Source organism: Sulfurimonas aquatica (assembly GCF_017357825.1).
GTDB classification, from domain to species: domain Bacteria; phylum Campylobacterota; class Campylobacteria; order Campylobacterales; family Sulfurimonadaceae; genus Sulfurimonas; species Sulfurimonas aquatica.
Genome location: NZ_CP046072.1, coordinates 746,977 through 862,319 on the forward strand (window position 1 = coordinate 746,977; position 115,343 = coordinate 862,319).

Genomic DNA, 115,343 nt, shown 5'->3' on the forward strand with positions numbered 1-115,343 from the left:
TAGAAAGAGAATTTAATATCCAAATTAATCCTGAAAATGTTACTCTTGATAACTTTGGGACAATTAATAAAATTTATGATCTAATTAAACTATATGAATAATAATACTTTACAATATTTACTATTTTTTTCCTCATCAAGTCTATTAATTTCTTATAATGGAGAATCTATTTCTCAAATTGAGTTTCGTGAAAAAGTTTTATTCTATGCTGAGGAATTTAAGCAATATGATTTTTTAGATGATTTTATTCTTATATATGATGAGAATCCTATACACTTCTATATACTCCTTTTTGCATTATGGGTTAGTGATAAAAAAGTGATTTTTCCAACAAAAGACTTACTTTTAGATAAAGAACTTATCTCTTTTTATAAGTATTCATGTTTATTGGAGAATAATCAAATCATTATTAAAGAAAATAAAAACTTTTGTAAATTAGAAAATGCTATTGGTGACACGGTATTATTTTCATCTGGTAGCACTGGTAAACCAAAAGGTATACTTCATAAGAAAGAGAATTTTATCAAAAATGCCTATAGTGTTTTTGAAAAAATTTCACAATCAAACTATACATCTATAAGCTATTTAAAGCCATATTTGGTGAGTGCATTAAGTCATTTCCTAGTACATTTTATATCAAATTCTCAACTTATTTTTGATGACTATAAAAATACTTCCAATATTGATAAGTATATTCAAAAACATCCTGATCTTTCAATTGTTGGGTCTCCCATGCATTTGATTACAGCTTTTGGTTCTATTAATAATGATAAATATAAGCCGAGACTTTTTTTTTCATCAGGGGATATACTAAATGATCTCATAATAGATAAAATTATAAATAAATACATTGACATTATAGTATTTAATGTCTATGGCTTAGCAGAGCTAGGAGGACGTCTTTTTGTCAATAGAATAGATGGAACCACACCTATAAACAATAGAAAACAAATTGGTGAAAGCATATCTGGCTCTAATGTAAAGATAGAAAATGACACTATTGTTGTTAAAGCAGATTTTTTATTTTATGGATATATTATTGATAATAAATTTATAGTGAATAATGAATGGTTTAATACAAAAGATACTATTTTATTAGATAATTACCATACAGTATTGGCAGGAAGAACAAACGATGAGATTAAGGTTGGTGGTAATAAAGTTGCACTAAAATATCTTGAAAACAAAATATCAGGTATCTTAAATATTGAATTTTTAGTTATAACCTCTAAAAGGCATGCACTATTTGGAAATTTAATTGTATTAGTAATAAAAGGGGATTCCAATCTTTCACGAAGAAATATCCTAATAAAACTTAATGCATCACTTGAGCAATACGAGATTCCTCATGAAATTTATACCATAGAGGAGATACCTTTCACTCAAACTATGAAGATTGATAGAAAGTCAATCACAGAATCTCTCTCTAATTTAAAACAGCTCACCTCTACTTAGTATATCATTCGTGATTCATAATAATACATAGACTCTCAACGATTGATAGAGGTGCTGGAAAAACAGTTACTTTTACTAGAACTGATACTTATTTCTTAAATAACCTAAACTCCAATGCAACACGTGTTTCTTCATCCTGATCATTGATTGCACACCCATGAATTAAATGTGATGAAAAGATTAGTACATTTCCATATCTTATGTCTTCCCTACGTAAATCATTCCGCCCATCCCAGCTAACGATATTACGAACATTATACTTTTTCTTTTGGATAACTCCACCCTCAAATGTCCTTAGTATTTTATCTTCTGGTAAAAGATGACTTCCAGAAACAAGTGGTAAAGAAGATTTCAAACTAACACCACAAATTGGAATCCAAAAATTTATAAACTTGTATACATTCTTATCTCTATCAAAACTTTCATGAATATCTTTATGAGGTGGATTAAAATCATTTGACCTTGGTCTATTTATTCTAATGATAATATGCATTTTTTTTTCATTATTCGGATTAATATCAGTTAGTTCAAACCCAACTAGTTCACTTAGTTTCTTGTAAAAGACAGCTGTGTTAAAATCAAAATCTGATGAAAACAGATCTCTTGTTTTATTTACAACTTCATAGTGTGAATTATTATCAGGTAAAAAGCGATGGTATTTATTCAACTGAAAATTTGTAACTTCAATACCCTTCTCGCTAAGTATTGACCTTACACAATTTGAGATTCCAGAATAGAGAGAATTGAATTCTGTTTTGCCTAGGAAAGGGAATATCTTAAATCCTTTTTCATACCACTCCTGACCAAAGGTCAAATCTGTTCTTTCATTAGAGAGTCTTTCTTGTATTCCATATTTAAGAGGTGGCGACCCTTCAGCATTAAAAGAAAATTGCTTGTCGTCTATTTTAAATTTAAATTTTTTATGCATTATATTTACCACCTGAGAATCTATTTAACATTCTTATTCTTGATTTTTATATTTAAAATTTCACTGACAATATCCAATAGTTAATTGTTCTCAACTGAAAGGTAGAGATAATAATCATATAAAAAAGTTATTTTATAGTACTTATTATAGTATCAATAACTTTATTCATACTGCCAATATCTAAATCATCTCCCATAGGTAAACAAAGTATTCTAGTTGATATATCCTCAGATATATCACAAATTTGATTTGTATTATTAAATTTCAATGTATTAAGTGATGGGTAAAAGTATCGCTTAGGATATATTGATTTTTCTGTTAACTTCTTCATTACTTCAATTACATATTTTTCATTTTCAAATAATATTGAACAAAAACTATAATTTTTAGTTGAATTTTTATTTTTTTCTTGAAAAACAACATAATCTTTTAAGTTTTCATAGTAGTAATTATATGCCATTTCTTTTTTAGAAATGATAGTGTCAATCTCATCGAGTACACATAGGCCCATAGCTGCTTCAAATTCATTCATTTTTGCATTAATACCAATATTTGAATGATTTCCATTACCGTCTAGTCCAAAATTAATTATTTCTCTTATTTGTAATTCTAGCTGTTTATTCTCATTAACTATTATTGCACCACCTTCAATAGTATGAAACACTTTGGTAGCATGGAAACTAAGAGTAGAAATATCGCCATGTGTAAGTATACTTTTGTCTTTGTAGTTAACTCCAAATGCATGTGCTCCATCATAAATAGTTTTTAAATTGTACTGTTTAGCAATCTTTTCAATTGACTCAACTTCACAAGGATTACCAAAAATATGAACTGGTACAATTGCTGAAGTACTCTTTGTAATAAGATGTTCAATATTTGTTGGATCCAAGTTTAGTGATTTATGATTTATATCAGAAAACTTTGGAGTAATATGCTCCCACTTTAAAGAATTAGTTGTAGCAACAAAACTAAAAGGAGTTGTTATTGCTTCACCTTCCAATCCTAAGGCCTTGTATGCAATTTGTAAAGCCAAAGTCCCGTTCGCAACAAGAATTATACTTTTTACACCAAGATATTCTGCCAATCTTTTTTCTAGTTCCTGCACCAAAGGACCATTATTTGTTAAGTGCTTGGAATTATATATTTTATCAATATATTTCATATATTTTTTTTGATCAGGTAAATAGGGAGAATTAACATAAATTGATTTCATATTACTAAATTAACACCATACTATTAATTTCCATATTGCCAATTACACTAATCATTATTTATATCACAATACTGAGGGTCAACTGATATTAGTTTAATAATTTTAACTATTTTATCAATATTGTTTTTATTATTACCATAGTTGTTAAGATAACTTGGCATTTGTTTTCCTTTGTTGTTTTTTCATGTCTTTGATATGCTATTTATACGAAATATAAAAAGTAAATGCCTTTAAAAGAAATAGAAAAAAATTTACTACTTAAATTTAATACATCATTCGATGATCGTAATAGTATTTAAATTCTAAAATGTTATTTGAAGGATCTTTTAAAAAAAATGTTAAATGTTCTTCTACTTGACCTTTGAATCTAATAAACTCATCATGAAAAAATGTTAATTCCCTTTCTTTTGCAAGTTTCAATACATTATCGTAATCTTTTTTTTCAAAAAAGGTAACTCCAAAATGCCTAGGATACATCTGAGGATCTTTATCAATATTTTCAGGAGATAAATGGCATACAACCTGATCTCCAAAAAAGTCAATAGTTATTCTATCATTATACCTTCGTGCTAATTTACAACCAAGCTTTACGATATAAAAATGGAATGTTTCATCTAGATCTTTGCATGGTATTGCCAGATGAAATACATTACTACTATTTCTCATGTATTGCTTCCTTTCTTTATTTAAAAAATGTATCTGATCTTAAACCATGTCTTAGGGTCTCCAATGATATAATATCATTAAAATCTATGTTCCCTAAATTCACATTAGTGTGTGTATTATTAATAAAGTATTGTTGTAAAAATTTAGTAGGTGCTTCAAAAATAATTTTATCTAAATCTATGTCAGAAGCAAGTATTTTTTCAAAAACATCTTCTTTTATACTACCATCAGTGTTACAAATACCACCTTTACCACTTTCTCTTGTCTCGATTATAACTTTAGTTGCACCTGCATCAATATCTTGCTTAATATAATTAATCCATTGCTCAGCATCAAACCTTGTTGAACGTAAATTGTCTTTATATCCAACCTCGCTAAAAACATTAAATTCATTTTTTAAATCTGAAACAATACTGGCCTTCTCAGTGTTTGATAAGTCAATAGTACCATTTGAAACTTCTATATATTTGCAATTTTTTATATTGCAATAATTGACAAATTCATTTAATTGATTTTTACTATAAAAATATTCAAATAGTGTTCCCCCAAAAAAATAGTCTATATTGAAAAGCTTCAAAATTTCAATCTTTTTATCAATATTTGGAGAAACCAAACAGGTGCCCCATCCAAATTTTACAAAATCTATATGCTCATTAAACGATTCAATTAAGTCTTTAAAATAACTAGTAGAATAGCCCGTGTCAATAATCATATTTAAGCCCTCAACTCTTGGCTTTTTAAAACGGCTTTCTAAATATATATTCAATAATAGTCCTTCATAGTAATTTTTTGTATATATACATTGTTTCTTTCATCGGATTTGATTTCCATTATAAAATTTGTATCAAAATTAGTTGTTGAATAAACAATGTCTTTGGGATTAAATCGTTTATCATTGAAGAACTTCATAGCTATATCGCTATCTGTAATACGTTGAATAATATCTATGGTTGATAAACTCTTATGTTTATATAATCTTTCAATATAATCTTTAACTGCTAAGTCATCATCCTTTTGACGAGAAGGTATAATATTTAGGTAGTTTATATTTATAGTATGTAAGTATTTTACTAATGTTTTACTATTACTATATCCTGTTACAAATATTCTATCTGCATCTAAATTATCTAATGTTACTTTTGTACCATTTGTTGTTTTTTGAACTAATATTTCACCAGATAATTCTTTAGAAATTATATTTGTAGGGGAATTATCTAAGTCAAATCCATGAATAAGTAATCCATGTTCTTCACCACATAAAATATATTCTGGATTTTTCTCTTTCATTCCAAATGCTAAAGATTTGTTTGCTACTAAATATATGCGCTCAACACCTTTAATAAAAGCAATATGCGAAACAGTAAATGCACGTAAAACGTCAATTATTATATTTACTTTCATAATATACACAAAAGGGATGAATCTATTTTAGGAAAATTATTTTTTTTGAATTTCAAATAATATTTCCCATCGATTTATAAAGTTAACTTCAATTTCTTTATGGGAAATAAATTTTGTTGGTAAGACTACAGGTAATGGATCTGCAATATTTTGCCAATAATCATTATTGTGTAAATAAGCATTTGCTTCTGTAACCATTATTGCTTTATCTATTTCTTTAAACTCTTCAGGAAATGGATATGGAATATTATATATTTTACTTATCTTTTGTATTGCTATTTTTTCTGACTTTATATATTCCGGAAATAAATGTTTATATGGAGTAGGTATATCAAGTCCTGTCATGCCTTCAAATACTTCATGGATAAGAGACATTTTTGATAATAAATTTTTATCATAATCTCCTTGATAATGCTGCTGGAAATACTGATCCATTATTAAACAATGCTGCGCAACTGAATAGAAAATATCTGTTTGAGACCAAAAACGACATATCCTAGAAAGTGTTTTTGCAATAACTTCAATATCAAAATCTTCATCCATTAAATCAAATGGATTTATTCGTTTATTTTTTGAATTTATTACATGCATTTACAATATACCTTTTCCTGAATAGCAAGTTTATTTTTTAAATTAATTGAGGCCATCTATATCTTTTATAATTTTTGGATATTATATCGAAATAAATGCGAGCTACTATAAAATAATTATTTAAAATAAGATATAAAAATTTGCAATATTTTGATTTTTACAGTATATTAATTATATTTTTGCTACTAAAAATATGTAAAAAGTTTGAGCATACTAATTGAGAAGGGAGTGGTATTATGTATAAAGTTGCACTAATTCAAAACCAGTCTGAAATGCTCCATTATGGTTATGCTGATGCTAGAACATTAATTAAAAACTTTGGTTATCAATTAGAATTATATACAGCAGATAATATTGATAATTTAGGTTTAGCATTATCAGATGATAAATATGATGCAATTATCATAGGTTCTAATTCCTTTAATGATAAAACAATACGTGAGGAATTTGAAAAAAATTATTTTATAAATATATTCCAAACTTGGATTCAGAGTAATGGTGGACGAGGATGTTTATGTATGCATCAATTGAGGCTTGCTAGTGAGAAAAATTCTTCTTTAATGTTTTTACCAGAATATTTAAATAATGTATCAGCAGTCAAACGTTTGCCAGGGGAAAAATCAGCTGATGGTAATATTTCTTTTGGTTTTAAGGCTGAAAAACATAACCTCTGTTTGTATCCAAACAAAATAAACCCTCAAAATATTAAAAGAATAGCATTGGAGTATAAAAGTTTACCTGGAATTTATTGGCATTATTGGTCTAATGTTAATTTGTCAGATTGGGAAATATTGATTAATGACCTGAGTACTGATGAGAATTTCCGTCCATTAATTATTAACTCAAGAAAACCAGATCAAGGTCGCATTGTGCTAAGTGCTTTAACCCTAGATTGGCAAAAACAAGAAGATGTTTTACAAAATATATTGACTTACGTTGTTGAAGGGAAGCATAGTACAGCAATATTATCTAGTTATGATAATACAAATAGATCATTTGAATATTTTATGAGTATCTTAAGGTCAAAAAAAACTCCTTTTAGAAATTACAATATAAGTGATCAGTTAGAAATATTGACGAACAGTATTCTTAATAACATCCATAATATATTACTTTTGGGTCCTAATATCAGTTTGTCTGAATTGCCATCAAATTTGTCCAAAAACGTCAAGGAAAAAGTAAATGAAGGAAAGTTAAAACTTATTAGTATTAAAGATACGGATGGTGATTTTAGTAGTTTTTCAGTTTTTGGTAGAGAACGTTCAGCGCAAGAGTTGTTATATGCTGCAGAATTAAAGATACAGTCAGAATTACATACAGGATACATAGATGGAAGTTTCTGGAGCACTATAGAAACATTACAAATATTGAATAATCTAGATAGATTACAAAGTTCCTATAAGCAATTTATTTCTAAAGTATTAATTTTAATGTCTAAACATGATAAAAATGGTTCTTATGACGAAGTTTTTGGTGCAACATGTGCACTACTATGGATACGTGGGATACATCTAGGTATTACATCGTATAAGACAGAAGAGACTTTTCAGTGGATAAAAGAAAGGATTTCAGAATATGAATCCAGGGAACAACTTCAGGCATACTTAATTATAATAGAATTAAAAATTGAATCAGCAGTAATAAATGAATTAGTTGAAAATATATTCAAAGGTATAGACTTTGATAGCTTAAGTGAAATTGACATAATAGTATATCTTAAGGCAATGATAGCTTCGAATAATACTAATTTTTTATTAAAATTAATTTTTCTGTTGAAAGATAAACAAAAAGAAAATGGTTCCTGGATTGATTTAGCTACTACGGCGACATCAATAAGTGTACTTATCGATATTTTATTACATATTCAACTTGATAAATTAGATAAAGCTAGTATCGAAAACATAATCTATAATGGAGTAAACTATATCCAGAATAGTTTACAAAGTGCTACTGTGAATGTAAATAATGAATGTTATCCTTGGGATGGAAAAGCTAGCACAACGGTTAAATGTATTAATGCACTATTCAGATATGAAGAACTTATTAGTCTTCCAGTAAATGAACTTATTAAATTTATAACAAAAAACAAGAATAAAATATCTTCTATTTCTGATAGTCGACAAGCTTTATCTATACTGAACGAAATGAAAGACGAAAATACTAACTTAATAAATAAATCAAATGAATTGAAAATTAAGCTTTTAAAGAAGTCAAAGATCTCAAGACTTAGTACGACATATATGTCCATTTCACTATTATTTGGATATATTTTATTAAGTATTATTATTGTACCTTTGTATAACCTTGGACCAGAATATAGTATTTCATTAATTAAAATAGTATTTATCGATGCATGGCCCTCTCATATTGCTATAATGGGAGCAATTGGAGCATTGTTAGCATTACCTATTAAAAAATGGTTTATTAATAATGATGAAAGAGAGTGATATGAGATATATAGATAAAGATGCTTTTGTATCAAAGAATGCGAAAATTATTGGTAATGGTTCCTTACATATAGAAGCACATGCCGTAATAGAAGACAATGTTTTAATTGACTTAGGTCAAGGAGGAACGATACGAATAGGATATCGATCTAAATTAAAATATGGTTGTGTGTTAAGATCCTATGATGGAAAGATAACTATACATGACAGATCCACTATTGGAGAGTACTCTATTTTAGCTGGGCACGGAGGATTAATAATTGGTAATGCAGTAATAATTGCAGGCCATTCCTATATCTCTGCCGCAGGACATATTTTTTCAGGCATGAATGACCATATAAGATTTCAAGGTGAGATTGCGAAAGGAATACAAATCGATGATGGAGTATGGATAGGAGCTCGTTGTGTAATTTTAGATGGTACTCAACTTGGTGAGAATTCTATTATTGGAGCAGGTTCAATAGTTACTAAAAGTCTTAACAGTAATATGGTTTGCTACGGGAGTCCATGTCGTGAAGTATATGATCGTTATATAAAAGAGGAGATAGTATGATGTATGCATTTGTAAATTGTGATATTTTTAACGGTAGTGAATTTATTTATAATAAAGCTTTAGTTATTGATGGAGAGAAAATCCATGGATTAATCCCTGAAGAGGAATTGGATAAATCAATTGAAATTATTAATTTAAATGGAAAAACAATATCCCCAGGTTTTATTGATTTACAAGTAAACGGTGGAAATGGAATTTTATTTAATGATGAGCCTACTATAGAGGCAGTTAAAAAAATATACGATGGACATAAAAAATTTGGTACAACGGATTTCTTACCAACATTTATTACAGGTTCATTAAAGGGCATGAAACAAGCTGTTGAATCTATTAATAAGTGCCTAAGTCTTAACTTAGATGGAGTATTAGGAATACATTTTGAAGGTCCATTTCTTAATCAAGCAAAAGCTGGTGTTCATGAAAAAAAATATATACGTGAAAGTAATGTTGATGATATAGAAGCGATATCTAAAATTAGTAATGGAATTACTATGCTAACTCTTGCTCCAGAAGTTGTACCAAGTGAATTAATATTAAGTTTACAAAAAAAAGGAATATTTATTTCAATAGGGCATACAAATGCAACATATGAAGAAGCTATGAATGCTTTTTCTTCTGGTGCTTCATGTTCTACACATTTATATAATGCTATGACTTCATTAGAATCAAGAGCACCAGGTGTTGTTGGTGCTTCACTAGATAATGATAAAGCATGGACAAATATTATTGTTGATGGTATTCATTCTAGTTATGCTTCTGTACGAGTCGCTATGAAAGCGAAAGCAAAACGAAAACTTTTTTTAGTTACTGATGCTATGCCTCCCGTGGGAGGAGAAGGTGACGATTTTAGAATAGGTGATTACAATATTTCTGTTAAGAATGGTAAATGTGTTACAATGGGTGATACCCTCGCTGGGTCTTCATTAGATATGGCATCTGCCGTTAGAAACTGTATACAGCATGTTGGTATTGATAAAGGAGAAGCATTAAGAATGGCTTCTACTTATCCGGCTGAATTTATTAAATTAGATAACCGTATAGGTCATATTAAAAGCGGATATGATGCTAATCTTGCGATATTTAATAATCAAATCCAAGTTTCAGCAGTTGTGGTAAAAGGCAAATATGAACTATTTACATAATAACTATACTAAACCCCTAAAACTAAATAGTAGTATATTTTAGTTTTTCAGGGGTCACGAATCAAATAACTGATTTATATTATGATTAATTTTTTTTATTGCACTATCTGTAAAAAAATGCTTGGCACATGTTATATAAGTAATAGGAGCTTTTCAGAATATTAAACGTCCACAAAACCGGTCACTAAACTTCATTTAATTTCCTAAAAAACAGGAAAATTTCAAAAATAGAAGCCTTTGTTTCCCGTTATTTCCGGCAAGTGTAGGAAAAGATGGGTAATCATAATAGACCCAGACTTTTATGTTCATAATATCTACTTTTTACGGCTATTATCCGGTACTATTTACACAACTGGGTATCGACATAAATAACTTTACAGAGTAAAAATTTTAGAGAGAAAATATAAAAGGTTAAATAAAGCCCTATATTACGAGAGTTAACTGAGTTTTGAAGAAAATATTATTTTGTATCCAGTATCCGGAGCCACAACAATTTAAACTCCTAAATCATTGAACTTCAACCAACTTTTTTAACATTCGGTGTCATTTCGGTGCTATCAGGTATATAAAATTGGAAGCCTTGCAATTAATATTAAAGACTACTCATCTGCTTTTATCCCACAAGTATATTCATTGCCAAACCTAAAAAAGTTAAGCCTATATATCCAAAAGGATCCTAGAGATTTTCATATGTACAAGAAGTTAAAAATGCTACAAGAACATGATAATATAGATGTAATCGAAATCATATCTGAGGGTTACGAATTACCTATACAGATTAACAGTTTACTTAATAGACAAGGGTTTATAAACTATAAGGCAGAAAGAGATAATTACAATACTTCTTTTACCTTTTCAAAGTGAAAGAAAGCTGGATATGATGAAAATCCACTTTTAAAAATGATTAAAGGCAACCTTCTGAAGTTACCACTCCACTTATATTTGGAACAAAATATAAAATCAATAGTGAGTTTCAATAAAGATTTTCACGATAAATTGTGAGGATTTCTATACCCTCATCTGAGATACGGTATATAATACTAAAACCTTGATACACTAGTTTCCTAGTATTTGGTGCTAATTCCTCACTAGGTCTACCTGCTTGGGGAAAATGACTAAGAGTCTGGGTAATATATTGACGCAATTTTTTTACATAAACAACAGTCGTTTTTTTTGATTCACTTTGTTGATAGATATATTCTGCTAATGCTTCAAGCCTTTGATATGCTTTTTGAGAAAAATTAATTTTCATATTTAGCTAAAACCTTATCAAAAGCTTCTTCAATACTGATAATATCACCTCTTTGGATTTCTTCTATTGACTCTTGTACTTCACGTTTCAAAGCAGCATGAGTTCTATTATATTCATCAAGTGAAATTAATACAACACTTTTATCATTTTTAGTGGTTATGATAATTTCTTCATCATTATCACATGCATCATCAATCAGAGTCTTGAGATTGTTACGGGCATTTGTATAGTTTACAGCTTGCATATTAATCCTTCTGTGTGTTTATATGACAGGTTTCTGTCATTTTAGCATATTTATTCAAAAATTTACACCTTATTCTATTTTGAGCTATATAGTAGACTTTTATATGTCATAAATAGTAATTCCAACACAAAGGATTTATTATGTATGTAAGATATGCAAGAGTTTCAACTTTAAGCCAAAATCTTGAGAATCAAATAGACCTACTTAAAGATGCCGGCTGTAAAAAGATCTTCTCAGAAAAAAGATTTGGTAAAAATAAAGCTAATCGTGAACAGTTTAATATTATGATGGACTTCGTTCGAGAAGGAATTGAAGCTGCAAAGAAAAAGGAGTTCAATTTGGAAGAAAAGCTATTCTAAATAGCAAAGAGAAAAATGTCATATATAAAGAACATGAAAAAGGAAAGTCTGTAGCATGGTTGTCAAAATTCTTTCATGTTGCTCGTAATACAATCTATAGAGCTATTAAAGATGTAGCTAAAAAGAAATAGTCAAATTGACTACTTCATAATGTTCCAAAATCCAGTTCTATTTGGAACATTCTTTTTGTTACGAAAGTCTGTTCCAAATATAAGACTTTATGAGGTTTAAGTTTAAAATCGTTTCGAATACTGAATATAACATATTTTATTCTGCAAAATTTAGTTGAGTCCCCTAATATATGGTATTTCTAGTACCATTGAGTTTTCACTTAATTTAACTCTTCGCTTGACATAGTTTAGTCCTCAGAAAAATATAATCATCATATGAATAACAACAAAAAATCTGAACCCAACAAATGAAAATTCTTAAAGAGACATAATCAAGATAATAAGCATATTAATAGTTTAGAGTGGCAGCTGAATAATAAATTTCGCTCCATTTTCAGTATTACTAACAGATAATTTACCTTTACAATGCTCTTCTATAATGGTCTTAGACATATAAAGTCCTAGGCCAGTGCCATCTTTTTCGCATTTAGTACTAAAATAGGGATCAAATATCTTTAAAACACATTCCTTGGGAATTCCTCCAGCATTATCTTCGATACTTAAAATCGCATAATTATCGTTTTTGTAAGAACTTATCCATATTTTTGGACTTAATATTTGCTCTTTAAGTATCGCGTCCGCCGCGTTATTTATGATATTTAAAACCACCTGTCTAATTTCATTGATATAGGTATTTAACTTAACGTTCGGATGTAAGGATTCTTTCTCAATACTGATTTTCTTTAAATCAAAAATTGGAGCCATTATCTCAAGGCTGCTGTCAACAATTTCCTGCAAGGTTGTTTCTTGAGCCTCTTGCTTTACTTTAAAAAAATCACGAAAATCATCAATCGTAGAAGAAAGGTACTGAGAAAGAGAACTAATCGACTCCAGTCGTTCCTGGAAAAATTCTTTTTTATACTGATCCATCATAATGTCAAGACTCAGCGTTCCAGTAATTGCGGAGATAGAAGAGAGTGGCTGTCGCCATTGATGAGCTATCATACTTATCATCTCTCCCATCTGTGCCAATCGAGACTGTTGGAGCATATGGGCACTCTGTATTTTTACTTTTTTGTCAAGGTCTTTATTAATTGCGAGTAAAGAATTATTCTTCGATTTAATTTCTTTTTCCGCTGGCAGAAAAATAAAGAAAGCCTCAACAAGTAAAAGTATTAAGAGAAGTATTAAAATTAAAGTTTCAAGGTTTTCAATTTTATGTGTGCTCTCTTCACTCTTTCTTTGAATGGAAAGGACAAAATTATTGATAGATTCAGATAACTTTTGATACTCATTTTCCAAGCTATCAATTTCTATCCTAGACGGAGTGGTAAGGAGTTTTTTCGCATGTTCAATATACCGTTTTTTATCTTTGAGTTCAAAGACATATCCTATTTTTTTAAGAATAACTTCATTCTGTTCAAATTCATTTATTGTTTTTTCAAGTAGCTCATTATATTTTGAATTTTTGAGGTCGAAACTTTCAGTCGTATATAGTAATATCTTTGTAACAAGCATTCTCTCTTTGCCACTTAAGTTGATAACTTCGGCATATTTAGCATGGTCTTTGATCAAAATAATGACGCTAAAATAGAATAAGAGTGAAAATGAAGCAATCAAAAGGAGAGCTAATGTATATCGCATTCTAAAACTTAAGGAAATATTCATATAACCTTCCTTTCAATAGTTGTATTTTAAGAATAAGTATCTATCACTATACTGTTTGAAACATCAATAATACATTAACAAAATTTAATTAAGTAAAATTTTTAATGTTCTTACACAGAGTATAGCACTAACAAAAAGAAATACTTATAAATAATTGGATAAATTTTAATCAACTAAACTATGACTCTTCTTTGTGTATAACAACTTGTAGAGACTGTGAAAGAACTAACCCTATATAAGCAAAAAGAGTCGAGCTAAAGAATATTTTTCAAGCTTCAGACGCTCAAACTCATTTTTTGACGAAAAAATGCCCTAATAAAGTATAAAACTGCTAGATACTCCGCTATTTCTTGCTTGATACTCTCAAGATTACCATGTTTATGTGCTTCTATCAGCTTTTGAAACAGAGTAATCCCAATCAAATTTAATAGTCGTCTGAAATTATAGGTAAGCATAATCAGAGCATTCTCTCCAGCAACCTTTGTTTTGCCACGCACCAGAAAATGACTCCAGCCAAGCTTTTGTTTGATTGTACCAAACGGATGTTCTGCAAGTGCGGCACGTTCTTTTATCATAGCTTTGGCTTTTGATGTTTTCATCTTTGTACGGTGTTCAGTAATGAGTGCTTCATGTTCCCAGCGCCACAGACGTTTTGCATTGGCAATATCTGAAATACACTCTGAATGCAATGGACAAACTTTACATACAGAGCGAGTGCCATAATACATAAAACGCTTAATACCCTTGTTCTCATAGGTGGTTTTTTGTCGCTTCAACACTTTGTCATTCGGACAGATATAGCAGTCCTCGGTTTCATCATAGGTAAATGCATCTCTTGGAAACTTCCCCTTGTCTTTCTGCTTCTTCTGTTTGTCTGGCATGGGGACATAGACATCAATCCCTTCATCGATACATCGCTTTAATTCTTTAGAACTGAAATAGCCCGCATCAGCTGCGACCTTTATCTGCTCATTCCCTGTAGCTTCTTTGGCCTGGGTAGCCATAGGGTAGAGCTGATCGTGATCAACTCCTTTGCTGGAGATATTGGTAGCTACAATAAACTTGTATTTGCCATCAACAGCAATCTGTGTATTATAGGCTATCAGATGATGTGCTGGTTTAGTCATTAAGGTAGCATCAGGATCACTTTTACAGTACTGTTTTACTTGACGCTCTTTAAGGATATTAAGATCAGCATCTAGTTTGGTTTTGCGTTTGTTCAGTCGCTTTAGACATTCCATTTTAACTATTGGTGTTGTCTCTTTGCTCTCACACTTATCGCTATACTCCAGTGCACCTAGATACTCTGTTATCTTCTCATCAACTGACTTTATATCTTTTATAGTTACTTTTTCTGAGATCAGTTGATTCTTTGAAGCGTTAGCACGTAAAAAAGCTCCATCAATAGCAACTACTGCACCATCAATCAAATCTACAGAACGACATAGCATCACAAAGTCACGAAAAAGTTGCTTGAGTACTTTGGGATTATCTTTACGGAAGTTAGCGATGGTCTTATATCCAGGAGTGAGTCCTGCGCATAACCACATCATCTCAACATTACGTTTAATCTCACGCTCAAGCTTTCTAGAGCTTCGAATACTATTGAGATAACCGTAGAGATAGATCTTCAAAAGTAGTGCAGGATGGTATGCTGGTTGACCATCAGAACCACCACTAGATGTAAAGACTCCTAAATCAGCTAAATCAATACTATCAACATAGCTCTCAATTGCTCTTACTGGATTATTCTCATCAACATACTCATCTAGACTGGGAGGAAAAAGAAGTTGTTGATGACGGTTTAAACCCTCTTTGTAGTTTGGCATTCTTCAGCCTTTTTCATTGATATATGACATATCTATTTTAGCTAATTAGTCGTTATAAGTGGCTTTGAGTTCTTTCACAGTCTCTGTAGGTTTTGGAACATTAGTCAAGGTGAAGTCATGATATTGGGTGCTGTTTCAGTGCTAAATAATCATATGAAATATGTTCAGTCTTTGTAGAATTATTTTTGAAAACCCTGTAAATACGGTATTTGATGGTATTATCTAGTCTATCAAGTTAGCTCCAGTATCCGGAGCCACAACTTTTAAACTTCAAAAAAAATATCTCACTATTCTCTAATCTAAAACATAGATATATCAATTTTTTTATTGTATTTTCAGAAGAAAATAATTATAATTCTCGAATTTTTTTTAGCAAAGCTAATAAATAATGTATTACGAGGAATACAACTTGAATTATAATTTCAGCACAAATAGACTGATAGTAAAAGAATGGCACTCTTATGAGCCAAAAGATATTGCTCAGCCAGACTTAGTTAAAGTTGTAGAAAATATTTTAGTACCTGAGGTCACCAAAACATTTCCCATCATGTGGAGAGGTAAATATGACACGAGAAGAGCTAAAGCCTGGATACAAGAACAAGATTCTGATTCTAAAACACTTTTAGCTGTTGAAAGAGAAACTAAAAAGCCAATAGGGCTAATTAATTTTTTTAACGTGGGTGACAAAAGTAGAGGTACTTACTTGCGTTTAGGATATATGCTTTCTAAAGTAATGTGGGATCAAGGATTTGCAACAGAGTTTGTTGAAGGCTTTATCCATTGGTGTAAAGAAAATAAAATTTCTACTATTTTAGCAAGAGTGGAACCAGACAATATTGCTTCGATTCGGGTACTTGAAAAAAACAACTTTTCTTCTGAGAGAACTGATTCAAATGGAATATCACTTTTATTTGAATATAACCTACTTCAATAAGATATTTTAAAATATCATCTACTTATGTTTATATTTTGAGCTACTCTTCATGTACTCATCTACTATTGACAACATCTCATCCATAGATTCACCAGCTTTTTTTTGAATAAAATACTCAAAGTATTCGTCAATATGAGGTTTGGGGTCATACATACTTCTAGTTGATTGGCGTTTGGGGTCTATAATAATGGAATTCTTAAACTCTTTTGCAATAGGGACAATATCAATCACAGCTCCGCTAGTACCAATAGCAATGAAAAGTGAGCACTCTTTTATGGCTTGGCTAAGATAACTATAATTTGGTGCATGTTCGCCAAACATAACTACATTGTGGCGAACCCTATTATTCCCACAGTTAGGACATTTTTCACTTTCACCTTGAGCTCTGTAGCCAATACTATATATCTTGGTACAAGCTTCACAGCGAAGATCAGTTAATGTGCCGTGAAGATGAATGACTTCTTTTGCACCTGCTTTTTCCATTAGATCATCAATATTTTGAGTTAGGTGAATAATCCTTCCTCTATAGTCCTTTTCAAGTTGAGCTAAAACTTTATGTGCATTATTAGGTTTTTTAAATTCAAGCTCATGTCTGCGTTCATTATAAAACTTTGTTACAGCTTTATGGTCTTCTATCCACCCTTTTGTGGAGCAAACTTTCATAACATCGTGATTTTCCCAAAGACCATTACTATCTCTAAATGTACTGATCCCACTCTCTGCAGAGAGTCCAGCACCACTTAGTATCATTATTTTCTTCATGTTTGATCCTCTTTTTGAGTATATCATTATAGGATAATTAATATTGTGTTATGAGAAATAATGAACTGTTTTTTATATAATAGTAGATATTAACTCATAGGGATACAGTTATAATAATACAATGACTTAGCATTTAATAAACAGTATGATATGATTTTGATGAACTCAACTTTTAATGAGTTCTAGAAATATTTAACATTTGAAAATATAAAGGTGATAAAATGAAAAAGCGTATTGGTATTTTAACTAGTGGTGGTGATTGTCCAGGACTTAATGCTGCAATTCGTGGACTTGCAAAGTCTTCTTATGCCTTGTTCGACTGTGAATTTGTTGGTATTCGCAACGGTTACAAGGGTTTAATTGATGGTGATTATCGTGAAATGAAAAAATCCGATTTTTCTGGAATTTTAACACTTGGTGGAACTATGCTCGGCTCTAAAAGAACTCCTTTTAGGAATATGCGAAATATTGAAGAGGATGGCATAGACAAAGTCTCCAATATGATTAAAAACTATAAAAAGATGAAATTAGACTGCTTGGTTACATTAGGTGGAAATGGGACACATAAAAATGCAAACTTATTACGAGAGGAAGGATTAAATGTTATTGGTCTTCCCAAGACAATCGATAATGACATTTATGGCACTGACTTTACTTTTGGTTTCCACTCTGCAGTTGATATAGCAACTGATGTAATTGATAAGATTCATACGACGGCATCTTCACATGATAGGGTTATGATTGTTGAACTGATGGGAAATAAGGCCGGCTGGCTTACTTTGTATGCAGGATTAGCAGGTGGAGCTGATATTGTCTTAATTCCAGAAATTCCTTACTCATTAGAGAGTATATATGAAGCATTACTGCAGCGACAGAAAAATGGTAAAAACTTTTCCATATTAGCGATTGCGGAGGGGGCTAAAACTATCAAAGAGGCTCAAATGAAAAAACATGAGTTTGAACAACACAGATTGAAAATGCAATATCATACAGTCTCTTATAGGTTAGCTGAACAAATTAATCAAAAGTTAGGATTTGATACTCGCGTTACTGTTCCCGGTCACACACAAAGGGGAGGCACTCCTTCTGCACAAGATAGAATATTAGCTACTAAGTTTGGTGCTTTTGCTGCTGAGTTAATTAAAAATGAGGATTATGGCAATACCATTTCCATTGTTAAAAATAAACTAAAAGCTACCCCATTGAAAAAGATGGCACATATGAGAAAACCAGTGACACGCGATACTGATGAGTTTAAGACAGCTCTTCATCTTGGCATTAATTTTGGCGAGTGATTCTTCTACATGAGGTACAATGAAAATATTTTAGCTATCCATTAGCTACTATAAGATTTTAAAGTTTTGAAATGTCGTTTTTTAGGGAGTTTATTTGTTGTGGCTCCGGATACTGGAGCTAACTTGATAGACTAGATAATACCATCAAATACCGTATTTACAGGGTTTTCAAAAATAATTCTACAAAGACTTATAGCAACTGTCAATTTCAATCAATTAACCTGTTTATGTAATGAATTATTGGATCATCATTTAAGTGACATCTACCCAGTTAAATATAAGATTATGAAATGACCCATATAAAGGAAACAGTTCTTAACTCAACAACCTCTTATATTTGGAACAATTATCAGTAACGGGAGCATTGTTCCAAATAGCATTGAATTTTAGAACATTATGAAGCATTCAAATTGACTATTTCTTTTTAGCTACATCTTTAATAGCTCTATAGATTGTATTACGAGCAACATGGAAGAATTTTGATAGCCATGCTACAGACTTTCCTTTTTCATGTTCTTTATATATGACATTTTTCTCTTTGCTATCTAGAATAGCTTTTCTTCCAAATTGAACTCCTTTTTCTTTGCAGCTTCAATTCCTTCTCTAACTCGCTCGTTAATAAGATCTCTCTTAAACTCTGCAATAGCACCTAACATGGTAAATAATAATCTTCCTGCTAGTGTTGTAGTATCAATGTTTTGTTGAATGACTTTGAGATCTACATTTTTATCTTCTAAAAACTTAGCAATATTTTGAAGGTCTATAACAGACCTTGCTAATCTATCAAGCTTTGTAATAAATAGTATATCTCCTTCACGAACAAAGTCCATAATGATATTAAACTGTTTGAGATCAGCTTTATTCTTAGCAGATTTTTTTCAGAGAAAATCTTTACACAGCCGGCATCTTTAAGTTGGTCTATTTGATTCTCAAGATTTTGGCTTGAAGTTGAAACTCTTGCATATCTTACATACATAATAAATCCTTTGTGTTGGAATTACTATTTATGACATATAAAAGTCTACTATATAGCTCAAAATAGAATAAGGTGTAAATTTTTGAATAAATATGCTAAAATGACAGAAACCTGTCATATAAACACACAGAAGGATTAATATGCAAGCTGTAAACTATACAAATGCCCGTAACAATCTCAAGACTCTGATTGATGATGCATGTGATAATGATGAAGAAATTATCATAACCACTAAAAATGATAAAAGTGTTGTATTAATTTCACTTGATGAATATAATAGAACTCATGCTGCTTTGAAACGTGAAGTACAAGAGTCAATAGAAGAAATCCAAAGAGGTGATATTATCAGTATTGAAGAAGCTTTTGATAAGGTTTTAGCTAAATATGAAAATTAATTTTTCTCAAAAAGCATATCAAAGGCTTGAAGCATTAGCAGAATATATCTATCAACAAAGTGAATCAAAAAAAACGACTGTTGTTTATGTAAAAAAATTGCGTCAATATATTACCCAGACTCTTAGTCATTTTCCCCAAGCAGGTAGACCTAGTGAGGAATTAGCACCAAATACTAGGAAACTAGTGTATCAAGGTTTTAGTATTATATACCGTATCTCAGATGAGGGTATAGAAATCCTCACAATTTATCGTGAAAATCTTTATTGAAACTCACTATTGATTTTATATTTTGTTCCAAATATAAGTGGAGTGGTAACTTCAGAAGGTTGCCTTTAATCATTTTTAAAAGTGGATTTTCATCATATCCAGCTTTCTTTCACTTTGAAAAGGTAAAAGAAGTATTGTAATTATCTCTTTCTGCCTTATAGTTTATAAACCCTTGTCTATTAAGTAAACTGTTAATCTGTATAGGTAATTCGTAACCCTCAGATATGATTTCGATTACATCTATATTATCATGTTCTTGTAGCATTTTTAACTTCTTGTACATATGAAAATCTCTAGGATCCTTTTGGATATATAGGCTTAACTTTTTTAGGTTTGGCAATGAATATACTTGTGGGATAAAAGCAGATGAGTAGTCTTTAATATTAATTGCAAGGCTTCCAATTTTATATACCTGATAGCACCGAAATGACACCGAATGTTAAAAAAGTTGGTTGAAGTTCAATGATTTAGGAGTTTAAATTGTTGTGGCTCCGGATACTGGATTCGAGAAATAATTTTTCAAAATACCGAGGACAAGGGCTTCCAATTGTGTGACTTCGGATTTGAGTATCATAAATTTTCCTTAAGGTATCATAATTATTTTACTAATTATATTTACTTTTCGCTTAGATATTACTCTTGTTAAGTATATTATTGATATCATTCTAAAATTTTACCTATAGGGAACAAAATGAAATATATACTAATAACAATTTTATTAATTAATAGCTTATGTGCTGATTATTTTGATAAAGCTTCTGAGGCTTATGGTAGTGGTAACTATGTAGAAGCTTTAAGACTATTCAAATTAAGTGCTAATAAAGGAGATGCTGACGCTCAGCATAATATTGCATATATTTATGAAAATGGATATGGCCAAGTACACCAAGACTATAAAGAAGCCTTAAAATGGTACAAGTTGGCTGCTAATCAAGGATTTATGCATTCTCAAAATAACCTTGCTTTAATGTATGAAAACGGAAGAGGAGTTGAAAAAAATTACAAACAAGCTATTCACTGGTACGAACTAAGTGCAAGGCAGGGTTCCCATAGTGCTCAGCTTAATCTTGGTGATATATATTATAAAGGTCGTGGAGTTGAAAAGAATTACCACAAAGCACTATATTGGTATAAGTTAAGTGCAACACAAGGTAACTCAAGTGCTCAATACAATCTTGCTTTAATGTACCAATACGGTGAGGGTACTAAAAAGAATCAAGTAGAAGCTATTAAATGGTATAAGTTAGCAGCTAATCAAGGTGAATTAATGGCTCAATATAACCTTGGTACTATATACCATTTTGGAAATGGTATCAACAGAAACTACAAGGAAGCTGCTAAATTGTATAAATTAAGTGCTAATCAAGGTTATGCAAGTGCTCAACTTAATTTGGGAGTGTTATATTTTAATGGGCAAGGTGTAAAAACAAATAAAATAAAAACATATAAACTATGGTTACAAGCAGCTAATCAAGGAAATATTCAAGCTCAAAATAACTTAGATAGTCTTTGTCAAGAAAGCCCATGGGCTTGTAAATAACTTAACCTCTCAAATACCACAAACTGACAGATTCTCTATTATGATTTAAGGCCTTACTTACTTCAAGCAAGGCTCCTTTATATCCAAGCTCACTAACTTTTTCATGAAATAAATTTTTAGCAAACTGATAACGATAGTCATGAGCTCTTAAATTCGGATCCAGTTGTTTTAGGTCTCTATTGAAAGATTGCTTCGAGGGTATACTCTTCATATTCAAAATAAGCTCTCTATCTTTATGATTGATAATCTTATCATGATAAATTTTACCACCCTTACCAACGACACCAGTTATCTTATAATCTCCATTACCTAATGGCTTAATATATTTATGAGGCTCTTTCGCTATAGCCATAGTTTCAGAAATTCGATACCCATTATTCAGCATAATTCTTCCCAGTACAAAGCTTTCGTACCTTATTTCTTTTAAATCTTCTAAGATACTTTCAGATTGTAGTCCCCGATTTTCTGTATCTTGATTGATAGGTGTTGAAACTTTTATATCATTGAACTTCTCTTTAAAATAATTTTCAGATACTCCAACAGTAATATTAACCTCTTTAAATGCACTTAATAGACTGTTAAAACCACTTAAATAGTTTTCTACGGTAGAAAGTGCTAATCCGTCTAATCGTTGCTCTAAAAAGCCGTTAAGGTTCTCTTCATTTAAAAGGAGATTAAATTTGCCGTCTTGTCCAGTTGATTCCAAGTAGTCTGAAAAATCCTTAAAATACATATTCCTCTTGGTTAAGAGTGCTTCCGAATGTGTTAAATTATCATTAGCTTTTTTTGTGCCCAAGGCAAATAATTTAAAATTCATGTCTCGTTGCTGTTTTTCAAAACTGGAACCCTTAAGTGACGGCATTTTCTGACCCTCTTAAATATCTATATATTGTTGAAGCGGATACACTTACATTATGTTTTATTCTAAGCTCTTTAGAAATTCTATTTGCTCCTAACCCGTTATGGTTCATTAGCTTTATGTCATGCTGAAACTTTCTTATAATAGGATTTTGCACTTGAAGCTCTTTTGCTTCTCTTGTTATTTGTTTTTCTTGAATATCTTTGATAATAAATATTGATTGAATAATTTGATTAACTGTTAAAGTATCGTCTTCGAACATACATTTGTTTAAATGTCCTTTCACTCTCTTTGCATATTCTTCGATTTCTTCGACTGAAAAGTCTAAGACCTTACTTGCTCGTTGTTTGTAATTGATTGTTAATTTCATTTCATACCTCTTATTGTTTATTAAATATGTTGCCTAAAAGGTAGTTTATAAATATCTATTCGGATTGTAGTTCAGATATGTAGTTTATTTTATGAAAAACATACAAAAAAATTACAGGGGCTAAGCCCCAGTTAGTGAAATAGACAAAAACAGTTCAGTAAGTGTTTATTATGAAATATACTTTAGTACAACCTGTGAAATTACTGCGGAAAGTATTCCCTCAACTGTGGTGTACCACACCAGTTTAGCAAAACTAAGTCTCATTATTGACTTCATGTTAGACCCTTTAATTAAATTTTATACACTGTTATATATGTGAATTTAGAAATATAGTCAATCTTCAAAAGAATTTCTAAATTCTTTTTCATGACTTAATCTTGAATAACTTATGAAACAGTTCAAAGTCGCTATATACCTCCTTATATAGTATTAAAGCCTCAGCCGTCACTATCCCATGAATGAAATAAATTTCATGTGATAGAGACGGCTTAAAATGTTCTCAGTAAATAGATAAGAGTAATGTTTTTTTAATATCCTCTTTTTTTTCCTATTCTTACGGTATTAGCTCTATATATTACTGGTACAAAATAAGTGTTTGTGATGGGGCAAAAATTTGCCCCATGTATAAATTTCTAAATTTGTATGATTTGAGCAAGATTAATTTTATGAAATGGTATATAATTTTTTCAGTTCAATTAAAAACTACTAAAATCAATTAAAGGAGACTCATGAATGAGCAAAACAAAATCAATTACAAAAACAATAGGTACAGAGCAATATACTGATAGTAGAACTGGAGAAGTTAAAGAGTTTACAGTTATAAATACAGAAGAACAAACAGATTTCAACTTTCAAAAAATATGGATAAAAGATTTAATCACATTATTAAAGGCACTTGGAGGCAGTAAAGTCGAGGTGTTCTGTTTACTGCTTGAGAAAAAAAATGCTGATAATATTTTTATAGGTAGCATTAGCGATATAGCAAAAAAAATAAAGGTAAGTGAAAATACCGTTAAATCAGCTTTAAAGCTTATGAAAGAGCTTGACTATGTGAGAATGGTTATGCATGGTGTTTATCAAGTTAGTCCAAGTTTAATAGTAAAAGGTAAGTCAAAAAAGAGACAAATGCTCTTAGCTGATTATAATAATATTAAAGTAGCATAGTGTAGATTAAAATCCTACACTATCCAGAATATTTTGGAGGGTGTCCATTTCAAAACCTTTGCCGTAAGTATCAAGAGTTAATTTAGTTTCGCCTTTGGCATGACCAACTATCTCTTGAAGCATAAAAATAGAGTTAGGCTTGTCGATATTGGCTTTAATAGCTCGTTTAATAAATGTACCTCTAAATGTGTGGAAGTTTTTCCCTTGACCCTGATTGACTGCTTTATAGAGTTGATACCTTACTTTTTTACCAAAAGCATTTTTAGTCATATTTGGGATTAAAGGGAACGAGGTATTTAAGACCATTTCTAAAATATCTTTATGAATAGGAACTTTTCTTATACCCGCGACACTCTTACTTTTTGTAATGTCAAAATAATAAATCCCAGTCTCTTCGTCTTTTTTTATACTGTCTTGAGTAAGAGCATTTATCTCATTTTGTCTCATAGCTGTATATAGAGCAATTTGGAAGACTTTTTTAATAATTGGTTCTTTATATTTATAATTCATAATCTTATTAATATCAGATTGAGAATAGTTTTCTACCTCTTGTTTTCTATTTTGTTTATCTTTCACTTCGTCTAATGGAGTGACGGGTTTTGCATTATTATGAGAAATTAATTGTCTATCAAGTGCAAACTGTAAGAAGTTTCTTGTGTATGTGAGGTGCTTGTTTATTGTTCTATTTGAACTTGTTTTTTGCTTGACTTTGAAATCTTTAAATGCTTCAAAATCCTCTACCGTTAAAGAGTCAATAAGAGAGTCTTTAAAAAATGATATAAGCATTTTAAAAGTAGTATTATATGCTCCAATACTATCGGCACTTACACGATTATCAGCTTTTTTTCTTGCAATGAATTTATCTCGTAAAAGTTCAAAGGTTAAATCACTTGTATTAGTTTCTGAACTCTCAATATGTTGCTTGACTTCCTTATAACGGTTAATGGTTGCTTGTATCTGCATTTCTTTAACACTTTCAAGGGCTACTCTGAGTTCTTCTTCTGTGTCATACTCGAACATGAGTTTAAAGTCACCTGTGTCTATTTGAAACATTTCTTCTCCGTCAATCAGGTCTAAAATCTTTCTTCGTTTAAGGGCGACCTTGATATTTTTAGTTTTTAGGGATATTCTAAACAATTTCTGCTTAATTCTTCGTCTATAGTAGAAAGTTTTGCCAACTTTGTATAATCGGAGTGCTGTAGTATCATATTTTTTTTGAATAGTATCATAGTTTATGTATTCTGTGTCTAAATCTTGCTTAAGAGTCGTATTTATGGGTGTATGTGGGGTGTTTAAAAAAGTGGCTCCGGATACTGGATTCGAACCAGTGACCAAGTGATTAACAGTCACCTACTCTACCGCTGAGCTAATCCGGAATGTTGATAGGGCGAAATTATACTTTATGAGTTATAAAAAGTCAAGTAATTGGGCTACTTTCTTCTTTTTCTTGTTAGATTACTTTTAGGGACTAAAAACTCTAAGTTTGAAACATTTTTTATTACAATTTTTTCTGTTTTTAAAAGCTTGTCTAAACGACTTTTACTATCTTCATCAAAGAGCAGGTTGATGTCATCCATAGTTAAGGGGCGTTTATCTAAAGTGTTTAATATCTCTTCATCGGAGTAGTATGCATTATTAGGTTCGGCATGAACTCTCGACGCTATATGAATGGGTAGAGAGCTATCAAATGCCATTGCGATATCATGGAGTTCTTTATAACTCGTTCCCATTACGGGATATGCCGGTGGTCTATCTATTGTTCCTATATCAATGCGTTTACAGTGTACTTGAAGTAAAACATCATTGAGTTTTTTAACTTCTTCAGGTGTATCGTTTAACTCATGGACAAATAGTACTTCTATAAAAAGTTTCCCTTTATACTCTTTACTAAACGCGATAACCTTTTGCGCAATCTGGGAGATGTCAATATCTTTATGAGGTCTATCTATCTTTTTAAATATATCTTCGCTTATCGCATCTAAGGAGAGTTTGACTTGATCTAGTTTGAGTAAAGAGTTATAAGTATCATCATATACCAGATTTGCGCTATTTGTTAGAATAAGTGTCTCTGTAGTGTTTTTAATCTTATCTATCTCATCTATAAGTTCATTGAGATGGGGGTAGAGTGTTGGTTCACCGTTGGCAGTGAGCGTTATAACGTCAACTTTATCGTTAAGGTGATGAGAAAGCTCTTTAATGATTTCATCTACTGAGATAGTTTTTACTTGTTTATCTACTGTAGCACTAGGTGCGAGTTCACAGTAGAGACAATCAAAATTACACTGTTTTATAGAAGGGGAGAGGTCAACCCCTAAACTCATGCCAAAACGGCGTGAGTTTATAGGACCGAAGATTATATTATTTTCCGCTGACACGATGACATTCATTCACAAAGTGAATAGCATTTTCAACTGTAACGTCAGGTAAGATTCCATGGCCAAGGTTAAATATATGGCGTTTACCGCCCATAGTCTCTTGAATCTTTTCAACACATTTAGTAGTAGCTTCCTTTGAGTAAAGACGACATGGCTCCATATTTCCTTGAAGAACGTACTTGTCACCTAATTTCTCTTTTGCAAGAGACATAGGAGCTCCCCAGTCAACGCCAAATACGTCAAAGTTTCCATAGACTTTGTCATAAAACGCAGGAACACCTTTAGGAAACATGATAATAGGAATATGAGGGTACTTCTCTTTTAAATACTCTGCAATCTCAACCATATAACTCCAAGAGAATTCATCATACATACCTGGCTCAATAGCTGCTGCCCATGAGTCAAAAATTTGGACTACGTCTATACCAGATTGAATCTGTTTTTCCATATAGAGCTTTACAACTTCAGTCACTTTTTTAAGTATGTTATGCAGAAGTTCTGGATTTGAGTACATCATCTTTTTACAGACGTTATAAGTTTTAGTTCCTTGTCCTTCTATCATGTACGTAGCAAGGGTCCATGGCGCGCCAGTAAATCCGATAAGCGCTTTATCATCACCGCGTTCATCTAGCTGAGTACGTAGAAGTTTAATTGTATCATATACATAAGTAAGTTTGCTTGCTGCTTCGTCTCCACCTATAAGTCTGTCTAAATCAGCTTGTGTTTGAAGAGGGTCAGAAAACTTAGGACCTTCACCTTTAACAAATGATAAATCCATTCCCATTTCATCAGGAATAACAAGGATGTCGCTAAATAAAATCGCTGCGTCAACGCCAACGATGTCTAATGGTTGAAGAGTTACTTCCGCAGCTTTTTTAGGGTCATGACAAAGGTTTAAAAAGTTTCCAGCCTCAGCACGCACTGCCATATATTCTGGAAGGTAACGTCCAGCTTGTCTCATCATCCAAACTGGAGTGTATGGAGTCTCTTTACCTAGACATGCATCTACAAATATTTTTCCCATTAGTATCCTTTTACTAAGTGTATAATTTTTTACAACACTGCGTTTAAACGCAGAAGTGATTCACTCTTTTAATTAATGTTTCCCAACTTTACCAAGAAAGTATAAACCGACAGCCACAGCCATTATAGAAAGTGCAAAATATAGCATATCTAACGCTCCTGAGTATGCCGTATGACCTACTTTTTGAAAAAATCCAACTACAAGTACCATAACGATTACTTTGGATATTTTATCTTTTAGTTGGTCAAGTGAATGAATTGCAAGGATCTTATTTGTCTCGCCCTCTTCACATTTTGCTGCGTCAATTTCAGATATAAAAAGTTCATAAAGTCCAAAAGAGAAGATAAGCATAACTACACCGATGAGATAAAAATCAACAGCACCAATAATTCCACCGACCACGTCTTCATGAAATGTTTTGGGGTGGGCGTGATTACTATATGTAGTGTATACAAATTTAGCAGTGTCATAAATATCTACCGATGCAACTATAAAAAGAATGATGCCACCAATAAGACCAAAAATCACCGCAAGTAAAACTATAAATCTAGTTGACCAAAGTGAACTTTCAAATAATTTTTCCATTGCTACTCTTCTCCTTCCATCTCTACCCATTTTTGAGCGATTCTAACAGCGTTTGTCGCGGCTCCAACTCTAAGGTTGTCCGCTACAACGAACATATGAAGTATATTTTTAGAATATACATCATTTCTAATGCGACCTACAAAAGTCTCATTTTTATCTATACATGTTGCAGGCATAGGGTAGAGCGCCTCATCTGGTTTATCTAGAATTACTATGTTTGGCGCACGAGAGAGTATTTCTCTCGCTTCAGTTGCATTCACTTCACTATCAAAAGTAAGTGTTAATGCTTCTGCGTGACCACGAAGAGTAGGAACGCGAACACAAGTAGCACTTAGAGCTATGTCTTTATGCATGATTTTAGTAGTTTCATTTACCATTTTCATCTCTTCTTTAGTGTAGCCATTTTCAGTAAAGACATCTATCTGAGGAATAACATTTAGAGCGATTTGCTGGTTAAACGCTTTGTGCTCAGCTTCATCTAAATTAAATGCGAAAAATGCTTGCATTTGAGTTACTAGCTCTTCCATTGCAGTCTTTCCAGCTCCACTTGTCGCTTGATACGTACTAACGTCAACTCGTAGTAGGTCATAAGCATCATCAAGAGGTTTAAGTGTTTGAACCATCTGAATAGTTGAACAGTTTGGATTTGCAATAATACCACTGAGTCTCCATTTTGCAATATCTTCTGGATTCACTTCAGGAACAACCAATGGCACATTTTCATCCATTCTAAAGTGTGATGTGTTGTCAATTACTACTGCTCCAGCTTTAACCGCATCGGGTGCAAACTCGGCACTAACGCTACCGCCAGCGCTAAAAAGAGCTATATCTATCTCCTCTTTTTCAAAAACATCATTTGTAAGTTCTATAATGTTTAAAGATTGACCATTAAACTCAACTGTTTTGCCCACGCTTCTAGCGCTTGCGAGTGGCACAAGTTTGTTCAGTGGAAAGTCGATTTCTGCTAAAATTGTTAATATCTCTTCACCGACAGCCCCATTTGCTCCAACTACCGCTACATTATATTTTTTCATTTTTTTTCCTATTTTTATATTTAGTTATCTTTACTTGCGCACTTCTAAAAAAAGTTCTTCTTTTTGTATCTCTTGCGTTTCACTAAGTATTACGGATCGCTCAACTACTGAGATAAGTTCTCTAATGTTTCCAGGCCAGTTATAATCTAAAAGTTCATTTTTAGCCTCAGGTGAAAATTCTTTTAAATCAAATCCATATTTCTCGCAGTTTTGCTTACAGATTTCCTCAGCGATTTGAAGTATCTCATCTTTTCTATCTTTTAATGGCGGTATATGAAGAGGAATAGTATTTAATCTATAGTATAAATCTTCTCTAAATTCACCATTTTTTATCTTTTCATTTAAGTTGGCATTTGTTGCGGATACAACACGTATATCTATCTTGATTAACTTTGACGATCCAAGACGACGGACTTCTTTTTCTTGTAAAGCACGAAGAAGTTTTGCTTGAACGCCATAAGGCATTTCACCTATCTCATCTAAAAAGAGTGTTCCGCCATTTGCTAGCTCAAACTGTCCCGCTTTTGCTTCACTCGCATCAGTGAAAGCCCCTTTTTCAAATCCAAAGAGTTCACTCTCTATTAAGTTTTCAGGTATTGCCGCCATATTTATGGCTACAAATGGTTTTTTAACTCTTGGTGAATTCTTATGTATGTAAGAAGCAAAAACCTCTTTACCAACGCCACTCTCACCAAGTAGCAAAATACTCGCATCAGTTTTGGAAGCTTTATCTGCTATATTTAAGACTTTACTGAGAGCTTTAGACGTACCAATAAAACCACCATTAGTTTTTTTAGACTTCTTTACGGTTTTTTTTACCTTTTGAACTTTATCTTCGCGTTTGATTGCTCCAACTAGCGCATCTACATCAAAAGGTTTTAGAAGAAAGTCCTTAACGCCAAGGTGAATCGAATCAATGGCACTCCCTAATGTTGCATTTCCTGTCATAATTATAACTTCAAAACGACCATTTAACTCTTTAACAAACTCTATACCATCCATTCCTGGCATATTAATATCTGTAATGATTAAATCAAAGCTGTCATCAATGGATTTTAGGGCGTCTTTAGCATTTTTGAAGGTTTTAATTTCAAACTCTTTATAGTCGCTCATAGCGATTTCAAGAGATTTTCTCATATTAATGTCATCTTCAACGATTGCTATTTTCACTTATTATCCTAAGTTAACCCTATTTTAAAGGTGAAATTTTAACAAAATTATCATTAAAATCGACTTTGAAGCAAGTTGTTTTGAGTGTCAAAATTGTAGTTGAAATATTTTGATAGTTTGTTGTTAGATCTCTATAGCTAACATTTAAACCTAGACTATGAATATACTCGACAAACTCTTCATTATTAGCTGAAAGTATATCTTTTAGATTTTTTTTATCATTTGTTTCTAAAAAGATTGGATTATATGGCTCTCCTGAGCATTTCTTCATTGCTGGGGAAATTTCAAGTGATTCATTATACATAATTGCATTTTTTACCACATATCTATAGGAGATAAGATACTCACTAGCATTTAACGCGAGTGAGAAAAATAGTAGGGTAAGTGTTAGTTGAATTGCGAGTGTGAAAGTACGATTTCCATCTCTACTTCGCATAAACCCTCTTTAAAAGTTGTCTCAACTATGTTGGCATTTTTAACCATTGCTTGAACATGAGTTCTAACAGTTGAGCGTTTAACCATCATATTTTTGATTAGGTCTTGACCATCTACTCTAACACCTTTTACTTTTTCAGCGATGAGTCTGTACGAATCAGCAATAGCCGCACGCTTTGCAAGTGCATAAGCTTGAGCAGGTGAGTAAGTATGCATAGGTGCGACGCCTTGACCTATTACACTAATAAGAAGGTCTTTGTCTTTTTCTAAAAGCTCTTCTTGGTGTAGGTCCATAGTATTGTCAGATATATTTTCTGGGCAAACTACGGGTTCCATAATTGGCATTGATTGAACTGTTGTGTCTGAAGAGTTGATAGCCTCAGAAAAAGAGAGTGTGCTTAAAAGAGCTAGTAATACTAATGAGTATTTCATTGCATATCCTTATTGGAGTATGATATACTCCAAGATTTATTACAAACTACTAAGCAAGTATTATTCCAAGATTAGGGTTGGTGCATTCTCATCATAATCATCATCTTCTGTTTTGTCTACTTTTGGACAACGTGAGATACTTGCTACTTCATCGCCTTTTACTATGTAAACGCCAGATGTATTTCTACTTGATTTTGATATAGTTTGCATATCAACACGTATCATTTTACCTGCATTTGTAAGAGCCATCATATCCATCTTCTCATCAACCATGAGACATCCAACGATATGCTTACCAGTTTTAGCCGTCATTTTCATAGCTATAACGCCAGAACCACCACGGTTGGTAAGTCTGTATTCACCTGCATCCGTACGTTTTCCTATACCTTTTTCAGCAACGATCAGAATCTCTTGCTCATCATTTGCTATGATGTTTGCATCAACTACTACATCACCCTCATGTTTGAACTTAATACCTCTAACACCACGTGTGCTTCGTCCTTGCTCACGAGTTTTTTCTATCTCAAATTTAATACACTGAGCAAGTTTAGTTACGATAAATAAATATCTAACGCTTTGATCTGCGATTTTAGCTGTGATTAGCTCATCATCTTCATCAAGAACGATAGCTCTAACGCCGTTACTTCTAATATTTGAAAATTCACTTAAGTTTGTACGTTTTACAACGCCATTTTTAGTAAAGAATACAAGACCTTTTTCTTCACTAAAGTCTGTAGTTGGGATGATAGACTGTATCTGTTCGTCCGGCATAAGGTTAACAAGATTAACAACCGCCTTACCTTTTGCAGTTCTACTTCCCTCTGGAATTTTATAAACTTTCAGCCAGTGTAGTTGTCCACGGTCTGTAACAAAAAGAAGCGTATCGTGAGTGTTACATGTGAAGAAGCTCTCTACAAAATCATCTTCGTAAGTAGTAACGGCAGTTTTGCCTTTACCACCACGTTTTTGTTTTTCGTATGATGCAAGAGGAACGCGTTTGATATAGCCTCTATGAGTAATAGTAACTACCATTGGCTCATTAGGAATTAAATCTTCAATGTCTATGTCATCATAATCATCTTCGATATCTGTACGTCTCTTATCAGTGTATATTGCAGAAACTTCATCGAACTCATCTTGGATGATTCCTTTTAGAACGGCTTCACTTTTTAAGATTGACTCTAAGTACTCTATCTGTTTCATTAGCTCAGCTAATTCATTCTCTATCTTTTCTATCTCAAGACCAGTTAAACGACCAAGTCTCATTGCAACGATGCTTGCTGCTTGGATTTCACTAAAGTCAAATTCACTAACAAGGTTGTTCTTAGCGTCTTCTTCATTAGTAGACGCGCGGATAACTCTAATAACGTCATCAATGATGTCAATGGCTTTTTTGAGACCCTCTAAGATGTGAGCACGAGCTTTTGCTTTTTCAAGGTCAAAAATTGTACGACGAATAATAATAGTTTTACGGTGATTGATAAAATGCTTTAAGATGTCAATAATACCAAAAATTCTTGGTTCTTGATTTAATATAGATAGCATGATAATACCAAAAGTATTTTGCATGCTTGTCTGTTTAAAGAGATTGTTTAAAATAATTTCACTGATTGCATCGCGTTTAAGCTCGATAACTACACGCATACCATCACGGTCTGATTCATCACGAATTTCTGAAATTCCATCAATCATTTTGTCTTTAACAAGGTTCGCCACATTTTCTATAAGACGTGCCTTATTGACTTGGTAAGGAAGTTCATCTATGACAATAACATCTCTGCTACCTTTTTTCTCAATATGAGTTTTTGCACGAACTTTTATACGTCCACGACCAGTCTCATAAGCATCCATAATACCTTTTTTACCAAAGATGATACCACCTGTTGGAAAGTCTGGTGCAGGAATATGTTCCATAATCTCAGCTAGAGTAATATCTGGATTAGCAAGCAGCGCTTTGAGGCCATTCATAATTTCAGTAGGGTTGTGTGGAGGTATATTTGTTGCCATACCAACTGCAATACCTGAAGATCCATTTATAAGAAGGTTTGGAACACGAGTAGGCATTACATCTGGCTCTTTAGTAGTACCATCATAATTTTCAATCATATTTACAGTGTTTTTATCTAAATCTTTTAGAAGTTCACCTGCATATTTAGTCATACGTGCTTCAGTATATCTCATCGCAGCTGCTGAATCTCCATCGACTGAACCAAAGTTTCCTTGACCATCAACAAGTTCCATTCTCATTGAGAAGTCTTGAGCCATACGTACGAGTGCATCATAAACAGCTGTATCACCATGTGGGTGGTACTGACCAATTACATCACCAACTATACGAGCTGATTTTTTATATTTTGCACCAAAAGAGAGGCTAAGTTTATCCATCGCATATAGTATACGTCTATGAACAGGTTTGAGTCCATCTCTTACATCTGGTAGTGCACGACCAACGATTACACTCATGGAGTAATCAAGGTAGCTGTTTTGAAGAGTCTCTTCAATATTTATAGTTTGTATGTCGTCGTTGTTTAGCAAATCGCTCATTAAAACACCCTAGTATCTAAAAATAAAATTTATCTATAATAGCTAAATATACATTAAGAAAAAGTTTAAATCTAAAATTTATAGTGTAATAATTTAAATATGTGAGAAATTGAAGCTCAAATTAGTACTGATTAATTTTTAGGCAGTTTATAGCAATTGGAGTAGAAGTTCTGTATTATAATTTGCCCTGAAAATATAAAAAAAGGATTCACATGAAGAAATGGTTACTAGCACTTTTATTTGCTTTACCTACGTTTGCATTTGCTGAAGATGCACCTACACTAGATACTGGAGATACAGCTTGGATGATGATGTCTGCTGCGTTAGTATTACTTATGACGCCAGCGGGTCTTGCACTATTTTATGCTGGAATGACAAGAAGTAAGAATGTACTTAATACATATGCAATGGTATTAGGAGCGTTTGTTGTTGCATTTGTTGCTTGGATAGCAGCAGGATATTCAATGGCGTTTGGTGATGGTGGTTCAATGCAGAGTTACATTGGTGGCTTTGGAAATGCATTCTTAAGCGGTATTAACTGGAATGACTTAAGTGGTACTTATCCTACTTATGTATTCGTTGTATTTCAAGGTACATTTGCTGCTATTACAGTTGCTATTGCATCTGGTTCAGTTATTGAGAGAATCAAATTCTCAACATGGTTAGTATTTGTTGCTATCTGGACAATCGCAGTATATGCTCCTATTACACATATGGTATGGGGTGGAGATGGTGCACTTTTATTTGATGCAGGTGCTCTTGACTTTGCAGGTGGTACAGTTGTACATATGAATGGTGGTTTAGCTGGTTTAGTTCTAGCATTCTTAGTTGGAAAACGTAATGGTTACCCTAAAATCGCAATGAAACCTATGAGTGTTATGTTGACAGCTCTTGGTGCTGCTCTATTATGGTTTGGTTGGTATGGATTTAATGGTGGATCTGCATTTGGTGCAAACTCTATCGCTGGTCTTGCTTACTTAACAACTACTTTAGCAACTGCTGTAGCTGCAATTACTTGGATAGTAATTGAATGGATAATTTTCAAAAAACCAACTTTATTAGGTGCTGCTTCAGGTGTTGTTGCTGGTCTAGTAGCTATTACTCCAGCTGCAGGTTTTGTTGATGTTGGTGGTGCTATGATTATTGGTTCTGTAGGTTCTGTAATTGCATTCTTTGGTGTTGCTATCCTTAAAAAGAAACTTGGATATGATGATTCTTTAGATGCTTTTGGTATTCACTTTTTAGCAGGTCTATGGGGTGCATTAGCAACTGGTATATTTGCTTTAAACGATCAAGATTTATTATGGGATGGTCCACTTAAGGCATCTGGTGATAGAATGGGACAGTTCATGGTTCAAGTTGAATCAGTTGTAGTTGTTGGTATCTTTACATTAGTTGGAACAGTTGTAGTTTACTATATTGCATCAGCATTAACTGGTGGTGGAAGAGTTGATGAAGAGACTGAACAAGTTGGTCTTGATGAAGCAGTTCATGGTGAAAAAACTCTAAACATATAGTCATAGTATAGATTTTGTTTAGAGAAAATAGTTGATTAAAACTATAAAAGTGGTTACAATTTAAAAATGAATTACTAGAGGGATGAAAATCTCTCTTTAAATATTATGGAGTTTTGAAATATGAAAAGAGTAGAAGCGGTTATCAAACCATTCAAATTAGAAGATGTTAAAGATGCACTGGCTGAAATTGGTGTAACAGGTATGACAGTAAGTGAAGTTAAGGGTTATGGTCGTCAAAAAGGTCACTCTGAACTTTATCGTGGTGCTGAATATGTTGTAGATTTTTTACCAAAAATCAAAATGGAAATGGTTGTTTCAGACGATATGGTTGATCAAACAACAAATACTATAGTTGAAGCAGCTCGTACTGGAAAAATTGGTGATGGAAAAATTTTCATAAGTGATATTGAAAAAATCATCAGAATTAGAACTGGTGAAGAAGACGCTGAAGCTATATAGCTTCAGACTATTACAAACATACACTTTTTAGTGTGTGTTCTCTCTCTTAAACCCCTCATTTAATTTTTTACATATACTTTTTTTGATAAACTCTTTTTACTAAATAAAAGGGAATTCATGTTAGAAGCTGATTTTAAATATATTATCGATACGTTCTTCGCACTATTTGCTATGGTGCTTATTATCTTTATGGTACCAGGTTTTGCTATGCTTGAAGCTGGCCTAGTTCGTACCAAAAATGTTACCTCTGTTCTCACTATAAATATAATGATTTATGCTGTTGCCTCTATGGCTTTTTTACTTTTAGGATATGCACTTGCATTTGGTTCATGGGAAAATGACAGCATGAGTAAATGGGCAGCATTTCTTTTTCAGATGGCATTTGTTGGAAAGACTATTAATATTATGAGTGGTGGCGTGAGTGAACGTGTTCGTATTATCCCTTTAGCAATGTTTGCAGTTGTTATGGGTGGAGTGATTTATCCACTTGTTGTTAACATTAGCTGGGGTGCAGATATGCTAGCTGGAACTTTTTTAGATATTGATATGTATGATTTAGCAGGCTCTACGGTGATACACTCTACTGGCGGATGGGCACTATTAGCTGCTATTATGATTATTGGCTCTCGTAAAGGTCGTTATCAAAATGGAAAAATACGTGTTATTCCAGCTTCAAATATCCCTCTTGTAGTTCTTGGTGCATTTTTACTTTGGATTGGTTGGTTCGGTTTTAATGGTGGAAGTGTAGGTTCTATATCTTCGGTTGAAAATGCTGATGCCGTTGCTAAAACTATTATGAATACAAATACGGCAGGACTTGCTGGGGCAATTATTGCTGGTTTTATTATGTATGCAAGATATAAACTCTTTGATATTACGATGATATTAAATGGGGCACTTGGAGGACTTGTCGCTATAACTGCAGGACCTGACCTTTATGATATGCATACTCCAATTTTAATTGGGGCAATTGGTGGAGCTCTTGTTGTATTTGCAGTTCCTTTATTTGATAAACTAAAACTTGATGATCCTGTTGGAGCACTCTCCGTTCACCTTGTTAATGGTATATGGGGGACACTAGCAGTTGGTATTTTTGTAGATAGTGTATCATTTATGGCACAATTAAAAGGTATTGTTGTTGTCGCACTGTTTACATTTACTAGCTCGTTTATAGTACTTTTTATTATAAATAAAATATCAAATTTCCGTGCTGAAGATGATGCTCAGGTTGAGGGTATGGATGTTAACGAGTGTGGTGTTGAGGCATATCCAGAGTTTAAACGCGCTATATAAAATTAAGAGATATTTTCATCCAAATTTATATGCATATTGAAACTCTACTTAACACTTTTGTAACAGATATTTAGATAATATCTGTTCATGATAAGACACTCCTCCTCTTTTTTTCTTTCTGTAGTCATACATCTCGCTTTTGGGGCTACAGCACTTCTTATATACATGAGTCTTCCAAGTAAAGATATTACGCCAAAAGAAGAACTGATTTGCATGAGTCTTAGTTGTTTTTCTGAGCAAAAAAAAGTCTCAGAACTTAAAAAAATAACAAAAGAAAAAGTGATAAAAAAAGTTCAGAAGCACCCAGAACCAAATATAGTAAAGCAAAAAGTGATTAAACACGAAGTAGTAAAAACTAAAACTCCTAAAAAAGAAGAGATCAAAAAAGTAAAAAAAGTTCTCATAAAGAAAACGAAAGAGTTACAAGTACCAAAGATTGAGAAACCACAAGAGAAAAAAATTGAAAAAGAGATACCCAAAGAAGAACCGATAATAGAGAGAGTAGCTGAAGCTCAAGCTCAAGCAGTGAAAATAGATACAAACAATACTATAGAGCCTCCTAAAAAGATAGTAATAAAAGAAGATCCAGATAAAGTGTATGTTGAGAATCATATAGATGAGATAGTTTCGCTTTTAAAAGAAAATCTATACTATCCAAGAAGTGCAAGAAAACGAGGAGTTGAGGGGAGTGTAGTTGTTCGATTTACTATCTTAAAAGATGCAAAAGTAGAAGATATTAAAGTGCTCTCTTCAGACAAAGAAATCCTTAGTAGGGCGGCTATAAAAACTATTGAAGATCTCTCTTATATGTTTCCTAAACCACAAGAGAGACTTACTATTAGTCTGCCTATTAACTATAAACTCAGATAGAAGTACAGATTATAGTAATGGATTATGCTATCTCTATTAGCGTTATAATTCTATAAATTGTAAATAACAGTATATTTAAGTAAAGGACAAAGAGAGACTATGGAAATAAATTTAAATTTAACATTATTAGAAAAAGAGTCCATTGCGTTAAGGGCAGATGAAAACGGCTTTGATACTATCTCTTCATATATTAAAGTTGTAGGCTTAAAGTCACCTGTGCATGAGATAAAGCCCATTGAGGCTATTGGTTTAGCATCAATTGAAGTCAGTATAGAAGTAACTGCAGAGCAAAAAGAGATAATTGAAAAAAAAGCTAAAGAGAGTAATTGTGATGATATAAATACATATCTTAAGTTTATGGCTTTAAATGCTCTGTTTATGCTAACAGTTGAAGTACGCTCAAGTGGAAAGTTAGATGATATGTTAAGCAGAATAGCTAATCAAAAAGGAAAGTAGTCATCTGTATAGACCTAGGTGTTATACACCTAGGTCTAATAGTACGACTTGGGTTTAGCCCATCTCTACAGAGTCTATCTCAGTTTTAAACTGTTCTATAGAAAAAGTAACTAAGTCAGCTATCTTTTGAGGTGTCTCTTTAAGATAAGTTCTCCCTAAAGTTATTTTACGAGTTGGCTGAGTATACTCACTTACAACATACTTTACTAAGATGTAAGGGTCTCCTGAGGCTGAATCTTTTGTACCTTCTGTCACTGCAATCTCAGGTATATGGTATTCAATATCAATATCAGGATCAATAGCAAGATTATTGATAAGTAATACAACTTCGTCTAGTTTAGTTTTTAGTTCTGTGTTCATGATAGTAATTCCTTTGACATTTAGTTAAAGCCTTTCACTCAGAATAGATAATTGTTAGCTAATAGCTTTGAAATGATTATAGCACTATATTTTAAATGATACTTACAAATTTAATATCTTCTATCTCACTATTTACTCATTAATCCTGGATATAGTTCTGCAAAAGATTAAATTAACTAACTCTTAGTTAGCAGACAGAAGGATTAAAAATGAATGAGACAATTGAAAGTATAACAGAACACCATGAGAGAATTAGAAGCTATAGTCATATGATAGAGATGACAGTAATAGTATTAGTAAGTTTAGTGAGTTTATATGGTTCATATTTGGTGATAAATTAATATTTGAAGTGGTGACCCCGAGGAGAATTGAACTCCTGTAACATGGATGAAAACCATGGATCCTAACCGCTAGACGACGGGGCCACTAAGTTGTAGAAAATAAATGGTGTCCTGTGATGGATTCGAACCATCGGCCACATCATTAAAAGTGACGTGCTCTACCAGCTGAGCTAACAAGACATTTGCTCTTAATTGTTAAGAGGTCGAAATTATAGACAAATAGGTAATATATGTCAAGATAACAGAGCCTAAATTATAAAATTTATAATCCCATAGTATGAAAAGAAGATTTTTGTTACTTAATGAACGTTAAGTCATTAAAAATATCTAATATTTATAGTTCTTATATTTAAAAATCATTTACTTCTTAGGAATATACTTCGTACACTTTAAATCAAAGGTTGTAAATATAATGATTTCTAAAATACAAAATGTTAAAAATGAAGTAAGTAAGGTAGTTGTTGGACAAGAAAAGATGATAGACTCTCTTTTAATCGCGCTATTGTGCGAAGGACACATTCTTATAGAAGGCGTTCCCGGTCTTGCTAAAACTACAACTGTTAACGCACTATCAAAGGCTTTAGGTCTTAACTTTAAACGTGCTCAGTTTACACCAGATTTACTCCCTTCTGACATCCTTGGCGCAGAGATTTATGACCCTCAAAACAATCAATTTAAAATCAAAAAAGGTCCAATCTTTACAAATCTTTTACTCGCAGATGAAATTAACCGCGCGCCAGCAAAGGTTCAATCTGCTCTTCTTGAAGTTATGCAGGAGAAACAGGTTACGCTTGGTGACGCTACATTTAAACTCTCCCTTCCATTTTTTGTAATGGCAACGCAAAATCCGGTGGAGCAAGAGGGAGTTTATCAGCTTCCAGAAGCGCAACTTGATAGATTTATGTTAAAACTCGTAGTTGATTACAACACTAAAGATGAAGAGTTGGAAATCGCTCGTAGAATCTCTAGTGGCAAAAATGAAACTATAAACGCAGTGCTTAACGCTGAAGATATTGTGGAAATTAAAAAAGCTATCGCTGATATTCATGTGGATTCTGAAGTTGAAGAGTATATGATAGAGCTTGTAAACGCGACTAGAAATCCAAGTGAGTATGGACTTGAAGATATCGCAGAGTTTATTCAGTTTGGAGCGTCTCCTCGCGTTAGTATAGATATGTTTAAAGCAGTTAAGGCAATGGCGTTTATGCGTGGAAAGGATTTTGTAACGCCAGTAGACGTTGCATATATAGCTAAAGAGTTAATGCGTCACCGTATAGTGCTTACTTATGAAGCAGAGGCTGAGGGTGTTACAACTGATGAAATTATTCAAAAAGTACTTGAAGCCGTAGCAATTCCATAGAGGTGCAGAGTTTTGAGTAAACTACAAAAAATCTTAGTAAGGGCCCGTCGTCAAGTCTTTTCTGAAATGGTGGGGAACAACCCTTCCATCTTCCAAGGCGAGGGTTATGACTTTATAGAACTTCGTGAGTATATGGCTGGTGATGATATCCGTCATATTGACTGGAATATCACGGCGAAGATGCAAAAGCCTTTCATTAAAATCTTTCGTGAAGAGAGAGAACTAAATGTAGTGGTGGCATCTGTATTAAATGGAAGTGTACACTTTGGTTCTAAAAAGTTTAAACAAGATGTTATAGCTGAGATAGTGGCGCTACTTAGTTTTTCAACTCTTAAAAATGGAGACCTACTAAGCTCCTATATTTATACTGATGAGATGGTATCACACCTAAAACCAAGTAAAAAACTTCATCAGGTACAAAAGAGCGTAGATGAGATTTTAAACTTCGACGCCTTAAATAAAAAAGTAGATTTTAAATTTATCGCCGATTCTCTGTTTAAAAGACTTAAACGCAAGTCTCTTATCATCATTGTAGGTGATTTCTTTGAGATACCGGACTTTAGACTTTTGGCTAAAAAGCATGAAGTGGTAGCCATAATAGTTCGTGATCATTTAGAAGAGAAGCCTCCTCAGATGGGTTTTTCATCTTTAGTCGATCCTGAGAGCGGTTCTATTTTAGAAGGCGACTTTAACAAGAGCAGCGTAAAAAGTTACGCCGCTAAAGTTCATGCGCATGATAGAGAGCTCTACTCAAGACTAAGAAAAGATCAGATTAGATTTACTAAAATATATACAGACAGCAGCGTTGGCGTTTTACTACGTAGACTCTTTGAAGGTAGATAGCATGGAAAACCTAGAGATTAAGATTCATGACATAAAGCCTCTTATGGAGATACAAGAGTATTCTCTATACTACCTAATTGTGCTGGTAGTAGCTGGAGCTATAGTTTTATCTGTAGTTGTGTTTTTTATACTGAAGTGGTTTAAAAATAGAAACAAGTTTAATATTAGAGAAGAGCATAAAAAGCTTTTACTTGCGATAGACTTTAAAGACGCTAAAAAAGCGGCTTATGAGATTACGCTTTTTGGGGCTACCTTTAAAGAGGATAGTCAACGCCATACAAAAACTTATATCGATTTACAAGAGAAGCTGGAGGAGTATAAGTATAAAAAAAGCGTAAACGCTTTTGATAACGAGACTGTGCGTTTAATAGAACTCTATACAGGAATGATAGATGTTTAACAGTCTCTATTTTGAATACCCTTATGTGGCGTTAGCGCTTGTGGCGTTTATACTTTGTGAACTCTTTTGTAAGATGAAACTTCCCTCATTTTATTTCCCTCATGCAGCACAGTTTATGAACTCTACCATCTCCGCTTCAAAGTTTCTCTTTCTTTTGAAGTGGCTAGGAATAGTTCTTATGGTCGTGGCGTTAATGTCCCCTGTAAAAGATGAAGCTTATGAGTTAGAACCTAAAAAAGGGCATGAACTGGCGATAATCATAGATGCGTCGCAATCTATGCAAGCAAGAGGATTTGATGATAATAATCCTGGCATAAGCCGTTTTGACATTGTAAAAGCGATAGTGAGCGATTTTATAAAAAAGAGAGTGACAGATAACATAGGTCTGGTAGTTTTTGGAGAGTACTCTTTTATAGCATCTCCCTTAACTTATGATGAGAATATTCTCTCACGAATAGTCTCACAACTCCAAATAGGAATGGCAGGAAAATATACTGCTCTGTATGAGTCTCTAGCTCAAGGGGTAAACCTTTTAAAAATGAGTGAATCAAAATCAAAAGTGGCTATTTTACTTACCGATGGATTCTCAACGCAGGGCGTAGATAAAATACCTTTAGACGTTGCTCTTGACATGGCAAAAAAAGAGGGTGTGAAAGTCTATCCCGTAGGTATTGGCATGCCTCATGAGTATAATAGAAACGTACTTATGAAAATAGCAAAAGAGACTGGAGGAGTGGCGTTTGGCGCTTCAAGCGCTAATGAACTCAAGGCGGTTTATGACAAGATAGACGAGCTTGAAAAGGTTGAGATTAAAAATGAGACCTTTACTTATATGAACTACTACTATATTTATCCGCTTTTTGTGGCATTTATACTTTTAATGACATATGTGTATCTTAGAAATAAAAGAGGAGTGAACTGATGAATTTTTTACATCCTGAATTTTTATACTATATGATAGTTCCTCTTCTGATTTTGTTTGGACTACTCCTAACGCAAAAGGCAAAAGAGACGAGTTTTTTCTCCGCTGAAGTTATGGATAAACTTCGCGTTGGCTCAAACAGTTTGAGTATGAAAGGAAGAAATTATCTTTTTTTACTTATGGGTATTTTGATAGTCATAGCGCTCGCAGGACCTGTGATAGACGATGGCAAAGTTGAGGTAAAAGCAAAGAGTGCTGACATAATGATTGCGCTTGATATCTCTGACTCGATGCTTGCTTCGGACGTCTATCCAAATAGATTAAAACTTGCAAAACAAAAAGCGCTAGAACTTTTAAAGCTAGCGCCAAACGAGAGAATAGGGGTGATAGGCTTTGCGAAAAACTCCTACCTAGTCTCTCCTTTAAGTTTTGATCATAAGGCGGTGAGTTTTTTGCTTCGCCAACTCAACACTAGCTCTATCACCGAGAAGGGAACTAACTTTCTCTCAATGCTAGAAGTGGTTGATAGAAGCATGAAAAAAGAGTCTAAAAAGTATCTACTTATCTTAAGCGATGGGGGAGATAGTGAAGATTTCTCACACGAGATAGCATATGCTAAAGAGCATAAAATCGCCATTTTTGTTTTAGGCGTAGGAACAACCAAAGGCGCTCCCATAAAGCAGGAAAATGGAGAGTTCATAAAACAAAATGGAAATATAATAGTCTCTAAACTTAATGAGAATATTGCGGACCTTGCAACAAAGAGCGGTGGCGTTTATATAGAGAGCGTAAACTCAAACGATGACGTAAAAGCGATGCTTGAAGAGATAGACGCTCATAGTGAAAAAAGAGAGTTGAAGTCTGAAGAGATTGCAAGATATATCCCTCTATTTTATTATCCACTTGCTCTGGCTCTGTTGATTTTACTCATTGCCACGTCTTCATTTTCTAAACGCGAGATAAAAAACGTCTCGGCGATGTTTATGGCGGTTATGTTTTTAACTAACTCCGTAGAGTTAAACGCGGGAGTTTTAGATTTTGTGCAACTTGATGAGGCAAAAGAGGCTTATGGTAATGAAGAGTATACTAAGAGCGCAGAGATTTACGAGAGTTATTCAAAAGAGACCGATAGTGCTCAGAGTAGTTACAATCTAGGAAACTCTCTTTATAAGCAAGGTAAGTTTAAAGAAGCTAGAGAGAGTTATGAAAAGGCGGCTTTTGAAGACGCAGCTCTAAACGCTAAGAAACTCTCTAACATAGGCAATAGCTATGTAAAAGAAGAAGCTACAAAAGAGAACTTGCAAAAAGCGGTTGAGGCATATGAAAACTCTTTAAAGCTACAAGAAGATAAACAAACGCGAGAAAATCTTGAGGCTGTAAAAAAAGCGATAAAAGAGCAAGAGAAGAAAGAAGAAGAGAATAAAGAGAACGAAGATAAAGATAAGCAAGATAAAGATAAAAAAGACGATAAACAAGACAAGAAAGATGACGAGTCAAAAAAAGATGAAAACTCAGATGAGAAAAACGAGGATTCACAAGATAAAGATAGCAAAGAAAAAGAGGATAAAAAAAGCCAAGAGCAAAAAGATAAAGAACAACAAGAAAAAGAAGAGCAAGAGAAGAAAGAGCAAGAGAAGTCTCAAAAAGAAAAAGAAGAAGACAAGGCTGAAGAGCTAAAAGATGAAAATTCTACTCAGCAACAACCACAGCAAGTAGATATGAGTGATGAAATGAGCGATGAAGAACAAAACAAATGGCTCAAACAGCTTAATAAGCAACAAAATACATATATGTATATGTTAAATCAAGAGAATAAAGTAGAGGAGAATGAAGATGCAAAACCTTGGTAGAATAGCCCTTTTTATAATATTTTTAACAACTACGATTTACGCTACGGTAACAGCAAAGGTTGAACCAAGAGTTATCTCCGCTGGAGATGATGCTGTTTATGTTTTAACAATTAGCGGAGAGGATATAAAAAAACCTATCATTGATAGCATATGTGGCAATGATATTACCTCTACAGGTTCACAAACAAGTATCCAATCTATAAATGGGGATTATCAAAAGAGTTACTCTCTGCGTTATAGCTTTACCCCTTTTAAGAGTTGTACTATTGATGGTGTTGAGGTTGAGATTGATGGCAAGATAGAGAAGTCAAATAGTGTGAATGTTGTTGTTGAACCTATGAAACAAGATCTGAGAGCTGACTTTATTCTTTTACTTGAGCCTTCAAAAAAAGAGCTTTATGTTGGAGAGCCATTCACTTTGACACTTCTTCTTAAGCAAAAGAGAAATGCGCAAGCTGTTGATAGCAAGTTTATTGCCCCGGATTTTAAAGGTTTTTGGACAAAAGAGGAATCTCAACCTAAACGCACAGATGATGGAGAGTATATTACTACAACTGTAGTTTATAAACTAGCGGCCCAAAGAAGTGGAGTCTTAAGTATTCCACCTGCACAGCTAAAAATAGCTTCGCGTGTAGGCTCAAACCAGTGGGGAACGCTTATTCCTCAAGTGAAGTGGAAAAGTTACTACTCAAATGAGTTAAGTATCACAGCAAACCCTCTTCCTAATGGTGTAAATATTATTGGAGACTTTAGTATAAATGTAAGCGTTGCTAAAACAGAGATAAATTCCAATGAAGCGGTTAACCTTACTATCAATGTAAATGGAAATGGAAACCTTGAAGATATAAAGAGTTTTAAACCTTATTTGCAAGGTGTGAATGTATTTGATGAGAAGATAGTTGTTAAAGGAAATTCACTGACTCAAAAGCTAGCGTTTGTAAGTGATAGAGATTTTACAATTGAACCTTTTAAACTTGAATACTTTAGCATTAAAACTGGAAAAATAGAGACTATTCAAACGAAGGCTATTGATATAAAAGTAAGTGGAGAAGTGACGAGCCAAGAGAGTAAAGTAAAAATTAAACGCGATGAGACTACTTCTGAGCTTAATCAAGAAGTTAAAGAGGTGGTTGTAACAAAAGCAATAGATAAACTATGGATAGCCCTTGCTTTTGTTGTTGGCATAGCTTTAGGGGTACTTGGAATGTTGTTTAAAGCTAGAAAAGGAGAGAGGAGAGGAAAAAGTATTGACTTGCAAGATGAAAAGCTACTCCTTATAAAACTTCTCCCATATAAAGATAACGCAGACGTAAAAGAGATAGTGGATATACTTGAGAATAATATCTACTCAAAAGATAAAAAATCACTAGATAAGAAAAAAGTAAAAGAGATAATAAAAAGTTACTCTATATCTTAAAATAGTGTTTTTCTAAAAGTATAGTGGCATAAAGCCCTAAGGAATTTTAAATGGCTACAGGTATATTAGTAATATTAGATGACATAGCAATGCTTATGGATGATGCAGCTGCTATGAGTAAGATCGCTACTAAAAAGACTGTAGGTCTGCTTAGCGATGACTTAGCTGTAAACGCTCAAAAAGCATCGGGATTTGCATCTTCAAGAGAACTACCAGTTTTGTGGGAAATTACAAAGGGCTCTTTTAAAAATAAACTAATCATTCTGCCTATTGCATTTTTGCTAAGTGCATTTGCTTCTTGGCTTATCATTCCTATACTTATGATTGGTGGCGTTTATTTAGCTTATGAGGGTACTGAGAAGATAGTAGAGTACTTTTTTCATAAGAGTGAAGATAAAGACGTAACTAATCAAAAAACTATTAAAGGAGATGCCGTTACATTAGAAAAAAAGAAGATAAAGTCAGCTGTTATTACTGATTTTATACTCTCAATCGAGATTGTTATAATGGCACTCGGAACTGTTCTAGAAGAGAGTCTATCTATACAGATTATAGCTGTAAGCGTAGTCTCTATTATTGCTACTATCGGAGTTTATGGTCTTGTAGCTCTTATTGTAAGAATGGATGATTTTGGATTTAAGCTTATATCAATGTCAAATGAAGAGAATGCATTAGTTGAGAAAATAGGCAGACTTTTAGTAAGCACGTTACCAAAGTTGATAAAAGTTCTAACCGTGGTAGGTACGGTTGCCATGCTTCTTGTTGCAGGTGGAATATTTGTTCATAACGTGCATCAGATTCATGATTTACTTCATGGAATTCCATCTATACTTGGCGAATTGATTGTTGGTCTTGTAGTTGGATTGATTACCGTTGGTCTGCATTTAATTTATTCTAAAATTAGAGGGAATTTTGAAAGTGAAGAGAAGAGTCTCTCTTAGTCTAAGATATCGTGGAGTTTATTTCCATCTTTCATCTCTTGGTGGACTTTCTCCCACTCATCACTTAAAATAGCTTCTTTAAGTTCTGTAAGTTCATCTTCAAAAAGTTCTATAGCCTCAATGAGGTTAGTTTTATTTTGTCTAAAGATATCTTCCCACATGTTTGGTGAACTCTTAGCAAGTCTACTCATTGAACGAAATCCACCCGCGGCAAGAGCTAAAATATTACGTTTATTCTCTTGTTTCATAACAGTGTTGGCAATAGAGTAAGAGATGGCATGGGGCATATGAGATATAAACGCGGCATGTCTATCGTGTTCAGCACCTCGCATAAATGATTTACGCATATTTAAAGAGGTGAAGATTTTTTTGGCTGTTTCACACTGATGTTTTCCACTATCTTCAAGATCACAAAGTACGACTACCTTGTCTTCATAAAGACCTTCTATAGCCGCTGTTGGACCAAAGTTTTCAGTTCCTGTCATTGGGTGAGCTGCAACAAAGTTTTTTCTTATGATGGGAGGTACTGAAGATATAATCTTCTCTTTTGTACTCCCTAAGTCTATGATAGTGACATCTTGAGAAACATCAGTGAGTTTTTCCAAAGAGGCGATAACGCCATTAACTGGTATAGCTAAGAAGATTACATCACACTTTTTTACAAGCTCAAACTCTACAATTTCATCTACTAAATTAAGTTCTAGGGCAGTCTTTTTATGTTCTTCATTGTGGTCGTAACCGACTATTTTATTTATATAATCTTTTGCTCTAAGACTAAGTGCAAGCGAGCCACCCATAAGTCCAAGACCTACTATTGCTATGTTCATATACTATCTTTCATAAATATTTTTACGATTATACTATCTTTAGTTAACATTCAAGCTTTTGTATTTAGAAGCTAACGAAATATTATTTATATAAATCATCAAGAGCACTAAATAGGTCAATAGAATCATTTTCTATATTTTTAAATAGTTCTATAATTTCATCAGACTTAAGGCTCTCACTCTCCTCAAGCATCTGTATAATCGTCTCAATTTTACTATGAAGATTTTTATGCGGTGCTTGAATATTTTTAAAGCCTTGCTTATTACTAAATCTTGACTTGATATCATCAGCGGAACACCAATTCACAAGGCTACAGTTATTATGCTCTTCCACACTACTATTTGGCTTACCAACAAATGCACTTGAGTAAGTATTGTTCTTGTATATCATATGCTCTAGTTTAACCATGTTTGTAAAGAGTTCATGACCTATAGATGAACTATCATCTTTTAACGTCTCTATATTTGTAACCATTTCAAAGAAACCACTTTTGAAATCATCAAGTTTTTCTTGTGAAGAGAGAGTGTATTGCTCTATTTTTTCACTATTTTCAGCCATACTCATTGAGTTTTGCTTTAGTACACTAATATTTGCTTCAACTTCACTAGTAGCTTTTTGAGTTCTCTCAGCTAGTTTTCTTACTTCATCAGCAACAACGGCAAAGCCACGGCCATGCTCACCTGCACGAGCTGCTTCAATAGCAGCGTTAAGCGCAAGTAAGTTGGTTTGATCAGAGATATCTTTGATTAAAGATATTACACTGTATATCTCTTCAACGTTAGAAGAGAGCTGTTCAGAAGATATTCTAGAGTCTGCTATCATTTGAGATATTTCAGAAATAGTACTTATAATTTCATCAGTCGAGAGGGAAACAGTTTGTACAGTCTCACCAGTGAGTTGATTTAACTTATTGATTTGAGTTATTTTATCGACATTATTTTTTAAACTATTACGTAGGTTGTTAGAGTTGTCAATTGAACCGGCTATCATACTATTGGAGAGAGTAAGGGTTAGCATGTTTTTGTTCATATTTTCAGTTGCTTCTTGAGCGGATCTTTCAGCTATGACCGCTTGTTCTTGTTGCTCTATAGATAACTGTTCAACTTTATTTAAAAAAGTATTAAAACTAGCACTTGCTTGACCTAGTTCATCATTTGTATTTACTGGTAGCCTTACTGCTAAGTTAGCATCTCCTTGAGAGAGTTCTTTTGTAACTCTATCAAGCTCTTCAATAGGATTTGTAACTGTTCTTTTAATAATATACATGATTAAGAATAGTATGATTAAATCTATAACTATGATGATAAGTATTTGTCTGAGGGAAGAGTTCTGAGACTTTTGTATAAGTGATTCTACTTTAGAGATACTCTTTCCAGCTACTGCATATCCAACAAGTTCATTAGAGAAGTCATAAATTGGCTCAGATATTACAAAATATTCATCTGTAATCTGATAATTCTCCGTATCTCTTATATTTACATTAATTAGATCATCAAAGAAGCCTTTATTGATAATCTCTTCTTTAACTGCTAGAGTGAAACCATTGGTGTTTGCTGCATCTTTTAGAGATGTTGCAGTAGATAAATAGTTATCATCCATAACTATTACTAAGTCGTATCCGTAGTTCTTTTTAGCATCTTTAACAATTGAGTTTAATCCCTGCATAAACTCTACTGAACCCAAGTACTTATTATCTTGAATGATTGGTGCCAATCCTCTTAAAACTAAACCGGCGCGACCTAACTCGATAGCGACAATTGGCTTTTTATCCTCCTTAATACTAACAATAGTTTTTCTAAAAGAGCTTAAATCATCTCCAAATTTTTTCGGTTTCCATGCTCTTAAGAAACTATGAACATTTTCATCATGTATATGAATTTTTATATTTTTATAATTTGTATACTCTTTAAAATCTTTTGAAACAGTTTTTAAACCATTTATAGCAATCTCTCTATCTTTTGTTTCTAAAGCTTTTACAACATTATAGTTGTTAGATATATTTATGGCGTTTGTGAGACCAATATTCTCTTTTGATTTAATCGCATCTTCATAAAAAGATCTTAAAGATTTCTCTTCGCTATTGTATATCTCATCAATCATATCTGCGTTTGAATACAAATAATTAACGATGATTATCATGAAACCCATTATCATTGAAGCAATTAAGGGTATATGGACTTTTTTACTGATGGATAAGTTTTGAAAATTCATTCTAGATTCCTGATCTATAAAGTTTAGGTTAATATCTTAGTATAACTGTGTTAAATAAAGATTAAATTTTTTTAATATTTTATCTTTTTTACATTCAAAATATAGAAATTTAAGCTTACTTTCACTTATTATTAACCTCATTAGAGGTAAAATCATCTCTTATTTTAAACATGGAATTTTAATGAAAATACTTTTACCTTTTTTGCTCCTCCTCTTTTTTACATCAAATATATCTGCAGAAGTTGTCAAGACTATTAAATACAAGGGAATGGTTCAGTTGTCAGAGTCAGTCGCGCTAAGAATGCTTAGCTTTGACAAGGGTGACGACATTACTTTAGAGATGCTGGATGAGGCTGTAAAGAAGTACTTTAAACAGGGTTACTTTAATGATATATGGGTTGAGTTTGAAGAGGGAAACTTAACATTTTTCTTTGTCGAAAAAGCTATTATCTCTAAGATTGAGCTTAAGGGATGGAAAGATACTGATGAAGAGGCAAAAGATGCTGTTATTCAGATAAAAAAAGGTGCTCTTTATAATGAAAAGACTTTAGAGGCTGCAAAAAAGCGCATTATTGAGGCTATTTCGCAAGAGGGAAAGATAGATAGTGTTGTTGAGATAGAAACAGAGTATCTTGAAAATGGTAGTGTTAAAGTTATATTCTTGGTTAATGAAGGCGAAGAAGTAATTATAGAAAAACTTAAATATAGTGGTGTAAATGGTATAGATAGTGACAAGTTTGATACTGTAATCGCAAATAAAGAGCATGACTTTATGGGTTGGTTTTGGGGACAAAATGATGGAAAGATGTCTCTTAGAGATTTGGAATATGACAACCTAAGAATTCGTGATCTTTATATGCAGTATGGATATCTTGATGCAAAAGTTCAAGAGCCATTTGTTAGAGTAAATTTTAATCATTATACTGCAGATATGAGTTACAAAATAGAAGAGGGTGAAGTCTATTCTATAGAAAAAATTGCTATTTTTCAGTCTGAAAATGTGATGGATGAAGAGAAGATTAGAGAGATAATATCACTAGAAGAGGGTGAAGTTTTTAATATTAAAAAATTTCGCTCTGATGCTGAAAAGATAAAAACAGCTATCGCAGATAAGAGCTACGCTTTTGTTCAAGTAGTACCTGATTTGAAAAAAAATAAAGATAATAAAACAGTAGAAGTAGTTTTTAAAATAACACCGGGTGATAAAGTAAAAATACGTAATGTAGTTATCTCTGGAAATAATAGAACACTAGATAGAATAATACGTCGTGAACTTTATCTTGGACCGGGGGACATGTACTCTTTGACTGACTTAAAAGATTCGAGAAACTCTCTTGGGCGTTTAGGTTTCTTTGAAGGCAACACTATAGAAGAGAAACGTATAGATAATCAAACTATGGACTTAGTAGTAAAAGTAAAAGAGGCACCAACTGGTAATATTCAAATTGGTGGTGGATATGGATCTTATGGTGGACTTCTTTTTAGTTTAGCTGTTAATGACAGAAATATTTGGGGAAGTGGTATAAATGTTGGGGTAAAAGCAGAGAGATCACAAACAACACAGAGTTACTCTTTTAATATCTCTAACAACAGACTCAATGATAGTGACTTTAGTGGTAACTTCTCTATCTTTCACTCGGCATATACGTATAATGATTACTCAGTATTTAGTGATGGGGTGAGTGTTGGTGTTGGTCATAGGTTCTCCCGTTTTGTCTCTGGGTATTTAGGATATGGGTTCTCTAGTAACTCTTATGATTTTGATGACACTATCGATTTGAGTGTTACAGATACATTTTATTTTGAAGATTACTCTAAAAGTGGTGTAACAGTAAGTGCTAAATGGGATAATACAGATGATTATTATCTACCTCGTGTGGGTTTTGATTTGTCTCAAAGTTTCGAGAAGACTGGACTTGGTGCAGATGCAAACTATTTAAAATCAAGAACTAGTTTTGGTAAATATTTGGGACTAAAGGAGTGGATAGATTTTGATGCTATCCTTAGATATAAAGCAAGACTAAGTATGGTTATGAATAATGGTTATATACCATTAGCGGAAAAGTTTTATATGGGTGGTATAGGTAGTGTTAGAGGATATGAGTCCTATTCACTCTCTCCATCTATTGCAGATGCTAATGCCTTTGATGGCATAAGAAGACTTGGGGGAGAGAAAACTTTTTCTAACTCACTTGAGCTTAGTATTCCACTAATCCCTAAGGCTAAAATGCGTCTTGTATCATTTTTGGACTGGGGTTTTATAGGCGATGAGTCAATAAATGAGATATCACGTGGGGGGTATGGACTTGGTTTAGAGTGGTTCTCCCCTGTTGGACCAATTCAATTAATGTTTGCCAATCCTCTAAATGTTCAAACTGGTGACAAACCATCTAGTTTTGAGTTTACTATGGGACAGAGATTTTAATCAAAAGTTCTATTCTAGGAGTTGAAAACTACTCTTAGTGTCTCATGTGAGCACTCTAATTTCTTTACTGCATCCTCTGCAATATAGAGCTTATCTTTTGAGTCTATAATAATAGTTCCATCTTCTATTTTCATCTGAAAATCAATATTACGAGGTCTATGACTTAGTAGTGCAATACTTAAGGAAAGTAAATAACTAAGTGCCTTAGTAATATGTTCTGCTGGAAGTAGTTGCGCATATTTTTGAAGATGTGAAGTCGTAGGTAGTCTATTTTTTGCATACTTTGTAAGTGTAGCTATTAGTGTGATGTTTTTATGTGTAAAACCATACTCTAAGGCACTCTGTATGAGATAATATGTATGTTTATTTTGAGAGTAAAAGTGTATATTGCTCCCTGTTGGATAAAGCTTAGCAGCAATACCAAGTTCATATCTATAAGATTCATCAAGAGAGAGAGTCTCTTTTGTTAAATCAAAAAGTTTCTTACTTAACGAGTTTAGCAGTATAGAAAAGGCTTTATCTTGCACATGAGAGTCTATAAGGTACTTTATAGATGTATTGTAGTTATGAGGAAACTTATGTTTTGAGTTTCTTAGTAAATCTGATAAATAGACCCCTTCTCTAACGCCAACACCACTTGTTATTACTTTATGTATATTAAACTTTTTTATGACTCTTTGTAGTATAAGAGTCCCTGGTTTAATTACATCAAGTCTGTTATTTTTAATACCTAAGGCAGAAAGTTCATTACTGCTTTTTGTATCAAGTATCTTTTCTATATACTCAGAGAAGGTTTCTAAAGAGTACTCATAAGCATGTATTTTATCTAGAGGGTAGTTTTGTGATTGAAGAATAGCACTTGATATGGCTCTGAAAGTCCCACCTATTCCTATAAGGGTAGATATATCAAAGTCAGATATAAGGCTAAGTTGTGCATCGATATACTCGATCGCTCCATCGATGTCGTCATTATCAAAATAGAGCTCTTTTAAGCGTACTGTTCCGAGCTTTAGAGAGATAGTATTAGAAACACTGTCCTTGTCTATAGCACTTATCTCTGTTGATCCACCACCTATATCTATACTCATTGCATTTGATTGTTTAGGAAGGAGGTTTGCACATGCTATCGCACCAAAATAGGCCTCCTTTTCTCCACTAATGATCTTAATATTGAGTTTTAGCTTTTTTTTAACTTCTCTTAAAAAGTCTTGTTGGTTAGGGGCATCACGAAGAGCAGAGGTAGCTACACAGAGAAGTTTTCTAGCATTGAAAGATTCACTAATTTTTATAAAATCAGCCAATGCATTAAATGCTCTTTGCATAGGAATCTCTTGGAGATTACCATTGTCTTTATAAGCATTTTCAGAGATACGAACTTTACTTTTTTCTTCGTGAAGTTGGTGAAATGCATAACGTGATGTTTTCTCATAAACAACCATTCTAACTGAGTTAGAACCGATGTCAATGACTGCAACACGTTTTGCCATAAGTATTACTCTTCTAAGTCTAAATTTTTATATTTAAATTGAAGTTCCGCTATAGATTCTACGTTATCTTTATCTGGGACAATACAATCAACAGGGCATACTGAAATACATGCTGGTTCATCATAGATACCTACACATTCAGTACAACGATCTGGATCTATGAAGTAAATCGGGTCTCCCTCTTCAATCGCAATTGTCGGGCATTCTTCTCTACAAGCATCGCATGCTATACATTCGTCATTTATTATTAGAGCCATTGAAAAACCTTATATTATTTATGTCACGATTTATAGCGAAACTAAGCTTTATTGTTTTTGAATCCCATCGCATTTCTTGGAATTATACAAGATAGTTGAGAATTGAGTTGTAAAGAAGCTATAGTTCCACTTGCTCCATCTTCTCTATTTCGTAGTTTTATTTTCGCACCAAGGGCATCTGCAGCACTTTTTGCTAAAAATAGACCAAGCCCAACACCCGGTTTATTTCCTTGGCGTTTAAATGGGGCAAAAAGATCAACTCCTGTGTCTATTCCACATCCTTCATCAATGACTTCTATCAATAAGCCATAATCATCTTGAGAACTTCTTAGCGTAATTGATTTTTCTTTTGGGGTAAATTTTATAGCGTTTTGTAAAAAATTTTGAATTATTTGGTTTAGTAGGCTAACCTGTAGTGTAGCCATATAGCCACTTGGCTCAAAAGACATATTGAGCTCTTTATGCTCATTTTCTGCTAAGAGTTTAAAGTCATTTGCTTTTTGCTTGAGTATTTCTATAACATCTACTTCCACGGGCTTATCAAGTTGTGCTCCCTCTTGTCTCCCGATATTTAAAATATTTGAAACTATAATGTTCATCTCATCTATCGTTTTGTTTGTGACCTTAAGTGCATCTATATACTCTTCAGGTGAGCGTTTTTTGATAAGTGTTACTTGGTTTTTTAACTTAATAACGGCAAGAGGAGTTTTAAGTTCATGGGCTGTCCCGATAAAAAGCTCTTTTTGGTACTTTACAAAGTTTTGGATTCTTGATATTAGATGGTTTATAGTTATACCAAGAGGCTCAAACTCTTGAGGAAGCTCTTCAATCTTTAAAGGTTTAATGAGATGCTCATTCATGTTGGAAAGTCTAGAACTCAGTACTGTTATAGGGTGAATAAGCATTTTTGAGATGGATATTGCATATATAATTACTAGGAGTAGTCCCGCTATGTTTATTATAAAAATATAATTAAGTATTTTATTTAAAAGTTGTTTTGTCGTAGATATATCTTTGGTGATTTTTAAGTAACTCTTCTCTTTTGCATTAAATGGGTGTATAAGTGTTAAATAAGTATGTCCATTGAGAGTTTTTTCATAAAAGTCTAGTTCAATGGCACTCTCTTTTAGGTAAATTATTTCCACAGTTAAAGAGAGGTAGTTCTCTGCAAAGGATTCATCTTGTCTAAAAACAGACTTGTAGTCAGATATATTTTTTGCATACTTTAGAAGTGCATTATGTTTGTCATCATATATAGATTTTTCAATATAAAAGTAAAGAATTGATGAAAATATTAATATGAGAGTTAGAGATGATACTATGAGTTGAATGATGAAATTTTTACGAATACTGTGTTTGATAAGCATACTACTACCTTGAGGAGATATTTCTAAATTATAACTAAAATGTGACTATTATCTCTTTAGAGTAAAGAAAAAGTTAGGGCTGATTGTAAAGTTTTATTTGATTGCGTCCAGAAGCTTTAGCCTGATACAATGCTTTGTCAGCATGTGCATACAACTCATTGACAGTTATATTGTCATCATGGCGTTTGATTGCTACTCCTATTGATGCTGTGATAAATTTTGAAGCATTACTATAGGCATGTGTTATATTTAAACCCTCTATAGATTGAAGTAATTTTTGTATATGTTTATGTATGTTTTGAATAGTTCCAGAAGTAAATATGATACCAAACTCTTCACCTCCAAGTCTAAACGCATAATCACCCTCTCTATTTGCAAAAGTATTAAGAACATCAGCAATTTGAGTAAGGACTATATCACCTTGGAGATGCCCATAGTTATCATTGTATAGTTTAAAGAAGTCTACATCAAGCATCAAAAAAACTATACTCTTTTTATCTCGCTTACTTCGGTTTATCTCTTTAGCTATTGTTTGATTAAAATATCGTCTATTGTAAAGAGAAGTAAGTTCATCAGTGATAGATAGCTTCTCAAGTCTCTCTTTTGCTTCTTTTAGCTCATTTTCTTTGAGTTTATTGTCTGTTATATCAGTATGAGTTCCAATCATCCTAATTGGGTTTCCCATCTCATCAAACTTGGCAATACCACGAGCTAGAACCCAGACTAAATGCCCATCTTTATGTATCTGTCTATACTCTAGATTATAGAACTCTTTTTCTTTGGAAAAAACTTTTTGAATCTCTTCTTGAGCTAAGATTAAATCTTCAGGGTAAACACTCTTTTTCCAAGATGAAAAGCTACTTCTAATCTCATCCTCTTTATATCCTATAATAGCTTTCCACCTTGGAGATAAATATACTTTATCCTCGAGAATATCCCAATCCCATAAGCCATCATTACTACCAGTAAATGCATAATCCATTCGCTCCTTATAAGCGAGTAGTTTTTTCTCCGTATCTTGTAGTTTTTTCATTGTGGCTAATTCAGCTTTAGATTTTTCAAGTTCTTTAGAGAGGTAAATAGGAGCTACTGATTTTTGAATTTTTACTAAGAGCTCTTTTAAATGAATTGGCTTGAGCATATAAGCATCCACACCTACATCTATTGCTTTTAAGAGCATTTCTGGCTCATTAAACGCAGATGTAATGATTATGGGCATCCCTGGATTCTCTTCATGAATAATTTTAATCATCTCTAAACCATTCATTTTTGGCATTTGAATATCTGTAACAATGACATCTGGAGAGAATTTTCTAAAAAGCTCAAGTCCCTCTTCACCATTTTGTGCTAAATGAAGAGTTGTGATTTTTTTTCGTAAAAAATATGCAACTTCATCAGCAACATCTAAATCGTCTTCAACATAAAGTAGGGAAATATTACTTAACATTTAAATCCTTTAGAGTGGTCGCTAATGCTTTTTTATCTGTATTGGTTCGATTATATCATATGTTTGTAAAATTTTATAAGTGCTTGATTGAAGTAAAGGTATGTTGCAAACCCAAGTAAAAAAAGGGTTTGCAAGAGAGGTCTAATGTTTAACTAGTTAGTTGATTTCTTTTGGGAAACAAAATCTATAACCACGACGACGCACTGTCTCGATAGTTGTGATTCCTAATGGCTTGTCCATTTTTTGTCTAATCTGATTAATCGCAACTTCAATAACATTTGGAGTTACTAACTCTGGCTCTTCCCATATTGCATCAAGAAGTTGTTCTTTAGAAACAATTTGATCACGGTGACGAGCTAAGTGAGTAAGTACTTCAAAAGGTTTACCTTTAAGTTCTATCTCATTCTCTTTATAAGTTATTTTTTCCTCTTCAGGATTGATAGTTAAGTCTTCGATTTCAATGATATTACTTCCACCAAAACGTAAACGTGCTTCAATACGAGCGATTAGAACATCAAAATCAAATGGTTTTCTGATGTAGTCATCAGCACCAGCTCTTAGAGCTTCGATTTCACTTTCGTTATCATCACGAGCTGAAAGAACAACAACAACAGTTTTTGGAGTGTTTGATTTGATATCACCAATAATATCAACTGAATTACCATCAGGTAACATCCAGTCCATAAGCACTAAGTCGTAGTTACGGATATCAAGATAGTACTCACCATCTTTAAGTGTCTCAACAACATCACTTTGGTAACCAAACTCTTTTAGTCCCTCAGCAAGCATCTTGTTTAATGTTACTTCATCTTCTATAATTAGAATGCGCATTAATAGTTTCCTGTATATGAATATTTTGGCGAAATGATAGCGTAATTTTAGGTTAACTTAAAGTTTTTTTCAATTTTCTTTAAAAAAAAATGAAGTTTGGATTAAGAATTGAATTTGTATGAATTTGCTACACTTACCTTGCAGTCGGGTAAAATAGAGGGTTTTGTTATTTTTAAGTTTAGAGTTTTTATGTCTGGAAAGTTTTTTTGAAGTTTTTGAGATAAATCTTTTAATGCATCTTCAATAAGTAGAAATTTTAACTCTATCATAGTTGTTTTAACTAAACTTGCTACATCCGCATAGTTGATAAATTCTTCAATATAGTCGTATTCTATCTTGATGTTAATAATAACATCTTGTGGCGTTTGGCGTTCGAAGTCTAAAATACCTATAATTGTCTGGAACTTTAGATCTTCGATTTGTATAGTCATTAAACGACACGCTTCTCTTCACCCTTAAGTAGACGAATAATATTTGGTATGTGTTTGTAGTAAAGTATAAAAACTATAAAGACTACAGGTGCATGTGCCATCTCTGGATGAATGATAAAGCTTGAAATTAAAAGAGCCATAACGCCAGTAAGTGAAGAGATAGATGATATCTTAAGTGTTTTAGCTAAAACTCCCCAAACAACAAGTGCTATAAGTGTCTCATATGGAAGCATAAACATCATCACACCCATACCTGTAGCAATACCTTTTCCTCCCTCAAAGTTCAAATAAGGTGAAAAACAGTGACCAATAACTGCTAAAACAGAGATGGCCCAAAGTGTCGCTTCACTAACGCCACTAAAATATGCGACTATTAAAACTGTGACACCCTTAAGCGCATCAAGAGCTAAAGTAGCAATACCTAGTTTTTTAGCAAGTGCAGGATTACTCTCTTTTACAACACGTAAAACATTTGTTGCACCTATGCTCCCACTCCCACTCGCTTTAATGTCAACACCAGCAAACTTTTTTGCGAGTAAAAGACCAAAGGGAATACCACCTACTAAATAAGCAGCTATAAAAAACTGAACATTGGTATTAAATAAAAATTCCATTATAAACCTTAAAAATATTTTTGTGTGCCATTCTACAGTTAATATGCTAAAAATATTTTGATATAATTGCGATACTATTAAATACAGGAATATTTTTTGCAATTAAGTAACGATGAATTAAAAATAAAAATCAACGAATTAAAAGAGAAATTGGATGTTACAGTTGTAGCTCATTTTTATCAACGCGATGAAGTTTTTGAAATGGCAGACATAACTGGAGATTCATTGGAACTTGCAATGAGAACACAGGCCGATGATGCAGAGTTTGTACTCTTTTGTGGTGTTGGTTTTATGGGCCAAAGTGTAAAAGTACTCTCTCCTGAAAAACGTGTAGTTATGCCAAAAATAGCTTGCTGTGCGATGGCTCGTATGATAGACTCACTTTACTTTGATGACTCAGTAAAGTATCTTAACGATAACGGCATATCAAATGAAAATATACTTCCTATCACATACATTAACTCTAACGCAGATGTGAAAGCTAAAGTTGGCGAGATGGGTGGAATGGTTTGTACTAGTTCAAACGCAAAAAAAATTATTACTAAAGCCTTAGAAGAGGGTAAAAAAATTCTTTTTGTTCCAGATAGATGTTTAGGTCAAAATATAGCAAACCAAATGGGCTTAAAATCTATGGTTATAGGTCAAGAAGGAAACCCTATGGAGTGTGATATCTTATGTTACGATGGTTTTTGTTCGGTGCACCAACTCTTCACTGTAGATGATATAGAGTTCTATAGAAATAAGTTTCCAGGTATCTTAATAGCTACACACCCTGAGTGTGATCCAGCTATTTGTGATGCAAGTGATTTTGTAGGTTCTACCTCTCAACTTATTAAGTATATACAAGAACAGCCAGAAGATCAAAAGATAGCAGTTGGTACAGAGTTTAATATGGTTAACCGTCTTCGTCCTAAAAATACATATGTACTTAGCTCAACTAAACCAGAGTGTCCAACAATGAATGAGACCACTTTAGAAGATCTTTATGTAACACTCAAAGCTATAGATGATGGTGAACCTATTAATGAAATAGAAGTAGATAAGCAAACGCAGAAGTGGGCAAAAATTGCGCTAGAGAGAATGTTGGCGTTATGATAAAGAAATTTGTAAAAAAAACGCTTGATGAAGACGTAGGTCGCGGAGATCTATATGCTCTTGTTGAGCCTGCAGTAAACGCGAGTGCAAAAATTATAGCAAAGAGTGACGGCGTTGTAGCAGGAGTTGTATATATAGATGTATTGGCTGAGCTTGAAGCATTTGAACTTAGATGGAATAAAGTTGATGGAGAAAGTTTTGTAAAAGGTGATATCATCGCTACTATTAGTGGTGATTCACATACCCTTTTACGAATTGAGCGGACTCTTTTAAATATACTTTTACATGCAAGTTCCATAGCTACGCTTACAAAGCAGTACAGAGATATTGTCGAACCTTATGGTGTGAAACTTCTAGATACACGAAAAACACGACCAATGTTAAGAAATTTTGAAAAATACGCAACGCGAATAGGTGGCGCAGTGAACCACAGAATGGGACTTGATGACTCATTGATGATAAAAGACACACATCTTAGAACTATCAAAAACTTAAAAGAGTATATTAAAAAAGCTAGAAAAGAGATACCCTTTACTACTAAAATAGAAGTGGAAGCTGAAACATTCGAGATGGCTAAGGAAGCATTTTATGCAGGATGCGACATAGTAATGTGTGATAATATGAGACCTGAACAAGTTAGAGAAATTGTTGAATATAGAAATGAAAACTATGGACATATTCTTTTAGAAGCAAGCGGAAACATTTCTCTAGAAACAATTGAGTCTTATGCTAGAAGTGGTGTAGATGCAATTAGTACAGGGGCATTGACTCATCAATCAAAATGGATTGACCTCTCTATGAAAATGGATTAGGAAATTTTAACTTAAATGGCTGATGATCAGGAAAAGACAGAAGTGTTTTTTTATTTAAAAGATAAAGGAACAAGTACCTTAATCTTGGCTCGCCGCTTAGGCACTAAAGAAAAATCTATAACAGATTTTTGTCGACTCTTCTAGGAATTTAAAATGGCTGATGATCAGGAAAAGACAGAAGAACCGACCGACAAAAAGATAGAAGATGCCAGGAAAGAGGGAAATGTCCCTAAGTCACAAGACGCTTCTGGTGTTATAACTCTTTTTGTAGCTATACTAGCTGTGTTAATGCTTTTCCCTTTTATGGCTGATCACATGTTCCAGCTCTTTAAGTACTACTTCTCTTTAGTTGGAACCCCATTAGACAAAGTTTTTATGATTGATATTGCGATTGTTTCCATTAGAGAAATATTGCTTATGGTCCTACCTCTTGCAATAGCTGTAGCCGTTGCCGGTGTAGTTGCCGCACTTGCTCAGTTTGGCTTTCTTTTTACAACAAAGGCAATTATGCCTGACTTTAAAAAGATAGATCCAATAAAGGGGGCAAAAAATCTTTTTTCTGTTAAAAAGATGATTGAGGGTGTGAAGATCACCTTTAAAGCTTTTACTACTCTAGGTGTTGGCTTTATCTTTTTCTTTTTCTTCATTAAAGAGCTACCTACTGTTACCCTTTTTGCATTGGCAGATCAGCTTGATTGGTTGAAAGATAAAATGATTATTATCGCACTTGTTATGCTTCTTATTATATTTATATTTGCTGTTATTGATGTGATTATTGTTAGAAAACAGTACTTTGATGGCTTAAAAATGAGCAAGCAAGAGATAAAAGATGAAATGAAAAATATGGAGGGTGATCCTCTTATAAAGTCTAAAATAAAACAAAAACAGATGGAAATATCAAGGCAGAGAATGATGTCCGAAGTTCCAAATGCAGATGTAGTTATTACCAATCCAACACATTACGCCGTAGCAATTAAGTATGATGAAGAGAAGACTAGAGCTCCTATAGTAGTAGCAAAAGGGATGGATAATATGGCACAACAGATTAAAAAAGTAGCTCGTGAAAATGGGGTGCATATCATTCAAAACCCTCCACTTGCTCGGAGCCTTTATGCTGAGGTTGAGCTTGAAAAACCGATTCCAGAAGAACTTTTTGGCGCAGTTGCTGAGGTTTTAGCATATGTGTATAAGATGAATAAGAAATAGTATATAATTTCAAAAAAGTAGATGTTCTTATGAATTTAAAAGAGATTAATGAAGCTAAGCATATAGTTATAGAGACTGATAGTGACTCATTTGCTAATGCAACTGCCATTTACTCTTATATTTTAACTCTGCATAAAAAAGTTTCACTACGAAAAACTACAGATATAGATGTGAATCTCTCTTTTTTACCTTGGTATGATAAGGTAAGAGATACTATCGCTTCTTCTGCTGACTTGAAGATAGTCGCAACTAGTGATAGTCGTAGTCTGTTTGAGCTTTTTAAGAGCAATAATATCAGTATTAATAAAAAGATGGCTACATCTCTTTATACTGGAATAATGCTAAGGTATAAAAACTTTTTAAGTGACGATTGTGATGGTACAATTTTTGCTATTTCTAGTGAACTTATAAGCCTTAATGCTGAGTACAAAACATGTACTAACTTTTTGACTAAAAGAGTTCCATTAAGCCTTTTTAGGCTCAAAGCTATAATGTTTAAAAACTTATTACTTAAAGAAGATGCAAAAGAGGCACATGTTTATGTAGCTGAGAGTGATTTAAGAGCTAGCGGGACTAGCCTTAAAGATGCGATAAGTATTGCAAATGAGATTTCAAATCTTGTAAATGTTGAAAAAGTTATTCTCTATGAGAGAGATGAAAACAAAAATATTATTAAAATTTTAAAGGAAATATAATTTTGAAAAGCAATAAAAATGGTTCTTCGTTCGTCTTGTTATTTATAGTACTTCTAGTTATTGGTGGAGGACTTTTTGTCTACTTTTCATCAATGTTTGAGAGAAACGTACCAAATATTACAATGCAAAGTAATGGATATTGGAATCTGAAAACACCGATTGAACTTACTATAGATGACGAGAGTGGCGTTAAGTCGTATAAAATAATGCTAAAAACCGATAAAGAAGAAAAAACTCTTGAGTATGAACAGCTAATTAACCCTCAAACATCATTGAATCTTAAAGTTGAGCCACCAAGATCTGCTTACGCTATGAAGGATAAAACGATTGATATTGTAGTAGAAGCCGTAGACGTAAGTAAGTGGAACTTTTTTAAAGGAAATGCAACTTCTAAAGTTTTCAAACTTATAATCGATAAAAAAAGACCCAAGTTAAATATAATAAGCAACTCTTATAAAATTTCTCGTGGTGGATCGGCTCTTGTAATATTTAAAGCTGAAGATGAAAATATTAAAGAACTTTATATAGAATCAAATGATGAAAAAAAGTTTATTCCTCAACCGTTTTATAAAGATGGCTATTTTATCTCACTTTTAGCATGGCATATAAATAATAAAGATTTCAAAACAACCGTCATTGCAAAAGATAGCGCGGGAAATGTTGCCAAGGCGTATATTCCTCTGTATTTAAAACAAAAAAATTATAGAGTGTCAAATATCAAACTAAGTGATAGATTCTTAAAAGGAAAAATTGCCGAACTAGCTGAAGAGTTTGTTGAAACACAAGGCATAGAAGGCTCACTTGAGCAGTTTAAAATTATAAATGAAGATGTAAGAGCTAAAAATGAAAAGCTAATTCATGAGTTAACTTCAAAAGTTGCAGAAGATAAAGTGGATAGTTTTAATATAAATAAGATGTACCCACTTAAAAACGCTCAAGTAGTTGCAACATTTGGCGACCATAGAAAGTACTCATATGATGGCGTGTATATTAGTGAGTCCTACCATTTAGGACTTGACTTAGCAAGTAACGCCATGGCTAGCATTAAACCTCAAAATGGGGGTAAAGTTGTATTTAGTGACTATAATGGACTTTATGGAAATATGCCTGCAATTGACCATGGTTTAGGTCTTTTCACTATATATGGCCACTGCTCAACTGTAAAAGTTGGAGCTGGTGATTTAATAACTAAGAAAGAGCCTATAGCTAACACAGGTAAAAGTGGTTATGCTATGGGCGATCACTTACACTTTGGAGTACTTGTTCAGGGTATAGAAGTTAGGCCTCAGGAGTGGATGGACACTCAGTGGATAAAGCTAAATATTAATGATGTTATTAAAAGCGCTAAAAAAATTATAGATAGAGGGTAAGGGATAGGATATGTATCAAACAACTATTAAAAAGCCTGTTGAACTTGTAGGAATTGGTCTACATAAGGGTTCCCCAGTAAGATTAAAGCTAGAACCTTTAGAATCAAATAGCGGCATTGTTTTTTATAGAAGCGACGTTGATGTTTCTATCCCGCTTATTCCAGAAAATGTTGTTGATACAAAGATGGCAACAGTTATCGGTAAAGATGGGCATGTGATTTCAACCATTGAGCATATGCTCTCTGCAGTATATGCTTATGGGATTGACAATCTTAGAGTTATAGTCGATGCTGACGAGATACCTGTAATGGATGGCAGTAGTGCAAGCTTTTGTATGCTTTTGGATGAAGCTGGCATTGTTGAACTTGATATGCCTAAAAAAATTATGCGTATAAAAAAGGAGATTGAAGTTAAAGAGGGAGAGAAGTATGTGAAACTCTCTCCATCACCTGATCTTCAATATGACTTTACCATTAAGTTTCCTCATCCAGTGATTCAAAAACAAGAGTATGTTTTAAAGTTTACCAAAGAGAGTTATAAAAAAGAGATATCTCGCGCGCGTACGTTTGGGTTTTTACATGAGGTTCAATACCTGCGTTCAAAAGGTCTAGCACTTGGCGGTTCACTTGAAAATGCAATTGTTTTAGATGATAAGAAGATTTTAAATCCAGAAGGGTTGCGTTTTAGCGATGAGTTTGTAAGACATAAAATTTTAGATGCTATTGGAGATATGTCTTTGATTGGTATGAATTTTATAGGAAACTATGAAGCGATGGCTGGAAGTCATGACTTAAATCATAAACTTACTCTAGAGCTTCTAAAAGATGCAGATAACTATGAGGTGGTTGAATTAGTTGGAGAGACTACCAAAGAGTTAGCAAAAGCATATGCTTAAAAAAGTCGACGTTCTTTTAATTACACTCACTTCACCAATTAAAGTTGGCATTTATGAAAGAAACACACTTATTGAGACCATAGAGTCAGATGAAAGAAGCTCCGATATCTTACCCCTTATTTTTGATGATATTTTTAAAAAATATGAAGTGCAAAAACTCTTTTATGCAAATGGTCCAGGAAGCTTTATGGCTATAAAAGTAGCTTACATATTTTTAAAATCATTGAGTATTTTAAAGAAAATACCACTTTTTGCTACAGATGCATTTTATTTTAATAAAAATGAGCCTATAAAAGCGATTGGAAAGCTATATTTTGTTAAAATTTCATCAGAAATAAAAACTCAAAAGTTAGAAATAGCACCCGAAGTGGTTTTTACACTTCCAAATGAGCTTGATTATAATGAGTTTAGTAACATTACAACACCACTCTATATGATAGGTGCTGTTGGATAATAGGAAGTATAATTGACAGTAAGCGTACCCGCAACAAGTGCTAATCTTGGACCTGGATTTGACTCTTTAGGTTTAGCAGTAGATTTAAGAAATGTAGTAGAGTTTCATCCATCAAAGTTTTTTAGCGTTAGCATAAAAGGTGAGGGTGAGAATAACCCTCGTTTAAAAGGCAATAACCTTTTTGTTAGTATCTTTAACGACCACTATGCGCGTTTAACAAAAAAGACGCAAAATTTTAAGTTTACTTTTCACAATCAGATACCTATGTCTAGAGGGCTTGGAAGTTCATCTGCCGTAATAGTTAGCGCTATAGCTTCTGCGCATGAAGCTGCGGGGATTAGAGTTTCTAAACGCCGTATTTTAAATCATGCCCTTGTATATGAATCACATCCGGATAATATAACGCCAGCGGTAATGGGTGGCTTCAATGCTGCAACAATAGAGAAAAATAAAGTTTTTTCACAAAGAAAACATCTTCCGGATTATCTGAAAGCAGTTGTTGTTATCCCAAACAAACAGATGAACACGTCAAAGTCACGTACTGTATTACCAAAGTCTTACTCAAAAGAGAATGCAATTTATAATCTTTCTCATACAGCGTTGACGGTTGCTGCCTTTTTTAATGAAGATTGGGAGATGTTGAAACTTGCTGCACAAGATAGGTTTCATCAAAAAGCAAGAATGAAGACGCTGCCTGAACTTTTTGCTGTGCAAAAAGTTGCTTACGAGTCTGGAGCGCTTATGAGTACGCTTTCTGGAAGTGGTAGTACCTTCTTTTCACTCGTGTATGACGATGATGCCTCAATGATAGCAAACAAGTTTACTCAGAAATTTCCAGACTTTATTGTTAAAACTTTGGATTTTGATAACAATGGGCTTATAATAGAGCGATAATGCCTATTAATTAAAGTAAGATTTAGATATAATGGCGAAAAATTTACATCATCCAACTAGAATGTGTGTATCTTGTAGACAAAGAGATAATCAGTCTACTCTATTTAGATTCAGGTGTATTGATAGTGAATTGGTTACATTTGAAGGAGTTGGTCGAAGTATTTACTTATGCCAACTTTGTCTAGAAGATGAAAAGAAACTTTCTAAGTCACTTATGCGACAATGCAGAAGTGGAGATAAAGAAAAACTTATGAACAAACTAAAGGAGATCATCGCTGATGATAGAAAAAGTTAGAGTACACGAAATTGCAAAAGAACTGGGTATAGCTTCAAAAGACGTTTTAGATAAAGCAAAAAAAATGGGTCTTGAAGTTAAGTCTGCGCAAAGTGTAGTTACAATGGAACAAGCTGAAGGGATAGCAAACTATATAATGAATGGTGATGATGAGCCAGAAGTTGCACCTGCAAAGCCAACAGTAAAAAAAGTTAAAAGTGAAACTTCTAACGCAGCTGTTGAAACTCCTAAAGAAGATACAAAAAAAATCGTTGAAGAGAAAGTAGAAGAGACTCCTCCCGTAAAAGCTGTAGAAAAGACCCAAGAAGCAAAAGTTGAAGTAGTCGAAGCTGTAGAAGCTACAGAAAAAGTTGAAGCTAAAGCTGAAATTAAAGAGAAAGAGGAAGCTCCTAAGAGTGCTACATCTGGTATAAAAGTTGTTACCCCAACTATTAGACCAGGACTTAAGAAAAGTGGTTTAAAGATTGTTAAAAAGAAAAAGCCAAAAGTAGAAGAGAACTTTTCATTACCTCAAAAACAAGCCTCAGTATCATCATATGGAAAGATGAGTGCTGAAGTTTTAGAGGAACTTGCTCAAAAGAAAAAGAATAAATCATCATCAAGTAATGCTAGAAAGCAAGAACAAGGTAAGAGAATTGACATTTTTGGTGGGACAATGAGCGATGTTTCCATGGATATGGATGATCAAGTAGTACTACTTGATTTAAACTCTACAGAACGTGCTCCACTTCCTGCTGAAGAGCAAAGAAAGCCTCGTGCACCTAAGCCAGCTGGAAGAAATGCAAATAAAAAAGCAGCTCCACGTGGTAGAAAAGTTCGTAAAGATAAGCGTAAAAAATATGCAAAAGCAACTCAAGAAGATGAGATCATCACTCATGTAGAGATTCCTGAAGATATTCGCGTTTACGAATTTGCAGAAGCTCTTAATCGCCCAATATCTGACATCATCAAAGTTCTTTTTGATCTTGGTATGATGATGACTAAAAATGATTTCCTTGGAAATGATGAAATTGAAATTCTTTCTGAAGAGTTTGAAGTTGAAGTAACTATTATTGACCCTAAAGATGAGTTTACTCATGATGAAGAGGATATAGAAGAAGATCCAGATGCAACAGAACGTGCTCCTGTTATTACGATAATGGGTCATGTTGACCATGGTAAAACATCACTTCTTGATGCAATCCGTAAAGCAAAAGTAACAGATGGCGAAGCTGGTGGGATTACTCAACATATTGGTGCATATACAATTGAACAACATGGCAAAGCAATTACGTTTATAGATACACCGGGACATGCCGCGTTTAGTCACATGCGTCAAAAAGGTACAGATATAACAGATATTATTATCATTGTTGTTGCTGCTGATGATGGTGTGAAGCCACAAACTCTTGAAGTTATAAAAATGGCTCAAGAATCTGGTGCTCCTATAATTGTGGCGCTTAACAAAATGGATAAAGAGACTGCACAACCAGATATGGTTAAAGGCCAGATGGCTGAACATGGAATCTCTCCAGTTGATTGGGGTGGAGATATAGAATTTGTGCCAGTTTCTGCTAAATCAGGAATGGGTATTGATGATCTACTTGAAAACATCCTTACAACAGCTGAGATACTAGAGCTTAAAGCAAATGAAAATGCACTTGCAAAAGCAGCTGTTATAGAGTCTTCTCTTGAAAAAGGTCGTGGTCCAGTTGCAACTGTAATAGTTCAAAATGGTACTCTTAGAGTTGGAGATTATGTTGTTTGTGGTGCAGCTTATGGTCGCGTTAAAGCGATGATGGATGAGCATAATAAGCAAGTTAAAACTCTTTTACCATCTCATACTGCAGTAATCGCAGGTCTGAACGAAGTTCCAGCTTCTGGTGAAGTTATGACTGTTATGCAAAATGAAAAAGAGGCAAAAGAGTTTGCTCTTAAACGCCACGAATACGACAGACATAAAGAACTTTCAATTAGTACGAAATCTTCATTAGAAGATATGACTGCTATGATTGCAGAGGGTAAACTGAAATCTCTTAAAGTTGTTCTTAAAACAGATGTTCATGGTACGCTTGAAGCTATTAAATCATCTATTACAGCACTTAGAAATGATGAAGTAAAAGTAAACATCATCTCTAGCGGTGTTGGTGGAATTACTGAAAATGACGTTGAACTTGTTAATAACTCCGAAAACTGTGTACTTCTAGGATTTAATGTTCGTCCTACTGGTGCAGTTAAAGCATCTGCTAAGCAAAAAGGTGTTGAGATTAAAACATACTCAATTATCTACCAACTAATAGATGATATTACTGGTATGCTTACTGGAATGATGTCTCCAAAATATACTGAAGAAAATACTGGTCAAGCAGAAGTTAGAGAAGTGTTTAAAATTCCTAAAGGACTTGTTGCCGGATCTGTCGTTGTTGAAGGACGTCTTATCCGTGGTGGTATGGTTCGTGTTATTCGTGATGGAGTTGTACATTACGAAGGTGAACTTACTTCACTTAAACGTTTTAAAGATGATGTAGAAGAGATTGGTAATGGTTATGAGTGTGGTGTTGTCATTAGTGGATATGATGACGTTGTACCTGGAGATATACTTGAAACTTTCAAAAAAGTTGAGCAAAAAGTTAGTTTATAATAAACTATTCCCATTGTAGCAGTGAGGACGTCTTGTCCTCGAAGCTTGCTAAATCTACCAAGATAAAAGGTGCATAATGACAGAAGCACAAATAAAGCTAAAACGTACAGAATCTGTTCTTTTAGAACTAATCCCCCAAGCACTTGGCTCTATGAATGATAAACGACTTCATGAACTTAATGTTGTAGAAGTTGTATGTTCTCGTGGTAAAAGTGACGCAAAAGTTTATATAAATCCGTATGAATATACAGAACAAGAAAAACGAGACTATCTTAAGCTGTTAAGAAATGCCCGACCTATTGTTGAAACCTATTGTCTTAAAGATCAAGGTTGGTATCGCTGTCCAAAATTCACATTTGAATTTGACGAACAACTTAAAAAATCACAAAATCTTGAAGAACTGTTTAAACGCATAGCAAAAGATACTAAAGAGGAAGAGTCATGAGTTTACAAAGCGATATAGAGTCGGTAATAAAATCTGTAGGACTAGAGCTATATGACGCTGTAGTTGTAAGTGAAAATGATGAAACAATATACCGCATAAGTGTTATATCAACTGACATTGAAGATGGCAAACGTAAGGGAGTTAGTCTTGATACATGTGTTGACTTAACACATCTTATCTCTCCTCTACTTGACGTAACACCTCCAGTTTCAGGTGAATACAGACTTGAAGTTGGAACTGCTGGTATTGAGAGAAAGCTCTCATCAATAGCTCATTACAAAAAAAGTATAGGTGAAAAGGTCTCTTTAGTGCACTCTGGTAAAGAAAAAACTAGAGGTACTCTAAGTAAAGTAGAAGGCTCTAAAGTTTTCGTAGAGAGTGAAGGTGAAATTACTGAAATAGAGTTCAATGATATTACTAAAGCTAAAACTTACTTTGAATGGTAAACTAACAAAACAATAATGATAATAAATCATAACTTTTATATGAAATTAGCCTTAGATGAGGCTTGGAAGTATCAAGGTTTTACCTATCCTAATCCAGCCGTTGGCTGCGCTATTCTTTCTCCAAGTAGAGAGATTTTAGCAGTCGAAGCACATCACCGCTCAGGTGAAGCGCATGCTGAAGTAAACGCTCTAAAATCCGCTTATTATAAACTCACAAATGACGCATATATTTTATCACTAGAAACTTCAGCGGATATACACGCTTACCTTATAAATAATCATAATAATATGTTTAACAACTGCTCACTATATACAACTCTTGAACCTTGTTCTCATTATGGCAAAACGCCATCATGCGCTTCATTAATTAGTGAGTTAAGCTTTAAAGATGTATATGTTGGAAGTTATGATACAAATAAAAAAGCTCAAAATGGAAATACAATTTTACAAAAAAATGGTGTTAAAGTAGTAAGTGAAATATTACACAATGAATGTGAAAACCTACTATTTCCTTTTAAAAAGTTCTTAGAGGGCAGATTCGTTTTTTTTAAATGGGCGCAGCGTTTAAACGCAACGACTGATGATGGAATCATTAGCTCACATGAATCAAGAGTTGACGTACATAAAATGAGGGATGTATGTGACTTACTTGTTATTGGTGGGAATAGCGTACGAGTTGATAGACCAACACTTGATGCTAGATTAGTGGATGGTAAAGCTCCTGACATATTAATAATTTCAAGAGATAAAGAGTTTGACAGAAATATTCCTCTTTTTAATGTCAAAAATAGAAAGGTATTTGTAGAAGATAACTTTTCAAAACTTAGCGAATATAAAAACATAATGATTGAGGGTACTTCAAAAATGTATGAGCTTTCACGTGAGTATGTTGATCTATACTTATGTTATTTAGCGCCTACTTTTGGTGGAAGTAGTGGATTTGATAATATTAACGATAAGTTTGATATTTTAAATGTTAGACAAGCGGATGAAGATATAATTATGTGGATGAAAAGGATATAAATATGAGTTCTCACGGAAAACAAAATAAGCAAAAACAAGAGAAAATTGTCTCAATGTTTGATGATATCGCTCCAACGTACGATACAGCAAATCGCGTTATGAGTATGGGCGTTGACAAGTCCTGGAGACGAAAGGCTTGTGATTTGGCTTATGAATTTTCTGCTAAAGATTCATTAGATAAAATTGTTGACGTAGCTTGTGGAACTGGTGATATGATGGATTTTTGGCGAGATCGCGCTGAAAAATCGGGTATCGTTATTGGTGAGATAGTAGGGGTTGATCCATCAAATGGCATGGTGGACGTAGCTCGTAAAAAATATCCAAAATTTCATTATCATATATCAAAAGCGACAGAAATTCCACTTGAAGATGAGAGTTCAGACATATTAAGCATAACGTACGGTATACGTAACGTTGTTGAACGCGAAGAGGCTTTGGTTGAATTTAATCGTGTACTTAAAAAAGACGGACTTGTCGTAATCTTAGAGTTTATGAAAAATGAAAACCCATCTTTTCTTGGAAAAATTAGAGATTTCTATATGAATAAGATACTTCCAAAAGTTGGTGGTTTTATCTCTAAAAACTTAGAAGCTTATGAGTATCTTCCTAACTCTATAGAAGATTTCTCTACGGTTGAAAATATGCAAAATGAGCTAAAAAGTGCTGGTTTTGATATACTATACACAAAAAGTTTTTCTATGGACATATCTACTCTTATAATCGCTAAGAAAAGATAACTCCTTTAATGAATACACTTAGCGTCTCAGCGCTTAATGAGCAGATTAAGGGTTTACTAGAAGAGAGTTTTAGTCGTATTTTTGTAGAGGGTGAACTCTCTCGCATTACGTTTCACAACTCTGGCCATGTATACTTTACTTTAAAAGACTCCTCTTCAACTTTAAGTGCCGTAATGTTTCGAGGAAATGCTTCAAAGCTCAAGTTCCAGCTTAAAGAGGGACTTAAAGTTGTAGTTGATGGAGCTATTACTCTATATAAACCTCGTGGAAGCTATCAAATTAACTGTTTTTCAATTGAACCCGCTGGTCATGGAGCGTTAGCGCTAGCCTTTGAGCAGTTAAAAGAAAAGCTTGCGTTAAAGGGTTACTTTTCTAGCGACTTAAAAAAACAACTTCCAAAATTTCCTTCGCGTTTAGCTTTAATCACGTCAGCGACGGGGGCTGCGCTTCAAGATATGCTTAGAGTCGCTAACGGTCGATATAGACTACTAGAGATAGATATATATGATGTATTAGTTCAGGGTCAAAACGCCGCATTGGAAATATCAAACGCCATTAGAAATGCTGATAATAAAAATTATGACCTTATGGTTATAGGGCGTGGTGGAGGAAGCATAGAAGATCTCTGGGCGTTTAATGAAGAGATAGTCGCAGACACTATCTTTAATGCTGCTACTCCTATAGTATCCGCTGTTGGACATGAGATAGACTGGGTTATAAGTGACTTTGTATCTGATGTAAGAGCCCCAACGCCAAGTGCCGCGATGGAGATTGTGCTTCCTGATACTAACGAGCTTTACCAATACTTAGATTCCATATCTTCTCAGATGACACAGATTTTAAAGCAAAAGATATACAATAAAAACCAAGAGTTAGAACATCTAAGAAAATCTTACGCTCAGCACTCTGTTGAGAAAAAAATGATGAATAAAAAAGAAGAGATAACTAAATTAACTGAGGCATACTCTCAAGCAGTATCTTATAAGTTTCAAAATTTTGCACGTGAAGTTGAGTATATAAAATCAAACTATCCTCAAGCTATTAATTCAAAACTGACACAAGCTAAAAGTCAAATAGAACATATAAGAAAAATGTTTGAGTCTAATCATCCTAAACTCAAAAGCAAGAGAGGCTTTGCTCAAGTCTCTAAAGATGAAAAGGTAATAGATATAGCTGATTTAAAAGTTGATGAGATATTTGAAGTGCAAAGCGATACAATAGCTATAAGTGCTAAGGTTATCAAAAAGGAAAAAATTATATGAATTATCCAGAGTTTTTTAAAACTATAAAGCCTATAAAAGTAAAAGATCCTCTCTCGCAAGTTTTAGGCGCTTTTGAAGCAGGTGAGTATGAGTTTTCTTATCTTGATGTTGTAAAATCTGCAGGACATTCATGTCCAACTGTTGCAGGTGCTTATATAATAACTCAAGAGGCACTTAAAGTTCTCTTCTTTGAGCAAAGAGCAGTTCGTGGCAATATAAAAGTTGAATTTGAAGAGTCGCTAGAAGAGGGGGTGGCAGGCGTTGTGGGCAACGTTATCTCTCAGATTACAGGTGCGACTGATAAGAGTGGCTTCAAAGGACTACAAGGTCAATTTGCTCGTCATTCACTAATGGCCTTTAATGCTGATATAGACGCATCGGCGAGATTTACAAGGGTAGACACAGGTAAAAGGGTTGACGTTACTTATAACCCAGAAGCAATAAAGCCAAACCCAAATATGATGAAGTTAATGAAAAAGCTTAGTTCAGGTGAATCAACGCCCGAAGAGGTAAAAGAGTTTGGAGAACTTTGGCAAGAGAGAGTTCAAAGAATCTTTGAAAACTTGGATGCCGTTGTGGAAGTTAACGAACTCTAAATTATTTTAAGCTTATTGATGGAAAGTATGTGTGAAGAGTTACTGCAGTAGATGCAGAGAGCTTTTTCATGATAAGGTCAAACTTATCTTCTTTATTCCAAACGGCTTCTTTAACGCCACTCAAGGCTACGACCTCCGCTTTAGCGTCATAAGCCACGCCAATGGAGTCCACTAAACCAACTTCCATCGCTTGAGCGGCTGTGAAAATATGCGCATTTGCAAAGAAGTCGCGTTTATCAAACTCTAAATTTCTTGCATCAGCCACATCTTTTGTAAACATATTATATGTTCCATGTATTACTTTATTTAGCTCATTTACCTCATAGGCCTCCCAAGCTCTATCTGGAGTACCTACTTTTTTATATTTTCCTGCTTGAACACTTTGAGATTTAACACCAATTTTTTCCATTACTTCACTCAGGTCAGCCCCTTGCATTATAACGCCAATGCTTCCTATCATACTCCCAGGATTTGCTATAATTTTGTCAGCCCAGATACTTGCATAGTAGCTTCCGCTAGCCATTGTCCCCTTCGCATATGCAACAACTGGTTTTTTCTCTTTTAAACGTTTAATGGCATACGCTATCTCAACAGAGGGCGCTACAGCTCCACCAGGTGAGTTTATACTGAGTAGAACGCCTTTTATCGATTCTTTCTCTGCTGCTTCATCTATTTGCTTTACAATTGCCGTCGCGTCCATTATGGGACCGACTAAAGAGATCTCTTGAAGGTTGTTGGTAGTTAAGTCGCTTTCACTTTGTGGAGCAAAAAGTAAAAACAGTATGAGAAGAAATATCATAGCTTTGAAATGTTCTTGAATAAACTTCATCGGTATCGTGATTGGTAAAAATAACTTTTTTATAAATTCCATAAATAATCCTAGTTTTAAGTTTTGTAAATATATCTAGCAGTTGACTAAAGGGTATCTGTATCTTTTTCAAGTTTACCATTTATATAAACTTTTGAGATGTTATAACGATGCAAGATAAGGTGCACTGCTAACTCTTGCGTAGGTGGCGAGTCTAAATCTAAAACAATCATATCTGCATTTCTCCCCTCAGAAATCTCTCCCGTATTTAAGCCAAGCGCGTCAGCAGCATTTATTGTCACTGCTTTAATAAGTGAATTTGCAAAATCTACAAGAGGCGCATTTGCATGTGTAAATAGAGATATTTTCATCTCTTCAAAGAGATCAAGTTTATAGTTTGAACTTAGTCCATCTGTTGCAACTATCCAGCGAATATTTTTATCATTGAGAGTTTTAATATTTAATATCCCATTACCTAATAGTCTGTTAGAAATAGGGCAATGAATGATAGTATGCTTCTCTTTTGCAATATGACTTAGTTCACTATCATCTGCCTGTACTCCATGCGTTAACAGCGTTTCGTAGCCATTAAAGTACTCTAGAAACTCTTTAGAATCAGATACTTTAGTGTTTTGTTTAAGAAGTTTTTGAAAAAAATCTTTAAAATCACCCTGGCTTTTATCTAGCCAGTCCCTCTCTGCTTCACTTTCCATAAAGTGAGCAGTAAGTTTTAACTTTTCATTTTTTACTATTTCAAGCGCTTTTTTAATAAGTACTGGATGAACGGAATAGGGAGAGTGAATCGCAACTGCTGGGTGAAAACCTTCGCGTTTAACAGTTTTTGAAGCGTCTAAACGCGAGAGAAAGTCTGTAAAAAGTGCATCTGCCATTGTTGCTTGAGAACCTATAAGCTCATTAAAGTATACAACATTCTGTTTTGCATTTGCACATACGTCTAGGTCCATCCCATGTGAACTTATCGCACCAAATGTTGTAATTCCAGAATTTAGCATGTCATCACATGCCTTACTCATACAGTTTGAATCACATCCACCTATTAAATCTTCACGGTTTTCTATTACGCTATAAAGCCATCCCATAAAGTCACCATAACTAAGTTCTGTTGTATTTCCTGAGAACTCTATATGTACATGAGCGTTAATAAGTCCTGGCATAAGTAGAGAGTTTTCTCTCAAAGTTGTGATTGAAGCATCAGGGTACTCATCTAAGAGCTCGTCTAAGGGAGCTATTTTATGTATTTTTTTCTCAAATGCTATAGAGAGGTTAGATGTTACTCTATCATTCATAAGTATGAAGTGAGGTGTTATTATTTGCATAGTTTCTCTTTTAGTAGTTTTTATTTATCTATAAAGTATTCAAATTAAATTACAAAGTTTTTTGTATTTTCTATTATTTGTTGAGAGTGTTTTATTATATACTCTCTCATCTCTTTTTGTGGCAGTGGTTTAGAGAAGTAATACCCTTGTATGTAGTCACATCCATGATTCATAAGAAAATTAACTTGCTCAATAGTCTCAGCACCCTCTGCTATAAGATGTAAATCTAATGTCTTGGCAAGTGCAATTATAGCTTTACTTATGGCAACATCCTCTTCATCATTTGGCAGTTCTTTTACAAAAGATCTATCAATTTTAAGCTTGTCAATTGGGAGTCTTTTTAGCTGAGAAAGGGAAGAAAAGCCTGTACCAAAATCATCAATAGCCAAAGTAATACCTAGGGCACTTACTTGATTTAATATACTTATCGCCTCTTCAGGTTTTTTCATAATCTGACTCTCGGTTATCTCTATCTGTATCCACTCGGGATTACAATTTGTACTTTTGAGTAAATCTTCTATAAAAGGTATAAACTCATCACCTTTTAGCTGTAGTGAGCTCATATTTAATGAGAGAAGTCCTGGGTTTAGACCCTCTTTATACCAATCTACAACTTGTAGCATTGCTTGTTTCATAACCCATTGGTCTATGGGAATAATAAGCCCTGTCTCTTCAGCAAGAGGAATAAATTTATCTGGTGGAATCAGCCCTTTTTCGGGATGCATCCAACGTATAAGTGACTCCAAACCAACAAGCCTGTTTGTTTTGGCATTTGTTATCGGCTGGAAGTAAATAATAAACTCATTTTTTTCAAGTGCTTGTCGAAGATTCGCTTCCATAAGAATAAGTTCTAATGCTTTGTCCGTCATATCCGAAGAGTAAAACTGAAAATTATCACGTCCTTCATCTTTAGCTTTATACATTGCTGAATCTGCAAACTTAAGTAAGTTTCTTGCAACTCTGTTATCTTCAGGATATAGACTTATTCCTATGCTACTTGATAGATAGAGTTCATGATTAAATATATGTATAGGTTTACGTATAACCTTTAATATCTTTTTCGCTATTAAAGAAGCATCAGTGGCTTTGCTTATACTTTCTAAAATAATGGTAAACTCGTCCCCTCCAAGTCTCGAGAGTGTATCTCCCTCTCTAATTACTTTTTTAATTCGCTCTGCAGTGATTTGAAGTACGTAGTCACCAATATCATGACCTAGAGAGTCATTAATATGTTTAAATCTATCCAAATCAAGAAATAAAAGTGCAAATATATCCTCATTGCGTTGAGCCTTCTCAATAGCATGGTCTAGCCTATCGCTAAAAAGGATTCTATTTGGAAGCTTAGTTAGTACATCATGGTGTGCTTGATGATTAAGTTTATCATTAAGTTGTTGCTCTTTTGTAAGATCAACAGCATTTCCTACTAGACCTATAATATTTCCATTTTCATCATAAAATGGTGATGTGGTAGTATGAAGATAAACCTCTTGCCCATTTGGGTAAGTTACCCACTGAGAGTTAAAGACTGCTTCCTTATTTTCAAATATTTTTTCATCTAAGTCTCGAAAGTGCTCAGCAACTTCTTGGGGAAAAAAGCTAAAATCATCTTTACCAATTATCTCTTCTCTTGAATGGCCTAAAAATTTTTCAAAAGAGCTATTACATCCCATGTAAACAAAGTTTGTATCTTTATAAAAGATGAGATTATTTACATTATCTATGACACTATTAAGTATATTCATACTCTTTTTTGTCTCTTCTTGAAGTTTAATATGAGTGCTAATATCTAGAACAGTGCCAATTATCTTTATAGGTACATTATTCTCATCAAAAAATAGTTCAGCCCTTGCATGGACATTTCTTACTCTACCATCTTTTGTTTTGACATTATGATATATATCAAACTCTTCTACACCAGCAATTAGGTTCTGCATTGCGGTTTGAACTTTTATCTGATCAGGTTCATCTAAGTAACTCATAAAAGCTTCTACACTTGGTGCAGTACTTTGAGGTTCTTCACCTAAAATAGCATAAACACCATCACTCCAGATTTGAGTGTGATCCACTAGATTTAGTTCCCAACTTCCAAGCTTTGCTAGTTTTTGCGCTGCAGTAAATTGTTTTTGTATGATTATATTAGAATTATTTTTTTCTATATTCATATTATTCATTGATGAATTATACATTAAAAGTATAAATTTAGATTTATACTAGTGACCAACTCTTTTTAATGTTGTTTTTGTTAAAATAACTAACTGAAATATTTAAAAAGGAAAAGAATGAAGATAGTAGTGATCCAAGGGCCAAACTTAAACATGTTAGGTGTTCGTGAACAAAATATATATGGTCCAATGAAATTAGAGCAAATCCATGCTCAAATGAAAGAAGTAGCAACACAAAATGGTGTTGAGATAGAGTTTTTTCAAAGTAATTTAGAAGGCGAAATTGTAGATAAAGTTCAAGAGTGTTATGGTGAGGCACATGGTATTATTATTAATGCTGCTGCATATACACACACATCTATTGCTATTCGTGATGCAATCTCCGCTGTTTCAATTCCTACTATTGAAGTTCACATTAGTAACATTCATAGACGTGAAGATTTTAGAAAAGAGAATATGATAGCTCCAGTCTGTTCTTCTTCTATTGTTGGTTTTGGACCTTTTGGCTATCATCTTGCAATGATGGGTATGCTTCAAATAATGAACGAAATAAAAGTAGCTCAAGAGGCTCAACAAGCACAACAAGCTTAATTCATGTATTTAAAACACTCTCTTAGTGATAGGCTTGTTATTTTTAAGAGTAGGTGTTTTCCGTATAAAAGTGTAACAAATAGCAAATACCTTAGATACGAAGCTATTATTGGTATTGGTGGTAATGTAGGTGATGTGAAACGCCGTTTCAATCATCTACTTATTGTGATTAAACGCCATGTAAAAGTGGAACTACTTGAGACTTCGTTGATTTTGAAAAATCCTCCTTTTGGATACAAAGAACAGGATGATTTTTTTAATTCAATTATTGTTTTAAAAACCTCAATGGAACCTAAAATATTTTTAGATTACTTAATGAGACTTGAGAAAAGATTTGCAAGAAAGAGAAGTTTTGAAAATGCACCAAGGACATTAGATTTGGATATTATTTTTTTTGATGATAGAATTATTAACAGTAAAAAATTAACAGTTCCGCATCCTCACTGGTTTAAACGAGAGAGCGTAGTGATTCCATTATCAGGAATAAGAGTATGAAAATATTAACTTTTATGGGTAGAACACCATCAGAAGCTCTTAAAAAAGCAAAACTTGAGATTGGTGATGAGGGTATGCTCATTGAGACTAAAGAGATCCGTAAAAAAGCTTTAGGTAAGGAAGCACTCTATGAAATAGTAATCGGAATAGATGAAGAGTCTCTTCCGGATAGCTATAAAAAAACTACAAAACCACTTTCAAAACAGCAACCCGTTAAACAACAGAGTCAAGAAATTCTGTTTGATATTTCCAACGCAGCACAGCAAATTGCTAAAATATCTAATGTCACAGATCCACTAGAACAGTATATGACACCTACTCAGCATAGGGAATCCCCAAGTATAAAAGTTACTGAACCATTAGAGTTAAAAGAGATAAAAACAGAGATAAACAAGCTTACCGATAAAGTAAAGATTATTCAAAATATGTTCTGGAATGAAAAGTCTCCTGATATTCAAACGCAGATACCATCAGAGTTTTCAGAAATCTATAGACTGGCGTCTCAAAGTGGTATGAATAAGGATCATTTAGATGCTTTAATGCAGATAACCCTTGAGCATATGCCTTTTAAAATGAGAGAAAATTCAGCGACAGTTAAACGCTACTTCCAGACAATACTTCGTAAGATGGTTCCAATAAGAAGAGAGAGCACTCTTGAAGTAGGATCTAAAAAAGTAATAATGCTTGTAGGACCAACCGGAGTGGGGAAGACTACTTCTATCGCTAAGTTAGCGGCAAGATACTCATTTTTGATGCAGAAAAAATACAAAGTAGGTCTGGTAGTTCTTGACACATATCGAATTGGTGCAGTTGAACAACTAATGCAGTATGCAAGAATGATGAAACTTGGTATAGAGACTGTTGTTGATCCACCAGAGTTTACAAGCGCGCTTGAGTCTTTAAAATATTGTGATTATATTCTTATCGATACCATGGGCTCTAGCCCTTACGATAAAGGAAAAATTGAAAAAATATATGAGTGTCTAGAGTCTAATGGTACTGGATATGAAGTAGATGTCGTCTTAGTAATGCCAAGTTCAATAAAGTATGAAGATTTAAAAGTAACATATGATAATTTTTCCACATTAGGCGTCGATACGCTTATGTTTACAAAGTTAGATGAGACAAAAGGCTTTGGAAATATTTTTTCTCTTGCATATGAGACAAAAAAACCTATCAGTTACTTCTCCGTTGGGCAAGAAGTTCCAGAAGATTTAGTCTGTGCCAGTAGTGATTTTCTAATAGACTGTCTACTTAGTGGCTTCAATAGGAGTAAGGTATGATAGGTAATCAAGCCAAAAAACTCGAAGAACTTGTTTCATCAAATGCAAGTAAAAAGTCTAAAAAGACAAGGTTTATCGCTATTACAAGTGGAAAGGGTGGAGTTGGAAAGAGTACTATAAGTTCGAATTTAGCATATGCCCTTTCACAAAAAGGTCTCAATGTTGGAATATTTGATGCAGATATTGGCTTAGCCAACCTTGACGTTATGTTTAATGTAAAAATTAAAAAGAATATTTTACATGTTCTCAAAGGTGAAGCGACTGTTTCCGATATTTTAATTCCCATCACAAGAAACCTTATTCTAATCCCTGGTGAGAGTGGCGATGAGATACTGAAGTACTCAGATATGGCACTATTTGAGCGTTTTATGGAAGAAGCACAGGTCCTTGATAAACTAGATGTTATGATAATTGATACGGGTGCAGGAATAGGAGAACATATTCAAATGTTTTTAAATGCAGCTGATGATGTTATTGTTGTAACGGTCCCAGACCCAGCTGCAATTACAGATGCTTATGCTACAATTAAAACTATTGCAACGCTCAGAGATGATGTAAGTATGATTATGAACCAGGTAAAAGGTGAAAAAGAGGCATTTGGTGTTTTTGAAAAGATTAAAAAAGTTGCCAGTGCAAATATTAATACTAAGCTGAACTTACAGTTAATGGGGAAGATAAATAGTGATATTAAAGTCTCTTCTTGCGTGAAACAAAGGGCACTTTTTACCGCACAATACCCATCTTCACAACCTAGTAAAGATATTGGGGCGATAGTTGTTAAGATTATCTCTAAGCTGGAACGAAATATGCTGGTTACATCAAATGAAAGTGGTCTATCAGGGCTATTTAAGCGATTAATGGAACATTTCTAAGTTGATATTTGGGGTAAAAGATGTTAGGTGAAAATTTTGTTTATTTCTTTACTGTTCAAGGTTTTTTTGTCGGAATTATTTTTGGCATTCTAAAATCTCTTGATGCAAATGGACTCTTTATGTACACATTTGTAATTACTGCATTTTTTTATCTATTTTCACATGTTATTATTGCTCTTTACTATAGAACAATGACTGTAAGATCATCTTTCTTTCCAAAAGATGCTCATGAAAAGGATTTAGACTTCTTTGTTAAAGAGATAAATAAACGCGAAAAGATAATAGATGCCGCGAGCAAAATCACCGACATTGCAGTTAAAATGAATTCTGAAGCTATAAGCGAAAAAGATTCGTAATGCAAAATGTATACCAAAACGAATTAAAACATAAAGAAGATGAGCTTGCTATTCAGTACCTACCTGCTGTTAAAGCAATGGCATTTAGACTTAAAGAGAGACTCCCAAGTTCTATTGATTTTGCAGATCTTTCAGCTATAGGAACAGAAGAACTTATAAAGCTAGCACGAAGGTATGATGAATCACTTAATGATTCTTTTTGGGGATATGCAAAAAAAAGAGTTTATGGGGCTATGCTAGACTACTTAAGAAGTTTGGATATCTTAAGTCGTGCAAGCAGAAAATTAGTAAAAGCTATAGATTATGCTGTTGAAGAATATTTGCTTACTCATGATGAAGAGCCAACAGATGAAGAACTTGCTAAAATACTAGATGAGTCAGTAGAAAAAGTACACGATGCAAGAATTGCATCAACTATTTATACGGTTATGCCTCTTCACGATCAGCTACAAGTAGGTGATGAGGGTGCCGCGTTAGTAAAGGTAGAAAAAGATGAACTTATTGATGTTATTAAAAAGGTTCTCTCATCATTTAAAGAGAGAGAACAGATGATAATTCAACTCTATTACTTTGAAGAGCTTACTCTAAAAGAAATTAGCTCCATATTAGATATAACAGAATCAAGAATTTCCCAAATACATAAATCTGTAATACAAAAAATTAAAGAGAGTATAGGAGCTTAAAATGGCAGACATACTTTCACAAGAAGAAATTGATGCCCTCTTAGATGTTGTTGAAGATGAGGGTGATGATGTCCTAGAAGGTGCTGGAGATGAAGGCTTACTTCCTCAAAGACAAGTAACACTATATGACTTTAAACGCCCAAACAGAGTCTCTAAAGAGCAACTCCGTGCCTTTCGTGGTGTACATGATAAAATGGCTCGTTCATTAGCATCCCAGATATCTTCAATTATGCGCTCTATTGTTGAGATACAGCTTCATTCAGTTGACCAGATGACATATGGTGAATTTTTAATGTCTCTACCAAATCCTACAAGTTTTAATGTTTTTTCAGTTAAACCGTTAGAAGGGAGTGGCGTTATAGAGATAAATCCTTCTATAGCCTTTCCTATGCTTGATCGTCTTCTTGGTGGAAAAGGTGAGCCTTTTGATGCAAGTCGTGAGTTCTCTGACATAGAATTAAGTCTATTTGAAACTATCTTGCGTGTTATGATGAGTACACTAAAAGAGGCTTGGGGCCCAGTAATGGATATTTATCCAACTGTAGAGTCAAAAGAGTCAAGTCCAAACGTTGTTCAGATTGTTGCACAAAATGAGATTGTTGTAATGGTAGTTATGGAAATCATTATTGGACATAGCTCGGGAATGATGAATATCTGTTATCCCGTTATTGCACTTGAACCAGTTCTACCAAAACTCGCAAGTCGTGACTTGATGCTTAATGAGACAAGTTCAAAAAAGAGTAGAAATACTGAACTACAAGTACTACTTGGTGGTGCAAAAGTAGATATTGACGCAAACTTAGGAAACGCGGACTTAAGTATGTCAGATGTTCTTGACATCAAGGTTGGAGATATCTTAAGACTCTCTAGTGCTGCTGATGATATCGTAACAGTATCAGTTGATGGAAAAGAGAGATTTAAAGGTGAGATAGGTCTTAGGCGTTTTAGAAAGTCAATACAAATCACTGAGATAATAGACACTGAAAAAGATGCGGTTAAACGTGCACTAGAGAGCTTTGAAGAGCAAAGAAAAAGTAAAATCTCAGGCGTGAAAGAGATAATTTACGAGAAAGTAGAGGATGATGATGAGTGATTTCATAAAATTATTTGAGAGTGAAACTATTGGCACTATTGAAGCATTAGTTGGTGCTGCTCCTGTATTAGATCTAAAAGAAGAGCAAGAATTAAGTATTATTTCAAATATTATTCCTCCTATAGTACTTGTTAAAGTAACAGTCTCTGGCGATGTTGATGCTGATGTCATGGTAGCACTTCCTCCTAATTTAGCGGCATCTTTATCCGATATGATGATGGGTGAAGAGGCAAGTGATAGAGAGGATGTTAGTGAAGACGATATAGATGCGACTAAAGAGATAGTCTCAAACATATTTGGAGCTATCGCTAATACACTTTCTGCTCAAAAAGAGTTGCCAGTTCTTTCATTTAGTGTTAATAGTGTAGAGAATATTGATGCTGATAATGAGGTCAGTTTAGAAGATTTTTCTAAAATGTATATATATAATTTTTCAATGGATCCTCTTCAATCACTTATTATGCTTATAATAGATGAAAAATTAAGTAATGCTCTTTTTGGAAGTGTAAATAGTACACCAGACAATGATCTTGATCTCCATAGTAGCGACTCAGACTCACAAGAGCAGTCTCATAGTGGAAGTTTATCTAACGAAGAGATGGGTAATATCGGTTTAATCATGGATGTTAAACTTCCTGTTAGAGTTAGAATTGGTAAAAAGAGAATGCTCTTAAAAGATGTTCTGAATATGGATATTGGTTCTGTCATAGAACTTAACCAGTTAGCAAATGATCCACTTGAAATATTAGTTGACAATCATGTGATAGCACAAGGCGAAGTTGTAATTGTAGATGGTAACTTTGGAGTTCAAATAACTACTATTGGGACTAAAAAAGAGCGATTAACGCAACTTAAAGGGTAGAAATGAAACCTAAAAATGATGAGTTAACAAAAAAGTATATTAAAGATATAAAGTCTGCAGATGTCTGGAGTGTATTTAAAATTATTGCTGACTTTGTAAAAGGTTTTGATGAATTAGGTGATTTGGGTCCAACCGTAACAATTTTTGGAAGCGCTAGAACTAAAGAAAATAGTAAGTATTACAATCAGGCCCATTTTCTTGCTGGAGAGCTAGCTAAAGAGGGTTATAATGTAATGACGGGTGGTGGTCCAGGAATTATGGAAGCTGCTAACAGAGGTGCTTTCAACCATGAAGTTGAATCTATTGGTTTAAACATTGATTTACCTTTTGAGCAGACATTAAATCCTTATACGACTAAGGAACTTAGTTTTGATTATTTCTTTTCACGAAAGGTTATGCTTGTAAAATACTCAATGGCATATGTAATTTTTCCTGGTGGGTTTGGAACTCTTGATGAACTATTTGAATCATTAACACTAGTTCAGACGAGAAAAATTACAGGAGTGAAAATTTTTGTTATAGGAACTGAATTTTATCAGCCACTTATAAACTTTATTAAAGATAAATTAGTAGAAGAGAAGATGATTGATAAAGAGGATTTAGATATGATAATATTAACTGATGATTTAGCATCCGTTGTAGATGAAATAGGAGTTTCTTTGATGAAACAGATAGATGTACTTGAAGATGTTGGATTAAAAGACACTACTTACTATAAATCATTGTCAAGTTTGAGTAAATAATGGCAAAGGTTCTTATCGGAATGAGCGGCGGAGTTGACTCTACTGTTACTACATTAATGTTAAAAGAAGAGGGTTATGAAGTAGAAGGTTTATATATGAAGCTTCATTCAAAACCCGGATACCATGAGATACATCAAGCTCGTGCTCAAAAAGCTGCTGACTTTGTTGGTATTAAACTTCATGTATTAGATTTACAAGAGAATTTTAAAAAAGAAGTCTTTCAACCTTTTATAGATACATATGAAAAAGGTGAAACTCCAAATCCTTGTGCACTATGTAATAGGGAGATGAAGTTTGGGGAAATGATTAATTTCGCAGATAAAGTTGGTGCTGAATATTTAGCTACAGGACACTATATAAAAACGGATGGAGAATACTTCTATCAAGCCGAAGATGATACTAAGGATCAAAGCTATTTTTTATTTTATGTTGATAAAAAAGTACTTCCAAGATTACTTTTTCCTTTAGGAAGTAGAAAAAAGAAAGATATTAAAGAGATTGCAGCTTCTGTGAAAGGTTTGGAATCATTCTCTTCTCAAGCAGAATCAAGTGAGATATGTTTTGTTGAAACTACATATACAAACTTATTAAAAGATTATGTACAGGTAGATAATCCAGGAGACGTTTTAGATAAAGATGGAAATGTAGTAGGTGAGCATAAGGGTTATATGCACTACACAATTGGTAAACGTAAAGGTTTTACAGTAAAAGGTGCTCATGAGCCACATTTTGTATTAAGCATAGACCCTAAAAAAAATCAAATTGTTGTTGGTAAAAAAGAAGACCTAGAATGTAGCAGTGTTGTACTTGATAATTTAAATATGTTTAATGAAGAAAAAGAGTTTGATACAACAGTAAAACTGAGATATAGGACAAAAGCAGTGCCTTGTCATGTGAAAATTGAAGATGATAGAGCATATGTAACTCTAAAAGAGGGTGTCTTTGGGGTGGCAATCGGCCAAGCAGCAGTCTTCTACAGCCAAGACAAACTAATAGGCGGGGGATGGATCACAAAAGTATAAGTAACTTTTAACTGCTATCTAAAGCCCTAAAGCCATACCAGACTATAAGATATAATAATAAGAGAAAAAGAACTAAATTAGACAAACAAATCCCCACAAAAAACAATCTTATAATTCTTTTTCTCAACCCATTCATATTAAGCAATCTCTAAGCAACATCCTCCTATAATTCCCATCCACAAACAGAGACACCTTGTTTAAAACGAGGATACGAACACTTCATGTTGAAGAGTTAAGAGATTGTTTGAAGATCATTGAAAACTAAGCAAGTAAGAAGACTAGATTTTAACGAATCAGTTGGTATTACTTAGAAATAACTAATATAACAACAACCGTCTATTCTATTTTGAAATCCACATTAGTTTTATAGCTTTTATGGTTTCCCAATAGTGTAGATAACTATACTTTAATACTTTAACTAGTATTAGAAGCTCTGACTAATTCTTTAAGCAGATTAGTACGAGTAAAAACAAAGCCAATGAATTTAATTCTTGGGCAAAAGATCAGTAAATAATCACAGCAATGTGATCTTTACATAATCAAGTCTTCGGACAACAATTATGGAGAGTTTGATCCTGGCTCAGAGTGAACGCTGGCGGCGTGCTTAACACATGCAAGTCGAACGATGAAGCCTAGCTTGCTAGGTGGATTAGTGGCGCACGGGTGAGTAATATATAGATAATGTACCTCTTAGTCTGGGATAGCCATTGGAAACGATGATTAATACTAGATACTCCTTCTTCTTCTAATTGAAGTCGGGAAAGTTTTTCGCTAAGAGATCAGTCTATATCCCATCAGTTAGTTGGTAGGGTAATGGCCTACCAAGGCAATGACGGGTAGCGGGTTTGAGAGGATGATCCGCCACACTGGTACTGAGACACGGACCAGACTCCTACGGGAGGCAGCAGTGAGGAATATTGCACAATGGAGGAAACTCTGATGCAGCAACGCCGCGTGGAGGATGACGCATTTCGGTGTGTAAACTCCTTTTATAAGGGAAGAAAATGACGGTACCTTATGAATAAGCACCGGCTAACTCCGTGCCAGCAGCCGCGGTAATACGGAGGGTGCAAGCGTTACTCGGAATCACTGGGCGTAAAGGACACGTAGGCGGGTAGCCAAGTCTGATGTGAAATCCTACAGCTTAACTGTAGAACTGCATTGGAAACTGGTTACCTAGAGTATGGGAGGGGGAGATGGAATTAGTGGTGTAGGGGTAAAATCCGTAGATATCACTAGGAATACCGAAAGCGAAGGCGATCTCCTGGAACATTACTGACGCTAAGGTGTGAAAGCGTGGGGAGCAAACGGGATTAGATACCCCGGTAGTCCACGCCCTAAACGATGAACACTAGTCGTCGGGATGCTAGTCATCTCGGTGATGCACTTAACAGATTAAGTGTTCCGCCTGGGGAGTACGGTCGCAAGATTAAAACTCAAAGGAATAGACGGGGACCCGCACAAGTGGTGGAGCATGTGGTTTAATTCGAAGATACGCGAAGAACCTTACCTAGCCTTGACATTGATAGAACACACTAGAGATAGAGTGGTGCCCTTCGGGGAACTTGAAAACAGGTGCTGCACGGCTGTCGTCAGCTCGTGTCGTGAGATGTTGGGTTAAGTCCCGCAACGAGCGCAACCCTCGTCCTTAGTTGCCAGCAGGTTAAGCTGGGCACTCTAAGGAGACTGCCTTCGCAAGGAGGAGGAAGGTGAGGACGACGTCAAGTCATCATGGCCCTTATGGCTAGGGCTACACACGTGCTACAATGGGGCGTACAGAGAGTTGCGATACCGCGAGGTGGAGCCAATCTCATAAAGCGTCTCTCAGTTCGGATTGAAGTCTGCAACTCGACTTCATGAAGCTGGAATCACTAGTAATCGTAGATCAGCAATGCTACGGTGAATACGTTCCCGGGTCTTGTACTCACCGCCCGTCACACCATGGGAGTTGATTTCACCCGAAATTGGGAAGCTAACCTTCGGGAGGCTACCACTTACGGTGGAATTAGCGACTGGGGTGAAGTCGTAACAAGGTAACCGTAGGAGAACCTGCGGTTGGATCACCTCCTTTCTAGAGTAAAGAGTAAACATTCGATTGTTTATCTTACAAAGAAAATCTCACAAGAGATAAGTTTGTTATTATTTAGTTCTTCTACTTGCTTAGTTTTCAGTGATCTATTTTTATAAATCACAATAGATTTAAAGTGTATAAATGGGGGGTTAGCTCAGCTGGGAGAGCGTCTGCCTTGCACGTAGAAGGTCAGCGGTTCGATCCCGCTACTCTCCACCATTAATCTTTAAATCAATTTTTAAAAATCTAATTTAAGTTCTTAATTTTAAAGAATTTAAATTAGACTTTTATTTATAATCGTCTTGTTCATTAAATTACAATTGTTAAAGTCAACAACTTAATTATAGAAATATAATTAAACTAAATAACTACAATAAACAGATCATTCATCTTATTGAAGTGTAGAGATACATTAAATAAGGTAGTGAACGCAAATTAGAAAAAAAAGATATTAAGGGCCATAGGTGGATGCCTTGGCTGGTAGAGGCGATGAAAGACGTAATAGGCTGCGATAAGCCTCGGGGAGCTGCCAATGAGCTTTGATCCGGGGATTTCTGAATGGGGCAACCCAGCATGGTGCGAATCATGTTACCCTTCGGGGGGCGAACCTAGGGAAGTGAAACATCTCAGTACCTAGAGGAAGAGAAATCAAACGAGATTCCCAGAGTAGCGGCGAGCGAAATGGGATTAGGGCGGTTAGCGATAGCATATTTATTAGCAGAAGAGTTTGGAAAGACTCGGCATAGAGGGTGATACTCCCGTAAGCGAAAATATTTATGTGGTACTAGGTTAACGAACGAGTAGGTCGGGACACGTGTTATCTTGACTGAATATGGGGGGACCACCCTCCAACCCTAAATACTACTACCAGACCGATAGCGAACTAGTACCGTGAGGGAAAGGTGAAAAGGACCGCGGTGAGCGGAGTGAAATAGAACCTGAAACCTATGGCTTACAATCATTCGGAGCACTATTTTAATGTGTGACGGACTGCCTTTTGCATAATGAGCCTGCGAGTTGTGGTATCTGGCAAGGTTAATCGAACGAGAAGCCGTAGCGAAAGCGAGTCTTAATAGGGCGAATTAGTCAGATGCTGCAGACCCGAAACTAAGTGATCTATCCATGTGCAGGTTGAAGCTGGTGTAAGAGCCAGTGGAGGACCGAACCCGTATAGGTTGAAAACTGTTGGGATGACATGTGGATAGGGGTGAAAGGCCAATCAAACTTAGTGATAGCTGGTTCTCTCCGAAATATATTTAGGTATAGCCTCGAGCATTAGCATGAAGGGGTAGAGCACTGACAGGGCTAGGGCTGCTTACCGCGGTACCAAACCCTATCAAACTCCGAATACTTCATGTGTAACCTCGGGAGTCAGGCGTAGGGTGATAAAATCCTATGTCGAGAGGGGAACAACCCAGACTAACAGCTAAGGTCCCAAAGTCTTGTCTAAGTGGAAAAGGATGTGGAGTTGCTGTGACAACCAGGAGGTTGGCTTAGAAGCAGCCATCCTTTAAAGAAAGCGTAACAGCTCACTGGTCTAGCGATTCTGCGCCGAAAATATAACGGGGCTAAGACAAGCACCGAAGCTTTAGATTTGGTATTTATACCAAGTGGTAGGAGAGCGTTCCATTCAGCGCTGAAGGTATACCGGCAAGGAGTACTGGAGCGGATGGAAGTGAGCATGCAGGCATGAGTAGCGAGAAAAGAAGTGAGAATCTTCTTCGCCGTAAACCCAAGGTTTCCTACGCGATGCTCGTCATCGTAGGGTTAGTCGGGACCTAAGTCGAGTCCGAAAGGGGTAGACGATGGCAAATCGGTTAATATTCCGATACCGACATTATATCGTTTGAGTGATGGGGGGACGCATAGAGTTAGACGAGGTCACTGATGGAATAGTGGCTCGAAGGACGTAGGTCGTGAAGTAGGCAAATCCGCTTCACATGAGACCGAGATCTTACAGGCAGACCAATCTCTTCGGAGAGCGGTTTGAATCGTCGATACTGTCGTGCCGAGAAAAGCCTCTAAACGAGATATAATGTTGCCCGTACCGTAAACCAACACAGGTGGGTGAGATGAGTATTCTAAGGCGCGTGGATGAACCATTGTTAAGGAACTCTGCAAACTAGCACCGTATCTTCGGTATAAGGTGTGCCCTATTTGTTATGAGATTTACTCTCAAAAGCATTGATGGGTGGCAGCAAAGTGTCCCTCCCGACTGTTTACCAAAAACACAGCACTCTGCTAACTCGTAAGAGGATGTATAGGGTGTGACGCCTGCCCGGTGCTCGAAGGTTAAAAGGATCCGTTAGCTTTGCGAAGCGGTGAATTGAAGCCCGAGTAAACGGCGGCCGTAACTATAACGGTCCTAAGGTAGCGAAATTCCTTGTCGGTTAAATACCGACCTGCATGAATGGCGTAACGAGATGGGAGCTGTCTCAACAATGGATCCAGTGAAATTGTAGTGGAGGTGAAAATTCCTCCTACCCGCGGAAAGACGGAAAGACCCCGTGCACCTTTACTATAGCTTGACACTGCTATTGGGATATTCATGTGCAGGATAGGTGGGAGCCTTTGATTCATAGACGCCAGTTTATGATGAGGCATCCTTGAGATACCACCCTTGAATATTCTGATAGCTAACTCCGTACAATTATCTTGTGCGAGGACAATGTCTGGTGGGTAGTTTGACTGGGGCGGTCGCCTCCTAAAAAGTAACGGAGGCTTACAAAGTTCGGCTCAGGTGGGTTGGAAATCCACCGTAGAGTATAATGGCATAAGCCGGACTGACTGTGAGACATACAAGTCGAGCAGAGTCGAAAGACGGTCATAGTGATCCGGTGGTTCTGTGTGGAAGGGCCATCGCTCAAAGGATAAAAGGTACGCCGGGGATAACAGGCTGATCTCCCCCAAGAGCTCACATCGACGGGGAGGTTTGGCACCTCGATGTCGGCTCATCGCATCCTGGGGCTGGAGCAGGTCCCAAGGGTATGGCTGTTCGCCATTTAAAGCGGTACGCGAGCTGGGTTCAGAACGTCGTGAGACAGTTCGGTCCCTATCTTCCGTGGGCGTAGGATTGTTGAGGAGAGTTGACCCTAGTACGAGAGGACCGGGTTGAACGTGCCACTGGTGCACCAGTTGTTCTGCCAAGAGCATCGCTGGGTAGCTACGCACGGATGAGATAACCGCTGAAAGCATCTAAGCGGGAAGCCAACTCCAAGATGAACAATCCCTGAAGTACGCTTGAAGACTACAAGCTTGATAGGCTGGGTGTGTACGCATCGCAAGATGTTTAGCTGACCAGTACTAATAGTACGTTCGTCTTTTTTATTAAGTTCTTAAATGAACACAATTCGTTCACTACCTTATTTAGTGTAAACAATTACATTAATAAGCAGAAATGTTTAAAACAAGTTATTTAGTTATGTTGACTTTAACAATTATACTTTAATGAGTACAACTCATTAACCCTTTTAACTGACTTTTACAGTCAAAGTTAAGAACATCTGGCACTAAATGCCGATACTCCCGTCGCTAAAGCGTAAGTGGAGTGCAGATGATGTCTTTAGCTTTGATTGTCTAGGTGGCTATAGAGAGGGGGAAACGCCTGGCTCCATTCCGAACCCAGAAGCTAAGCCCCTCATCGCTGATAATACTTATCCTTTCAGGATTGGAAACGTAGGTCGCTGCCTAGTTAATCGTTATTTCTTCTTTTTTACTTCTAATCATTACTTTATTTATTGGCTTTAACCTTTTTTATTCGATTAATTTTACTTTTTATTTATAACCTATACTTTACTAACTAATAATATGATATTATTTTATATACTATTTTAGGATGATATATGAAAGAATATATAAAAGATCAAATCAAAAAATCATATGAAACAAAACAAAAAATTTATGAGAATGAAGAATTATTAAACAATATAGTGGATGTTGCAAAAAAATGTGTGAAACTTTATCAAGGTGATAAAAAAACTATTTTAGCAGGTAATGGTGGAAGTGCTGCTGATGCTCAACATATAGCTGCTGAACTTGTTGGTCGTTACGGTTTTGATAGACCTTCGATACCTTCTCTTGCATTAACTACAGATACATCTAATTTAACTGCAATTGGGAATGACTATGGGTATGATCATGTTTTTTCTCGTCAGTTAGAAGGCATGGGGCAAAAAGGTGACATATTTATTGGTATATCTACATCTGGTAACTCTATTAATATAATCAAAGCATTTCAAAGTGCTAAATTAAAAGGTATTACAACAGTAGCATTAGTTGGTAGAGATGGTGGAGAGATGGCTAAGATTGCTGATATTTCTTTAATAGTACCATCAGATTCAACACCTCGTATTCAAGAGTCTCATATTTTAATCGGTCATATTTTATGTGACATTATAGAAAAAGAGATCTTTGCTGATGGTGTTAGTTTATAGTGCATGAATAAAACTCTTTTCTTAGATCGTGACGGTGTCATTAATACTGAAAAAGATTATCTATATAAAGTTGAAGATTTTGATTTTATAAATGGTATTTTTGACTTATGTAGATATTATCAAGATTTAGGTTATTTAATTGTTGTTGTGACTAATCAATCTGGTATTGCTAGAGGATACTACTCTGAAGATGATTTCAATATTTTAACAAATTGGATGCTTGAAGAGTTTTTTAATAATGATGTAATTATAAGCGGTGTCTATTTTTGTCCACATCATCCTGATATTTCAGGTGAATGTGAATGTAGGAAGCCTAGTCCTGGAATGCTATTTGATGCTAAAAATGATTTAGACATTGATTTAGAAAACTCTATTATTATAGGTGATAAAGAGAGAGATATAGAAGCTGGAATTAATGCTGGTCTAAAATTAACTTACCTATTTGATGAGAGTAATAAAGTAACTAATTCTAAAGCTACATATATACTCAATAAGTTTGCTGATATACGGGAGTAAATAGATGTTTATCTTAAATTGTGGTGGAACTTTTAATAAAAGATATAATAAATTAAATGGGGAGTTAGAGGTACCATTTGATAATAATGCAATTGAGAAGATATTAGATAGTTCAACAGAAAATAATACTATATCTGGAGCTATTTATAAAGATAGTATTGATATGCTCAGTAGTGATAGAAAGGCTATCGCAGATATAATATTGCACTCTGTCGAAGATAAATTTATTGTTATTCATGGAACAGATACTATGAGCCTAACAGCTGAATTTTTAGCAGAAGTTATAAAAAATAAAACTGTTGTTTTAACTGGTGCTATGAAACCTTTTGAAATAGACAATATTGAATCTACTTTAAACCTTGGGATATCTATAGGGTTTGTAAATGGAAATAATAAACACGGGATATTTATAGCTATGAATGGTTTTGTTGAACCTTGGAACAATGTAGTAAAGAATAAAGTATTAGGAAAGTTTGAACTTGTCAGATAAGGTAGCCTGTTCGCACTGTCATTTAGAGTTTTCTACAGATATTATGATCAAAGAAAATGAGCTTTACTTTTGCTGTAAAGGATGCCAGGGTGTTTATCATCTTTTATGTGATGAAGGACTTGATACTTTTTATGATAAAGCTGGCGATTCTAAGCTAGCACCTCCTAAACTACAATATGAAAACTCATCTAATTTTAATACAAAATCTTTTTATGAAAAGTTTGTTTCAAAAAACTCTGATGGGTTTAGTGAGGTCTCTTTAATAATAGAGGGTATTCATTGCTCAGCCTGTGTATGGTTAAATGAAAAAGCTTTACATAAAATGGATGGTGTCGTTGAGGCCAATATTAACTTTACAAACAATAAGGCGTCGATTGTTTGGGTAGATGATATTCTTAAACTATCACAAATTATTGATATGATTAGAGCTATAGGTTACAATGCTTACCCTTATGACGCGTCACTGCAAGAAGTTCATGCAAATGAAGAACGCAAAGAGTATTACCTTAGAATGGCCGTTGCTATTTTTGCTTCTATGAATATTATGTGGATAGCAGTTGCACAGTATGCTGGATATTTTACTGGTATAACACAAGAGACAAAAACTACACTAAACATTGCTGAATGGGTTCTCTCAACTCCTGTACTTTTTTATAGTGGATGGGTCTTTTTTCGGGGTTCATATTATGGACTAAAGAATAAAGTAGTGAATATGGATTTACTCGTGGCTACCGGAGCTTTATTAACATATATTTACTCTATATATATTACTTTAACAGAATATGGTGAAGCATATTTTGACTCTGTTAGTATGATTGTTACATTTGTTTTAATTGGTAAGTTCTTAGAAGTTCTTAGTAAAAAAAATGCAGCAGATGCTTTGGACATTATCTCTCAGCAAATGCCAAATGAAGTAAATGTGGTTCGTAACGAAAAAATAGTGCCTTTAAAGCTTGATGATGTTGCTATTGGAGATGTTGTTGTTTTAGTATCGGGAGAAAGAGTACTTTTAGACGGTGAAATTCTAAAGGGTGAAGGCTCATTTGATGAATCAAGTTTAACAGGCGAGAGTAAACCAATATACAAAAAACATTTAGATAGCGTTATAAGTGGGACGCTTAGCATTGATGCAGATATACATTTTAAAGTATTAAAAGATTTTAAGCACTCAACACTCTCCAACTTAGTAACATTATTAGAAAATGCAATTCAAAAAAAGCCTAAGATTGAACAGTTGGCAAATAAGCTATCTGAACATTTTTCAACTACAATACTTGTTTTATCAATTATTACTTTTTTTGTATGGTTTTTTTGGCCTCATAGTTTTGAAGAGTCCCTAATGGTTAGCATTTCTGTAATAGTTATAGCTTGTCCATGTGCCCTTGGACTAGCAACACCAGTTGCTACTTTAGTTGGGCTTAGTCTTGGAGCCTCGAGAAGAGTTTTATTTAAAGAAGCGGCTCAACTTGAAACAATGGCAAAAAGCAATGTGTTAGTTGTAGATAAAACAGGAACATTAACATTTGGGAAGCCAGAAGTTGTTCATGAGCATATATTAAGTGATTTTGAGCATAAATACCTTTACTCATTGGTAAAACCTTCTCATCATCCAGTTGCACAAGGAATACAAAATTTTTTATTGGGAAAAAATGAAGCAGTAGAAGAGTTAATATTTGACACTTATACTCAAGTGCCAGGCAAGGGGATTATAGCAAATATTGCAGAGAATGAAGTTATTGGTGGAAATCTTTCATTTATGCTTGAACATGGAGTTATGAGCGAATATGAGAGTAAAAATACACTCTTTTACTTTGCAATCAATAAAAGCATTGTCTCTATATATGAGTTGAGTGATAAGATAAAAGATGGCGCTAAAGAGTTAGTTAAAAACTTAAACGCTAAAGATATTGAAGTTGTCATGCTAACAGGTGATCATAAGCATAGTGCTATGCATGTGGCTAATGAAATTGGAATTACAAATATTCATCATGAATGCTCACCTAAAGATAAGTTAGAATATATTGATGAGTTACATACTCAAAACAAGAGAGTTGTTATGGTGGGAGATGGAATCAATGATATTTTGGCACTTGCTAAAGCAGACATAGGAATCGTTATGGGAAGTGGTAATGACATTGCAGTAGAAATAAGCGATGTAGTTTTACTTGATAGTACTTTAGGTGCCTTATTGGATGCTTTTAATATTTCAAGAATTACATTCAATCTTATTAAGCAAAATTTTGTAATATCACTTCTATACAATGCCATTACAATACCATTAGCTATGGCAGGATATGTTATTCCTCTAATAGCAGCACTCTCTATGAGTTTTAGTTCTCTTTTAGTCGTTGGAAACTCATTAAGAATAAAATATAAATTTAATAGGAGTTGATTGTATGGATAATGGAATAATAATAATGATGTTAATTGGTTCTTTAATCTTGGGAGGAATAGCACTCTTTGCATTTCTTTGGGCTGTTAAAAATGGCCAGTTTGATGATGAAGAGAGATTTTTAAATGCTGTTAAGTTTGATAGTGAAGAGGATTTAAATGATGCTGTTCAAAGAGAAAAAAAGTTAAAAGAGTTGAAGAAAAAGTAGAGAAGTTACCAAAAAAGTAACTTCTAAAAGAGATTATTTACCGATAGTTTGTGCAAATGCATCTAACTCAGCATCAGAAAATCTTCCAACCTGACCTTTCATGATACCTTTCATTGGTCCACCATAAGTTCCATTTTTGTAACCTTTAAGTGAAGCAGCAATGTCAGCATGAGTCATTTCAGATACTACTTTAGATTTACCCATAGCTTTTTTAGACCAATCTGCACCATGACAAGCTAAACATGCTTTACCATTTACAGCTGCTGCCATAGAAGATGTTGCTAGTGCTAAAGTAGCTATTGAAGCGATAACGATTTTTTTCATTATTAATTCCTTGAGTTTATATTTCAATTCGTATTATATTGCTTTGTGTCTTAAATACTTGTTAATGAATTTAAAGGTATTATTTTATTCAAATAACTTTACTATGGGTGTTACAAATGAGATATATAGAAGATGATTTAACAAATAAGACAATCCTTATAACAGGTGGTGCAGGATTTATAGGTTCTAACTTGGCATTATACTTTCAAGAGAACCATCCTGCTGCAAAAATTGTAGTATTGGATAGTTTTAGAAGTGGAGAAACACTTTCCAATGGTAACCTCAAAAGTTTTGGTCACTTTAAAAACCTTATAGGCTTTAGGGGTGAAATCATTAGTGGTGATATAAATGATAAAGATTTATTGCTAGACTTAGAAATAAACTATAAATTTGATTATATTTTTCATGAAGCAGCGATTTCAGATACAACTGCTTTAGAGCAAGACCTAATGATAAAAACAAATGTTAATGCATATAAAGATCTTCTTGATTTAGCGGTAGCGCATGATGCGAATATGATTTATGCCTCTTCAGCAGCTACATACGGGAATGCAGAGTCCCCACAAAGAGTTGGGAGAGAAGCTCCAAATAATGTGTACGGATTTTCTAAACTAAGCATGGATAATTTAAGCCGTCAATATATGGAAACTTCAGATATCAGTATTGTAGGTCTACGTTATTTCAACGTATATGGTGCCGGAGAATACTTTAAAAATAGTACCGCTTCAATGATTTTACAATTTGGACATCAGTTGTTAAGTGGGAAAAATCCCCGCCTTTTTGAAAACAGTGATAAGATACTTCGCGATTTTATATATGTAGGCGATATCATTCAGGCAAATATTAAAGCGATGAAGCCAAAAGAGAGTGGTATCTATAATGTAGGGACTGGTAAGGCGCGAAGTTTTCAAGATATTGTAGATATTCTACAAAAAGAACTAGGTACTTCATTTGAGTGTGAATATATACCTAACCCATTCATAGGCTCTTATCAGTTTCACACAGAAGCTGATATTACTACAACAAAAGAGGCCCTGGGATATGAACCAGCATATGAGATGGAAGATGGAATAAAAGCTTATGTAGGTGAAATTAAACGCATTTATGAGAGTGAAGTTAAATAAATGCATATACTTAAAAAAGCTAAACCAAACATACTTGTGATTGGTGATTTAATGATAGACCATTATTTGTGGGGAAGCTGTGAAAGGATCTCCCCTGAAGCACCTGTTCAAGTTGTAGATATAGCAAAAGAGACAACAGTGCTTGGTGGAGCGGGAAATGTAATTAATAACTTAAATGCACTTGGTTCTCAAGTAAGTGTCTGCAGTGTTATAGGTAGTGATGATAATGGAGATGAACTTATATCGATGCTTCAATCGATAGGAGTAGATAGTAGTAATATAATTACTCAAAAGGGAAGAAAGACATCTAAAAAAAGTCGTGTAATAGCTGTTTCGCAGCAGATTCTGAGATATGATAAAGAGAGTAAAGATGATATTTCTATAGAGTCTGTAGAAAAAATATTGCAATCTATTAAAAAATCTGTATCATCATATGACATGATTATTTTATCTGATTATGGCAAAGGTGTTTTAAGGGATGAACTATGTAGAGGAGTTATAGAATTAGCTAATGAATCAAATGTTAAAGTATTAGTTGATCCAAAAGGGAGTGATTTTTCTAAATATCGCGGAGCTTATCTTTTAACACCAAACAAAAAAGAAGCGATACTAGCAACAGGAATAGATATAAAAGATGAGGAGAGTCTAACAAAGGCACTTCTTAAACTCAAAGACGAGTGTGACTTAGGCATATCTTTAATTACTCTCTCAGAAGATGGAATAGCAACTTATGATGATAAGCTAGAACTTTTTCCAACTGTAGCCAAAGAAGTCTTTGATGTAACGGGAGCTGGAGATACAGTTATAGCTTCTATTGCATTTGCCCTGTCTGCTGGTAAAAGTATACAAGAAACAGCTGCATTTGCAAATCTTGCTGCTGGAGTAGTCGTTGGAAAGATAGGCTCTGCAACTGTAACCCTAAATGAGATTGAAGAGTATGAGGCATCTCTGCATAAAAGTACATCTGATGCACATATTAAAAGTTTTAGTGAAATAGACGCTATAGTAAAAAGGTCGCGTTTAAATGGAAAAAAAGTTGTCTTTACAAATGGCTGTTTTGATATCTTACATGTTGGTCATGTGAAGTATCTTCAAATCGCAAAAAGTTTTGGAGATATCTTGATAGTTGGACTTAACTCTGATGAATCAGTCTCGCGTTTAAAAGGCCCAACTCGTCCTGTAAATATTGCAGAAGATAGAGCTTATCTTTTAGCGGCTCTTGAAGCTGTTGATTTTGTAGTTCCATTTAGTGAAGATACACCTTATGAGCTGATAAAAATGATAGCTCCGGATGTTCTAGTTAAAGGCGGTGACTACGAAGGTAAAGAAGTCATCGGAACGGAATTTGCTAGTAAATTAAAACTTGTTGATTTTGTCGATGGCAAGAGCACAACAAAAACTATAGAAAAAATACAAGGAAGTACATGTTAAAAGTAGTAAGTACAATAGCATTTTTAGCTGTTTCAGCATTTGCAATTCATACTGGTGAGTTAAATATAAATGATACTGATTTAGAAGTTGGTGTAAAGTTAGATGTAGGTCAGTTTAACGATGCAACTGAGCCAAACACAATGTTCATTGGGGCTAAATATTTAGGTGCTGATAAGGGTCATTCTGATAACACAAATACAGAATTGGATCCTATGTTTGAAGGAAATTTCTTAGTAATGAGAGAGATCGGAGATAAAGGTCTAAGTCTAGGAATGGGTGCAAAGTATAAGTATACTAAAGATTTTTCTGCACTTCCATTAGGTTTAGAATTAGGATATAAAATTCCTGCTACAGATTTAGTTCCTATGTCAATAAATGGAGCACTCTATTATGCACCAAAAGTGCTATGTTTTGAAAATGGCAAAGATTTTACATCTTATAGAATTTATTATGATGTAGAACCTATTGAAAATGCTATTATCACTTTAGGATATAGAAGTCTTAACTTAACTCAAAATACTGGAGGTAGTTTTAACTATAACTCTTCATGGTACTTTGGATTTAAAGTAAACTTTTAGTCTTTTAAATCTAACTCTTTTACAGCTTCTATAACTTCAGAAGCTGTTATCTCTTTCATACAATTATGATGCTTTAGAGGGCATTCTCGTTTCATACATGGACTACACTCCATCTCATGTCTTACAATCAAACCTTTTTCATTTTTCCACTGAGAAGTCTCTTTATATCTTGTTGGTCCAAATATTGAAACGGTTGGTACATTGTATGCAGCTGCTACATGCATGGGACCGCTATCGTTTGTAATAAAAAGAGAACATCCAGCAATGAAAGAGCAGAGCTCATTAATAGATGTTTTTCCTGCTAAATTTGTGTAGTTTTTTATCTGTAGGGCTTTAAGATTATCTTCTATCTCTTCTGCCATCTCAACTTCGTTTGGTCCACCAAAAATTATTATGTCATACTTATCGCTGTAAGAGGATGCTACTTCTGCAAAGCGTTCTGGATACCAGCGTTTAGCACTACCATAAGTTGCCCCGGCATTTATGCCTAGTGTTGGTCTATCAAACTTTTTTCTTTGTATGTATAGTTTTAGATTTGGACTTTCACCATTAAAATGATCTGTATTTATCATTGCAAGTTCTGAGTACTGCTCTACTAAGTGCTTATCTGTTTTAATTTTTGGCGTATGTGAAAGTAGAAGCTTAGAGTGCCAAGAAGATCTTGCAATGCAAATAACCGTTGATGTGAAACGCAGTAGCAGTGACGAGTGTATTTGGTTCCTAAAACTAACTGCAAGTGAAAATTCATCGAGTTCTTTTGCTAGTTTATATGTTGCAAATAGGCGCGAGGATGATTTCTTTGTCTCATCTACAATTGCTCTCTCACATAGTGGATGATGTTTAAGTGCTTCTATGCTTACATAACTTCCAATAAAGGTAAATCTAGCATGAGGGTAATGCAATGATAAGAGTTCTATCGCTGGAGTAGCCATTACAGCATCACCTAGCCAGTTTGGTAGTATTACTAAAATTTTCATGTACGCTTCTCTATAATATAATAGTGAAGAATATAGGTGCTTATATATACTATAAAAAATGAAGTAACATTATCACTAAAGAAATGTCCACCTGCTATTATACGAGCAAAACTTACAGCTACTCCATAACCCAGAGCAAGCGTTATCCAAACTCTCTTGCGTTTACGAGATAAAAGCGCAAAGCCTAAAAGACTAAACGCTGCCGCGCCATGCCCACTACTAAATGAGTTGCCACCTTGATCAGAAATTATAAACGCAGGAGTGAAAACTTTATCTCCTCCAAACTCTTTTATCTCTCCTGGTCTAGCTCTCTGCCAATTTTGTTTAAATGTTGAGTTAACAATGAGTCCAGGTGCTAATGATAGAACAAGAATTATATAAATAATCGTTCTTCTATCAATATGGAGAAAATTTTTGTGTGTGAATATATTGTAAAAGAAAATTCCAATGCTTCCAATAGCAAGCGTAGAAATAAGAGGGGGAACAGATTTATAAAAAAAGACTTCATAAAAGGAGCCTTTTAGATAAAAACCATCATTATAAAAGAGTGATGAAATATATAAATCTATTTGTGGATAGAGTACAAAAGTTATAGAACAGAGTATAAACAGCGTCCAAATAATAATATTTACGTTTAATATTTTTTTGTTCATTATATCTTTCATATATCCTCGTTATAGGCAGTTTACTTTTTGCGATACTTCTTTGATGATATATAAATATATCGGTGATGAGCCAATATTTAATGTTTCATCTTTTATTAACTCTCCATCTCTTGAATAAGCTTCAAAGAAATCTTCATTTTTTAGCGTTGTTGATTTAGTCGACCAGTGAATTTGTAAAAGCTGATCATTTACCAGACACTGAAGTATATAATAGTCGCGTTTAATATCAAGTCTTAAAAATTGCGCATTTTTTAGATTTTTAATCATGAACTTATATGTCTTAAATGCTGAGCGTTTACATAAACCATCTCTATTATCAATGAGTCCATATCCTGGAGCAATGAGTTGGTGCCAGGAGACACTCTCTACTTGTTGTGACGCAAAGGCAAGCATGTAGTAACGCAACATGAAGTCTGCGTAAGACTCTTCATCTATGCACTCAAATTCACTAGTGGGAGCATATGGCGTAGTTCCAGAAATTGGCCAGTTGGTCTCAGTAATATGTAACTCTTGTGTAGTTTTTGGACTAAGCCATATCATAGTACTTAGCCATGCTATTTTATCAGTTAAGGCAAATATAAATTGGATATTTTCAGGGGCACCACGTCTATCTACATATAAAAGTGATGATATACCATCATATTTGTACTTATAAAAGTTAAAAAGCGTATGAGCGGTAAAGTGATACTCAAAATCTATAACGCCACTTCCGATAAGTTTGATATTTGGAAAAGAAGTAGTTTTCAAATCATAAGCCACCTGATAAAATTTTGAGTACTCATCTACTGAGAAAAATCCCCATTTAGCGCGATTTATAGTTGAACCTATCTCATATATGTCAACTGAATAACCTAAGGTCTCAAATATAGTTGAGAGATTATTTTTAAGAAGTCCTAAGTCCTCGATATTTTCTCTATCTTGGAGTATTTTTAAAATTATTTTTTTATTTTCTAGTTTTTGTATAAACTCTTTTAATTCATTTAGAGAGTTCATCTCCCATAGCTTAAAACGCAGGAGAATACGATCTATGTTTAACTCTTCGATAAACTCAATAGTTTTCTCAGGCTCTCTTTGAAAATCAACTCCCATTGAGAAGAACTCGTTAGAGTTTATTTGCTTGCGTTTAACAAATGGCATCAATACTAAAGATATTGGAAGGACAATGAGCGCAGTAAGAATTGTTTTTAAAAGCGATAATGACTCATTTTTTCGCATCTTTTTTTTAAAAGATTTATCTTTGAGCTGAAGAGGTTGATCGGAATACGTATCCCATTTAAAAGGTGCTTTCATAAGTGCAATTATATCGGTTTTAGGATAAAATCAGCTTATTAAAATTATGTGAGAAGATAAATATGAACATACTCGTAGTGCGGACTGATAAGTTAGGTGATTTTATTACAGCTCTTCCCGCAATGTATGTACTTAAAAAGCATGATGAGAAAAATAGAATTATCGCATGCGTCTCTGCAATGAATGAAGTCTTAGCTAGAAAGTGCGACTTTATTGATGAGGTGATAGTAGATAATCCACATAGTTCCGTTGAGGAGTTATCTACTAAAATTAAAAAACAAAATATAGACGCTTCTATAACGCTTTTTTCAAGCACGAGAGTGGCCTTTGCTCAGTTTTTAGCGAGAATTCCCATTAGAATCGCTCCTGCGACCAAGTTAGCGCAAGTTTTTTATACTCATAGAGTGAAGCAGAGACGAAGTCAAGTCAAAATGGCTGAGTTTGAATACAACTTAGAACTAACGCGAGAACTCTATAGTGAAATTAACTTGGAGTATAAGAAGCCACTCTTAGTGTTAGACGATACAAAAAACGTTTATGACGTATTTTGTATGAATAACGACATACGAAGAGACATTATGGCTTTTCATGTAGGGTTTGGAGGCTCTTCCGACGCTAACTGGAGCACTACAGAATACGAGCAACTTATCCGTGGAGTACTTAAAAAGAAGAAGTACCAGGTAGTAATGACATTTGGTCCTGATGAGAAAAAACTCTATGAAGAGATGCAAATAAGACTTCGTGGAGAAGACGTTGTTTTTTACTTCTCTTTAGATGGACTTACCTACTTTGCTAAGCTCATAAGTAGTTTTAAACTTTTTGTGAGCACGTCAACGGGAACATACCACCTTGCTTCTTTAGTTGGCTGTCCTACTATGACATTTTTTGGAGATTCACTTTTTGCGAGCTCTTCGCGTTGGAAATCAGTAGGCGATATAAAACTTCAAAAGCATTTTATGTTGTCTGTTGATGAGATTAAACGCCAAGAGATGTTTGATGAGGTAAAAAAGGAACTTATAGATTACTAATTATTTTCTCTCTCATAGAGTAAGTAGTGGTTTGCTTCGTTTGGACCTATGTACTTATACTTTAATTGACTTACATTGCAGTCTTGAAATGAGTCTTTAGTAGTTAAATAGTATTTTATATCTGCTTGAGTGTCAGTTAATTCAGCTCTGTAATAGCGTTTTAGATTTGCCGTTAGTCCAATATTATTATAGAATTCATCTTTATCTTCAGGAGTATTAACACATGTTTTAACTTTACTATAGTGATCTATTTGTACTTTAGCGTTGACAAAGTCACTATAGAAGTTTTTATATCGACTATTTGTGTTATATTTTTCATAACTTATAAAGAGAACAACAACAATTAAAATTGTATTTAACATTGTAAGGACTTTATTAGAAAAAAACTTTTTTAAAAGAGTTGTAATAGGTTCAAGAAATAAAATAGCTAATGCTATTGCAAAAAAAGCAAGAGATGGGAAAATATAGTAGTCATGTTGTCTAGGACTTATTTCCAATGGTAAGCTTCCACTGAGGCCTATGAGAATAAAAAGCCAAAATAGTCTTGAAAAATTTATCTTTAAAATCTTTTTATATCCTATTAAAATGAAAATATACGAGATTATAAATATAGAACTAAAGTCTATTAGTAATTGTTTTATAAGTTTAAAGTGTCCATTCCCACCACGTGAACCATCTATAGAACTTATAATCTGATTTTCAAAATATATATGAAGGTAATTATTGGATGGAGGGTAGGCATAAAGTAATGAAAATAAACCTAAAGAAATAATAACTATAAGAAAATAGAATTTCAACATCTCTTTAAGCGAATAAGTTTTTGAAAATAGTAAAAAGTAGAAAAATGGTAGAGCAAAAGGAAAAATTGTTACTGGCCCTTTAACTAGAAAGGCACTAAAAAGTGCAAAAGTGAAACCAAGTGCATATAACAATATATTTTCTAAAGATAATACATATTTCAAGAAAAAATAAACACTTAAAAGAATGAAAAAAGTAGCCGGAACCTCCAGTAGGTTGTTTTCAAGAGTATTGCTTGTAATTGGAAAAGCTAAAAAATAAAATAGAGAAAGCAATAGAACATTTCGTCTTTGCTTTTTGAAAAATAGGCCTATTATCGCAGATATTAAAAATGATATTAGAACACCAAGACTGATTCCATAAAGTTTATCAACCAGTATTGAATCTCCAAATATATTAAATGGTAGTGACATAGTATATATTCCAAGTGGAGGGTGCTCATAAAATTTATTAAATATAGAATCAGTAAAATGGAGATTCCAAAAAGTTGAGCTTCCCTCAACTAAATCAATGGCCATACTCATATAGACGAGACTGTCAGGATGAAAACCTTGGGGTATTACTCTAGTTATAGTTGTGAGGAAAAAAAGAAGAAATATTAAAATAGAAAGATTAAAGTTTTTCATTGAGTTGTAAGTTCCTTTCGTATAATTTTATATACTTGTAAAAGTTTGTTGCCATATGAGAAAATGCTATTATAAGTCCTGCATAACCATCCAAAAAACCTCTTTTTATAAAGTAAGTTTTAAAAAATGAAAATTGTGCATTTAGAATTGCTTTAAGCGGTGAGGATGATTTTTTTCCAACATTGTCTTCTGCATAAATAGTTGAGTATCTGTCAAGTTTAACTATGAAGTCAGTTACAGTTGCATAAGGGTAATGTTTTACTATTCCAGTAAGTTTTTCAATACCAAAGTTCTCAGTAATGATTTTTTCGTGGACTTTCTTAGCTGTAAAAGAGGTCATGTTTTTATTGTAAAGTCTTACAATAATATCGTTGCCCCAACAATATTTTATCTGCGTTTGTTTATAATAATTGACTCTTAACATAGAGTAAACTTTTTTTTCATCTAAAGATATATTTTGTAGGGTTGCTGCAAACTCATGAGAAACAATTTCATCTGCATCTAAAGAGAGTACCCAGTCATTTTTTGCATAAGTAGCGGCTATATTTTTGGTTTCACCAAATCCTAGAAAATCACCTTGAATAAGATTTACATTTGAGAATTCACGAGCTATTTCATCTGTTTTATCTGTTGAATTATTACTATATAGCACTATGTCTTCAAAGTCATTGAGTGAACTGAGAACTTCTTTAAGAGTGGATTCGCCATTTTTTACGATTATAACGCAAGAAATATTTGTAATAGTACTAGTCATTTACCGGTTTACCTTTTAATCGCTTTTTAAAGTTTTTTATTTTTTTATTTTGGTTTGAGTGGTATAAAACTCGTGAAGTAAAGTCATTGTTACAACCATGATGAGTCATATACTCTTGTGCCATAATTGTTAAGATTTCGTCACTAGCCCATAATTTTGAGAAGTTTAACGCTCTATCTTCATCACTTAAATTATAGAACTTCATCCTATTTACATCTACAATTTTAAATATATAATCAGAGTTTTCTTTTTTTATGAGAATGTTTCCGGGAGAGTAATCATTATGAAAAATATTATTATTATGAAGTTCAAGTGTAAATCTGGCAAATGCTTTGAAGACTTCATCTCTATCTGTAAAGTCTGTATCAAGCATAGGCTCTCTAATTGTAAAGTCATATTTAAACTCTTCACTCACGTAGTAGCTATCAAGGAGTAATCCAAATTTGTAGAATTCTATGTAGCCAATGGGAATTGGGGAGAAACTTCCTAGTCTAAGTGAATATTGATACGATTTTTTTGCTTTTGAATCACGAAAAAATGAGTAAGCTATTTTATTAATTATATTTGGTACTTTAAAAGACTTTACAACTGTATCTATGTTTTGGAAACTGATTATTTTTAATTCGTTTCTTGCTTTATGAATTGTTGATGTATTTGAATAAAAATATGATTTGATATTGAATAAAAATTTTTGAAATTTATTGTATTTTTCATTTAGTTCATATTTATGGATCATTCAGTATACCTAGATTAAATAGATGTTTATATATTTTTAGATAAAATAAAGATTGATTGTATCGTAAGATAGCTTATAAATGAAACAGTGGAGATATTGTGAAAATAAAGTTTGCTAGAAACATTGAAAAGTATATTAAAAGTAAAATTAACCGTTTATTTATAAATAAAGATGACTTTACAATTATTTCTAATAATTGCTGGGGGACATTTATTTATAAAAAATATGCAATACCATATCAATCCCCTTTTGTAAATTTAGTAGTGTTTGCACCTGATTATATCGAACTATTAGAAAACTTTTCATTAGAAGTTTTGCATAAACTTTCTTTTATTGAACATAAAGATTCAAAACATAAAGATGAATTAATAAATATTGGGATTTATGAAACTAATTATCCAATTGGTATATTAGACAATAAATATGAATTGCATTTTATACATTATGAATCAAAAGAAGATGCAGAAAATAAATGGCGTAAACGCATAGAAAGAATAAATCTAAATAAATTAATATTTAAATTTAGTGATGGTGATAAGTTTGAGAGTAGTATGGCAGCAAGATTCGACAAGTTGAAATTTAGAAATAAAGTCTGTTTTACCTCAGAAGAGTATAAAGGCTTAAATAGTGTGATTACTTTAAAAAAGTTTAAGAATAAAGGTAGAGTAAGAGATGAATGGAAAAATTCTAGAAAAGAATTTAATCCAACAGTGTTTATTAATAATATTATAGTTAATGATGATTTGTAAAATATGAAAAAAAATATTTTAGAATTTTGTTTATTTTGTAGTTATTTATTAACTTAAATTTTAATCAATATAAAATATTATATTTAAAAGATGGTCTATGATTGAGTATAAAAAAAATGTAAATTTGCAAGGAATTCATAAAGTCGGCATCATAATGTTCGGACTTATGGGTGATGTTTTAATGAGAACTACTGTTATTGACGCCGTTAGAGATATCTATCCTGATTGTGAGATAACGGCAATCTGTGACTATAATACTAAAAATATTTTATCTGGAAATAAAAACGTAAATCAGATTATAGAATTTAAGAGAAATCATAAAAGTAAATTTCGAAAAAATATAAATAAAATTAAAAGTGCTCTAAGGGTTAGAAAAGAGAGACTTGACCTGTTAATTGATTTATATGGTGGAGGGTCGAGTCCATTTATTACTTACATGTCATCAGCTAGATATAGACTAGGTTATGCACATCAGAAAAAAAGATATGCATATAATCTTTTGAGTGATTATATTCCCTACGAAAATGCAACAATTGACTCATTTAATAAACAATTACTAGCTATATTAAAACCCATATCAAATTCTAATTTTCCCCTAAAACCTATTTTTAGCATTTCAGACGAGGCTAAGCAAAATGTGAATGATTACATTAGTACACTTAAGATGGATAAAGATAAAGTCTATACAATTAACCTTGGTTCTGGTGGTGAGGAGAAGCTACTAAGTAATGAACTTTATTTCAAAGCGATAGATTACATATTTAATAAGTATAGCTTCTATCCAGCGATAGTACAAAATCCAAATCAAGAGTATTTACAAAATAGTCTAATTAATGATTTTCTGATTGACTCAACTATTCCGTATATTAAATTAAAATTATTATCTATCGATGAAGTTGCAGCGTTTATAAAAGAGACAAGATTCATAGTGACTCCCGATACGGGTTTAATGCATCTCTCTTTTGCCATAGATAGTTACGTATTGAGCATTTTTACTTATACTAATCCAAAATTAGTTGACATAGACAATATGAAGTTTATTCCAGTTTATGAGGAATTTCAAGATAACATTTTATATAAAACACAAAAAATAGAGTTTGGAATGATTCAAAAGAAAATTGATATGCTATTTAAAAGACTTAATAGTGAAAAATAAAAGGATACTAGAACTCTGCTTGTCTCCAGATGCTGGAGGACTTGAGTTGTACATGCTTAGAGCTTCAGAGTATTTAGCAGATAAGCATGATGTAACTTGCATTATAAACGCAAATGGCAAACTCAAAGAACATTTCAAAGAAACGGACTTAAATTACTTCGAAGTAAAGAGACCTTCATTTTTTGAGACATTTATTATTGCTAGCAAGATAGCAAAGATAATAGATGATAATAAAATTGATGTTCTTCATTTTCATTGGACAAAAGATATCTTAACTGCAGTGTTAGCTAAGAAGATTTCTAAAAATAGACCTAAACTTGTTCAGTCGCGACATATGACTATGACAAGGTTTAAAGACGACTTTTATCATAAATTTTTATATAAAAATATTGATCAGATACTAGCGGTAACACTACAAGTTAAAGAGCAGTTACAAAAGTTTATACCATCTAGCATACAACCAAGAATTGACCTTCTTTATCCGGGCACTATTATTCCTGAACCTATCGCTTCTCAAGAGGTGCAGACTTACAAGGAAGAGTATAAATTAGGTGACTCTTTTATAGTTAGTATTGTTGGACGGATAGAAGAAGCAAAGGGACAGCATATTCTTGTAAAGGCGGTAGAAACGCTTTTAAAGCAAGGTTTAAATATTAAGATAGTAATAATTGGACATGCTATGAGTGAAGAGTATTTAAAAAACTTTAAAAGTGATATCGAAAAAAGAAATATGACAGAGAGCGTTGTCTTTACTGGTTTTACAAATAAAGTCCACTCTTTAATGCAATTGAGTGACTCTCTTGTATTAGCAACTAAAAAAGAGACTTTTGGCTTAGTCTTGATTGAAGCTATGGCATCAAATATTGCAGTTATTGCTAGCAATAATGGCGGACCATTGGAAATTGTAGACAATGAGAAAACAGGTTTGCATTTTGAATCTGATAGTTATGAAGATTTAGCAAAAAAGATAAAATTACTTTTTAATGAAGAATTTAAAAAGGAAATAGCAACCGCAGGAAGAGAAAAAGTCTTGAAAGTATTTAATAGCAATAAGCAATTTACAAAACTTTATGAACTTTTAGTGAATTAAGTTTTTATAGTAGTCTGATTTTTATCTACAGCGATGAATATGCCAACGAAAAGTACAAAAAGTGCCGCTGTAAATTGTTTCATCCAGAGAGGCTCCGCTATAAACGCAACTAAAAAAATTGTTAAGAAGAGTATTTTGATATTTCGGAGCTCATCTTCTTCTATTTTTATTTTATATATTTGATAGAGTAGATAGAGCATAAGCATTAAACCTATAATTCCAGACTGAACTAAAACCATTAGGTATTGATTATGATAATGGGTTGTACTGCAGTGCTCAATAGTGTTTTTGTCAAAATTTAGATTTAGATTTTCAAGCATAACCCTTTTTGCTTCTATTTTATGGTCGCCAATTCCAACGCCAAGAAAAAAATTATCCTGCATGGACTTATATGTAATTATCCAAAATGCAGCCCTTAATCCCCATGAAGTATTAAAGTCTTGTTGCTTAAGCTTTATTATATCTGATTTAGCAAAGTCGACTCTCTCTTGAAAAATAGGAAGTGCCTTATAAGCTCCAAAAAATATGCTAAAAGAGAGTAATGAAAAAATTATTAAAGATTTTAGTGAAACTCTATATTTAATAATCATTAATACAAATAAAGCAACTAGGTAGGCTAACTGTCCTGTTCTTCCAGTAGATATAAATAGGTTGATTGTCACAGTTAGAAAAAATAAAAACAGTAGAAGTTTATCTCTATAGCTATAAATGGATGAAAACAATCTATTTAACAATAATATAGATGTAAAGGCTAAGTAAACACTATAATCAATATGCATCATAAAAGGACTTGGATAGCTTGGTGGCCTACCATGAAAAGGATAAATATCAAAAAATATAATGTATGCTAAAACTTCACTAACAAACATTCCGTATAAAAAAGCAGAGACTATGGAGCGTATATGAGTTTTTTGAATTTTACTAGCAAAGACAAAAATAAGTAGCCAGTACAAATAGTCCTGCATAATAGCTAAGGCCTCATATTTGTCTTGTGAATAAGCAAAGGTGAAAAACTGAAATACAAGAAATAAAAGTATTGCGTTTAATGGTTTGGAATGCTTTATAAATTGAAATTTTTCTTGAAATTTTCCCTCAAACAACCAAAAAAGTACAAAAAATATTTCATAAAAACTTATCATTGCTCTAGATAAAGGAAGAGTAAAAGCAAATATTATAAAAGAGTAATAATAAGTTTTTTCATAATTTATTTTTGATTGGAGGGATGTTATGAATCTCAATATATTTCCTAGTATAATTATTTTATAAATTTAAAGCTTTTTTAGACCATTTTTACATACATAAATATCTTTTTTTGTTTCCATAAGTGCTTCTGTTTGTGAGGCTATTTCTTTGTTGAAAATACTTATATGGTGAAGGTGCACAACAGCGGCAGCGTTACGAGAAGATTTCATCCTAACCCCAAAATGTCTTAACCTTCTTTCTACATCGGTGTCTTCGCCAGTAGTAGGTAAAATAAAATCTTCATCGTATCCATTTATCGTTACTAAGTCTTTTTTATAGCATGACCAATTGCATCCAACAATGTGAGAATCTTTGCGTCCAAACTTATTTAGAATTTTAAGTATCAATGAGTTGGGTGAGAAAACAATTCCCTCTTCTATATGTCTAGTTTTATCTTTCATTAGTTTAAAGTAGTTTAGTAAATAGCTTTTTTCAAATTTTTTTATTGAAATTTTACCTTTTCTTAACTTTTCGCTAAATCCTTCACCAGGCTCGCTTCTTCTTCCGCAAAGAGCGGTGTTAGGCTCTGAAAGTTCAATATTTGCCTTGACAAAGTTATGGTAAGGAATACAATCGCCATCTATAAAAATTAAATAATCACTCTTTGATGTTTCAATGGCTTTATTTAATATTTTCTCTTTTCTCCATCCAATATCTTCTTGTGAAAGGTGAATAATATTGTTATAATTTAAAGAATCAACATACTCTTTTATATTTAGGTGCTGCGCATCCTCAGCTATGATTATCTCATCTGGAATTTTAGTCTGAGACTCTAAAGACTCTATGATTAACTGGAGGGCTTTAAGATCTTTGTATATTGCAACGATTACAGCTACTGAAGGGCTTAACATATTATTCAGCTGTTTGGGTATTGGTTTTTAATAAATCTTCAGGCTTAGCATGCGTCCATTTTCCTCTAGGTTTGTCAATGTATTGGAAATATTCATTAGTGAAACTTCCTTGAACGCATGTCAGTCTATAAAATCTGTAGTTTACTTTTTTATCTCCAATAGCATCGTTTAAAACACTTGGTCCAGTTAGCTTGTAAACACCACCGTCAATTTTTTTCTTATTAATATTATCAACAATTATCTCAAGAGTTTTTTCAATAACTGGATTGTTCTTTTGTGTAGCGATAAAGTAGTTTGTATAGTGTTCTTTGTTTAACAAAAATACTTCTGTATCATCCTCTTTGATCATTTTTGAAATAGGCCAAACTGTATGAGCATCTATATCCATATAAACGCCACCATGTAGATTTAAAGTAAAAAGTCTCCAAAAGTCGGCCTGTGAAGCTCCATCTGTAAGTTGAGTGTAGGCATGTATCATGTCCGTTGGAGCATTGGCAGTTATAAACTCAAGTCGGTCTTCTGTGCCCATATACCTATATTCATGGTCAGGTGAAATTATGCGATTGAAAAGATAGTTGATATATACAGGTAAACTTACTTTATTTGTATAGTTTGTTTGCCAAATTATTTTTGGAATTTTGCTTGATTTACTTGATTTTATAAGGGGATCGCTCTGCTTTGGTATAGTAAAACGTAAGTTTGGAAAAATGAAATGAAATGGATAGCTAATAAGCTTAACAACGGCACCTAACAACTTTATTACTCTATTACTTACAACAATGGCTAGACTCATTAAATCTCCTATATTTATACTTACGAATAATAACTGAATTATATTTTCATCTATATAAAAGTTCTGTATTTGTCTATTCTATCAGTAAAGTTATACTAAAATAAATAATAATTTTATGGAGAGATATTTGAAAAAAGTACTAAAAAGATTTTTGCCTTATATAAAAGAGTATAAACTACAATACATATTAGTTCTTTTTGGGATAATTTTAACAGTGTCTGCAACTACTGCAACGGCACAAATTATGAAGCCTCTTATGGATGAGATGTTCATAAACAAGCAAGAAAATATGCTTTTTTTGATTCCAATATCACTAATTGCTATATATTTTATAAAAGCGATAGGGCGTTATATCCAATCTGTATATATGTTATATATCGGACACCATATAGTGACTCGTTTTCGAGAAATTTTACTCAGTAAAATTATCAGCTTGGATATGACTTTTTTATATTTAAACCGTAGTGGAGAGTTGATTTCACGTGTTACAAACGATATTAGCCGTATACAATACTTTGTATCAAATATGCTTCCTGAGCTTTTTCGTGAAACTTTGACCGTTTTTGCACTCGTAGCTTATGTCATCTATTTAAACACTCACTTGGCCTTTTACTCTTTAGTCGTTACCCCCTTAATTATCTATCCCCTAATACTCATTGCAAAAAAATTAAAAAAATATTCTCATCGTTCACAATCAAAAAACGCAGATGTTGTTACGAGGCTGACAGAGGTGTTTAATAATAGTGAAATTATTAAAGCAAACGCCACTGAGAAATATGAAACAGATAGATTTGCAGTCCAAAATTGGCAATTTTTTAAGATAAATATGAAGTCGGTTTATGTGGGTGAAATAGTTTCTCCTTTTATGGAAATAATTGGAGCCTTAGGTTTAGCTGCAGTTATATTTATTGGTGGTAGAGAGGTTTATGATAACAAGATGAGTGTAGGGGAGTTTACCGCATTCTTAACAGCGGTTGGCCTTGTATTCCAACCAATCCGTCGTATAGGTTCTATCTACTCAAGAATTCAAGATGCTGTAGCTGCGAGTGAGAGAGTTTTTGAAATACTAGATACACAAAGCAGAATTCTTGATGGGAAAAAAGAGCTAAGTAGTGATATAAAAAGTATAGAGTTTAAAAATGTAGTACTTAAATATGAAGATGCTTTTGCCCTAGATAGTGTTAATATAACTATTAAACAGGGAGAGAATATCGCTCTTGTTGGAGATAGTGGAGGTGGAAAATCTACCTTTATAAACATGCTGCTGCGTTTTTATGATCCTGATAGTGGAGAGATAAAAGTCAACGGCGTTAACATAAAAGAGTTTACTCAAGAGTCTCTTAAACACCATATATCACTTGTTTCTCAGCGCATATATATTTTTCAAGATACTTTGGCAGCAAATGTGGCTTATGGACAAGAGATAAATGAGCAAAAAGTATATGAGGCGTTAAATCTTGCTGATGCAAGTCAATTTGTCTCTTCAATGGATGAGGGGATATATACAATGATGGAAGAGTTTGGCTCAAACCTCTCTGGTGGTCAACGCCAGCGTGTTGCAATTGCAAGAGCAATTTACAAACACTCATCACTTTTACTTTTTGATGAGGCAACTTCAGCTTTAGATAATGAAAGTGAAAAACGTATTCAGTCTGCACTTAATGAGTATACAAAAGATAAAATAACGATTACAATCGCACATAGATTAAGCACGATTGAGCACGCTGATAAGATACTTGTGATGCAAAAAGGGGCTATAGTGGCAAGTGGCACACATGATGAGTTATTAAGCACTTCAGATGTATACAAAAAGTTAGCAGGAAAATTTGAGTAAGTAGAGTTATGAGAAAAATTAAACGAATAAAAATCACAAGTACATTTAAGCCGATGGATATGAGTCAGGTTAAAGTTGGCGATGTTATTGACTTTGATTGTTATATTCAGCGTTTTGATGATATGGTGATTATTATTACTGCTGGAACTAAGATAACAGACAAGGAAATAACTCTGCTATCCAAGTCCGATAAGCATTTTGTAGAGTATAAAGAGTATAAAAGGCTGTTTCCAGATGCCCAGAAAGAAGAGAGCATGGTCTCTTGTTATAGTTTAAAAGATAAACTACAAGACAAACAGATAGATTATACAAGTGAATCAAAAAAAGTTTATGATAGTATTGTGCATTACATGGAAGGACACTTTACTAAAAAACATAAACTAAAATTAGAGTGCATCGATGAGTATATACATTTTTTAGTTTCGAGTATTCATAAAAAGGACTTGATTTTTAAGCTCTTATTAGAGCATATGTCACATGAAAACAGGCACTCTGTACACTCAACGAACGTAATGGTATTGGCATTAGCGTTAGCTAACTATCTCAACTACTCTTTTTCGCAAATTAAATTATTGGCAAAAGCGGCAATTTTACATGATTTAGGAAAGGCTGACATCGATAAGAGTCTTTATGAGAAAAAAGGCAAGTTAAATGAAAAAGAGTTTAGCGAGATGAAGAAGCATCCATTTTATTCTTATCAAGAAGCACAAAAATTAGGAGTAGATGATTCACAAATCTTAAATATAATATTGCATCATCATGAATTTTTAGATGGCTCAGGGTATCCAAATGGACTTCAAGGGTCTAACATTAGTCCCTTTACAAGAATAGTTACAGTATGTGATATGTTTGATGCAATGACAAGTGAAAGAAATTTTAGAGATAAAAAAACAGCTCTTGAGAGTTTGAAAATTATGAAAATAGAGTATAAGCATAAATTGCACGTAAAATTTATTGATGATTTTATTAAGTTAATCTCTAAAGCATATGCAGCTTAATCACTTCTTTAACACTTTTTAGAGATAATCGCAATCAAGATTAATATCTCTTTAATTAATTTATTTAAAAGAGATAGACTGTAAAGGGAC

The 115,343-nt window shown here is 33.7% G+C and carries 111 protein-coding genes, 4 tRNA genes, 3 rRNA genes and 1 pseudogene (1 of these 119 running past the window's edge); 70 read left to right on the forward strand and 49 right to left on the reverse strand.

The annotated features are described in order from the left end of the window. Positions 1-101, forward strand: partial view of an acyl carrier protein gene (locus GJV85_RS03590; protein ID WP_207562512.1) — the final stretch only. 142 nt of this gene lie to the left of the window's left edge; the window shows 101 of its 243 coding nt (coding positions 143-243); the start codon falls outside the window, past its left edge; its stop codon occupies positions 99-101. Then, a complete protein-coding gene (locus tag GJV85_RS03595) occupies positions 94-1,455 on the forward strand; it encodes an AMP-binding protein (protein WP_207562513.1) in 1,362 nt (453 codons plus the stop codon). The genes GJV85_RS03590 and GJV85_RS03595 overlap by 8 nt, the downstream gene beginning before the upstream one ends. An 88-nt stretch (positions 1,456-1,543) precedes the next feature. Here GJV85_RS03595 and GJV85_RS03600 read toward each other — a convergent pair whose 3' ends face one another. The 6 genes from GJV85_RS03600 to GJV85_RS03625 all read right to left on the reverse strand — a co-directional run bounded on the left by GJV85_RS03600 (position 1,544) and on the right by GJV85_RS03625 (position 6,254). Then, on the reverse strand, positions 1,544-2,383 hold the full coding sequence (locus GJV85_RS03600) for a 2OG-Fe(II) oxygenase family protein (RefSeq protein ID WP_207562514.1): 840 nt from the start codon (positions 2,381-2,383) through the stop codon (positions 1,544-1,546). 127 nt (positions 2,384-2,510) lie between these two features. After that, positions 2,511-3,596, reverse strand: coding sequence for a DegT/DnrJ/EryC1/StrS family aminotransferase (locus tag GJV85_RS03605; RefSeq protein WP_207562515.1), 1,086 nt, complete (start codon positions 3,594-3,596; stop codon positions 2,511-2,513). Between the two features lie 264 nt (positions 3,597-3,860). Further along, positions 3,861-4,262, reverse strand: a complete 402-nt coding sequence (locus tag GJV85_RS03610; protein WP_207562516.1) for a VOC family protein — start codon at positions 4,260-4,262, stop codon at positions 3,861-3,863. Between the two features lie 16 nt (positions 4,263-4,278). After that, positions 4,279-5,028: a phosphosulfolactate synthase gene (locus tag GJV85_RS03615; RefSeq protein ID WP_207562517.1), complete on the reverse strand. Its 750-nt coding sequence runs from the start codon at positions 5,026-5,028 to the stop codon at positions 4,279-4,281. Continuing rightward, entirely contained in the window at positions 5,025-5,663 is a 639-nt protein-coding gene (locus tag GJV85_RS03620; RefSeq protein WP_207562518.1) for a 2-phosphosulfolactate phosphatase, read from the reverse strand. Before GJV85_RS03620 ends, GJV85_RS03615 begins: the two co-directional genes overlap by 4 nt. Positions 5,664-5,699: 36 nt before the next feature. Next, positions 5,700-6,254, reverse strand: a complete 555-nt coding sequence (locus tag GJV85_RS03625) for an HD domain-containing protein (protein WP_207562519.1) — start codon at positions 6,252-6,254, stop codon at positions 5,700-5,702. 236 nt (positions 6,255-6,490) lie between these two features. Here GJV85_RS03625 and GJV85_RS03630 point away from each other — a divergent pair, with 236 nt between their 5' ends. From GJV85_RS03630 to nagA, 3 genes are read left to right on the forward strand one after another with little or no spacing between them, the layout of a single operon-like run. Then, positions 6,491-8,701 carry a hypothetical protein gene (locus tag GJV85_RS03630; RefSeq protein WP_207562520.1) on the forward strand — a complete coding sequence of 737 codons (2,211 nt, stop codon included), beginning with the start codon at positions 6,491-6,493 and terminating at the stop codon, positions 8,699-8,701. Between the two features lies 1 nt (position 8,702). After that, the gene (locus GJV85_RS03635) at positions 8,703-9,254 is read left to right on the forward strand and encodes an acyltransferase (RefSeq protein WP_207562521.1); all 552 of its coding nucleotides are present in this window, start codon (positions 8,703-8,705) and stop codon (positions 9,252-9,254) included. Then, positions 9,251-10,396: an N-acetylglucosamine-6-phosphate deacetylase gene (nagA, locus tag GJV85_RS03640; RefSeq protein ID WP_207562522.1), complete on the forward strand. Its 1,146-nt coding sequence runs from the start codon at positions 9,251-9,253 to the stop codon at positions 10,394-10,396. The genes GJV85_RS03635 and nagA overlap by 4 nt, the downstream gene beginning before the upstream one ends. Before the next feature lie 973 nt (positions 10,397-11,369). On the opposite strand, the gene GJV85_RS03645 is transcribed toward nagA, so the two are convergent. Together GJV85_RS03645 and GJV85_RS03650 are read right to left on the reverse strand one after the other, a co-directional pair. Continuing rightward, a complete protein-coding gene (locus GJV85_RS03645) occupies positions 11,370-11,648 on the reverse strand; it encodes a type II toxin-antitoxin system RelE/ParE family toxin (protein ID WP_207562523.1) in 279 nt (92 codons plus the stop codon). Beyond that, entirely contained in the window at positions 11,638-11,892 is a 255-nt protein-coding gene (locus tag GJV85_RS03650; RefSeq protein ID WP_207562524.1) for a type II toxin-antitoxin system Phd/YefM family antitoxin, read from the reverse strand. The genes GJV85_RS03645 and GJV85_RS03650 overlap by 11 nt, the downstream gene beginning before the upstream one ends. A 140-nt stretch (positions 11,893-12,032) precedes the next feature. On the opposite strand from GJV85_RS03650, the gene GJV85_RS13655 reads away from it, so the two are divergent. After that, positions 12,033-12,251 carry a recombinase family protein gene (locus GJV85_RS13655; protein ID WP_242689826.1) on the forward strand — a complete coding sequence of 73 codons (219 nt, stop codon included), beginning with the start codon at positions 12,033-12,035 and terminating at the stop codon, positions 12,249-12,251. Positions 12,252-12,718: 467 nt separating this feature from the next. Here the strand turns inward: GJV85_RS13655 and GJV85_RS03660 are convergent, their stop codons facing one another. Next, entirely contained in the window at positions 12,719-14,029 is a 1,311-nt protein-coding gene (locus tag GJV85_RS03660) for a sensor histidine kinase (protein WP_242689827.1), read from the reverse strand. A gap of 275 nt (positions 14,030-14,304) precedes the next feature. Further along, positions 14,305-15,858, reverse strand: coding sequence for an IS1182 family transposase (locus GJV85_RS03665; protein ID WP_207562525.1), 1,554 nt, complete (start codon positions 15,856-15,858; stop codon positions 14,305-14,307). A gap of 409 nt (positions 15,859-16,267) precedes the next feature. Between GJV85_RS03665 and GJV85_RS03670 the strand changes: the two genes are divergently transcribed. Then, complete coding sequence (locus tag GJV85_RS03670; protein ID WP_207562526.1) at positions 16,268-16,792, forward strand: GNAT family N-acetyltransferase; 525 nt, start codon at positions 16,268-16,270, stop codon at positions 16,790-16,792. 18 nt (positions 16,793-16,810) lie between these two features. Here GJV85_RS03670 and GJV85_RS03675 read toward each other — a convergent pair whose 3' ends face one another. Continuing rightward, positions 16,811-17,554 carry an SIR2 family NAD-dependent protein deacylase gene (locus GJV85_RS03675; RefSeq protein WP_207562527.1) on the reverse strand — a complete coding sequence of 248 codons (744 nt, stop codon included), beginning with the start codon at positions 17,552-17,554 and terminating at the stop codon, positions 16,811-16,813. Positions 17,555-17,775: 221 nt separating this feature from the next. Here GJV85_RS03675 and GJV85_RS03680 point away from each other — a divergent pair, with 221 nt between their 5' ends. Then, positions 17,776-18,849 carry a 6-phosphofructokinase gene (locus GJV85_RS03680; RefSeq protein WP_207562528.1) on the forward strand — a complete coding sequence of 358 codons (1,074 nt, stop codon included), beginning with the start codon at positions 17,776-17,778 and terminating at the stop codon, positions 18,847-18,849. Between the two features lie 545 nt (positions 18,850-19,394). Here the strand turns inward: GJV85_RS03680 and GJV85_RS03685 are convergent. Beyond that, a pseudogene (locus tag GJV85_RS03685) lies at positions 19,395-19,825 on the reverse strand (recombinase family protein). A 140-nt stretch (positions 19,826-19,965) separates the two neighbouring features. Here GJV85_RS03685 and GJV85_RS03690 point away from each other — a divergent pair. The 3 genes from GJV85_RS03690 (at position 19,966) to GJV85_RS03700 (ending at position 22,028) form a co-directional block, all read left to right on the forward strand. Beyond that, the gene (locus GJV85_RS03690; protein ID WP_207562524.1) at positions 19,966-20,220 is read left to right on the forward strand and encodes a type II toxin-antitoxin system Phd/YefM family antitoxin; all 255 of its coding nucleotides are present in this window, start codon (positions 19,966-19,968) and stop codon (positions 20,218-20,220) included. Beyond that, positions 20,210-20,488: a type II toxin-antitoxin system RelE/ParE family toxin gene (locus GJV85_RS03695; protein ID WP_207562523.1), complete on the forward strand. Its 279-nt coding sequence runs from the start codon at positions 20,210-20,212 to the stop codon at positions 20,486-20,488. Before GJV85_RS03690 ends, GJV85_RS03695 begins: the two co-directional genes overlap by 11 nt. Positions 20,489-21,179: 691 nt before the next feature. Continuing rightward, entirely contained in the window at positions 21,180-22,028 is an 849-nt protein-coding gene (locus GJV85_RS03700) for an SEL1-like repeat protein (protein ID WP_207562529.1), read from the forward strand. Position 22,029: 1 nt separating this feature from the next. Here GJV85_RS03700 and GJV85_RS03705 read toward each other — a convergent pair whose 3' ends face one another. Together GJV85_RS03705 and GJV85_RS03710 are read right to left on the reverse strand one after the other, a co-directional pair. Further along, entirely contained in the window at positions 22,030-22,890 is an 861-nt protein-coding gene (locus GJV85_RS03705; protein ID WP_207562530.1) for a hypothetical protein, read from the reverse strand. After that, positions 22,877-23,257 carry a hypothetical protein gene (locus GJV85_RS03710; protein WP_207562531.1) on the reverse strand — a complete coding sequence of 127 codons (381 nt, stop codon included), beginning with the start codon at positions 23,255-23,257 and terminating at the stop codon, positions 22,877-22,879. Before GJV85_RS03710 ends, GJV85_RS03705 begins: the two co-directional genes overlap by 14 nt. Positions 23,258-23,989: 732 nt before the next feature. Here GJV85_RS03710 and GJV85_RS03715 point away from each other — a divergent pair. Then, positions 23,990-24,421, forward strand: coding sequence for a replication/maintenance protein RepL (locus GJV85_RS03715; protein WP_207562532.1), 432 nt, complete (start codon positions 23,990-23,992; stop codon positions 24,419-24,421). 6 nt (positions 24,422-24,427) lie between these two features. On the opposite strand, the gene GJV85_RS03720 is transcribed toward GJV85_RS03715, so the two are convergent. The 10 genes from GJV85_RS03720 to gyrA all read right to left on the reverse strand — a co-directional run bounded on the left by GJV85_RS03720 (position 24,428) and on the right by gyrA (position 34,020). Next, on the reverse strand, positions 24,428-25,474 hold the full coding sequence (locus tag GJV85_RS03720) for a tyrosine-type recombinase/integrase (protein ID WP_207562533.1): 1,047 nt from the start codon (positions 25,472-25,474) through the stop codon (positions 24,428-24,430). 248 nt (positions 25,475-25,722) lie between these two features. Then, a tRNA-Asn gene (locus tag GJV85_RS03725) sits at positions 25,723-25,797 on the reverse strand. 54 nt (positions 25,798-25,851) lie between these two features. Beyond that, positions 25,852-26,796, reverse strand: coding sequence for a radical SAM protein (locus GJV85_RS03730; protein WP_242689828.1), 945 nt, complete (start codon positions 26,794-26,796; stop codon positions 25,852-25,854). Further along, positions 26,780-27,820: a uroporphyrinogen decarboxylase gene (gene hemE, locus GJV85_RS03735; RefSeq protein ID WP_207562535.1), complete on the reverse strand. Its 1,041-nt coding sequence runs from the start codon at positions 27,818-27,820 to the stop codon at positions 26,780-26,782. Before hemE ends, GJV85_RS03730 begins: the two co-directional genes overlap by 17 nt. Before the next feature lie 72 nt (positions 27,821-27,892). Beyond that, positions 27,893-28,405, reverse strand: coding sequence for a YqhA family protein (locus tag GJV85_RS03740; RefSeq protein ID WP_207562536.1), 513 nt, complete (start codon positions 28,403-28,405; stop codon positions 27,893-27,895). 2 nt (positions 28,406-28,407) lie between these two features. Beyond that, positions 28,408-29,439 carry an aspartate-semialdehyde dehydrogenase gene (locus GJV85_RS03745; RefSeq protein WP_207562537.1) on the reverse strand — a complete coding sequence of 344 codons (1,032 nt, stop codon included), beginning with the start codon at positions 29,437-29,439 and terminating at the stop codon, positions 28,408-28,410. A 30-nt stretch (positions 29,440-29,469) separates the two neighbouring features. Next, positions 29,470-30,609 (reverse strand): sigma-54-dependent transcriptional regulator, encoded by a 1,140-nt coding sequence (locus GJV85_RS03750; protein ID WP_207562538.1) that lies wholly within the window; start codon positions 30,607-30,609, stop codon positions 29,470-29,472. Positions 30,610-30,628: 19 nt separating this feature from the next. Beyond that, positions 30,629-31,045, reverse strand: a complete 417-nt coding sequence (locus GJV85_RS03755; protein ID WP_207562539.1) for a hypothetical protein — start codon at positions 31,043-31,045, stop codon at positions 30,629-30,631. Beyond that, the gene (locus GJV85_RS03760) at positions 30,997-31,476 is read right to left on the reverse strand and encodes an LPP20 family lipoprotein (RefSeq protein ID WP_207562540.1); all 480 of its coding nucleotides are present in this window, start codon (positions 31,474-31,476) and stop codon (positions 30,997-30,999) included. The genes GJV85_RS03755 and GJV85_RS03760 overlap by 49 nt, the downstream gene beginning before the upstream one ends. A gap of 60 nt (positions 31,477-31,536) precedes the next feature. Then, the gene (gyrA, locus tag GJV85_RS03765) at positions 31,537-34,020 is read right to left on the reverse strand and encodes a DNA gyrase subunit A (protein WP_207562541.1); all 2,484 of its coding nucleotides are present in this window, start codon (positions 34,018-34,020) and stop codon (positions 31,537-31,539) included. Positions 34,021-34,232: 212 nt separating this feature from the next. Between gyrA and GJV85_RS03770 the strand changes: the two genes are divergently transcribed. The 5 genes from GJV85_RS03770 to GJV85_RS03790 all read left to right on the forward strand — a co-directional run bounded on the left by GJV85_RS03770 (position 34,233) and on the right by GJV85_RS03790 (position 38,615). Then, positions 34,233-35,537 carry an ammonium transporter gene (locus tag GJV85_RS03770; protein WP_207562542.1) on the forward strand — a complete coding sequence of 435 codons (1,305 nt, stop codon included), beginning with the start codon at positions 34,233-34,235 and terminating at the stop codon, positions 35,535-35,537. Positions 35,538-35,657: 120 nt separating this feature from the next. Next, the gene (locus GJV85_RS03775; protein ID WP_207562543.1) at positions 35,658-35,996 is read left to right on the forward strand and encodes a P-II family nitrogen regulator; all 339 of its coding nucleotides are present in this window, start codon (positions 35,658-35,660) and stop codon (positions 35,994-35,996) included. A 117-nt stretch (positions 35,997-36,113) separates the two neighbouring features. After that, complete coding sequence (locus tag GJV85_RS03780) at positions 36,114-37,289, forward strand: ammonium transporter (protein WP_207562544.1); 1,176 nt, start codon at positions 36,114-36,116, stop codon at positions 37,287-37,289. Positions 37,290-37,376: 87 nt separating this feature from the next. Next, positions 37,377-38,159: an energy transducer TonB gene (locus tag GJV85_RS03785; RefSeq protein ID WP_207562545.1), complete on the forward strand. Its 783-nt coding sequence runs from the start codon at positions 37,377-37,379 to the stop codon at positions 38,157-38,159. Between the two features lie 99 nt (positions 38,160-38,258). After that, entirely contained in the window at positions 38,259-38,615 is a 357-nt protein-coding gene (locus GJV85_RS03790; RefSeq protein ID WP_207562546.1) for a hypothetical protein, read from the forward strand. A 54-nt stretch (positions 38,616-38,669) separates the two neighbouring features. Here the strand turns inward: GJV85_RS03790 and GJV85_RS03795 are convergent, their stop codons facing one another. Next, a complete protein-coding gene (locus GJV85_RS03795) occupies positions 38,670-38,975 on the reverse strand; it encodes a hypothetical protein (RefSeq protein ID WP_207562547.1) in 306 nt (101 codons plus the stop codon). A gap of 209 nt (positions 38,976-39,184) precedes the next feature. Between GJV85_RS03795 and GJV85_RS13765 the strand changes: the two genes are divergently transcribed. Next, positions 39,185-39,316, forward strand: a complete 132-nt coding sequence (locus GJV85_RS13765) for a hypothetical protein (RefSeq protein ID WP_255550568.1) — start codon at positions 39,185-39,187, stop codon at positions 39,314-39,316. Positions 39,317-39,325: 9 nt separating this feature from the next. On the opposite strand, the gene GJV85_RS03800 is transcribed toward GJV85_RS13765, so the two are convergent. Together GJV85_RS03800 and GJV85_RS03805 are read right to left on the reverse strand one after the other, a co-directional pair. Then, a tRNA-Glu gene (locus GJV85_RS03800) sits at positions 39,326-39,400 on the reverse strand. A gap of 20 nt (positions 39,401-39,420) precedes the next feature. Continuing rightward, positions 39,421-39,496: transfer RNA gene (locus GJV85_RS03805), tRNA-Lys, on the reverse strand. Positions 39,497-39,728: 232 nt separating this feature from the next. Here GJV85_RS03805 and GJV85_RS03810 point away from each other — a divergent pair. Genes GJV85_RS03810 through GJV85_RS03840 form a run of 7 tightly spaced genes read left to right on the forward strand, consistent with a single transcriptional unit; the run spans position 39,729 to position 47,049 of the window. Further along, the gene (locus GJV85_RS03810) at positions 39,729-40,676 is read left to right on the forward strand and encodes an AAA family ATPase (RefSeq protein ID WP_207562548.1); all 948 of its coding nucleotides are present in this window, start codon (positions 39,729-39,731) and stop codon (positions 40,674-40,676) included. Between the two features lie 12 nt (positions 40,677-40,688). Next, positions 40,689-41,519, forward strand: a complete 831-nt coding sequence (locus GJV85_RS03815) for a DUF58 domain-containing protein (RefSeq protein WP_242689829.1) — start codon at positions 40,689-40,691, stop codon at positions 41,517-41,519. A 1-nt stretch (position 41,520) separates the two neighbouring features. Beyond that, the gene (locus GJV85_RS03820) at positions 41,521-41,919 is read left to right on the forward strand and encodes a hypothetical protein (protein WP_207562549.1); all 399 of its coding nucleotides are present in this window, start codon (positions 41,521-41,523) and stop codon (positions 41,917-41,919) included. Next, positions 41,912-42,841: a VWA domain-containing protein gene (locus GJV85_RS03825; protein ID WP_207562550.1), complete on the forward strand. Its 930-nt coding sequence runs from the start codon at positions 41,912-41,914 to the stop codon at positions 42,839-42,841. The genes GJV85_RS03820 and GJV85_RS03825 overlap by 8 nt, the downstream gene beginning before the upstream one ends. Continuing rightward, entirely contained in the window at positions 42,841-44,691 is a 1,851-nt protein-coding gene (locus tag GJV85_RS03830) for a VWA domain-containing protein (RefSeq protein ID WP_207562551.1), read from the forward strand. The genes GJV85_RS03825 and GJV85_RS03830 overlap by 1 nt, the downstream gene beginning before the upstream one ends. Next, positions 44,675-46,108: a BatD family protein gene (locus GJV85_RS03835; protein WP_207562552.1), complete on the forward strand. Its 1,434-nt coding sequence runs from the start codon at positions 44,675-44,677 to the stop codon at positions 46,106-46,108. The genes GJV85_RS03830 and GJV85_RS03835 overlap by 17 nt, the downstream gene beginning before the upstream one ends. Positions 46,109-46,158: 50 nt before the next feature. Next, positions 46,159-47,049, forward strand: a complete 891-nt coding sequence (locus GJV85_RS03840; protein ID WP_207562553.1) for a DUF808 domain-containing protein — start codon at positions 46,159-46,161, stop codon at positions 47,047-47,049. Here the strand turns inward: GJV85_RS03840 and GJV85_RS03845 are convergent. Both GJV85_RS03845 and GJV85_RS03850 read right to left on the reverse strand, forming a co-directional pair. Continuing rightward, entirely contained in the window at positions 47,046-47,876 is an 831-nt protein-coding gene (locus tag GJV85_RS03845) for a prephenate dehydrogenase (protein ID WP_207562554.1), read from the reverse strand. The genes GJV85_RS03840 and GJV85_RS03845 overlap by 4 nt on opposite strands. Before the next feature lie 82 nt (positions 47,877-47,958). Next, the gene (locus tag GJV85_RS03850) at positions 47,959-50,088 is read right to left on the reverse strand and encodes a methyl-accepting chemotaxis protein (RefSeq protein WP_207562555.1); all 2,130 of its coding nucleotides are present in this window, start codon (positions 50,086-50,088) and stop codon (positions 47,959-47,961) included. Positions 50,089-50,269: 181 nt separating this feature from the next. On the opposite strand from GJV85_RS03850, the gene bamA reads away from it, so the two are divergent. Further along, a complete protein-coding gene (gene bamA / locus GJV85_RS03855; RefSeq protein ID WP_207562556.1) occupies positions 50,270-52,513 on the forward strand; it encodes an outer membrane protein assembly factor BamA in 2,244 nt (747 codons plus the stop codon). A 14-nt stretch (positions 52,514-52,527) separates the two neighbouring features. Here bamA and GJV85_RS03860 read toward each other — a convergent pair whose 3' ends face one another. The 7 genes from GJV85_RS03860 to plsY all read right to left on the reverse strand — a co-directional run bounded on the left by GJV85_RS03860 (position 52,528) and on the right by plsY (position 58,947). Beyond that, positions 52,528-54,000, reverse strand: a complete 1,473-nt coding sequence (locus tag GJV85_RS03860; RefSeq protein ID WP_207562557.1) for a Ppx/GppA phosphatase family protein — start codon at positions 53,998-54,000, stop codon at positions 52,528-52,530. A gap of 5 nt (positions 54,001-54,005) precedes the next feature. Then, entirely contained in the window at positions 54,006-54,257 is a 252-nt protein-coding gene (locus tag GJV85_RS03865; RefSeq protein WP_207562558.1) for a YfhL family 4Fe-4S dicluster ferredoxin, read from the reverse strand. 41 nt (positions 54,258-54,298) lie between these two features. Beyond that, positions 54,299-55,624, reverse strand: coding sequence for a sensor histidine kinase (locus tag GJV85_RS03870; RefSeq protein WP_207562559.1), 1,326 nt, complete (start codon positions 55,622-55,624; stop codon positions 54,299-54,301). Between the two features lie 73 nt (positions 55,625-55,697). After that, positions 55,698-57,071: a diguanylate cyclase domain-containing protein gene (locus tag GJV85_RS03875; protein WP_207562560.1), complete on the reverse strand. Its 1,374-nt coding sequence runs from the start codon at positions 57,069-57,071 to the stop codon at positions 55,698-55,700. Between the two features lie 156 nt (positions 57,072-57,227). Then, complete coding sequence (hsrA, locus tag GJV85_RS03880) at positions 57,228-57,902, reverse strand: homeostatic response regulator transcription factor HsrA (RefSeq protein WP_207562561.1); 675 nt, start codon at positions 57,900-57,902, stop codon at positions 57,228-57,230. A 101-nt stretch (positions 57,903-58,003) separates the two neighbouring features. Further along, complete coding sequence (locus GJV85_RS03885) at positions 58,004-58,333, reverse strand: dihydroneopterin aldolase (RefSeq protein ID WP_207562562.1); 330 nt, start codon at positions 58,331-58,333, stop codon at positions 58,004-58,006. Further along, positions 58,333-58,947 carry a glycerol-3-phosphate 1-O-acyltransferase PlsY gene (plsY, locus tag GJV85_RS03890; protein ID WP_207562563.1) on the reverse strand — a complete coding sequence of 205 codons (615 nt, stop codon included), beginning with the start codon at positions 58,945-58,947 and terminating at the stop codon, positions 58,333-58,335. Before plsY ends, GJV85_RS03885 begins: the two co-directional genes overlap by 1 nt. A 96-nt stretch (positions 58,948-59,043) precedes the next feature. Between plsY and nadA the strand changes: the two genes are divergently transcribed. The 16 genes from nadA (at position 59,044) to GJV85_RS03970 (ending at position 73,792) form a co-directional block, all read left to right on the forward strand. Next, the gene (gene nadA / locus GJV85_RS03895) at positions 59,044-60,042 is read left to right on the forward strand and encodes a quinolinate synthase NadA (RefSeq protein WP_207562564.1); all 999 of its coding nucleotides are present in this window, start codon (positions 59,044-59,046) and stop codon (positions 60,040-60,042) included. Then, entirely contained in the window at positions 60,039-60,854 is an 816-nt protein-coding gene (gene nadC / locus GJV85_RS03900) for a carboxylating nicotinate-nucleotide diphosphorylase (protein ID WP_207563127.1), read from the forward strand. The genes nadA and nadC overlap by 4 nt, the downstream gene beginning before the upstream one ends. Positions 60,855-61,007: 153 nt before the next feature. Continuing rightward, complete coding sequence (gene flhB, locus GJV85_RS03905) at positions 61,008-62,060, forward strand: flagellar biosynthesis protein FlhB (RefSeq protein WP_207562565.1); 1,053 nt, start codon at positions 61,008-61,010, stop codon at positions 62,058-62,060. Between the two features lie 29 nt (positions 62,061-62,089). Beyond that, positions 62,090-62,755 carry a DHH family phosphoesterase gene (locus GJV85_RS03910; RefSeq protein ID WP_207562566.1) on the forward strand — a complete coding sequence of 222 codons (666 nt, stop codon included), beginning with the start codon at positions 62,090-62,092 and terminating at the stop codon, positions 62,753-62,755. A gap of 2 nt (positions 62,756-62,757) precedes the next feature. Further along, positions 62,758-64,125, forward strand: coding sequence for a peptidoglycan metallopeptidase Pgp6 (pgp6, locus tag GJV85_RS03915; RefSeq protein ID WP_242689830.1), 1,368 nt, complete (start codon positions 62,758-62,760; stop codon positions 64,123-64,125). 10 nt (positions 64,126-64,135) lie between these two features. Then, positions 64,136-65,020: a UDP-3-O-acyl-N-acetylglucosamine deacetylase gene (gene lpxC / locus GJV85_RS03920; protein WP_207562567.1), complete on the forward strand. Its 885-nt coding sequence runs from the start codon at positions 64,136-64,138 to the stop codon at positions 65,018-65,020. Next, positions 65,013-65,474, forward strand: a complete 462-nt coding sequence (locus GJV85_RS03925; protein ID WP_207562568.1) for a hypothetical protein — start codon at positions 65,013-65,015, stop codon at positions 65,472-65,474. The genes lpxC and GJV85_RS03925 overlap by 8 nt, the downstream gene beginning before the upstream one ends. A gap of 12 nt (positions 65,475-65,486) precedes the next feature. After that, positions 65,487-66,368, forward strand: a complete 882-nt coding sequence (thrB, locus tag GJV85_RS03930; protein ID WP_207562569.1) for a homoserine kinase — start codon at positions 65,487-65,489, stop codon at positions 66,366-66,368. A 31-nt stretch (positions 66,369-66,399) separates the two neighbouring features. After that, positions 66,400-66,663: a DUF448 domain-containing protein gene (locus tag GJV85_RS03935; RefSeq protein WP_207562570.1), complete on the forward strand. Its 264-nt coding sequence runs from the start codon at positions 66,400-66,402 to the stop codon at positions 66,661-66,663. Continuing rightward, the gene (gene infB, locus GJV85_RS03940) at positions 66,647-69,283 is read left to right on the forward strand and encodes a translation initiation factor IF-2 (RefSeq protein WP_430739166.1); all 2,637 of its coding nucleotides are present in this window, start codon (positions 66,647-66,649) and stop codon (positions 69,281-69,283) included. Before GJV85_RS03935 ends, infB begins: the two co-directional genes overlap by 17 nt. A 76-nt stretch (positions 69,284-69,359) precedes the next feature. After that, positions 69,360-69,728: a 30S ribosome-binding factor RbfA gene (gene rbfA / locus GJV85_RS03945; RefSeq protein WP_207562571.1), complete on the forward strand. Its 369-nt coding sequence runs from the start codon at positions 69,360-69,362 to the stop codon at positions 69,726-69,728. Continuing rightward, on the forward strand, positions 69,725-70,174 hold the full coding sequence (locus tag GJV85_RS03950) for an LSm family protein (protein WP_207562572.1): 450 nt from the start codon (positions 69,725-69,727) through the stop codon (positions 70,172-70,174). The genes rbfA and GJV85_RS03950 overlap by 4 nt, the downstream gene beginning before the upstream one ends. A 39-nt stretch (positions 70,175-70,213) precedes the next feature. Then, entirely contained in the window at positions 70,214-71,197 is a 984-nt protein-coding gene (gene ribD, locus GJV85_RS03955) for a bifunctional diaminohydroxyphosphoribosylaminopyrimidine deaminase/5-amino-6-(5-phosphoribosylamino)uracil reductase RibD (RefSeq protein WP_242689831.1), read from the forward strand. Positions 71,198-71,199: 2 nt separating this feature from the next. Then, the gene (gene ubiE / locus GJV85_RS03960; RefSeq protein WP_207562574.1) at positions 71,200-71,934 is read left to right on the forward strand and encodes a bifunctional demethylmenaquinone methyltransferase/2-methoxy-6-polyprenyl-1,4-benzoquinol methylase UbiE; all 735 of its coding nucleotides are present in this window, start codon (positions 71,200-71,202) and stop codon (positions 71,932-71,934) included. A gap of 8 nt (positions 71,935-71,942) precedes the next feature. Next, complete coding sequence (gene xseA, locus GJV85_RS03965; protein WP_207562575.1) at positions 71,943-73,196, forward strand: exodeoxyribonuclease VII large subunit; 1,254 nt, start codon at positions 71,943-71,945, stop codon at positions 73,194-73,196. After that, on the forward strand, positions 73,193-73,792 hold the full coding sequence (locus GJV85_RS03970; RefSeq protein ID WP_207562576.1) for an FmdE family protein: 600 nt from the start codon (positions 73,193-73,195) through the stop codon (positions 73,790-73,792). Before xseA ends, GJV85_RS03970 begins: the two co-directional genes overlap by 4 nt. 1 nt (position 73,793) lies before the next feature. Here the strand turns inward: GJV85_RS03970 and sppA are convergent, their stop codons facing one another. From sppA to GJV85_RS03985, 3 genes are read right to left on the reverse strand one after another with little or no spacing between them, the layout of a single operon-like run. Beyond that, on the reverse strand, positions 73,794-74,663 hold the full coding sequence (sppA, locus tag GJV85_RS03975) for a signal peptide peptidase SppA (RefSeq protein ID WP_207562577.1): 870 nt from the start codon (positions 74,661-74,663) through the stop codon (positions 73,794-73,796). Positions 74,664-74,707: 44 nt separating this feature from the next. Next, a complete protein-coding gene (gene mqnF / locus GJV85_RS03980; protein ID WP_207562578.1) occupies positions 74,708-75,937 on the reverse strand; it encodes an aminofutalosine deaminase family hydrolase in 1,230 nt (409 codons plus the stop codon). 44 nt (positions 75,938-75,981) lie between these two features. Beyond that, positions 75,982-78,099: a sensor domain-containing protein gene (locus GJV85_RS03985; RefSeq protein WP_207562579.1), complete on the reverse strand. Its 2,118-nt coding sequence runs from the start codon at positions 78,097-78,099 to the stop codon at positions 75,982-75,984. A gap of 117 nt (positions 78,100-78,216) precedes the next feature. Between GJV85_RS03985 and aroQ the strand changes: the two genes are divergently transcribed. The 19 genes from aroQ to ccoS all read left to right on the forward strand — a co-directional run bounded on the left by aroQ (position 78,217) and on the right by ccoS (position 96,209). Beyond that, entirely contained in the window at positions 78,217-78,690 is a 474-nt protein-coding gene (aroQ, locus tag GJV85_RS03990; RefSeq protein WP_207562580.1) for a type II 3-dehydroquinate dehydratase, read from the forward strand. 3 nt (positions 78,691-78,693) lie between these two features. Beyond that, positions 78,694-79,185: a 2-amino-4-hydroxy-6-hydroxymethyldihydropteridine diphosphokinase gene (folK, locus tag GJV85_RS03995; RefSeq protein WP_207562581.1), complete on the forward strand. Its 492-nt coding sequence runs from the start codon at positions 78,694-78,696 to the stop codon at positions 79,183-79,185. After that, on the forward strand, positions 79,182-80,468 hold the full coding sequence (gene flhF, locus GJV85_RS04000; RefSeq protein WP_207562582.1) for a flagellar biosynthesis GTPase FlhF: 1,287 nt from the start codon (positions 79,182-79,184) through the stop codon (positions 80,466-80,468). The genes folK and flhF overlap by 4 nt, the downstream gene beginning before the upstream one ends. Beyond that, entirely contained in the window at positions 80,465-81,340 is an 876-nt protein-coding gene (locus tag GJV85_RS04005; protein ID WP_283949414.1) for a P-loop NTPase, read from the forward strand. Before flhF ends, GJV85_RS04005 begins: the two co-directional genes overlap by 4 nt. A 20-nt stretch (positions 81,341-81,360) precedes the next feature. Next, positions 81,361-81,696, forward strand: a complete 336-nt coding sequence (locus tag GJV85_RS04010; protein ID WP_207562583.1) for a hypothetical protein — start codon at positions 81,361-81,363, stop codon at positions 81,694-81,696. Beyond that, positions 81,696-82,379, forward strand: coding sequence for an RNA polymerase sigma factor FliA (locus GJV85_RS04015; RefSeq protein WP_207562584.1), 684 nt, complete (start codon positions 81,696-81,698; stop codon positions 82,377-82,379). The genes GJV85_RS04010 and GJV85_RS04015 overlap by 1 nt, the downstream gene beginning before the upstream one ends. A gap of 1 nt (position 82,380) precedes the next feature. Further along, positions 82,381-83,472 (forward strand): flagellar motor switch protein FliM, encoded by a 1,092-nt coding sequence (fliM, locus tag GJV85_RS04020; protein ID WP_207562585.1) that lies wholly within the window; start codon positions 82,381-82,383, stop codon positions 83,470-83,472. Further along, positions 83,465-84,334 carry a flagellar motor switch protein FliY gene (fliY, locus tag GJV85_RS04025; RefSeq protein ID WP_207562586.1) on the forward strand — a complete coding sequence of 290 codons (870 nt, stop codon included), beginning with the start codon at positions 83,465-83,467 and terminating at the stop codon, positions 84,332-84,334. The genes fliM and fliY overlap by 8 nt, the downstream gene beginning before the upstream one ends. Before the next feature lie 2 nt (positions 84,335-84,336). Further along, entirely contained in the window at positions 84,337-85,077 is a 741-nt protein-coding gene (locus GJV85_RS04030; protein ID WP_207562587.1) for an LOG family protein, read from the forward strand. Continuing rightward, positions 85,077-86,099 carry a tRNA 2-thiouridine(34) synthase MnmA gene (gene mnmA, locus GJV85_RS04035; protein WP_207562588.1) on the forward strand — a complete coding sequence of 341 codons (1,023 nt, stop codon included), beginning with the start codon at positions 85,077-85,079 and terminating at the stop codon, positions 86,097-86,099. Before GJV85_RS04030 ends, mnmA begins: the two co-directional genes overlap by 1 nt. A gap of 557 nt (positions 86,100-86,656) precedes the next feature. Next, positions 86,657-88,170 (forward strand): 16S ribosomal RNA (locus GJV85_RS04040). A gap of 143 nt (positions 88,171-88,313) precedes the next feature. Further along, a tRNA-Ala gene (locus GJV85_RS04045) sits at positions 88,314-88,389 on the forward strand. A 222-nt stretch (positions 88,390-88,611) separates the two neighbouring features. Further along, positions 88,612-91,498, forward strand: a 23S ribosomal RNA gene (locus tag GJV85_RS04050). Positions 91,499-91,746: 248 nt separating this feature from the next. Then, a 5S ribosomal RNA gene (gene rrf / locus GJV85_RS04055) occupies positions 91,747-91,862 on the forward strand. Together the 16S, 23S and 5S rRNA genes with 1 tRNA gene alongside form the textbook arrangement of a ribosomal RNA operon. Before the next feature lie 150 nt (positions 91,863-92,012). After that, on the forward strand, positions 92,013-92,603 hold the full coding sequence (locus tag GJV85_RS04060; RefSeq protein WP_207562589.1) for a D-sedoheptulose-7-phosphate isomerase: 591 nt from the start codon (positions 92,013-92,015) through the stop codon (positions 92,601-92,603). Positions 92,604-92,606: 3 nt separating this feature from the next. Next, positions 92,607-93,119 (forward strand): D-glycero-beta-D-manno-heptose 1,7-bisphosphate 7-phosphatase, encoded by a 513-nt coding sequence (gene gmhB / locus GJV85_RS04065; RefSeq protein WP_207562590.1) that lies wholly within the window; start codon positions 92,607-92,609, stop codon positions 93,117-93,119. A 4-nt stretch (positions 93,120-93,123) separates the two neighbouring features. After that, on the forward strand, positions 93,124-93,609 hold the full coding sequence (locus GJV85_RS04070) for an asparaginase domain-containing protein (RefSeq protein ID WP_207562591.1): 486 nt from the start codon (positions 93,124-93,126) through the stop codon (positions 93,607-93,609). Next, positions 93,599-96,001: a heavy metal translocating P-type ATPase gene (locus GJV85_RS04075; RefSeq protein ID WP_207562592.1), complete on the forward strand. Its 2,403-nt coding sequence runs from the start codon at positions 93,599-93,601 to the stop codon at positions 95,999-96,001. Before GJV85_RS04070 ends, GJV85_RS04075 begins: the two co-directional genes overlap by 11 nt. 4 nt (positions 96,002-96,005) lie before the next feature. Then, complete coding sequence (gene ccoS / locus GJV85_RS04080; RefSeq protein WP_207562593.1) at positions 96,006-96,209, forward strand: cbb3-type cytochrome oxidase assembly protein CcoS; 204 nt, start codon at positions 96,006-96,008, stop codon at positions 96,207-96,209. 33 nt (positions 96,210-96,242) lie between these two features. Here the strand turns inward: ccoS and GJV85_RS04085 are convergent, their stop codons facing one another. Next, the gene (locus tag GJV85_RS04085) at positions 96,243-96,533 is read right to left on the reverse strand and encodes a c-type cytochrome (RefSeq protein WP_207562594.1); all 291 of its coding nucleotides are present in this window, start codon (positions 96,531-96,533) and stop codon (positions 96,243-96,245) included. 116 nt (positions 96,534-96,649) lie between these two features. Between GJV85_RS04085 and rfaD the strand changes: the two genes are divergently transcribed. The 3 genes from rfaD to GJV85_RS04100 are packed head-to-tail and all read left to right on the forward strand — an operon-like array spanning position 96,650 to position 99,666. After that, the gene (rfaD, locus tag GJV85_RS04090; RefSeq protein ID WP_207562595.1) at positions 96,650-97,657 is read left to right on the forward strand and encodes an ADP-glyceromanno-heptose 6-epimerase; all 1,008 of its coding nucleotides are present in this window, start codon (positions 96,650-96,652) and stop codon (positions 97,655-97,657) included. Next, the gene (rfaE1, locus tag GJV85_RS04095; protein ID WP_207562596.1) at positions 97,658-99,088 is read left to right on the forward strand and encodes a D-glycero-beta-D-manno-heptose-7-phosphate kinase; all 1,431 of its coding nucleotides are present in this window, start codon (positions 97,658-97,660) and stop codon (positions 99,086-99,088) included. Continuing rightward, positions 99,082-99,666 carry a hypothetical protein gene (locus GJV85_RS04100; RefSeq protein WP_207562597.1) on the forward strand — a complete coding sequence of 195 codons (585 nt, stop codon included), beginning with the start codon at positions 99,082-99,084 and terminating at the stop codon, positions 99,664-99,666. Before rfaE1 ends, GJV85_RS04100 begins: the two co-directional genes overlap by 7 nt. Here GJV85_RS04100 and waaF read toward each other — a convergent pair. The 3 genes from waaF to GJV85_RS04115 are packed head-to-tail and all read right to left on the reverse strand — an operon-like array spanning position 99,663 to position 102,598. Next, positions 99,663-100,643, reverse strand: a complete 981-nt coding sequence (gene waaF / locus GJV85_RS04105; RefSeq protein ID WP_207562598.1) for a lipopolysaccharide heptosyltransferase II — start codon at positions 100,641-100,643, stop codon at positions 99,663-99,665. The genes GJV85_RS04100 and waaF overlap by 4 nt on opposite strands. Next, the gene (locus GJV85_RS04110; protein ID WP_207562599.1) at positions 100,640-101,296 is read right to left on the reverse strand and encodes a phosphatase PAP2 family protein; all 657 of its coding nucleotides are present in this window, start codon (positions 101,294-101,296) and stop codon (positions 100,640-100,642) included. The genes waaF and GJV85_RS04110 overlap by 4 nt, the downstream gene beginning before the upstream one ends. Positions 101,297-101,317: 21 nt before the next feature. After that, positions 101,318-102,598, reverse strand: a complete 1,281-nt coding sequence (locus GJV85_RS04115; protein ID WP_207562600.1) for a glycosyl hydrolase — start codon at positions 102,596-102,598, stop codon at positions 101,318-101,320. A 62-nt stretch (positions 102,599-102,660) separates the two neighbouring features. Between GJV85_RS04115 and GJV85_RS04120 the strand changes: the two genes are divergently transcribed. After that, on the forward strand, positions 102,661-103,626 hold the full coding sequence (locus tag GJV85_RS04120) for a glycosyltransferase family 9 protein (RefSeq protein ID WP_207562601.1): 966 nt from the start codon (positions 102,661-102,663) through the stop codon (positions 103,624-103,626). On the opposite strand, the gene GJV85_RS04125 is transcribed toward GJV85_RS04120, so the two are convergent. The 3 genes from GJV85_RS04125 to GJV85_RS04135 are packed head-to-tail and all read right to left on the reverse strand — an operon-like array spanning position 103,623 to position 106,540. After that, a complete protein-coding gene (locus GJV85_RS04125) occupies positions 103,623-105,050 on the reverse strand; it encodes an ArnT family glycosyltransferase (protein ID WP_207562602.1) in 1,428 nt (475 codons plus the stop codon). The genes GJV85_RS04120 and GJV85_RS04125 overlap by 4 nt on opposite strands. Then, positions 105,037-105,804, reverse strand: a complete 768-nt coding sequence (locus GJV85_RS04130) for a glycosyltransferase family 2 protein (RefSeq protein WP_207562603.1) — start codon at positions 105,802-105,804, stop codon at positions 105,037-105,039. The genes GJV85_RS04125 and GJV85_RS04130 overlap by 14 nt, the downstream gene beginning before the upstream one ends. Further along, positions 105,797-106,540, reverse strand: a complete 744-nt coding sequence (locus GJV85_RS04135) for a protein kinase family protein (RefSeq protein WP_207562604.1) — start codon at positions 106,538-106,540, stop codon at positions 105,797-105,799. Before GJV85_RS04135 ends, GJV85_RS04130 begins: the two co-directional genes overlap by 8 nt. A 98-nt stretch (positions 106,541-106,638) precedes the next feature. Between GJV85_RS04135 and GJV85_RS04140 the strand changes: the two genes are divergently transcribed. The 3 genes from GJV85_RS04140 to GJV85_RS04150 all read left to right on the forward strand — a co-directional run bounded on the left by GJV85_RS04140 (position 106,639) and on the right by GJV85_RS04150 (position 109,535). After that, positions 106,639-107,289, forward strand: coding sequence for a DUF1919 domain-containing protein (locus GJV85_RS04140; RefSeq protein ID WP_207562605.1), 651 nt, complete (start codon positions 106,639-106,641; stop codon positions 107,287-107,289). 97 nt (positions 107,290-107,386) lie between these two features. Beyond that, positions 107,387-108,445, forward strand: a complete 1,059-nt coding sequence (locus tag GJV85_RS04145) for a glycosyltransferase family 9 protein (RefSeq protein ID WP_207562606.1) — start codon at positions 107,387-107,389, stop codon at positions 108,443-108,445. Beyond that, positions 108,435-109,535 (forward strand): glycosyltransferase family 4 protein, encoded by a 1,101-nt coding sequence (locus GJV85_RS04150; RefSeq protein WP_207562607.1) that lies wholly within the window; start codon positions 108,435-108,437, stop codon positions 109,533-109,535. Before GJV85_RS04145 ends, GJV85_RS04150 begins: the two co-directional genes overlap by 11 nt. Here the strand turns inward: GJV85_RS04150 and GJV85_RS04155 are convergent. Genes GJV85_RS04155 through GJV85_RS04165 form a run of 3 tightly spaced genes read right to left on the reverse strand, consistent with a single transcriptional unit; the run spans position 109,532 to position 112,421 of the window. Further along, positions 109,532-110,773, reverse strand: a complete 1,242-nt coding sequence (locus tag GJV85_RS04155) for an O-antigen ligase family protein (protein ID WP_207562608.1) — start codon at positions 110,771-110,773, stop codon at positions 109,532-109,534. The genes GJV85_RS04150 and GJV85_RS04155 overlap by 4 nt on opposite strands. 30 nt (positions 110,774-110,803) lie before the next feature. Further along, complete coding sequence (locus GJV85_RS04160) at positions 110,804-111,628, reverse strand: glycosyltransferase (RefSeq protein ID WP_207562609.1); 825 nt, start codon at positions 111,626-111,628, stop codon at positions 110,804-110,806. A 1-nt stretch (position 111,629) separates the two neighbouring features. Further along, positions 111,630-112,421, reverse strand: coding sequence for a glycosyltransferase family 32 protein (locus tag GJV85_RS04165; RefSeq protein ID WP_207562610.1), 792 nt, complete (start codon positions 112,419-112,421; stop codon positions 111,630-111,632). Positions 112,422-112,536: 115 nt separating this feature from the next. On the opposite strand from GJV85_RS04165, the gene GJV85_RS04170 reads away from it, so the two are divergent. Both GJV85_RS04170 and GJV85_RS04175 read left to right on the forward strand, forming a co-directional pair. Continuing rightward, entirely contained in the window at positions 112,537-114,255 is a 1,719-nt protein-coding gene (locus tag GJV85_RS04170; RefSeq protein WP_207562611.1) for an ABC transporter ATP-binding protein, read from the forward strand. A gap of 8 nt (positions 114,256-114,263) precedes the next feature. Beyond that, positions 114,264-115,253, forward strand: coding sequence for an HD-GYP domain-containing protein (locus tag GJV85_RS04175; protein WP_207562612.1), 990 nt, complete (start codon positions 114,264-114,266; stop codon positions 115,251-115,253). Positions 115,254-115,343 lie beyond the last annotated feature (90 nt).

Bases quoted from the DNA above. Each gene is read 5' to 3' on its own strand.
- GJV85_RS03595 (WP_207562513.1), top strand. From the start codon at position 94: ATGAATAATAATACTTTACAATATTTACTATTTTTTTCCTCATCAAGT.
- GJV85_RS03600 (WP_207562514.1), bottom strand. From the start codon at position 2,383: ATGCATAAAAAATTTAAATTTAAAATAGACGACAAGCAATTTTCTTTT.
- GJV85_RS03605 (WP_207562515.1), bottom strand. From the start codon at position 3,596: ATGAAATCAATTTATGTTAATTCTCCCTATTTACCTGATCAAAAAAAA.
- GJV85_RS03610 (WP_207562516.1), bottom strand. From the start codon at position 4,262: ATGAGAAATAGTAGTAATGTATTTCATCTGGCAATACCATGCAAAGAT.
- GJV85_RS03620 (WP_207562518.1), bottom strand. From the start codon at position 5,663: ATGAAAGTAAATATAATAATTGACGTTTTACGTGCATTTACTGTTTCG.
- GJV85_RS03625 (WP_207562519.1), bottom strand. From the start codon at position 6,254: ATGCATGTAATAAATTCAAAAAATAAACGAATAAATCCATTTGATTTA.
- GJV85_RS03630 (WP_207562520.1), top strand. From the start codon at position 6,491: ATGTATAAAGTTGCACTAATTCAAAACCAGTCTGAAATGCTCCATTAT.
- GJV85_RS03635 (WP_207562521.1), top strand. From the start codon at position 8,703: ATGAGATATATAGATAAAGATGCTTTTGTATCAAAGAATGCGAAAATT.
- nagA (WP_207562522.1), top strand. From the start codon at position 9,251: ATGATGTATGCATTTGTAAATTGTGATATTTTTAACGGTAGTGAATTT.
- GJV85_RS03645 (WP_207562523.1), bottom strand. From the start codon at position 11,648: ATGAAAATTAATTTTTCTCAAAAAGCATATCAAAGGCTTGAAGCATTA.
- GJV85_RS03650 (WP_207562524.1), bottom strand. From the start codon at position 11,892: ATGCAAGCTGTAAACTATACAAATGCCCGTAACAATCTCAAGACTCTG.
- GJV85_RS13655 (WP_242689826.1), top strand. From the start codon at position 12,033: ATGTATGTAAGATATGCAAGAGTTTCAACTTTAAGCCAAAATCTTGAG.
- GJV85_RS03660 (WP_242689827.1), bottom strand. From the start codon at position 14,029: ATGAATATTTCCTTAAGTTTTAGAATGCGATATACATTAGCTCTCCTT.
- GJV85_RS03665 (WP_207562525.1), bottom strand. From the start codon at position 15,858: ATGCCAAACTACAAAGAGGGTTTAAACCGTCATCAACAACTTCTTTTT.
- GJV85_RS03675 (WP_207562527.1), bottom strand. From the start codon at position 17,554: ATGAAGAAAATAATGATACTAAGTGGTGCTGGACTCTCTGCAGAGAGT.
- GJV85_RS03680 (WP_207562528.1), top strand. From the start codon at position 17,776: ATGAAAAAGCGTATTGGTATTTTAACTAGTGGTGGTGATTGTCCAGGA.
- GJV85_RS03690 (WP_207562524.1), top strand. From the start codon at position 19,966: ATGCAAGCTGTAAACTATACAAATGCCCGTAACAATCTCAAGACTCTG.
- GJV85_RS03695 (WP_207562523.1), top strand. From the start codon at position 20,210: ATGAAAATTAATTTTTCTCAAAAAGCATATCAAAGGCTTGAAGCATTA.
- GJV85_RS03700 (WP_207562529.1), top strand. From the start codon at position 21,180: ATGAAATATATACTAATAACAATTTTATTAATTAATAGCTTATGTGCT.
- GJV85_RS03705 (WP_207562530.1), bottom strand. From the start codon at position 22,890: ATGCCGTCACTTAAGGGTTCCAGTTTTGAAAAACAGCAACGAGACATG.
- GJV85_RS03710 (WP_207562531.1), bottom strand. From the start codon at position 23,257: ATGAAATTAACAATCAATTACAAACAACGAGCAAGTAAGGTCTTAGAC.
- GJV85_RS03715 (WP_207562532.1), top strand. From the start codon at position 23,990: ATGAGCAAAACAAAATCAATTACAAAAACAATAGGTACAGAGCAATAT.
- GJV85_RS03720 (WP_207562533.1), bottom strand. From the start codon at position 25,474: ATGTTTCAAATAGACACAGGTGACTTTAAACTCATGTTCGAGTATGAC.
- hemE (WP_207562535.1), bottom strand. From the start codon at position 27,820: ATGGGAAAAATATTTGTAGATGCATGTCTAGGTAAAGAGACTCCATAC.
- GJV85_RS03740 (WP_207562536.1), bottom strand. From the start codon at position 28,405: ATGGAAAAATTATTTGAAAGTTCACTTTGGTCAACTAGATTTATAGTT.
- GJV85_RS03745 (WP_207562537.1), bottom strand. From the start codon at position 29,439: ATGAAAAAATATAATGTAGCGGTAGTTGGAGCAAATGGGGCTGTCGGT.
- GJV85_RS03755 (WP_207562539.1), bottom strand. From the start codon at position 31,045: ATGCGAAGTAGAGATGGAAATCGTACTTTCACACTCGCAATTCAACTA.
- GJV85_RS03760 (WP_207562540.1), bottom strand. From the start codon at position 31,476: ATGAAATACTCATTAGTATTACTAGCTCTTTTAAGCACACTCTCTTTT.
- gyrA (WP_207562541.1), bottom strand. From the start codon at position 34,020: ATGAGCGATTTGCTAAACAACGACGACATACAAACTATAAATATTGAA.
- GJV85_RS03770 (WP_207562542.1), top strand. From the start codon at position 34,233: ATGAAGAAATGGTTACTAGCACTTTTATTTGCTTTACCTACGTTTGCA.
- GJV85_RS03775 (WP_207562543.1), top strand. From the start codon at position 35,658: ATGAAAAGAGTAGAAGCGGTTATCAAACCATTCAAATTAGAAGATGTT.
- GJV85_RS03780 (WP_207562544.1), top strand. From the start codon at position 36,114: ATGTTAGAAGCTGATTTTAAATATATTATCGATACGTTCTTCGCACTA.
- GJV85_RS03785 (WP_207562545.1), top strand. From the start codon at position 37,377: ATGATAAGACACTCCTCCTCTTTTTTTCTTTCTGTAGTCATACATCTC.
- GJV85_RS03790 (WP_207562546.1), top strand. From the start codon at position 38,259: ATGGAAATAAATTTAAATTTAACATTATTAGAAAAAGAGTCCATTGCG.
- GJV85_RS03795 (WP_207562547.1), bottom strand. From the start codon at position 38,975: ATGAACACAGAACTAAAAACTAAACTAGACGAAGTTGTATTACTTATC.
- GJV85_RS13765 (WP_255550568.1), top strand. From the start codon at position 39,185: ATGAATGAGACAATTGAAAGTATAACAGAACACCATGAGAGAATTAGA.
- GJV85_RS03810 (WP_207562548.1), top strand. From the start codon at position 39,729: ATGATTTCTAAAATACAAAATGTTAAAAATGAAGTAAGTAAGGTAGTT.
- GJV85_RS03820 (WP_207562549.1), top strand. From the start codon at position 41,521: ATGGAAAACCTAGAGATTAAGATTCATGACATAAAGCCTCTTATGGAG.
- GJV85_RS03825 (WP_207562550.1), top strand. From the start codon at position 41,912: ATGTTTAACAGTCTCTATTTTGAATACCCTTATGTGGCGTTAGCGCTT.
- GJV85_RS03830 (WP_207562551.1), top strand. From the start codon at position 42,841: ATGAATTTTTTACATCCTGAATTTTTATACTATATGATAGTTCCTCTT.
- GJV85_RS03835 (WP_207562552.1), top strand. From the start codon at position 44,675: ATGCAAAACCTTGGTAGAATAGCCCTTTTTATAATATTTTTAACAACT.
- GJV85_RS03840 (WP_207562553.1), top strand. From the start codon at position 46,159: ATGGCTACAGGTATATTAGTAATATTAGATGACATAGCAATGCTTATG.
- GJV85_RS03845 (WP_207562554.1), bottom strand. From the start codon at position 47,876: ATGAACATAGCAATAGTAGGTCTTGGACTTATGGGTGGCTCGCTTGCA.
- GJV85_RS03850 (WP_207562555.1), bottom strand. From the start codon at position 50,088: ATGAATTTTCAAAACTTATCCATCAGTAAAAAAGTCCATATACCCTTA.
- bamA (WP_207562556.1), top strand. From the start codon at position 50,270: ATGAAAATACTTTTACCTTTTTTGCTCCTCCTCTTTTTTACATCAAAT.
- GJV85_RS03860 (WP_207562557.1), bottom strand. From the start codon at position 54,000: ATGGCAAAACGTGTTGCAGTCATTGACATCGGTTCTAACTCAGTTAGA.
- GJV85_RS03865 (WP_207562558.1), bottom strand. From the start codon at position 54,257: ATGGCTCTAATAATAAATGACGAATGTATAGCATGCGATGCTTGTAGA.
- GJV85_RS03870 (WP_207562559.1), bottom strand. From the start codon at position 55,624: ATGCTTATCAAACACAGTATTCGTAAAAATTTCATCATTCAACTCATA.
- GJV85_RS03875 (WP_207562560.1), bottom strand. From the start codon at position 57,071: ATGTTAAGTAATATTTCCCTACTTTATGTTGAAGACGATTTAGATGTT.
- hsrA (WP_207562561.1), bottom strand. From the start codon at position 57,902: ATGCGCATTCTAATTATAGAAGATGAAGTAACATTAAACAAGATGCTT.
- GJV85_RS03885 (WP_207562562.1), bottom strand. From the start codon at position 58,333: ATGACTATACAAATCGAAGATCTAAAGTTCCAGACAATTATAGGTATT.
- plsY (WP_207562563.1), bottom strand. From the start codon at position 58,947: ATGGAATTTTTATTTAATACCAATGTTCAGTTTTTTATAGCTGCTTAT.
- nadC (WP_207563127.1), top strand. From the start codon at position 60,039: ATGATAAAGAAATTTGTAAAAAAAACGCTTGATGAAGACGTAGGTCGC.
- flhB (WP_207562565.1), top strand. From the start codon at position 61,008: ATGGCTGATGATCAGGAAAAGACAGAAGAACCGACCGACAAAAAGATA.
- GJV85_RS03910 (WP_207562566.1), top strand. From the start codon at position 62,090: ATGAATTTAAAAGAGATTAATGAAGCTAAGCATATAGTTATAGAGACT.
- lpxC (WP_207562567.1), top strand. From the start codon at position 64,136: ATGTATCAAACAACTATTAAAAAGCCTGTTGAACTTGTAGGAATTGGT.
- GJV85_RS03925 (WP_207562568.1), top strand. From the start codon at position 65,013: ATGCTTAAAAAAGTCGACGTTCTTTTAATTACACTCACTTCACCAATT.
- GJV85_RS03935 (WP_207562570.1), top strand. From the start codon at position 66,400: ATGGCGAAAAATTTACATCATCCAACTAGAATGTGTGTATCTTGTAGA.
- infB (WP_430739166.1), top strand. From the start codon at position 66,647: ATGATAGAAAAAGTTAGAGTACACGAAATTGCAAAAGAACTGGGTATA.
- rbfA (WP_207562571.1), top strand. From the start codon at position 69,360: ATGACAGAAGCACAAATAAAGCTAAAACGTACAGAATCTGTTCTTTTA.
- GJV85_RS03950 (WP_207562572.1), top strand. From the start codon at position 69,725: ATGAGTTTACAAAGCGATATAGAGTCGGTAATAAAATCTGTAGGACTA.
- ribD (WP_242689831.1), top strand. From the start codon at position 70,214: ATGAAATTAGCCTTAGATGAGGCTTGGAAGTATCAAGGTTTTACCTAT.
- ubiE (WP_207562574.1), top strand. From the start codon at position 71,200: ATGAGTTCTCACGGAAAACAAAATAAGCAAAAACAAGAGAAAATTGTC.
- xseA (WP_207562575.1), top strand. From the start codon at position 71,943: ATGAATACACTTAGCGTCTCAGCGCTTAATGAGCAGATTAAGGGTTTA.
- GJV85_RS03970 (WP_207562576.1), top strand. From the start codon at position 73,193: ATGAATTATCCAGAGTTTTTTAAAACTATAAAGCCTATAAAAGTAAAA.
- sppA (WP_207562577.1), bottom strand. From the start codon at position 74,663: ATGGAATTTATAAAAAAGTTATTTTTACCAATCACGATACCGATGAAG.
- mqnF (WP_207562578.1), bottom strand. From the start codon at position 75,937: ATGCAAATAATAACACCTCACTTCATACTTATGAATGATAGAGTAACA.
- GJV85_RS03985 (WP_207562579.1), bottom strand. From the start codon at position 78,099: ATGAATATAGAAAAAAATAATTCTAATATAATCATACAAAAACAATTT.
- aroQ (WP_207562580.1), top strand. From the start codon at position 78,217: ATGAAGATAGTAGTGATCCAAGGGCCAAACTTAAACATGTTAGGTGTT.
- folK (WP_207562581.1), top strand. From the start codon at position 78,694: ATGTATTTAAAACACTCTCTTAGTGATAGGCTTGTTATTTTTAAGAGT.
- flhF (WP_207562582.1), top strand. From the start codon at position 79,182: ATGAAAATATTAACTTTTATGGGTAGAACACCATCAGAAGCTCTTAAA.
- GJV85_RS04005 (WP_283949414.1), top strand. From the start codon at position 80,465: ATGATAGGTAATCAAGCCAAAAAACTCGAAGAACTTGTTTCATCAAAT.
- GJV85_RS04010 (WP_207562583.1), top strand. From the start codon at position 81,361: ATGTTAGGTGAAAATTTTGTTTATTTCTTTACTGTTCAAGGTTTTTTT.
- GJV85_RS04015 (WP_207562584.1), top strand. From the start codon at position 81,696: ATGCAAAATGTATACCAAAACGAATTAAAACATAAAGAAGATGAGCTT.
- fliM (WP_207562585.1), top strand. From the start codon at position 82,381: ATGGCAGACATACTTTCACAAGAAGAAATTGATGCCCTCTTAGATGTT.
- fliY (WP_207562586.1), top strand. From the start codon at position 83,465: ATGAGTGATTTCATAAAATTATTTGAGAGTGAAACTATTGGCACTATT.
- GJV85_RS04030 (WP_207562587.1), top strand. From the start codon at position 84,337: ATGAAACCTAAAAATGATGAGTTAACAAAAAAGTATATTAAAGATATA.
- mnmA (WP_207562588.1), top strand. From the start codon at position 85,077: ATGGCAAAGGTTCTTATCGGAATGAGCGGCGGAGTTGACTCTACTGTT.
- GJV85_RS04060 (WP_207562589.1), top strand. From the start codon at position 92,013: ATGAAAGAATATATAAAAGATCAAATCAAAAAATCATATGAAACAAAA.
- gmhB (WP_207562590.1), top strand. From the start codon at position 92,607: ATGAATAAAACTCTTTTCTTAGATCGTGACGGTGTCATTAATACTGAA.
- GJV85_RS04070 (WP_207562591.1), top strand. From the start codon at position 93,124: ATGTTTATCTTAAATTGTGGTGGAACTTTTAATAAAAGATATAATAAA.
- ccoS (WP_207562593.1), top strand. From the start codon at position 96,006: ATGGATAATGGAATAATAATAATGATGTTAATTGGTTCTTTAATCTTG.
- GJV85_RS04085 (WP_207562594.1), bottom strand. From the start codon at position 96,533: ATGAAAAAAATCGTTATCGCTTCAATAGCTACTTTAGCACTAGCAACA.
- rfaD (WP_207562595.1), top strand. From the start codon at position 96,650: ATGAGATATATAGAAGATGATTTAACAAATAAGACAATCCTTATAACA.
- rfaE1 (WP_207562596.1), top strand. From the start codon at position 97,658: ATGCATATACTTAAAAAAGCTAAACCAAACATACTTGTGATTGGTGAT.
- GJV85_RS04100 (WP_207562597.1), top strand. From the start codon at position 99,082: ATGTTAAAAGTAGTAAGTACAATAGCATTTTTAGCTGTTTCAGCATTT.
- waaF (WP_207562598.1), bottom strand. From the start codon at position 100,643: ATGAAAATTTTAGTAATACTACCAAACTGGCTAGGTGATGCTGTAATG.
- GJV85_RS04110 (WP_207562599.1), bottom strand. From the start codon at position 101,296: ATGAACAAAAAAATATTAAACGTAAATATTATTATTTGGACGCTGTTT.
- GJV85_RS04115 (WP_207562600.1), bottom strand. From the start codon at position 102,598: ATGAAAGCACCTTTTAAATGGGATACGTATTCCGATCAACCTCTTCAG.
- GJV85_RS04120 (WP_207562601.1), top strand. From the start codon at position 102,661: ATGAACATACTCGTAGTGCGGACTGATAAGTTAGGTGATTTTATTACA.
- GJV85_RS04125 (WP_207562602.1), bottom strand. From the start codon at position 105,050: ATGAAAAACTTTAATCTTTCTATTTTAATATTTCTTCTTTTTTTCCTC.
- GJV85_RS04130 (WP_207562603.1), bottom strand. From the start codon at position 105,804: ATGACTAGTACTATTACAAATATTTCTTGCGTTATAATCGTAAAAAAT.
- GJV85_RS04135 (WP_207562604.1), bottom strand. From the start codon at position 106,540: ATGATCCATAAATATGAACTAAATGAAAAATACAATAAATTTCAAAAA.
- GJV85_RS04145 (WP_207562606.1), top strand. From the start codon at position 107,387: ATGATTGAGTATAAAAAAAATGTAAATTTGCAAGGAATTCATAAAGTC.
- GJV85_RS04160 (WP_207562609.1), bottom strand. From the start codon at position 111,628: ATGTTAAGCCCTTCAGTAGCTGTAATCGTTGCAATATACAAAGATCTT.
- GJV85_RS04165 (WP_207562610.1), bottom strand. From the start codon at position 112,421: ATGAGTCTAGCCATTGTTGTAAGTAATAGAGTAATAAAGTTGTTAGGT.
- GJV85_RS04170 (WP_207562611.1), top strand. From the start codon at position 112,537: ATGGAGAGATATTTGAAAAAAGTACTAAAAAGATTTTTGCCTTATATA.
- GJV85_RS04175 (WP_207562612.1), top strand. From the start codon at position 114,264: ATGAGAAAAATTAAACGAATAAAAATCACAAGTACATTTAAGCCGATG.